This window comes from Priestia sp. P5, from assembly GCF_029522155.1.
Taxonomy (GTDB): Bacteria; Bacillota; Bacilli; order Bacillales; family Bacillaceae_H; genus Priestia; species Priestia megaterium_E.
The window spans coordinates 2629640-2744982 of the sequence record NZ_JAKWFJ010000001.1 but is presented as its reverse complement, the minus strand read 5'-3'; the positions used below and the strand labels follow the sequence as shown (position 1 = coordinate 2744982).

Here is a 115343-nt window from a genome sequence, read left to right as displayed (position 1 = left end):
TGCCATTCAAAGTGCACCGCAGATTCGATTAATTCAAGAAGTCAATCAGACCCTTGTGGAAAAAATTCAAAGCTCTATTTTAACAGCTATTCCACTTTGGAAAAATCAAGTAGTAATCGCAACCACTTTATTACGCCAAAAGAAAGCAATGGAAGCCCAGAAGCAAGTATCTAAGACAACAAACGACTTGCTTACTAAAAATTCAGAGCTGCTCAAGCAGAATACGATTGAAGTAGCTCGTGAAAACGAGGCGGGGATTGTCGATATCGAAACATTGAAAAAAACGCAGTCCGATTTGATTACCACGTTAGAAGAAGTACTAAAGATACAAGAAGAAGGACGTACGAAGCGTACCGAGGCAGAATCAGAGCTGTATCAAATGGAAAAAGATTTAAAAACTAAACTATTAGATATGAAATAAAGAAAAAGTCGGTTTACACCCTTTGTAAACCGACTTTTTCTTTGTTTTATGCATTTTGAAGCGTTCTCGCCATTTCTAAAAAAGGAGTTAAATCTCTTTCGGATTTAGGAGCAAAGATCGTTAACCGGAAAGTAGGGTGTTGATTTTGCTTTCGAACGAGAAAACCGTATGCGTTACTTTTATCATCTGATGCTTTGTACGCAGCTTCTATCTCTAAGTTATGATGAATGAGGTGTGTATCAAGAGAAGCCACTTCCGAAAAGCCAGCTCTTAAAATTTCTTTTGTTTCTTTATTGAGCTCCTCTACACTTTTATTTGGTGGAAACACTTCAATCCGCATCCACAAAGCATCATTTTTTTTGTTGTAAATGACATCTTTTCGTGGCTCTTCTTCTGTAAACTCGTATCCTTCTAGTACGTAAAGCGTATAGTTTTGATTGGTGCTTCTTTTAAGATAACCTACATCTGTTCTACTGCTTCCTTTGTAAGGATAGGTGAACTTTTGCTGTGGCAAGCGTTCTTTTGGAATTTCTTCTTGTGTGTTAATAAGCTCTTCACGAAAAGCAGTTGAGCAGCCACTCATCAAACATATAAAGCAAACAAGAAATATCTTTTTTTTCATAGCTGGCTTCCTTATCTATTTTCATTCATGCGTTTTTACTGAGTTAACAATTGAAATTAATTTTTTTTCATCATCAGAATTTTTAGCTGTAACCATCGTGATTTTTAAAGCAGGGTGCCCCTTTGTTTCTCTCAGTACATATAGCTTTGCCGTTTCTTTTTTACTCCGGGATGTAGATGCAAACACAACAGGTTGAATAAATAGGGATGTAGAAGAAATTTTTAACGATTTTCCAAACTGGTCATCAAACAATTCTTTTGAACGATCTAGATATGATTTGCTTGCACTTTCTTTCCCGGAAAGGACTTCAATTCGCATCCACGTATAGGGAGTCTTGGTTGAAAAAAGAATATCTTTTCCATCCTCTTCTTTTTGAAGCGTATATTCACCGGGCAATGAAAGAGAATATCCTTGTTCGCTTACGGTGAGCTGCTGATGTTTCGTATTGCTTTCACTGACTGCTTTAACAGAAGGCAGTATAACCATGGTTGCGCTTATCATTAACAGAAAAGCTAAATAAAATTTTCGCATGTATATATCTCCTATTCAAAACGCTAGACAGCGTGTAGTTACTATAAAAAAATGTTTTCGCCATGTTAGAACCCGTAGGTTTATTTTTGACTTTTTGGTAAAGCTAAAAACACAATCAATTAGTAATGGAGAGAAGACTATGAAAAACCGTAAATCAACTTCTGCAGCTAATCGCCGTCAACAGCGCGTGTGTTTGGGGGATGAACGATTATTTGCAGTTGGTATTAAAGCGTTTATTGACAATACGCATGAATCACACCTAGACAAAAAAGGAGGTCATTGAGTGAAATGGTGCTTGTCAATTATCATTATTGTTTCCATTAATTTCTATGGTATTCAGGCGGATGCTGCAAAGAAGAGCAGATTTTATTATGAAAAAAAAGGAGATATCGTGTGGGAAGTTCCCATGAAAGACGAGAAGTTGATTGCGCTTACATTTGATGATGGACCAGATCCTAAATATACGCCGACCATTTTGAGTTTATTGCAAGAGTACGGTGCCAAAGCAACTTTTTTTGTAGTCGGCGATCGAGTAACGTCGTTTCCCAAGCTTGCTCAAAGAGAAGTTCGTGAAGGGCATGAACTTGCTAATCATACATATAGCCATTTGAAAGTAAGGGGCCAGGAAGTAGAGAGAATTGAACAAGAAATTGAAAAAGCGGATGAACGTATACAAGCTATTACAGGAATAAAACCTTACCTGTTTCGTCCACCTACTGGCTATTATGACGATCGGGTAGTAAAAGCTGCTAAAAATCAGCAGTATACCATTATTCTTTGGTCTTGGCATCAAGATACATTTGATTGGAGAAATCCAGGCGTAGGTAAAATTGTAAGTCAAGTGCTTAACCATGCCAGGTCAGGAGATATTGTATTGTTTCATGATACGGGAGGAGATCGGACCCAAACCATTGAAGCATTAAAACAAATTTTACCGAAGTTAAAGGAAGAGGGGTATAAATTTGTAACGGTCTCAGAACTTTTAAAACATCACCCCAATTATAAATCTCTTTATTTGATGCAACAGCAAAAACAGCACTCCGTTCAATAATCGGGTGCTGTTTTTCTCGTAAAGGCTTTAACCAATTTTTTAACTGGTTTTTCCTTCTCTTTCGTCCCCATCAGACGTATTTTTTTGGAAAAATGCTTTTACTTTATCACGTTTTTTCTTCGAAATAAGAATATATAATGTATCACCTGCAAAAATTTGTGTATTTCCTCTAGGGGTAAGTAGTTTGTCATCTCGAATAACAGCAGTCACTAAAATGTCTTCAGGGAGGTGAAGTTCTTCAAGCGATTTTCCTGATATATCTGCATGTTCCACGAGCTTCAACTCAATCATTTCATTTTTGGTTTTGCCCATCGAAACAAGCTCGAGACTGTGAGGAACCGTCTCTTTTTCACCTTGAGAAAGGTTTAGAAATTTGGCTAAAGGAGCGATTGTTGCTCCTTGAAGAAGAGCGGAAGTTAAGACAACAAAGAAAACGACGTTAAAAATGAGCGTGCTGTTCTCCAAACCTGCCATCATAGGGTAAGTAGCTAATACAATTGGAACAGCTCCTTTTAAACCGGCCCAAGAAATAAACAGTTTTTCTTTGGATGAGTATTTAGCAAACATCATCGAAAGAAATACGCCGAGTGGACGAGCGACAAACATAAGTAAAAGAGATAACAGTATACCCTGCCAAATGATATCTAGCAGTTGATTAGGAAAGACAAGAAGGCCGAGTAAAATAAACATTAAAATTTGCATCATCCATGCAAAACCTTCGTTAAAGCGGACAATTGTGTGACGATAAGTCAGATCTGCATTTCCTACTACCACTGCCATTACATATACAGCAAGTAGACCGCTTGCTTCTACAAATGTGGAAATTCCATAGGTTAAGGCGGCCAATGACAATGTAAGCACAGGGTAAAGACCTGAAGAATCCAAATTAATTCGATTAATAATCCAAACGGATGCTTTTCCAAGTATTAAACCAAGTACCAGGCCGATTCCCATTTGCCAAAAGAAATTAAGGATTAATGAGAGAATAGGAGAGTCCGGATGTTGAATTAATTCAATAATAGAAACGGTTAAGAAGATGGCCATCGGATCATTGGAACCAGATTCTGCTTCTAGCGTGGAGTTTAATTTTTGGCGGATATTCTGTGTCCCTAGTACAGAAAACACGGCTGCAGCATCTGTAGAGCCAACGATTGCCCCAAATAAAAAGCCTTCAAGCCAAGTAACACCTAAAATATATTTGGCAAGTACACCCGTTAAAACTGTCGTAATGAGGACTCCGAAAGTAGCTAATGAAACGGAAGGGCGAACAACGCGTTTAACATCTTTCCATTTGGTCTGCACGCCTCCATCAAAAAGAATAATGATAAGCGCTAATATTCCGAATCCTTGTGTTAAAAGAGCATTGTCAAAGTAGATGTAGTGGCTAACAACCATTCCTACAATAATAAAGAGTACAAGCGAAGGGACTCCAAGGCGAGTAGAGAACTTTGCAGTAAGTACCCCTATGACAAGGAGAATAGATAATAAAAGAATTGAATGGTCTACCGTAAAATCCAAAAAATACACCTCTTTTGTTCAAAATTTTTATGCAAGCAATAAGTGAGGCTCCTCTATAACAATTGTAGCATAATGGATTTAAAACCTTGAGAAATCTGCTTATCAAAAAAAGAGATGCATAAACATCTCTTTTTTTGATCATGTATGAATAACAGGGACAGATTCTTATTTAACATCTTGCTCGTGATAAAGATGAGGAGCTTTAAATGTTGCTTTCTTTTTAACTGAAGAACCTTGTTGGTCGGGACGGGAACGATCGTAAATAGCTGTTCCAACAATCTCAGCCACATCTTGAAGTTTTTCTTTGCTTATTTTATCAAGGTTATCTTCAGGCGTATGATACCAAGGTTCAGACGGACTATGAATAAATAGAGCAGCCGGTATTCCTGCTTCTGCAAAAGGAACGTGATCACTGCGGCCGCCAGCTTGGAATGGCGTAGGTGATCCATTTAATCTTGTACTTGAAGCTTGAGCTAATTCTGTGACAAGATTTGGTGTTCCATCAGCTGTATTCATCACCAAATCTCCCGCATCTCGACTTCCTACCATGTCTAAATTAAACATTCCAACAATACGGTTTTTCTCATCTTCAGATAGCTCACTAACATAATGCTCGGATCCTAGTAAGCCTACTTCTTCAGCTCCGAATGTGACAAATCGCAGTTCTGTATCAGTAGGAAGAGTTTTAAATACACGAGCTAATTCAAGCACCATTGCTGTTCCAGAAGCATCGTCATTTGCCCCAGGCGCTCCGGCCACAGAATCATGATGAGCACCTACTACAATAATATCATTTGTTCCTTTTTTCTTAAAAGTAGAAGGTTTAGTAGCGGTTACATTATAAGAGGTTCGCTCACTTACGACAGCTCCTTCAATTTTTACTGTACCTGAAGGCTTTTCGCCTTTTTGAATAGAAGTAAGAATCTTTTCACCTTCTTCTTTGGTAACAGCAAGAGACGGAATGTAGTTATCATTAGCGCCGCCAAGCGTTCCGTTTAGCTCACCGTCTGTATTATTAAAAATAATGACGGCTGCAGCCCCTTTTTCAGCAGCATTTAATACTTTTTCACCAAAAGTAATAGTGCCTCGCTGAACTAATACAATTTTACCTGCCACATCTTTGTTTGCTAAATTATCTTTTGTACCCAGCCCTCCATCTACAATTTCAGCTGTGACATTTCCATTGGTGCTATAAGTAAAAGTTGTTGGAGAGTAGCTGGTACCGTTTACGCTTAGTGAAAAACTCGCTGCTGGTGTGTAACCGGTAAAGGTAAAAGGCTCTACTGCGCTCTCATAGCCTAGTTTAGACAAACGCTTTTGAACAAATGTAGCAGCTTCGCGCTCAGCTTCAGTTCCTGCCACCCGAGGTTTTTTTGAGAGATACGCAATGTCTTGATAAATTTTCTCAGCATTGATTTTTTTTAATACTTTTTGTTCAGAACTTTGATGGTGAGAAGCATTTGCAGAAGTAGAAGCTTGTGCACTTGTAAAAGATAAAGTCAAACTTGTTGCTACAGCCAAAGAAATCACGGTTTTTTTCATTAAAATCCCCCTAAATTTATCGATGTAGTTGGTACTACTCGAATTTACAATATTAAGAAAATACAAAAAAGAGTATTATTACCTAAATGTTCCAGAGTATTCCGTATCTAAATTCCTATTTTGATAGAGAAAATAATTCAAATAAAATGAAAATGCGGAAACAAATAAAGAGGATAAAAGAAACTGTGTCAAAAGTAATAAAAAAAGGTATTAGATAAGAATAAAAAAATAAGATAAACTAGTTTAAAAGTAAGAAGAATATTCAGAACTTAATTGATGAGACATAGAGAGTATTCACGTAAAAAACAAAGGCTGGTGGGAAATATTGATAAAAAATAGGGAGGGTGTACGAAAAGCAGCGGCGGTAGCGGGTCTTCTGCTTGTAGGGGTGTACATCGTCTTTCAAACAATGGCATTTTTTAAAGGAGCATATGCTCTTAGCAGTTTGATAAAAGATAGTTTACTAGTGGGCGTAACGGCTGGCACGTTTTATTTACTTCATAAGCGTTCGGTTCATACCCAGGTGTCTGATGAACAGTATCAGCTTGCTACATTAATAAATTCAATGCCAGATTTTATTTGTTTTAAAGATGGAGCTGGCAAATGGGTGGCGGTGAATGATTTTGGAAGAGAACTTTATCATTTAAAGGGTATTGATTACAGGGGTAAAACCGATGCAGAACTTGGTGAGCTTGTGCCTTTCTTTCAAGCCGCTTTCTTACACTGTATTTCATCGGATGAAGAAGCTTGGAGAAAAAAGGAAAAGGTACGCACGGAAGAAGCATTTGAAATACCAAACGGCGAGGTCAAAACATTTGATGTTATTAAAGTACCTGTGTTTTTTGATGATGGCTCGAGAAAAGCTCTTATCACGATTGGACGAGATATAACTCAGCAAAAGCTTGCAGAAGCGCTTCTGATAAAAAAGGAAAAGCTTTCTGTAGTAGGCGAATTAGCTGCTGGAATTGCTCATGAAATTAGAAATCCGCTTACGAGTATTAAAGGGTTTGTTCAGCTCATGAAAGAAACAGACCGATCCGCGGTAGGGTATGCTAACATCATGCTTGATGAGCTGGAACGAATTAATGGTATTGTCAGTGAAATGCTCCTTTTGTCAAAACCTGAAAGTGAACATTTTCGCGTGTTTTCTCTTACAGAAGCGGTTAAGTATGTAATGAGTTTAACTTCCCATGAAGCTTTATTGAAAAACATTGACTTCTTATACGATGAACAAACAAACAACGCTAGTGTGTATGGAAATAAAAATCACCTTATTCAAGTATTACTTAATGTTTTTAAAAACGCAATTGAAGCCATGAATAGGCCTGGAAATATTTATATTACAATCAAAACAGCGCAGGATAACCATATTTTTATAGAAGTTAGAGATGAAGGAGTAGGAATTTCTAAAGACCGTCTAGAACATATAGGAGAACCGTTTTTTACTTTAAAAGAAAAAGGAATGGGGCTTGGATTAACAATCAGCTCCAAAATTATTCATGATCATCACGGTACCCTGCAGATTGAGAGTGAGCAGAACAAAGGGACGATTGTTAAAATTCGACTGCCTCTGTATGTCAAAGATACGGCGGTTTTTGCAAGCAAATGAAATGTTGTAAACGAAAAGTAATGAAAACGTCATCCATTTCTTATTGCTAAACGCAGCCGTACATGATGTAATAAAAGAAACGAACATGTCAGGAAGGTAGCAAAATGAGACGTGCAGATCAAAAAATTATATTACCGTATACACCGGAAAATTTAAGAATGCTATTGCTTCAAGTATGTGACGGAGAAAATCCGTTTTCCCATCAGGACCTTACGTATTGGTGTGATAAATATACTCTCCATTATTATGAATATGAAGCGGATGAAACGCAGTGGATGAATGATATGCAGCAGACAGATAATAGGCAAGATCTAGCTAAATCCTATGCTATTGCTAAAGATATTGGCTGGCAGTGGTACTTTTATATGGCTAGAGGAACGACGCTATCTGATATTCAATATGTCGAGCTTCACGAACTAGAATTACCCAGACATTTGTTTGTAAAATGGCTAAATGAATTATATGAAATGTAATCCTATACATGAATTGTAGTACATCCGGTCTGATGAAAGAAAGGCCATCTCTGGTAACGGAGCAAAAGACCACTGAAGTACATACAAGCGTAAAATAGAAAGCTAAGGAAAATCCTTAGCTTTTTTGTTTTGTCAAAATTATTCAAAAAAACTGTCTTCAGGAAAAAATATAAAACCTAGTTGACTTATTGGTATTGTTATATTATAAGTAATAGAGACATAATTTATGGAAAAAATTACAGGGGGAACATCTATGAATAACTTATTAGTCATCCTAAACATCCTCATTATGCTTGCATTGCTTGCGGGGCTGTTTATGATGCAGAAAAAACATGTATCATTTTCAAAGCGTGTGTTTACAGCGCTTGGACTAGGGATTATTTTTGGCTTTGCTCTTCAGTGGGTGTATGGTCCGACTCATGAAGTAACGATGACGACCGCCGATTGGTTTAGCATTGTAGGAAGCGGATATGTTAAGTTTCTTCAAATGATTGTTATGCCGCTTGTATTTGTATCGATTGTAGCGGCATTCACTCGCTTAAAATTGACGAGCAATATTGGAAAGATTAGTAGTTTAATTATTGGGATTTTGCTTGTTACAACAGCGATAGCAGCTGCAATTGGTATTTTTACAACAACGAGCTTTAATTTAGAATCTGTTCAAATCACAAAAGGGGAAGCGGAACTTCAGCGCGGAGAGGACTTAGAAAACAATTTATCTAGTTTAGAAGCAAAAACAATCCCGCAGCAAGTAGTAGAATTATTACCTGCTAACCCGTTTCTTGATTTAACAGGCGCACGCTCAACTTCCACGATTGGCGTTGTCATCTTTGCGGCATTTGTTGGAATTGCGTATTTAGGCGTGAAGCGTAAAAAGCCGGAGGAAGCGGCGTTATTTTCAAAAATTATTGATACGTTTTATGCAATTGTCATGCGTGTAGTGACGCTAATTCTTCGGTTAACTCCTTATGGGGTACTTGCGATTATGACCAAAACAGTAGCAACGAGTGATATTGATGCAATTGTTAAACTTGGAAAATTTGTTGTAGCATCATATGTCGCATTGGCAGCTATGTTTATTGTTCACTTAGTTATTCTAACAATCATCGGTGTAAATCCGATCACATATGTTAAGAAAGTATTTCCTGTATTGGCTTTTGCCTTTACTTCCCGTACAAGTGCTGGAGCATTACCTTTGAATGTTAACACACAAACAAGACAGTTAGGGGTTCCAGAAGGAATTGCGAATTTCGCAGGTTCATTTGGTCTTACAATTGGTCAAAACGGATGCGCTGGAATATATCCAGCTATGTTAGCCGTTATGATTGCACCAACGGTAGGTATTGATCCCTTAACGCCTTCATTTATTTTCACGTTGATTGCCATTGTAGCAATTAGTTCGTTTGGCGTAGCAGGCGTTGGCGGAGGAGCGACATTTGCGGCTTTACTTGTATTATCTTCTATGAATTTGCCCGTAGCGCTAGCAGGCTTATTAATTTCAGTAGAGCCATTGATTGATATGGGGCGTACGGCGCTTAATGTAAGTGGAAGCATGACAGCCGGAGTCGTCACTAGTAAATTAACAAAAGAGCTAGATACAAACGTATACAACGATCAAACCATCTCACCTGAAACAGCAGAAGTGTAAAAGAGATACGTCATCCATAGTTAACATTGTTAACTATGGATTTTTTTTCTTTATCCACATAAAATAGGAAAAAATACTTATGATAACGCTTTCAAAAAAGGTTATAGTGAAAAATGTGTACGTACTTTATTTTACGGGAGGGTTTTCATTGAAACGTAGTTGGACTAGATATGCAATGGTACTGACGGCTTTACTCTTACTAGTAAGCTCTTTTTTTAGCCCGTTTATGCAATCGTTTGCATCTGCAGCAGACGCAACAAAAATCAAGATTCACTATCAGCCTGCTCCAAATGATACAAAGGAATGGGGATTATGGGTTTTTCCTGAAGGAGGAGAAGGAAAGCCTTACGCATTTACGGGGGAAGATCAATTTGGAAAAGTAGCGGAAGTTGAATTACCCGGTGCTTATGACAAAGTAGGTTTTATTGTTCGAACAGAGTCGTGGGAAAAAGATGGAGGAGACCGCTTCGTTTCAGTGGAGAACGGTGAAGGAGAAGTATGGGTGAAAAGTGGAGATGAACATACATATACGTCTCCTCCTGACGGTGAATACCGAGATTTACCGAAGTTTGATAAAGTAAACGTTACCTTAAATTATCATCGGTACGACGGAGATTACAGCGGGTGGAACATTTGGACATGGCCAGGTGATGAAAAAGAAGGCAAGCAAATCGAATTTACGGAAGACACGAATTTTGGGAAGAGAGCGACTTACGCCATTAACAGTGGAAGTGGTAATTTATTTGACAAAATTGGTTTTATTGTACGCCATTCTACTAGTGACAGCGATTGGGAAAATAAAGACGGAGGAGACCGTTTTATTACCAAGGTTGGTAAAGATGGGAATGTAGAAGTATGGATTGTTCAAGGACAAAATCGAATTTATTATGATAGAGCAGGAGTAGATATCACTCGGAAAATCACGAAAGCGACTATGGATACATTTAATCAAATCACCTTAGAAACAAACGTGCCGTTTGACTCTTCTAAGAGTTTAGGAGACATTGAAATTGACGGAGCTCAAATTGAGAAAGTGATACCTTATAAAGAGGGAGAAGACGCTGCTACTACTAAAGTTAAAATCATAACAAAACAGCCTTTGGACGTTACAAAAACGTATAAAGTTAAGCAAAAAGGCTACGGATCAGCTGATGTAGTTAATGGAAATGTCGTTCGCACGAAAGAATTTGACGAAAAGTATGCATATAGCGGAAACGATTTAGGAAACACGTATTCTAAGAAACAAACAAATTTTCGCGTATGGGCTCCAACCGCAAGTGCAGCCAAGCTAGTGACTTATTCGTCATGGAACTCCAAAGCTGTAAAAGAAATTTCTATGACCAAAAGTGAAAAAGGAACGTGGAAAGCGCAGGTAAAAGGAAATCAAGATGAACTAATTTATACGTACAAAGTAAAAATTGGGAACAGCTGGAGCGAAGCGGTTGATCCATATGTACGAGCAACAACGGTGAATGGAGATCGCGGAGCTGTCGTAGATTTGGCTAAGACAAATCCGAGAAAGTGGAGTGCAAATAAGCCGAAATTTAAAAATCCAGAAGATGCGATTATCTATGAACTGCACGTACGAGATTTATCGTCTCAAAAAGAGAGCGGTATCAAAAATAAAGGAAAATATTTAGGTGTAGCGGAGTGGAATACGAAAGGACCAAATGGAGTAAAAACAGGACTCAGTCATATTAAAGATTTAGGTGTGACGCACGTTCAGTTCCTGCCTATTTACGATTATCGTACGGTGGATGAAACGAAATTAAACGAGCCGCAGTTTAATTGGGGATATGATCCAAAAAATTACAACGTCCCAGAAGGTTCATATTCAACAAACCCATATAATCCTAAGACGAGAATTATTGAGCTTAAACAAATGATTCAAACGCTTCATGACAAGCAGCTTCGTATGGTAATGGACGTGGTTTATAATCATGTGTATGCAGTAAGTGAGCATAGCTTTGATAAACTAGTTCCAGGCTACTACTTCCGTTATAAAGAAGATGGAACTTTATCCAACGGAACAGGTGTTGGAAACGACACGGCGTCTGAACGGAAGATGGTTCGGAAGTTTATTGTAGATTCTGTTGCGTATTGGGCAAAAGAGTACCACATTGATGGGTTTCGATTTGATTTAATGGGGATTCACGATACAAAGACAATGAATGAAGTGAGAAAGAAGTTAGATGAAATTGACCCTTCCATTATCGTCTTAGGAGAGGGCTGGGATCTAGGAACCGAGCTTGATGCTAAGCTAAAAGCTAATCAGAAAAACGCTCAGGATATGAAGCGCATCGCTCACTTCAATGATGGTATGCGAGATGGTCTTAAAGGCAGCGTGTTTTTTGATCGTGAAAACGGATTTGTTAATGGAAAACAGGGTCAAGAAAAGCTCATACAGCAAAGTATAGCAGCTGGAATAGATTATGATCGTTCAACTGCCACATATGAAGATCCAGATCAAGTTGTGACGTATGTAGAAGCACACGATAACCATACGTTATGGGATAAGCTTCAGCTGACGAACCCTGCTGACACCGAGCAAACGAGAAAGCAGATGCATAAGCTTGCTTCTTCTATTATTTTAACATCTCAAGGAATGAACTTTATACATGCAGGTCAAGAGTTTATGAGAACAAAAGGCGGAGATCATAATAGCTATCAGTCACCCGATTCTGTCAATCAGCTAGATTGGAAGCGCCGAGCAGCTTTCAGCCAAGAAGTAGACTACATGAAGGGACTTATTGCGCTTCGAAAGCAATATTCCTCATTTAGAATGACGAGTGCACAGGCTATTCATCAAAATTTACGCTTTGTTGATGCACCAGCAAACGTAGTAGGTTATACGTTAAATGCTAAAGCCAATAAAGATAAAGCAAACGAAATAATGGTGATTCATAATGCAAATAAACAAGCTCAAACGGTTCATCTGCCTTCTAACAGAACGTGGAGATTACTTGTTGACGGCGAGCAGGCAGGAACAAAAACGCTCCGTACGGTGAAAGGAAATACAGTAAACGTTTCGCCTCTTTCGACATTTGTACTAGTAAGATAAGTTTTAGATAGCTAGAATGAATGTAGAAAAATTCAGAATATTGTATGTAAAATTGTTGATTTTACTAGATAACATGGTAAAATATTCATTGTTAGCGTTTTCAAAATTCGTGGGGAGGTATGTATTTGATGCAAAATCTTGGAGCGAAAAAAGTTGAAATGAGTCCGAAAGTAGTGGAGTTTTTAAAAGGAGTTAAACAGCTATACATTAACGGCGAGTGGGTAGACTCTGTTTCAGGAAAAACGTTTGAAACAGTAAATCCAGCAACGGGTGAAAAGTTGGCAGATGTAGCTGAAGCAAATCCAGAGGATATTGATCGTGCCGTCAGAGCGGCTAGAGAAGCCTTTGATCATGGACCTTGGACAAAGATGTCAGCGGCTGAAAGAAGTCGACTTATTTATAAATTAGCTGATTTAATGGAAACACATCAATTGGAACTTGCGCAGCTTGAAACGCTTGATAACGGAAAACCAATTCGTGAAACATCAAATGCAGACATTCCATTAGCAATCGAACATTTCCGCTACTTTGCTGGGTGGTCAACTAAAATGGTTGGACAAACTATTCCTGTGCAAGGAGCGTATTTTAACTATACAAGGTATGAACCAGTAGGAGTTGTTGGCCAAATTATTCCGTGGAACTTCCCGCTTTTAATGGCCGCTTGGAAGCTCGGAGCCGCTTTGGCAACTGGATGTACAATTGTGCTCAAGCCAGCAGAGCAAACGCCGCTTTCTGCACTTTACTTGGCTCGACTAGCCGATGAAGCAGGGTTCCCAAAAGGGGTGCTAAACATTGTGCCAGGCTACGGGAAAACAGCAGGTGAACCGCTCGTTCATCATGATCTTGTCGATAAAATTGCTTTTACAGGATCTACTGCTGTCGGAAAAGCCATTATGAAGCAAGCTAGCGACTCCTTAAAGCGTGTGACGTTAGAGCTTGGAGGTAAATCACCAAACATTATCCTGCCGGATGCAGACTTAACAAAAGCAGTTCCTGGTGCGCTTTCAGGTATTATGTTTAATCAAGGACAAGTATGTTGTGCTGGAAGTCGTCTGTATGTCCAAAAAAGCTTATATGATAATGTCGTAGCTGATTTAGTTTCTCAAACGAAATCTATTAAACAAGGAAATGGACTAGCAGATGAGACAACAATGGGTCCGCTTGTATCTGCGCAGCAGCAAAAACGAGTGAAAACCTATATTGATAAAGGAATTGAAGAAGGAGCGGAAGTACTTGCAGGAGGAAACATTCCATTTGATCAAGGCTATTTCGTAGAACCGACTATCTTTGCAGATGTCGATCATTCAATGACGATTGCTCGTGAAGAAATCTTCGGTCCGGTTGTAGCTGCTATGCCGTTTGACGATCTTGATGATTTGATTGCCAAAGCAAATGATACAGCATATGGTCTAGCAGCGGGCGTCTGGACACAAGATTTAAAGAAAGCACACTATATTGCTCATGGTATTAAAGCAGGTACAGTTTGGGTGAACTGTTACAACGTATTTGATGCAGCAAGCCCGTTTGGAGGGTATAAACAGTCGGGAATTGGTCGTGAAATGGGAAGCTATGCGCTTGATAACTACACTGAAGTGAAAAGCGTATGGATCAATATGGAATAATAAGTAAGAATTTTTGTGAAAATCAATAGCATATCTTTATGTGAAAAAGAGTAGTCTTTAGTGGACTACTCTTTTATTTGTTTAAGTCCCGCATTTTTAGAAAAGGAGTGATAACATTGCCGGTTATACAGGGCCCCTCGTCGTATAAGCTTACCGGTCACCTGCAAAAGTTTAGAGAGAACCCCCTGGGTTTTTTGGAAAACTTGACTCAGTATGGAGAAATTGCAACATTTAGAGTTGCGCACAAACGCTTTTATGTAACGAGAGACCCTCAACTTATTAAAGATGTAGTCATTACAAACAGCAAGGCGTTTCAAAAAATTAAATTAACGCATATGTTTAAAACGCTGCTAGGCGAAGAAATGTTATGGACAGATGAAGCATTATATATGAGCCCCATTCAACCCTCACAACTAAAACAACATCTAACTTATAATAAGGAAGCAATCGCAAAAATAATTGAAAAGCATACGGAAACGTGGGAAGAAGGGCAGCTTCGAACGATAGTAAAAGACATAAGACAGATAGTCGTAGCTGTACTCCTTCAACTTGTATTTGGCATTTCGATTGAGGATAAAGATAAAATTCACTATGTTCAAGCGCTTATGAGAAAGAAAGAAAAGTTAGGCAAAATTTATATTCGTCTGCCTTTGCACCAGCCTGACTCAGATGAGCAGCTAGAACAACTCCTTTTTGAACGCGTTCAAATGCGTGTTCAAAACAAAACCGAAGGAAATGATTTACTGCAGTATATATTGAATTCTTGCGGAGAAGACAGCGATGAAAGAGAAATATACGAACAGCTAAATTCTATATTCCTTTCGATGTATGAAATGATTACGCACGTATGCAGCTGGTCTATTTATTTACTGTCTCAAAATACTAGGGAGCACCTTCAGCTGCATAAAGAAATTCAGGCCTATGCTAGCGGCGAATCGCTTTCAACCAAAAATCTGACCTATATGCGCAAAATAATTGCTGAAAGCATGAGGTTATATCCGCCTCTTTGGTTATTTGGGCGTCAAGCACGTGAAGATATACAAATAGATGGTTACAGTATTAAAAAAGGGGAGATTATGTTAATTAGCCCTTATATGATGCATCGCCATGAAGATTATTTTTTAGAGCCAACCGAATTTTTACCCGACCGTTTTGAAAAAGGAGGGTCCATTGATGTCCCAAGTTATATGTATATGCCGCTTGGAATTGAGCATCAAGCGGAAAGGGGCATGGACTATATCACTGAAATAGTAACCATTTTTCTGTCGGAAATGTCAAAACGCTTTTTAATTCAGCTGACTAAGTCCGAATCTATTGCTCCGATGGCGGGCGTAATGCTGAATATGAAAGAAGAACTGAATGTGAATGTTCACAAAGTTCACACGCAGTCTTGAATGAACGGGAATACTTTCCCTCTTTATATCAGGCTGTCAATTTATTGACACATCCTGCATTGAGATTTATCATAGGGTAATATTTGATAGAGATTACTGAAGGATTTTTAGAGGGGACTATGGATAAAACAATTGAACAGTTGGTGTCGCTAGTTGAAACATCATTACTAACGCAAGTTACGATTCAAAGTGAAAGTGACTATGATCCAGTTGAAGTTACGAACAAAACAAAAGAGTGGGTACTAATCGGTAAAGGAAACTATGCCGGTGTGTTTACGCACGAAAATTATCCTGAATTTGTCGTGAAAGTATACGGAAGAGAAATTTATGGTGTAAAAAAAGAAGCGCAAGTGTATAGAAAGCTGGGCGTTCACCCAGCTTATTCTCAACTTTTTCACGAGGGAAAGACATACTTGATTTTAAAAAGGCTTACAGGCGTTACACTGTATGATGCCGTCCAGAGGGGCATAAAGATTCCAGAACAAGTCATAAAAGACGTGAACAAAGCTTTGGACTATGCAAGAAGCCAGGGTTTAAACCCGTATGATGTGCATGGTAAAAATGTCATGATAAAAGATGGAAGAGGGTATGTGGTGGATATTTCTGACTTTTATAAGGAGGGTATTGATAAAAAATGGACAGACCTTGTAAAAGCTTATTACACCTTTTATCCGTTTATTGATAAGTACCATATCCGCTTGCCATACCCGCTGTTAAACGTTATTAGAAAAGCATATCGTCTATATCGTAGAATCAAATCAAAAAGGAGTTTCCGCTAAAGGGAACTCCTTTTTAAGATGAAATACAGCGCAATACATGCTGCTGCTCAAAAGTTGGTTTTAATTTGAATAGAATGGTTTGTAGTATCTCAGATTGATAGACAAATTTTAGCGTATGTTTAAGGGAAAGAGGATGTAAGAAAGAACGTATTCTTTTTTCAGCATAACGTATCACCTGTTCTTCATAAAATAAAGTACGTGCGGAGATTTTAGCGTGAATGTCTTTTGTTAGTTCGATTGTAAATTGGATAATCATTAAATCAGTGTCTTTACAGTATTTTTCTAGTAGCATAATATCACCTCCATTTTGTCAACTCATTTACATAATCTTAATATAAAATTTACAAATGTCAATAAAACACGGAAAAATAAATGGTAAGACTGTTCTTTTTATATGTTGAATAAACAAGAACGTTACAGAGGTGAGTAAAGTTGAACATTAACGTCGGATTTGCAATTTTAGCTGATATTGATAATAAGATGACGGCTGCTATTTATGTGGAAAATCAAATTGTAGCGATTATAGCTGGACCTTCAGATATTCTGTATGAAAAGTTGAAAAAAGTGTTTTTATAATAGAGAAAAGCTTTAATTGTAAATATGATTCATAAAAAGCTTAAAAATTTTATGAAATAGTCGAAATAAAAGATGAGGATAAAATACACAAAAAGAAAGAACAGGAAGTTAAGAATAGGAGAATTACGTATGGATAAAACATCTTTTATTGGACTGATTTTAGGAATAGCCTCTCTTATTGTAGGCATGTTTTTCAAAGGGGTTAATCCATCTGTGTTGGGAAATCCGGCTGCTATTTTAATTATTATTGTCGGAACCGTCGGAGCAGTAGTGATTGCATTTCCTTCAAATGAAATCAAAAGAGTCCCAAAACTGTTTGGTGTCCTGTTTAAAGAACAAAAAATGCTGCAGCCCGTTGATTTAGTATCCATGTTTTCTGAATGGGGACAAGTTGTTCGAAAAGAAGGGTTACTATCACTTGAAGCCCAAATTATTGATGTAGATGACCCTTTCTTAAAAAATGGTTTGAATTTAGCTATTGATGGTCAAAGTGCGGATTATATACGAGACGTGTTGTCTGAAGAAATTGATGCTATGGAAGAAAGACATCAAACAGGTGCAAGTATTTTCGCTTTAGCAGGTACATATGCTCCAACTCTCGGTGTACTTGGAGCTGTTATAGGGTTAATTGCTGCGCTTGGGAACATGGAAGATACAGATACGCTAGGACATGCGATCAGCGCGGCGTTTGTTGCTACGCTTCTTGGTATTTTTACTGGGTATGTACTATGGCATCCGTTTGCAAATAAACTAAAGCGTAAATCGAAACATGAAGTAAAGGTAAAGTATATGATGATCGAAGGAGTGCTTTCACTCCTAGAAGGAGAAACACCAAAAGTAATTGAGCAAAAGCTGGCTTCTTATTTGCCAACAGCGGAACGTAAAAAGCTTCTTCAAGAAAGTGAAGTGGGCATAAATGAGTAGACGCAGAAAACGAAAGCATGAAGAGGACCATGTTGACGAAAGCTGGCTGCTTCCTTACTCAGATTTGCTTACACTTTTACTTGCTTTATTCATTGTATTGTTTGCAATGAGCTCAGTGGATGCGCAAAAATTTAAGAACCTTTCTCGCGCATTTAATGAAGCGTTCGTTGGAGGAACGGGCGTGATGGAATTTCAATCTCTGGAGGAATCTGAAGAAGCGGTTCAGCCTTCAAATACCCCTGCAGCTAAAAGTACGGAAAAAACAAATGAAGTGGAGACAGCTCCTAATCAGTCTCCTGCTTCTTCACAATCGTTAACGAGCGAACAAAAGGAGCAAACCATTCGAGAAGCTGATCAAGAAGAGCTTCAGCAAATTCAATCTAAAATTAATGCGTATATTCAAAAGAAAAACCTAACAAATCAATTACAGACTGCGCTAACTGATGACGGTCTCTTAATTTCCATTCGAGATAATGTATTGTTTGATTCGGGAAGAGCGCAAGTTCGAAGTGAAGATACAAAAATCGCCAATGATATTTCAGAACTTTTGGTGATTGATCCTCCTCGTAATATTATTATTAGCGGTCATACTGATAACGTACCCATTCGCAACGCTGGTTTTGAATCCAACTGGGAGTTAAGCGTGATGAGAGCAGTTAACTTTATGAAAGTTATCTTAAAAAACGATAAGCTTAATCCAAGCATGTTCAGTGCAAAAGGATTTGGAGAGTTCAAACCGGTGACATCTAACAATACAGCAGAGGGGCAAGCGAAAAATAGAAGGGTTGAAATATTGATTACTCCTCGTACAATCAAACAGCCGTAAAAGCAGTCCTGCTTTTACGGCTGTTTTTCTATGTGTTATAAAGCTAAGAGTCTTCTCTTTTCAAAGTTTCCTCGTACTAACTTGAGATCCATTCCATCTAAAATCAAGTCAATGAGAGCGCCTTTAAAGACATCCGCTGTTTTTTTCTTATCATTGGACTGCAAATATTGCACCCGATACCACTTGTCTTCAACTTGAAAGTACATAAAACGTCCATGCGTAAAGTCAATCCAAAACTTTGTAGGTTGTCCATTGAGGTTTTTATAAACATATCCCCAGCTTCGGCCTTGGTGAGCGTCCTTCATTTTAGGGCGAGCTGTATTAAATACTTCGTAATATACTTTGTGCTTAATATCATAGAGCATCATATGACAGTCCTCCTATCTATAGACGTGCTAGCAGGTAAAGATATATTTGTATACAACAAGTATACTCAGCTGAAAGGAATCGTAGACTATTTTTTTGAGACAAGCAGAAACGCAGTTAAATGAAAAAGACAGTTTAAATTAGCTGAATCATTCCGCTTTTTTTATACTGTAAGTAAATGCGTTAAATAAGGAGGAAAAAATGAGACGAGTAGGAATAGTAGGTGCTGGAATGGCGGGCCTTACAGCAGCGGCTGAATTACAAAAAGAGGGAATAGAGGTCTTTCTTCTTGATAAGGGTAAAAGTGTAGGGGGACGAATGGCTACCCGAAGAGTAGGAGATGGAAAAGCAGATCACGGAGCTCAATTTTTTACAGTGAGATCCGATGAATTTCAACAAGACGTAAATAAATGGATAGCTGATAGAAAGGTTAAGAAGTGGTTTGGTGACCATCACCCTCGGTATCAAAGTATGAATGGGATGAATGCGCTAGCTAAATATTTAGCTGAAGATCTACGTGTATACGTGAATCGAAAAGTTCAAGCCATTGATTTTCAAAACGGAAGGTATCAGCTGTATACGGAAGAAAATGAGATTTTTGAAGCGACTGATATCATTCTTACACCTCCGTCTCCTCAGGTTATTGAGGTACTTAATAATAGTAAGCTGCAAGCGGACCAATCTATTCTTAAAACACTGAAATTTAGCCCCTGCTTGGTTGCTATCGTGGAGCTTTACACAGAGATGCTGTATAGTGATCATGGTCAAATCACGAATCCATCTAGCACAATCCAAAGAATCGTTAATCATGAGCAAAAAGGAATATCAAAGACGCCCGTTCTTAGCATATATATGAATAAAGACTGGTCAGAAAAACATTTTGATGAGCATGAACATGAGTTGCTGCGGGCGATAAAAAATGAAATAAAAGAATGGATAGGTGCAAATCATATTAAAAGCATTCAGTTAAAGAAATGGCGCTATGCAGAGGTTGAACAAGTTCTTCATCAGCCCTTTGCTAAAATTATGCCGTCGCTACTGGTGGCAGGAGATGCTTTTTTAAGAAAGGAAGACGAGACGAATCACTCACGGTTAGAGAGCGCATATTTGTCAGGCAAATCGGCAGCCGCTGAATTAATGGGAAAGAACATCTAGAAAAAGGAGGGATTAAGAAGTGAAAAATAATTGGATAATGAAACAAACGTGGAAAGATTTACTGTTTATTCATTGGCCTGTAAATCCGGCATTTTTGTCTTCTTTATTGCCTAGTCAGTTAGAGCCTGACACCTATGATGGTCAAGGATGGATTGCACTTGTGCCTTTTACGATGACAGACATTCGATTTAAAGGAACGCCCGCAGTTCCCATCTTTTCACGGCTATATGAGCTGAATGTGCGTACATATGTTACATATAAAGGGGAAAAAGGCGTTTATTTTTTTAGTTTAGACGCAAGCAATCCACTAGGAGTATGGATTGCTCGTCAGTTTTTTCACTTGCCTTATTACCACGCTGCTATGACATTCAACAAAACTCAGAACCATATTTCTTTTCAGTCAGTTCGAACGCACAGAGACTCAAAAAAAGAGCGAGTAAAGCTTACATATAGAGGTATTTCTCCGTCCTGTCGCAGTAGAAAAGGAGAATTAGCTCATTGGCTTACAGAGCGCTACTGCTTATTTACCACTCATCAAGGAAATGTCTACAGAGGAGACCTTTATCATGATCCTTGGGAGCTGCAAAAAGGGGAGTGTGAAATAAGAGATGATTCTATTACTCAGCCTTTTTTGCGTCCGGCGGACAATCGCGATTTAATTGTGCACTATGCGAATCAAGTCACGGCTTATTTTTATCCTTTTAAAAAAGTATAAGTATCAAAACAAAATTAAAAAGTCTTCATACCCTTCTTCTTTAAGCTTCTCTTTTGGAATGAAGCGCAAAGCCGCGGAATTTACTTGATAGTATTCGCTGTTTTCTTCTGTGAAAAGTAAACCCAGATAGTTATCTCCTTCTTTGCTTTTTAGTGCTGTTTCACGCTGCATCGGAACTTTTTTTATATTTCCGTATAAGATAGGGCGTTTGAAAACCGGCCACCCTGTATGGGAAGGGAGTTGATCTGACGTTTTAAACAGTGCTTCTCCAGTTAGAAGGTCAACGTAAATTCCTTGTTTTTTGTTATTCCAATATAAATTTGTAAAAGGGGGTTCGGTTCCGTTTTCCTGCGTAACAAAATATTGCATAGGCGTTAGGATCTTTTTAAGGTAAGAGCGGTCCTTGGGCCAATGCTGCGTCAGAAAATCAGTTCGCCCCGAGCCTTCTTTGTATAATTTATAGTGAAATGCATTTTTTCGATAATAATCCTGCTGCTGCTCTTCTGCTTCGTAAAAAGAAGAAAAAGGTAAAATAGGTGTGACGATAGGGTTCTTAAAACGTCCGCTTTGGGCGAGCTTTCTTTTAGAATCAAGAGCCGCTTCTTTTTGTTTTTCGTTATGATAAAAAATAATGGCTCGATACGACGGTCCGCGGTCTGAAAACTGTCCGGCGGAATCCGTAGGGTCAATTTGCTGCCAATACAGGTTAAGCAGTTCTTCAAACGTAATATGAGAAGGATCCCATACAATTTGTACTGCTTCTACGTATTCGCTTTCCTGTTTAGCTTCAGAAGTGATTTGTTCATCTTTAGCGTAGCCCGAGCGAATACTGCTGATTCCTAGAAGCTGATCAAAAGGAGCGACCATGCACCAAAAGCATCCTCCCGCAAATGTTGCATATTCTTTCACGTTACTTACCTCTTTTCATTGAATGAAATAAAAAATATATTTATGTATTAGAATGTATAAATAACCAGAAAGCGCTTTATAACTAGTCTTGTAAGAAAGCACGCTCTTGTGGTATTATGACCACTGGATAAAAGAAAAATGGCTTATTGTTTACACGAGTATCCTTATTTTATGTTCTTAAAAAGATGCAGTTTATTGTTTAAGCATTCAAAGAAGTACATACGTTCAAGCAGTAAGAGGAACAATTAAAGAATAGAATAAGGACGTTTTACTCTTAAACGATACCACATTCCAGAATCTACATACCAGTTTAGGAGGAGCTAGTTTGAACACAACCCGTTTACCATCTATGTGGGAAATAATGATTGTGCTTGCTTTATTTTTAGCAGTTGTTATTTCATTTGCAACTGTTTTTGATTTACCTATTCAGCTCGCTTTATTTATTTCATGGTTTATTGTTATGGCGCTAGGAGTACGACTTGGGTATACGTATAATCACCTGCAAGGGGCCATTACAAGAGGAATATCAAACGGTTTAGAAGCTATTTTAATTTTATTAGCCGTCGGTACGTTAATTGGAACATGGATTGCTGGAGGAGTTGTTCCTTCTCTTATTTATTTCGGATTAGAGTTTATTAATCCAACATTCTTTTTACTTGCTACACTTATCATTTGCTCTATTACTTCGATTTCAACAGGAACATCTTGGGGAACGGTTGGTACAGCCGGAATCGCGATGATGGGAATCGGACAAGGCTTAGGTATGCCGCTTCCTTTAGTAGCTGGAGCTGTGATTTCAGGAGCTTATTTTGGAGACAAGCTTTCTCCTCTTTCTGACAGTACCATTTTATCTGCGTCAATGGCTCGAGTGAATGTTATTGATCACGTAAAAGCAATGTTAGTGTTGGATATTCCTGCTTACCTCATTACGGCAGTACTATTTACGGTAACAGGGTTTATGTATGGAGGAAAAGATTTTGATGCTGGACGGGTAGAAGGATTAAAATCTTCGCTGTTGGATACATTCCATATCAGCGGGTGGATGCTGATTCCGGCTTTGGCTGTCATTGTCCTTTTAGCATTAAAGAAACCTTCTCTTCCAGCAATTGCGATTGGCTCATTATTAGGAATTATATGGGCAGTTGTCTTTCAACATATGGATGTGGCGAGCGCATTTAATACGGCTTATGAAGGATTTAAAATTAATACCGACAACACATTTTTAAGTGAGCTGTTAAATCGTGGCGGAATTTTAAGCATGGTCGGTTCCATTATTGTCATTATTTTTGGACTAGGCTTTGGCGGGTTATTAGATGAGCTCGGAGTCTTAGAAGTCCTGCTATCTAAATTCGAAAAAATTCTTGTCAATTCAGGAAACGTTACGGCTTCTACTATTTTCGTTGGGTTATTAGGGAATATATTTGGTTGTGCAATGTATGTTTCATTAATTTTAACACCGAAAATTATGGAGAAAAGTTATGACAAGTTAAAAATACAGCGTCTAGTGCTTGCCCGTAACTCAGAAGTAGGGGGAACCTTAACTTCAGGGATGGTTCCGTGGACGGACAACGGTGTATTTCTAGCTACAACGCTTGGGATTTCTACATTCGCTTATCTGCCGTTTATGTGGCTAAGCTTTGTCTCTATTATTTTGGCGATTATTTACGGATATACGGGAAAATTCATTTGGTACGTAACCAAAGAAAAACAGCGTTCTTCTATAGCAAAATAAAAGAGGCTGAGACAACAGTATGTTAGTTGAAAGAAGATCCGAACGATGAATTGAGATTCTTGATGGAGAATCAACTTCGTTCGGATTTTTTTATTGGTATGATAAACGCAGGTTTCATGTATTTCGTTGCTTCTAGCTGTTGATTGGATTGATTTAGTTATGTCTTAATCTCTTTTTGATCAAATCATTTCTGGATATTCGATTTTCCAGTGGACATTTTGAAGGTAAAGCTGAACATCCGCCTTTTTTTTCTGCTTCAGAAGTTTCAGAATATGGCGGTGATGTTCATTCATCACATGTAAAATGGCGTATAGCTCTTTATTGTCATTGCTAAAGTACGTTTGTCTGATGAATCCGTCTTGTAAAGATATAAGCTGTTCTTTTAAGGTCACATTACCGCATCGGTTCAAATATACTCGATGAAAATACGTTTGATATTTTTGATAATCCTGATAATTTTCTAATTCAATTGAAACATCGATTTTTTTAATAAGCTCATCCATCTTCGTAAAATCTTCTTCAGTTAAGTGATCAATCGACAGGGCAGCTGCAAGACCATCTAAAGCACCGACGATTTCAAATACTTCTAGTTTTTTTGGTGTATCAATTTCCTTTACAGTAAACCCTCTGCGCGGTCTGTATTCTAATAGGTTGTCTGAAGCCAATTTAATAAGCGCTTCTCTCACAGGCGTTCGGCTGACATTCAGCTGAGAACAAATACTGGCTTCATTTATTTTGTCGTTAGGCAGCAGTGTACCGTCTTGAATTTGACTTGCTATGTAGTTATATACATGATCTTTTAATGAATGATAAATCATAGGCCCCTTGTTCATTGTTTCCCCCCAAAATAAATATCGCATCAGCCGTTCTTTCTCTTCATGTTATGGTGATGAAAAAGTATAAAAATAGCGTGAAAGAACGTACAGGTGTAAAAGTAATCATATCATATCACTTCATTTAATCTTAGTTAGAATATAAAAAATAGAATTATTGAAATATTTTTTACTATTCATTGTTGTAAAAAATCTGAAAAATGATATAATCGTAAAAAGATTTAAGAAGTGTATATTGTATACAATATACAAAATTCGTACATATCGAAGAAATAGAGCCTACTCCTGCAGAGAAAAGACTATAGAGAATATGTAAAAAAACCAAGTTTTTGGATGGGTTTACTATAAAAAAGGAGGTACATAATGGGTGAGAATACAACATCTATGAATCAGTTACAAAGAAAAATGAAAAGCCGTCATTTATTTATGATTTCTCTTGGCGGTGTTATCGGTACGGGGTTGTTTCTTAATTCAGGCTACACAATTAATGCAGCAGGTCCTGGAGGAACACTCCTTGCTTATTTAATCGGTGGATTAATTATGTATTTAGTCATGATATGTCTAGGGGAACTAAGCGTAGCAATGCCTGTGTCAGGATCATTTCAAGTATACGCTACAAAGTTTATCGGGCCGGGAACTGGTTTTGCGGTTGGCTGGCTTTACTGGCTGACTTGGGTAGTATCTGTCGGGTCAGAGTTTACAGCGTCTGGATTGCTTATGCAAAGATGGTTTCCTGACGTTTCGGTTTGGATATGGAGCGCGCTGTTTGCTCTTTTATTATTTGGTTTAAATGCAACATCTGTACGTTTTTTCGGCGAAACAGAATTTTGGTTCTCAAGTATTAAAGTATTAACGATTATTGTATTTATTATTTTAGGCGCAGCAGCGATGTTTGGATTCATTCCTCTTAGCGGTCATGAAAAAGCGCCGATGCTTTCTCATTTTACAGGAGAGGGCGGTTTATTTCCAAATGGACTTATGCCTGTATTAATTACGATGGTTTCTGTTAGCTTTGCTTTTTCGGGAACAGAATTAATTGGTATTACAGCGGGGGAAACAGAGGATCCGGAAAAGAACATACCTCGCGCAATTAAAAATATCATTTGGCGTACGTTCTTCTTTTTTATTGGCGCCATGTTTGTACTATCTGGGTTGATTTCATGGAAACAAGCAGGAGTATTAGAAAGTCCTTTTGTGACGGTATTCGATCAAATAGGTATTCCTTACGCAGCAGATATCATGAACTTGGTTATTTTAACAGCTTTATTATCAAACGCTAATGCAGGACTATACGCATGTTCGAGAATGCTATGGTCATTATCTGATCAAAAAATGGTCAGCACTTGGTTAGGGAAAGTAACGTCTAAAGGAGTTCCATTTAATTCGTTGCTTATCAGCATGGGAGTGGCATGCCTGTCCTTGCTGTCAAGCGTAGTTGCACCAACAACTGTTTACTTAGTATTAGTTTCTATTTCTGGATTTGCGGTTGTAGCTGTATGGATGGCTATTGCGGCTTCTCACTTTATGTTCAGAAGACGCTATATTAAAGAAGGGAATGATGTATCGAAGCTTGTTTACAAAGCTCCTTTATATCCTATTGTACCTATTTTAGCGTTTGTTTTATGCTTTGCTGCTTGTGTAGGACTGGCTTTTGATGAGAGTCAGCGTATCGCATTATACTGCGGTATCCCCTTTGTCCTTTTTTGTTACTTGTTTTATTATTTGAAAAATAAAAAAGGAAATAGAAAAAACGAAAGTCAGCCTATAGCAAAATAAAAAGCAGAAGACCTAGGTCTTCTGCTTTTTTTGCATACAAAAACACCCTATCCATCCGTACTGGTTAAGTGTCCCGCAACAAGCGAAATTGAATTGGATAGGGTGCGTATCTATATAGTAGAGAAAGAGGAGCCATTTGTCAAACTTATTTAGCCGCGCCTTGTTTAAAAATAGAAGTAAGCAAGGTTTTCACTGTTTTTTCATTTTCACTATGTATAGTAAGGAATGTAAAGAAAAGATATTCGCAGCAGCACGTCGTACAGATCCGTAGAACGCGAAAGAAAGGAGGAGATCAAATGGCTAAGCGGGATGCGTATTTTGATAACGTAAAATTTATCTTAATTGTATTAGTAGTGTTTGGCCATTTGTTAACTCCCTTCATCAATGATAAACAGTGGCTACGAACGCTCTACATATTTATTTACACCTTTCATATGCCAGCGTTTATTTTAATAAGCGGCTATTTTGCAAAGGGATATCGAAAAAAAGGATATATGTGGAAGGTGGCGAAGAAAGTATTACTTCCTTATATTATTTTTCAGCTTATCTATGCGGTATACGACTATAAACTGTATGATGAATCCACATTCGAAGTTTCAGTGTTTCAGCCGGCTTGGTCGCTATGGTTTTTATTGAGTTTATTTTGTTGGAACGCCATGTTGTTCATTTTTACAAAAATCAAATATCCATTAGCCGTTGCGGCAGTTTTAGGAATTATGATTGGCTTATGTGAACCGCTGGAAACAACGTTAAGCCTTTCTAGAACCTTTGTGTTCTTTCCCTTCTTCTTAGCAGGATTTTATATGAAAAAAGAACATTTTAAAAAGTTGACGTCTGTTTCTTGCAAAAAAGTAGCTGGAGGCACTTTGCTGATTATTGCTCTATGGATCCAGTATATAGCACCGGACTTTGAGAAAGAGTGGTTATTTGGTTCAAAATCTTATGCCTCTTTAGGTGTAAATCAATTAGAGGGAATGACCATTCGTATGCTATTTTATAGCATCAGCTTAGCAATGACGATTTCCTTTCTAGCTTTGATCCCTACACAAACGATGTCTTTTACATCTCGAGGTGCTCAAACCTTTTATGTATATCTGCTACATGGGTTTCTGATTAAATATATCCGCCTATCTTCTTTTGGAGATTGGATAGAAAGTGTACAAGGATACAGTATTCTTCTAATTGGAGCTTGTGGAGTGGCGTGGTTGTTGTCGAGTAAATACGTATCTACTATTGCAAGACCTTTAATTGAGCTTAAACCGTTACCAAGGCGCAAAAGTTTAAGTTTAGGTAAGTAATGAGAAATGGAAAAGGAGTTTAACGATGTCTAAAAACAAAATAATTATGATTATTGCAGCCGTTGTGATTATTGCTGCAGTAGCTATTGGTGCCGTAGCAATGAATAAATCAAAGGTGGTTGCTACCGTTGGTGATGAAAAAATCACAAAAGATCAGCTGTACGATGCTCTTCTTGCTCAAGGAGGATCAAGCGTCCTTGATTCACTAATTGAACAAAAAGTCATTTCAAAAGAAGCAGCTAAACAAAATATTAAAGTAACCGATAAAGAAATTAATGCTGAATTAGAAAACCTTAAAAGTCAGTATGGGGGAGAAGATGCACTAAATCAAGCATTAGCATCTAGCGGTGTAAAATTGTCAGAGCTGAAAAAAGATTTAAAGACGAATATTGAAGCAAAAAAAATGGTCGAGTCGACTATTAGTATTAAAGATAGTGAAATGAAATCGTACTTTAATCAAAATAAAGATTCACTAGCTACAGAAGCACAAGTGAAAGCTAGCCACATCTTAGTAGCAGACGAAAAAACAGCAAAAGAAGTAAAGGCAAAGCTTGATAAAGGAGAAGATTTTGCTAAGCTAGCAAAAGAATATTCAACAGATACAGCTTCTAAATCAGATGGCGGAAACCTTGGATACTTCAAAAAAGGCGATATGGTCGAAGCATTTGCCAACAAAGCATTTTCAATGAAGGTAAATGAAGTAAGTGATCCTGTTAAAACAGAATACGGTTATCACATTATTAAAGTAACAGGCAAAAAAGAAGCGCAAAAAGCAACATATGAAAATAGCAAAGCAAAAATCAAGCAAACGCTGCTTGATCAAAAATACCAAACAGAGTATCCAACATGGTTACAAAAGCTAAAGAAAAAGTATGATATTACAAACAAACTTGATTCATAAATAATACCTTAACGAAATGAGGGGATGGATATGAAACAAACAGCGTCTTATAGTAAATTAGAAAAAATCGTCGAACAATTGAAGCACAGAGGTGTACGAGCTGAAATATGCCGGCGTGTTGTAAAGGTGACAGAAACTGTTAATGGATCAAATCCTTCATATTCAAATCAAATCGTTAGGCATTCATAAAGAGTACAAAAGATGCAAACTAGTAGACGGAAGTTTGCTCCCTTACTAAATACAGATAGGAAAAAGTAAAATAAGAAGAGATCAGTAGAGGCAGCTTGTTTCTGCTGATTCTTTTTGTATAATAAAGTAAACAAAAGGATGCAGCGACATGTATCGGATGAAGGAAGGAGTTACGCGGAATGAACGTATTGCTAGCAGAAGATGATTTGCAGCTAGGTGAATTAGTTAGTTATATGCTAAAGAAAAAAGGAGGCTATAACGTCGAATGGGTGACGGAAGGGAATGATGCATATGATTATGCATCTGAAGCGCATTATGATGTGTTGATTCTTGACTGGATGATGCCAAACGGAGACGGAATTGATGTATGTAAACGTCTAAGAAAAGAAGGATACGCGGGAGCTATTCTTATGTTAACAGCAAAAGATGCGGTTCAAGATCGTATACAAGGCTTAGATGCGGGAGCGGATGATTACGTTATTAAGCCATTTGAAATTGACGAGCTGCTTGCAAGGCTTCGCGCTTTGTCTCGTCGTAATTATGCACCAATTTTAGAAGAAGAAGTAGAGATTGCCAGCATGTTATTAAAAAGAGCAAGTCAAACCGTGCAGTTTGACGAGGAGTTTATTCAATTAAGTCCTCGTGAATTTCAACTGCTAGATTTTTTAGTGAAAAACAAAGGACAAGTTCTTTCTCGAGATATTATTTTAGACCGGGTATGGGGATATGAATCAGATGTTTCTATTAAAACGATTGATGCGACGGTTAAACTTTTGCGGAAAAAACTAGAGAAATTCAACAAACAGGATCTTATTCAAAGCATTCGCGGAGTAGGCTACAAAATTGAAAGCTAAACTCCTTACAAGAGCTAAACAGAAAGTAAAACAAAAAGTAAAGCAAGATTTATTCAGCCAGACGCAAAATCGTTTAACATTCCGATATAGCGCATTACTGATGCTGTTTCTGCTATTATTCGTGTTTATTGTTTATGCATTGGTGTATGTGGTTGTATCCAACAGTCAGCAGCAAAACTTAAATAGCATGCTAAAGCAAGAGTCTCGAATTGTCCAAAGCATCTTAATTAAACAAGCGATAAACAGCTCGAATCAGCAGTCAAAAGAAGAGTACAAAAACATTGTCGTAGCCGGTGAAGATCAGTTTTTTTATTATGTAATCAGCCCTGAAGGGGACCTTATTATGGGAAACGAAGCGAGCGAGCGGCTTCGCTCTAACTTACTAGATTTAATTGATGGGTGGATCCCTATTGAAAATGAAGTGAGGAAAGAACGAATAAAAGCCCCGCGTCCTAGTTTCGAACACATTGAAGGAGTAAAAGGGCAAAACGGGGAAGGCAAAATAGATATTGATTTGATGATGGCGGGTGAACCTATTTTTTATAAAGGTCAATTTTTAGGGATGCTTTATATTGGAAAAGACGTTTCATTTCTTTATCAGCTGTTAAAATGGCTCCTTATTATTATGTTAAGCCTTACCGTACTGTTTGTAGGAGTAGCCATTTATATCAGCCGCTTAATGTCAAAACGGGCTATGGTCCCAATTGAAACAGCTTTTCAAAAGCAAAAAGAGTTTGTGGCTGATGCATCCCACGAGTTAAGAACGCCGCTTAGCGTTATGCTTTCTTCTATCAATGCTTTAGAAATGCAGGAGGAAGTAACAGAAGATCCTTTTTCTAAAAAATTAATCAATAATATGAAAGCTGAAGTGAAGCGCATGACGAGTCTCGTCAGTGATTTGCTTACGCTTGCACGCTCAGACTCTAATAAAGTAGAAAAAGCAATGATGCCCTTTGATATTACAGATGCGGTACAAAAGGTAATGGAATCTGTTGAAACTCTAGCGATTTCCAAACATATTGATTTGCAGCTGGATACGCCGGAAAAATTAGTGGTAACTGGAGATCAAGAGCGTCTAACTCAGCTGATTTACATTTTGTTAGATAATGCGATTAAATATACGACTCCTCATGGAAGTGTAAACATTCAAGTGGTTCAGCATGGGAGTGAATGTATATTAAAAGTACGTGATACGGGCGTTGGGATCCATCCAGATGAAAAGGATCGGATTTTTGACCGCTTTTATCGTGCTGACAAATCGCGTTCCCGTCAAATGGGAGGTCATGGACTAGGCCTAGCAATCGCTAAATGGATCGTAGAAACACATAAAGGAAAAATTGATGTAGAAAGTGAACAGGAAAAAGGCAGTACATTTACAGTAAGATTGCCCATGTCACAAAAAGTGAAAAAGAGTTAAAAGAGGCTGTGACAAAAGGGTTTTAGTCGAAGGGAAATCCGAACAAGTTTGATTCTTGATGAGAAATCAAACTCGTTCGGATTTTTTATGGTTAGGATTTCACGTATGTAGTTGCTTCTAGCTGTTGATTGGTGGGTAAGGAGAAGACTTCTGCGGGAAAAGCGAAATAGGTGAGACCCAGCAGAAAGGAAAGGCTCGCACGGAAATCAACAGCAAGGTCAAAAGAATCTATACTAGCTCCTTTATCCAATTTGTTCGTCCATTGATTTAGTTATGTCTCAATCTCTTTTTAGTTAGTGAAAGTGACCAAATGAAAAAGAAAACTTTAGACAAAATGGCGAGTGTAAAAATCAGATAATTCAGTTATATTTACTAGCGTAATAACCAGTCTATGTGTCAGGTTTCTTTACAAGGATAAAGACTTTTTAAAGGAAACAATGCATGATAGAACAATAGCAGACTGCTTCGTTTAATAAGAAGATGGAGTAGTTAAATAAAGGGGAGTTTGATAACATGTACGATTTAATTATTCGGGATGGTTCGGTCGTATTAGAAGACGAAATAGTAAAAGCGGACATAGGTATTAAAAAAGGAAAGATTGCAGAAATAGCGCAAGGTGTTAGCATACCAGCAAAAAAATACGTAGATGCTAAAGGCAAATATGTTCTGCCTGGAATGATTGATATTCATGTGCATTTTGATGAACCGAGCCGAGATCATTGGGAAGGGTTTGACTACGGTTCAGCATCTATGGCCGCAGGAGGCTGCACTACATACTTTGATATGCCTTTAAACGGCGTCCCTCCGACCGTAACAGAAGCAGCGCTGCGGGAAAAGAAAAAGCTGGCTGATCAAAAGTCGGTAGTGGACTACGGTTTATGGGGAGGGTTGGTTCCTGGTAATAAAGAAGAATTAGCCAAAATGGCTCATTCGGGTGTAATAGGTTTTAAAGCATTTATGTCAGAAGCCGGTTCTGAATTTGATTTTTCAGATGACCTCACATTATACGAAGGAATGAAAGAGATTGCAAAACTAAATAAAGTGCTTGCCCTGCATGCTGAAAGAAATGACTTAATACAACAGCTTGAACAGGCTAAACAGAAGCAAAAACAAACGGCTATTAAAGATTATTTAGAAACGCGACCGGTTGTAGCAGAAGTAAACGCAGTAAAGCAAGCACTTGAGTACGGTGAAGAAACGGGATGTCCGCTTCACTTTGTACACATTAGTAGCTATGAAGCAGTGCAGCTTATTACGGAAGCAAAGAAGAATGGAATGAACGTTACGCTGGAAACTTGTCCGCATTATTTACTTTTTACAGAGGAAGACTTTGAAGAAATTGGCGTAACGGCTAAGTGTGCACCTCCTCTTCGCAGCAGGAGTCAAAAAGAAAAATTATGGGCTTGTATTCAATCAGAGGAAGTAGATATGATTTCTTCGGATCATTCTCCTTGCCCGATTGAGTTAAAAACAGCTCATCAGAATGATTTATTTAAAGTGTGGGGTGGAATATCAGGCGGTCAGTACTCTTTGCAAGCAATGATTAGTGAAGGAGCGATCACTAGAGGGATTTCTCTTTCTCACATTTCAAAGCTTGTATCAACCAATCCAGCTAAACGATTCGGCTTATATCCTAAAAAAGGAAGCATTTTGCTCGGATCCGATGCGGATTTGGTTATCGTTGATCTGGATCAAACTGAAAAAGTGACAAAAGAAGGAATGGTTTTCAAACATAAGCACAGTATATATGAAGGAACGGTATTTAATAGCGTTATTTTAACTACCATTAATAGAGGAACGATTGTATACACTAAAGAAGAAGGTGTGTTTCCTCTTCACAAAGGACAAATGGTAAATGGTGAATACGTAAAATTGTAGGCACAGTAAAAAAGAGATGAAAAATAAACCTTTTATCTCTTTTTTTACATAAAAAAATGAGGATGACTTATATTAAAAGTATTACATAGGTGAAAAAAGAGTATCTACTATAACAAAAGAGACATTTTTAAAGAAGGTTTTATTATTTTAAAAAAGTATATTTTTGATTGAGGGAAGCATAATTTAAAAAGAATAAAGCTTCTTTTTAAATATAAAGAAAAATTTCCCAAAAAGAAAAATATTATCTGGTTGTATGAAAAGTAGATAATCAGATGCTTTGTAATCAAGGGTTTTGTATAAAAAATTTTTCAAAAAGATATTTCAAGAAAAGAAATCTTGATTTAAAGCTTTTTATAGGTGCAATTTTATAACGAAAAACCGTATATTATGCACTCATTGTAAAATTCTGATATTGACAGAATCATTTTATAAGAATAAAATTTTCTTGTTTCTATTTTTTTATATCATCATAATTTTTTGACAGTTTTGTCTATGATGGTTTACGGTTGAAAGAGAGGTTAAGGAATATGTCGGTAGAGAGAGAAAAAGTGTATGAAACAGTTCCTCAAAAAGGATTCTTCGGACATCCTAAAGGTTTATTTACCTTGTTCTTTACAGAATTCTGGGAGCGTTTTTCATACTATGGAATGCGTGCGCTACTTGTATTGTACATGTACGATACAATTGCAAACGGTGGATTAGGAATGGAACAAGGAACCGCTTTAGCGATCTTTTCTATTTATGGTTCCCTTGTTTATATGTCTGGAATTATTGGCGGTTGGATTGCAGACCGCATTTTAGGTACGTCTAATACGGTGTTTTACGGCGGTATATTTATTATGCTCGGACATCTAGTGCTTGCGTTGCCAGCAGGTGTAACAGCGCTGTTTATTTCAATGTTCTTGATTATCATCGGAACAGGTTTATTAAAACCAAACGTTTCAAGCGTTGTGGGCGATATGTATAGCCCGACTGATAACCGTCGAGATGCTGGGTTTAGTATCTTCTATATGGGTGTAAATGCTGGAGCATTTATTGCGCCGCTAGTTGTTTCAACAGTAGGTGAAAAGTATAACTACCATTTAGGTTTTGGAATCGCGGCAGTAGGAATGCTTTTAGGTCTAATCGTATTTATGGCTACACGAGGCAAAAACCTAGGTCGTGCAGGTAGACAAGTTCCAAACCCTTTAAAACCAGAAGAACGCAAAAAAGTTTTTGGTACCATTGCACTTGTTGTAGTTGTACTGGCAATCTTTATTGTACTGACTTCTTTAGCGGGTATTTTAACTGTTGAAGGTGTTATTTTATTTGTAAGTATTTTAGCGATAGTTATTCCTATTATTTACTTTGTTGTTATGTATAAGAGCCCCAAGACAACAGCTGATGAGCGTTCACGCGTATTAGCGTACATTCCTCTTTTTGTCTCTGGAGTAATGTTCTGGGCGATTCAAGAGCAGGGGTCAACAATTTTAGCAACGTATGCAAAAGATCATACGCAGCTAACGTATGGTGGTTTTAAAATTCCAGTTGGCTGGTTCCAATCTTTAAATCCGCTATTCATTATTATATTTGCGCCAGTTTTTGCAGCGATCTGGGTAAAATTGGGAAACAGACAACCTTCTACACCAAAGAAGTTTTCATTAGGACTTTTATTTGCAGGGCTTTCTTTCCTTGTTATGGTTATCCCGGCTAGCATTCATGGAAATGAAACGTTAGCGAGCCCGCTATGGCTAGTGCTAAGCTTCTTCTTAGTTGTAGTTGGAGAGCTTTGTTTATCACCAGTAGGGCTATCAACTACAACAAAACTAGCACCTGCAGCGTTTTCTGCTCAGACAATGAGTTTATGGTTCCTAACAAGCGCAGCGGCGCAGGCAATCAATGCTCAGCTTGTTCAATATTATGAAAACATTTCGCAAGTTGTTTATTTCGCTGCATTGGGCGGAGTTTCGGTCATTTTAGGTGTAATTGTACTAATGATTTCGCCAAAAATTCAGCGTTTAATGAAAGGTGTTCAATAAAAAAACCGTCCTTAAGGGCGGTTTTTTTATGATTTATTTGAAAAGATATTCATGAAGGAGGCGTATGTCTGATCGTCTTCACCTTCGTAAAACGCAAGATTTAAAAGTCTGTTCAGTTTGTTTGTTGATTTTTCAGTTTCTGCAATAATTTGATGCATATGAGCAATCTTAGACATGGATCCGTTGCCATGCGCATTTTTGATTTGATTTAATGTTAAATGAAGTGATAAGACCTCTCGGCGAAGAGCTTGTCTTAATTCAGAGGAAGCCGGAATAAAAAAGCGTTTATAAAAATAACTCGCTTCTTCAAAAACCAATTCTCCATTTTCTAGCTCTTTAGCCGCAATTTCTTTAATTTCTTGATCGTCTAATCGACTGGACGCCTCTTCGATAAGAAATCCAAAAATAATAGCTGTATCTGGTTTTAGCATGCAATAACCTCCATTATTATAAAAAAGAACTATGTAGTTTATATGTATAGAGAGAAGAGAAAGAATATTCATAGTAATTTACTAATCAGCATAGACAAAAAAATAAAAATTATTCTTTTAAAGGTAAACTGAAATTATTTTAAAATAAATTTTTTATAATTAAACATTTTTCCCATATTAAAGAACTGTTTTAACTCTCAAAAAGAAATAACCATTGTAAATAAGGTTCTTAATACCTATATAAAAAGAAAATTAATAAAAGATATTAAATTCAGAAATTTCTACCTCTTTATAACTAAAAAATTGCTCTACTAAAATAGTTGACAGCAGAAATAGATAGGCATAAAATATACTATTGTCAAATGAATTAGCATGCTATTCATAAAAAGTTAACGGACATTTGAATAATATGTAATATCCATATAAGATGTTAATTACTTAAATCTAACCAACTTGTATGCTTGTCATACAAGTCTACAGAAAGGAAGATAGTCGTATGCGCAACGTATTTTTTGCAGATAATGAAACAATCGAAACGACTTTACGCGGGAAAGAAATTTTAGGAGCTCCAATGTTAAACAAAGGGGTAGCTTTTACAAAAGAAGAGCGCAAAACGTTAGGATTAGAAGGTTTACTTCCTCCAATGACTTTAACTTTAGATGAGCAAGCAAAACGTGCATATGAGCAATTTTTAGCTCAGCCAGATAACCTTGGTAAGAATGTATATTTAAACGATTTACAAAACCGTAATGCTGTATTATTTTATCGTTTATTGCAAGATCACTTAAAAGAAATGCTTCCTGTTGTTTATACACCAACAGTTGGACAAGCAATCCAAGAGTACAGCCACGAATATCGCCGTCCGGGTGGCGTATACTTATCAATCGATAATGTAGAGGGCATTGAAGAAGCTCTTAAAAATATCGATGCAAATAGTGAAGACATTGATTTAATGGTTATTACAGATTCAGAAAGTATTTTAGGAATTGGCGACTGGGGCGTTGGCGGTATTAATATTGCTATCGGTAAATTAGCCGTATACACAGCTGCAGCAGGAATCGACCCAAGCAGAGTACTTCCAGTTGTTCTTGATGTAGGAACAAACAACGAAAAATTATTAAATGATCCTTTATATATCGGAAACCGTCACGAACGTATCCGCGGTGAGCGCTATGATCATTTCGTAGATCAATTCATTTCAAAATCTCTTGAAATATTCCCTAATGCACTGTTACACTGGGAAGATTTCGGTAATGTAAATGCTCGTAACATTATTAACAAGTATGGAAAAGAAATTCTAACGTTTAATGATGATATCCAAGGAACAGGTGCTGTAACGCTTGCCGCTATTTTCTCAGCAGTTCAAGTGTCTAAAATGCCACTTCGTGACCACCGCGTTTTAATCTTTGGACCGGGTACAGCAGGTATCGGTATTGCAGACCAAGTTCGTGACGCAATGGTATTAGACGGTATTACAGAAGAAGAAGCATACAAAAACTTCTGGGCAGTTGATTTCCGAGGCCTTTTAACAGATGACATGGACGACTTATTAGGTTTCCAAACGCCTTATGCACGAAAAGCAGAAGAAGTGAAGGACTGGAACCGTGAAGAAGACAAAATTTCTCTTTTGGAAGTTGTCAGACAAGTTAAGCCAACAATCTTAATTGGTACGTCTGGTGTAGCAGGCGCATTCTCAGAAGAAATCGTAAAAGAAATGGCGAAGCATGTAGAACGCCCAGCTATTTTACCGATGTCAAATCCAACTCCGCTTGCGGAAGCTACTCCTGAAAACTTATTAAATTGGACAGAAGGAAAAGCACTTGTAGCAACTGGCAGTCCATTTGAACCAGTTAAATACGATGGTGTAGAATATGAAATTGGTCAATCTAATAATGCTTTTGTTTTCCCAGGTCTTGGTCTTGGATCAATCGTGGTAAAAGCAGAAGTTATTACAGACAGTATGTTCGCAGCATGTGCACACGCTGTAGCTGAGATGGTAGACAGCAGCAAACCAGGTGCTTCATTACTACCGCGCGTAGAAGAATTACGTGAAGTATCATATAACGTTGCTTTAGCAGTTGCTAACGCAGCAATTAAAGATGGCGTTGCAAAAGAAGTTCCAACAGATGTTAAAGCGGCAGTAAAAGCAGCAATGTGGGAACCAACATACAAAGAAATTAAAGCTTTAGAAACAGTAAATGCTTAATTTTTAGATAGAAAAAGCACAGCTTCTGAAAAAAGAAGCTGTGCTTTTTTTAGTTACAAAAAGAATTCTTAAGTTACATAACGTATATAGTTTTTTGGAATTTGTGTATGATTCTCTATATTAGAACCACAGGGGGTTATGAGATGAATACAGCACGTAAATTGGAAACGTTTACTCAAGATTCACAGCCTGAAAATAAGGGTTTTTGGAACCGAATCAACAATATTAAAGTAGGAGTTATTCCTCTGCCGCTATACGTTTTACTTGCATTAATTGTATATGGTGCGGCCGTTTACAACGAGCTTCCTCCAGATATGATTGGCGGATTTGCGATTATTATGGTAATGGGAATGCTGCTTGGTGATTTAGGATTAAAAATTCCGATTTTAAAAGATATTGGCGGACCAGCTATTTTATCACTGCTTGTACCTTCCGTATTAGTTTTTTATAATGTTTTAAATCCCGCATCTATGGAAGCGGTAACAACTTTGATGAAGACATCAAACTTTTTATATCTTTATATTTCTTGTTTAGTAGCCGGAAGTATTCTTGGTATGAACCGCAAAGTTTTAATTCAAGGCTTTACACGTATGTTCGTACCGCTTGTATTAGGTACGCTAGCCGCTGTAGCTGCAGGCGTAGCTGTTGGGATGTTATTTGGCTACGGAGCAAAACATACATTTTTCTATATTGTTGTACCAATTATTGGAGGAGGGATTGGTGAAGGTATTTTACCGCTTTCACTTGCTTATTCTCAAATTTTAGGTAGTTCAGCAGAATCTTTTGTGTCGCAAATGATTCCAGCTGCTGTTATCGGAAACATCGTTGCTATCGTATGTGCTGGCTTAATGAAACGTCTAGGAGAGAAAAAGCCAGAATTAACAGGTAATGGAGTTCTTGTGAAGACAAAAGGCGGAGATGGCATCTCAGAAGATACAAATATCAAGAAACCAGTAGATTTTTCGTTAATGGGCGCAGGTCTTTTAATTGCATGTAGTTTCTTTATTTTCGGAGGCTTAGCACATAAGTTTTTAGGAATTCCAGGTCCAGTTTTAATGATCGTAGCGGCAACGCTAGTCAAATGTTTACAAGTAATGCCTGCTAAAATGGAGCAAGGTGCTTATCATATGTACAAATTCATTTCTACGAGCTTAACATGGCCGTTAATGGTAGGGCTAGGAATTTTGTATATTCCTCTTGAAGATGTAGTGAAAATTGTTACACCAGGTTATGTAGTCGTATGTGCTGCAGTTGTTATTGCTATGGTAGCAACGGGTTATTTTGTAGGTAAAATGATGAAAATGCACCCTGTAGATGCTGCTATTGTAACCGGCTGTCACAGCGGTTTAGGAGGTACGGGAGACGTAGCGATTTTATCAGCTTCCAACCGTATGTCACTTATGCCATTTGCTCAAGTAGCAACAAGACTTGGAGGCGCTTCCACTGTTATTTTAGCGACGCTTCTTATGAAACTGTTAGGAGTATAAAATCAAAACAAAAAAGCAGCTCGGTTCGTACGAGCTGCTTTTTTGTCTTATGAAATGCTAACAGGTTTTAAGATAAATTCTTCCACAACTTTTGCCACACCGTCATTCATGTTTGTATCTGTTACGTGGTTGGCTTTTTCTTTAATATCTTCAGGAGCATTTCCCATTGCTACGCCAAGGCCAGCAAATTCAATCATGGCAAGATCATTATAACTGTCGCCAATGGCAATCACTTCATCGCGTGTAATGCCAAGCTGTTGAATTAATAAGTGGAGACTTGTCCCTTTTGTGACGCCTTCTTCTGTAAATTCAAGGAAGTATGGTTTAGAGCGCATTACGCTTAGCTCTCCTTGAAGCTGCTTTTGAAGTTTCTTTTCAACGTGAACCAGCATTTCCGGTTCTGCAAGCATGAGTACTTTTACAACAGGTTCTGTAACGGCATCAGTAAAAGATGAAACAACACGGATCGGCAGACCTGTAATGTCACTTTCAATATCCGTAAATTTATTTTCTACTTCGGTTATAATTTCATTTCCCACGTACGTATGAATTAAAACGCCTTCTTCGCGGCTAATATCGTCGAGACGTGCAACGGTTCTCGGCGATAATGTGCTGCTAAATAGCTCTTCATTTGTTAGGCAATTAATGATTTTTGCCCCATTAAACGATAAAATAAAGCTTCCGTACTTTTCTAATTCTAGCTCTTTCGCAATGTGAACCATTCCGTAAGTTGGTCGTCCGGAAGCAAGTACAACTTTCACTCCCGATTCTTGCGCCTTCATTAATGCTTCTTTTGTGCGCGGAGAAATAGTGTGATCATCGCATAACAGTGTATCATCCAAATCTAAAACAATCATTTTGTAAGGCATATTTTTAAATTCCCTTCTTCTACTAGACTCATATCTTCATATGGTACTATAAAAAAACGTTTGATTCAATTTAATGATTTTTTGAAAAAATGAGAGGTATGTGTATACTTTGTTTGAACTCCTCGGAAGTAGATAAAACAAAGAAATTGAGGCATAACTAAATCACTCGAATCTACAGACGAACAAATGGGATAAATGATCTAGTATGGATGACTTGTTACACCGCTGGTGATTTCCGTGCAAGACTTCGCTTTGCCCTCCAATCACCAGCCAGAAGCAACTAAACACATGAAAGGTACGTTCTTCTTATCAATAAAAAAAACGCACTAATAATCGGTAATTTTGATTATTAGTGCGTTTTTTACTTCTACTAAAATACTTTTGTCTCAGCTTCTGGATTAGTAAGCAGCTAAAGTGTGATTAGTTTTCTGAGCATCTCCTTCATTGAATGCTTCTTTTAAGAGCGTGTAAGATCGCTTTTTTTGTTCGAAATTTTGAATAGCAGTAAGTATGATAAATTCATCAATAGAAAATTCCCGTTTCAACGCTTGGAGCTTTTGACGAACGGTTTCTTTTGTACCGTATATGACGTTTGCTTCTTTTTCTTCAATTCGATAGCTTTCTTTGGACTGCTGACCAAATTCTTCTGCTTTTTCTTTGGAGCCTAATGTAGCGGACTTCCCATTTTGTAAATGTACTTTAAATATTTTTGTGCTGGATGCTAATGCTTTTGCTTCTTCTACGGTATCCGCTACGATGACGGAAAGCGCAACGACAAGCGAGCGTGCATGGGATGAAACGTGCTGATTATAGACAGAAATCGCTTCTTCCAGTACTTTTTGATCACCATTAATGAATTGAGCAAATACATAAGGAAGGTTTAGAGATGCCGCAAGCTCTGCGCTTGAAGCACTTGCTCCCAGTAAAAACATATCTGCTGCTTTTTGGGGCCTTGGATAGGCTTTTAAACCGTAAAGAGGGTGATCTTCCGGCAGCGTATCGTTTAGGTATTGTTTAAGTTCTATCAGTTTGTCTGTTAAGGACTTAGTGGGCTGAGAGTTTTGTTGCAAGGCTTGAGTAGAATGAGGTAGTCCTCCTGGTGCTCTGCCGATTCCAAGATCGATGCGATTTGGAGATAATGAGGCTAAAACGTTAAAATTTTCTGCTACTTTATAAGGGCTGTAGTGCTGAAGCATAACACCTCCTGAACCAATACGAATATGATGCGTTTTAGCGAGCAGGTGAGAAGTTAACACTTCGGGTGATGATCCTACAACATGTTCAGAGTCATGATGCTCCGCTACCCAAAAACGATGGTAACCAAGTTCTTCTGCTAGCTGAGCTAATTGAATGGTATGCTGAAATGCATCTTCAGCACGTTCACCTTCATAACGTGGGCTTTGATCTAAAATACTTAATTTCACTGAAAACACTCCTTAAAGTTGATAAAAAAGGTAAGAATAATTGGGATTAATTTTAGCAAAGGATTTTCCAGATGAAAAGAGTTTTTTGAAAGAAAAATATTTTTTGAAAAATAAGTTGACTTTGCCATTTTGAGGCTATATAGTTGAATCATCAAACAGAAAAGCCGATAAAACAACTTGGATAAATAAGAATTGAGTGAGTATGTTTCAAAGACACTTCATTTTATTCTCCGGTTTTATCAAAGAAACAGTTAAAGCTGATTGGTCTACCAAAGGCTCCTGAGGAAACTCCAGGAGCCTTTTTGCTGTAAAAAGGAGGGGAAAAAAGTGAGCGATGTATGTATTTTATATAACGGAAGCTCCCATAATTATCAACAAATAGCCTCAGTGAAAGATGAGCTAGAAGCTTGCTTAACCTCAAAAGGAGTGCACGCAGAAGCTATCTCGTATCATGATGTACACGCTTTAACGGAGGAAGCTCAGAAAGAAGTAAAGGTATTCATTTCAAAAGTGAACCAAGCTAAAAGTATTGTCGTTCTGTTATCGGGAGTAAATGAAACATACGTAGAATCTTTTGAACGGCTAACAAAAATATTGCCGGAAGATTTATTGTATAAAAAAATACTTCTGCCAATTCTTATTGGTGAAAATGTGAATTCTTTACTAAAAGCTAAGTATGATTTAAAACTTTTAGCGTCTTTTTTAGGTAGACCTTACTGGCTCAGCAGTCTTTTTCTGCTGCATGAATACGTGTCTTTTGCAGGCATCAACAATATGAATGCCAAAAGTCGTTTAAAGGAAGCGGTGGATGAGCTGATTTACAAAGGGAATCTATCTCTTCAAACATTTATAAAATGAGGTGAAGAAAATGAGTGAATTATTTCGATTAGCAACCGTAGAAGATGCTGAAGAACTGTTGAATTTAACGCTTCGAGCATACGAGCCGATTCGAAAGCTAGGAATTAAATTTCCTGCCGCGACGGCAACGATTCAACTTGTAAAAGAAAACATTCAAAACAGCCGCTGCTACATTATGGAAATTAACGGAAAAATAGTAGCTACAATTACAGCAAGAACGTATAAAGAAATAACGAACTGGCCTTTCTTATGGTGGTTTGCGGTAGATCCTTTGGTTAAAAAGAAAGGAGTAGGTTCTAAACTCTTAACGTGGGTTGAAGAAACGGTTATTCGAGATCAACTGGGGGCTCCTGCTGTTACATTAGCTACTTCTGATCGACATCCATGGTTGATTCCTATGTATGAAAGAAAAGGGTATGAACGCTTTTTTGAAGTCGATCAAGGAGAAGAAGGAAAAGGCGTATTCTTAAGAAAGATCTTGCATCCCGAAAGATATGAGTTAGAAAAACACAAGGAGTTACAACAAGCTAATTAATAATTTAAAAGAAAAGAGGAGAAACCATGTCAGTAAAAATTTTATTATGGAATCGAAAAGGTTGTCATCATTGCGAAGAACTAAAAGCATATTTTCATGAAAAAGGCTATCAATATGAAAGTATCGATGTAGAAGGAAAAGATTATTTGCGAGATTTACTTGAAATTAAATACGGTATTCGTCATGTACCGGTCGTTGAAATTGGAGATAAGGGGCAGTTTAAAGGAGTTATTGAAAAAGATTATGAACAAATAGAAAAGTTGATTGAAGACTATTCACCAATCGTTAAATAGCTGCAACATCCATTTTATTCATTCGTTAAAACAATAAATTATTTTGAGACATAGTGAGGGACCAAACACATGAAAAAACTACAGCTGACAGCTATCTTTTTATCACTTCTTTTATTATTAGCCGCTTGCGGAACACCCAATAAAGAAACAGCAGCTAACGCAAGCAAAGATAAAGTGCAAAAAATTATTGTAGGAACGGGTACGCAATTTCCCAACATTTGCTTTCTTGACGATAAAGGAAATCTAACGGGGTATGACGTAGAGCTTGTTAAAGAAATAGACAAACGTCTTCCAAACTATAAGTTTGAATTCAAAACCATGGATTTTTCTAATTTACTTTTGAGCTTGGAATCCAACAAAATTGATTTAGTAGCCCATCAGATGGAAGTGAATGAAGAAAGAAAACAAAAGTTCCTGTTTAATAAAGAACCTTATAATATCTTTCCGCTACATGTAGTTGTAAATGAAAAAAATACGTCAATTAAATCAATCAAAGATTTGAGCGGTAAAAAGGTAATTGTAGGAGCAACGAGTAACTCTGCTAACTTAATCGATAAGTATAACAAAGAACATGGAAATAAAATTGATATCGTTTATTCAGGTCAAGGATCTGATGATACAAAAACGCAGCTAAAAACAGGACGTGCGGACGCTACAATTAGTACGCCGTTTGCAGTTGACTTTGTTAATAAGCAAGCGGACGCAGAGCAAAAAGTTGTAGGACCTGCTATTTCAAATTCAAAAGTATATTTTATGCTTCGAAAAAATGAAACAGGTTTACAAAAAGATGTTGATAAAGCGCTAAAAGAAATAAAAGAAGACGGAACATTGACAAAATTAAGTAAAAAATGGCTAGGAGAAGATTATACAAAAGCAGCTGGAAATAACTAAAGCACTTACTGTGACCCAAGCCTTGAACTTGGGTCCTTTCGCTACCTGTAGAGGGAAAAAAAGGAGAGAAAAAGATGGGAAAAGCATTTGATATAGAGCTGATTTTCACCTCTATTCCTCAATTATTATCTTATTTGCATATTACAATTTGGATTTTGATTGCTTCACTTGTGATTGGCAGTACTTTGGGATTGTTTATTGCCCTGCCTCGTATTTATAAAGTACCGGTGTTAAGTCAAATAGCAGCAGTTTATATTTCTTTTATGAGGGGAACGCCTATTTTAATTCAATTATTTTTAGTTTTTTACGGGATACCTGCCCTTTTACAATTGATTCATATTGACGTTTCAAGAATGGCTCCGCTCGTATTTGTTATTATCACGTATTCACTGAGCACGGCGGCGTCTTTTTCTGAAATGATGCGCGGTGCCATTAATAGTGTAGATAAAGGGCAAACTGAAGCAGCTTATAGTATAGGAATGACCGGAAAACAAACGTTCACTCGAATTGTGCTGCCGCAAGCTCTCGTTGTAGCCTTTCCTAACTTTGGAAATCTTGTGATTGGGTCCTTAAAAGATACGTCTTTAGCCTTTACCATTGGTGTGATGGATATGATGGGAAGAGGAGATACCATTATCGCTGCAACGGCTCATGCAGTGGAGGTATATATCGCACTTGCCATTATTTATTATTTTGTGGCGATTATATTAGAGAAATTTTTTGTGAAATCAGAACAGAAGCTGCAAAAACATGATCAGCCTGTTCATGTATAAAACGAGCTTACTAAAAGAGGTGTAAACATGATTATTGACGTACCGTTTATATGGACAGCATTTGTAGAAATTTTAAAGGCATTACCTTTAACGCTCCTTATTACCATCGGTCCGTTACTAGGCGGGTTGCTTATTGGTATTGCCGTTGCGGCTGTGAGAATCAATTCAGTAAAAATAATAACGCCAATTGCCAACGTATACGTATCATTTTTCCGAGGAACGCCTGCTATTCTTCATATTATGGTTATTTACCTAGGGTTCCCGCTATTTATTAATAAACTATCGAGTTACTATGGATGGGGCTTCAATGCAAACAGCATTCCTATTGTCGTATTTGTATTAATCGCTTTGTCTTTTACAGCGGGAGCTTATATGTCAGAGATTATTCGCTCTGGTTTGTTAGCTGTAGAAAAAGGACAAATTGAGGCTGCGTATGCTATTGGGATGAATCGTTTTCAATCGATGAAACGAATTGTTTTTCCACAGGCGTTTGCTTTGTCTTTACCGAATTTATGTAATATCTTCATCGGCTTTTTGCATACGTCTTCTATCGCATTCATCGTATCGCAAAAAGAGCTAAACGGTGCTGCTAATATCGTAGCTTCGAATAATCTCAAGTTTTTAGAAGCCTATATTGCTGCTGCTCTTATTTATTGGATGCTGACGATGTTAATAGAAGGAATAACAGCGCTGCTTGAACGTAAATTAACTGTTTATAATCGAGGAGGGGTTGTATGATTACACTAACAAATATAAAAAAAACATTTGGTCATAACACAGTATTGGACGGTATTGATTTACTTGTTAAAAAAGGCGACGTTGTGACCATTTTAGGACCGAGTGGTTCTGGAAAGACTACGTTTTTACGCTGCATTAATTTCTTAGAAAAAGCAGATGAAGGAGAAGTTTCGATTGATCAATTTACGGTTCAGTGCCAAAAGCCAAATCGCAAAGACATTTTAACTCTTCGACAAAAAACAACGATGGTTTTTCAGCAATACAACTTGTTCAAACACAAAACCGTTATTGAAAATATTATGGAGGGGCTAGTTATTGTTCAAAAGCTGCCAAAGGAAGAAGCGAAACAACGCAGTTTAGACGTCCTTGAAAAAGTTGGGCTTGCTGAAAAAGCAAATGCTTATCCAAGTCAGTTATCAGGAGGTCAACAGCAGCGAGTGGGCATTGCTAGAGCGCTTGCTTTAAATCCTGAAGTTATTTTATTTGATGAGCCGACGTCTGCTTTGGACCCTGAACTGGTGGGTGAAGTACTGTCTGTTATTCGTAAAATTGCTGAAGAAGGAATTACGATGATCATTGTGACGCACGAAATGAGTTTTGCCCGTGAAGTTTCTAATCACGTGGTGTTTATGGACGGAGGAAAGATTGTCGAACAAGGTCATCCTGAAGACATATTTTTAAACCCAAAAGAAGATCGAACAAAGCAATTTTTCAAGCGTATTAACCCAACGCATTCTCCTTACTCTTATATTTATGAAAAAACAATCTAATATTTTAATTAAAAACCAACTTGACTCATAGGAATAATAAGTATATGATAAAATCATCAAATTAAACAAACCGACTAGATCACTAGAGGTTCTTTGCACAATGTGTGACATTGTGCAAAGAACCTTTTATTTTTTACTAGAATTAAGGGAAGAAGGGTGAACGTAGTGAATAGAGGAGCATTAAAAGCTAAAACAAGCAAAAAACTTATTATAAAAGGCCAGGTTGTACCTGGAAGGCAGCAAGGAAGATACTTAGGGTTTCCAACAGCTAATATAGATACTCAGCATGAGGAATTAAAAAATGGCGTGTATGGTGTCCTCGTTCATCTGCGGGGACTTGAACATAGAGGAGTTATGAATGTAGGGGTTAAGCCGACATTTGGATCGGAACTATCTAAAACATTTGAGGTTCATATTTTGGATTTTAACGACGTTATTTATGGAGAGACAGTTCAATGCGACGTAATCTTTCGGGTGCGAGGAGAGAAAAAGTTCCCTTCTATTGAGTTTTTAAAGCATCAAATTAAAGCTGATACGCTGCAAGCTAAGCAAAGATTTCAACATATGGGCTATGTATCTAGTGAAGCTACAGCTTCCAAGCTAGGGCAAGCGAGATATTTAAATCTGCCTGATCTCCAGTTTTTTAATTGGTGCCACAGTCATTTCAAAGTCAATAAAGGGATTTACAATACAATTGATCAATGGTTTTATGACGAAGGAATTGAAAATATTCACCCTAGAAGAGTTCACGTTATCGCTTTTTTACAATTTGCACAAGAAGGAAATGAAAGAAAGACAGAAAAAGAAGGAGTCCTTCGCTTTGGAGCAGGCGGTTTAACTAATCAATTACGAGAATTTATGAATGGATATGAAAAAGGAGAATGGTAATATGACACATCAAAGACAATTAAAGCTAGGGGCTATTATTCATGGAGTCGGAGGAAATATGGGGGCGTGGAGACACCCTGAAATTTTGTCAGATGCCAGCGTTAATTTCGATTTTTACAAGCAGCAGGCTCAAAAAGCGGAAGAAGGAAAATTTGATTTAGTGTTCATTGCCGATGGATTATATATTAATGAAAAATCGCTTCCCCATTTTTTGAATCGTTTTGAACCTCTTACTATTTTATCAGCACTTGCTTCTGTCACTTCTCATATTGGTTTAGTTGGCACTCTATCGACTTCTTACAGCGAACCGTTTACGGTGGCTAGACAATTTGCTTCACTTGATCATATTAGCAGCGGCCGAGCGGGATGGAATGTTGTCACATCTCCATTAGAAGGATCTGCGCTTAACTATGGAAAAGAGCACCCCACTCATGACAAACGCTATAGAATAGCTGAAGAGTTTCTAGAAGTAACAAAGGGATTATGGGATTCTTGGGAAGATGATGCTTTTATTCGAAATAAAGAAACCGGACAATTTTTTGAGGAGAAAAAGCTGCACCGATTGCATCACAAAGGCGAATTTTTTTCTGTAGAAGGCCCGTTAAACATTGGCCGCTCAGTTCAGGGGCAGCCCGTAGTGTTTCAAGCAGGTTCTTCTGAAAGCGGCAAAGATCTAGCAGCGAAAACGGCTGACGCAGTGTTTACGGGACAAGACAATTTAGAAGAAGCAAAAGCTTTTTACCAAGATGTAAAATCAAGAGCCTTGGCACAAGGACGAGAGGAAAACGAACTTTTAATTTTCCCGGGAATTGGTCCTATAATTGGTAGTACAAACGAAGAAGCCGAAAGAAAATATGAAGAACTTTCTCAATTGGTGACAATTGAACATGCGCTAAACTACTTAGGACGCTTCTTCGATCATTTTGATTTTTCACAGTTTCCATTAGATGAGGCATTTCCTGACTTGGGAGATATAGGAAGTAATAGTTTCCGCAGTACAACAGACAAAATTAAAGAAAATGCTAAAAAATATAAGTGGACACTGCGAGAAGCAGCGCTGCGAATTGCTACACCTAAAACACAATTTATTGGGACGCCAGAGCATATCGCTAATTTGATGGAACAGTGGTTTGAAGAAAAAGGAGCTGACGGCTTTATTATTCATTCAAGCGTTCCCCATGGCTTAGATGACTTTGTTGAACACGTTGTACCGATACTGCAAGAAAGAGGCCTGTATCGTACAGAATATGAAGGGAGTACGTTAAGAAGTAACTTGCAGTTGAATGTTCCTAAAAATCGCTACACACAGGTGAAAGTTAATTGAAGTGGATTCAAAGAGACTCGAAGGAGTCTCTTTTTTAATATTTTTAATATTAAAAATATGGTAAAATTCTTTTTGTAGGTTATTCGTTTCAGTTCATAAGGCCTAAAGGGTTTTGAATACCCGGAAAGGAGTCAAATGGAAAAAAGACGTAAAAGTAAGAAAAAGCGTATGATCATTTCCATATCTTTATCCGTTCTTTTAGTCGGGGGAGGAGCGACAGGATGGATATTGTACCAAAACGGAAAAATTCCTTTTTTATCACAGCAAAGTATAAAGGCAAGTGCCATTAAAGTGAATCAACAAAAAGTTAATAAGCTGGAAAGCAGTGATCAGCAGGCAAAAGATTTTATAGCTGAACATCATGACGTACTAAATGATTTGACGGGGTGGAGTGCCATTGAGCACCCAGACTGGCCTGCCGTACAAGAAGAAGCGACAGCCATTAAAAATACGATTGGCACGATTGAAGTAAAAGATTCTGTTTTAAAGAAAGACTTTCAGCATATGGAGAAGCTCGCTGGACAGCTAGAGCAGACGAAAGATCAAGCACTGTTAAAAGAACTTCATCGTTATTTTCATGACTTAGATGTTGTGATCAATGAAGACGATGGATCAAATACATATTTTGATGTTACCAGCTATGGTAAATCAGTTGTAAAGACTTCTAAATGAGCGATAGCAAAAAGCTTTATACATAAAAGTAGTTTTGTATAACAAACATCTTCGCTTATTCGTGCATATGCTACGGATAAGGAGGAGACAGGTTATATGAAAAAAATTTATTTAGATGCAGGTCACGGAGGGGCAGATCTAGGGGCTGTCGCCAGCGGGCTATATGAAAAAGACTTAGTGTTAGCTGTTCAACAGTACATCATCTCTTTTCTTTCTACTCACTATCAAGGATTTTCTCTTTGTACAACGCGTACAACCGATGTGTTTTTGTCATTAAATGAACGGGTCAACAAAGCCAATGCGTGGGGTGCTGATGTATACTTATCTATTCATATAAACTCAGGTGGCGAAACGGGATATGAAGATTTTATTTATAGCAAAAATATAAATAACCAAACCATTGTGTTACGAAACGATATTCACGATCATGTGAAATTTGTTCTCACTAAATACAATCACTCTAACCGAGGCAGGAAATTGGCTAATCATAGTGTGTTAAGGCGTTCATATATGCCGTCTGTACTAACTGAAATTGGGTTTATTGATACAGAACATGATGCAAAGCTCTTGAAAAATCCTCAATTTCTAAAAGATATGGGGGTGGCATATGCAAAAGGGGTTGCACAGTTTTTAAACTTGGAGCCTAAATCTACAAATCCTTTGGGAGATTCTGACGAGGAAGGTTGTCCAAAGCCTACTTTTTTATATAAACCTTTATGGATCAAAACAACTGAGGATACGGAGACATATAAGGATGCAAATATGTCAGAGAGAACAGGTTATTTAAAAAAGAATACCCTCTTTCAAGTTTATGGTGAAACGCGTGCAGCCTGGGTGATTGATGGAGAACATTTTATTGAAAAAAAAGATACAATCATTGAAGGAGAAACCATCACAACTGCGGAATTAACAAAAGAGAATATGGAAACATTAAAAGTATTTGTGACGAAAGAAAAGTTAGAAACAGCGGTAACCTTTTCCAAAGAAGGAGCTGCAGCAGCCATCATTACACTTCGGGATAAAAAAATCCTGAATGTAAAAGCATTTTTAGATAGAGAAAAATGGTGGTACAAAGCTGAACGGATAAAAAAATAGTGAAAAAACCTGCTTGTTTTTTGAAGCTTTCACCCTAGTAATTTTACTTATTTTTGATAGAATATAAAGAGCTGAATCGTAAAGATGCATAAAGGTGTGATGGAAATGGAAGAGCAACAAGAAGCGATTGATTTAACAAAAGTATATGTATATGAGGAGTTTCCGGATAAAGTTGCAGGCAGATGCGATAACTGTGGACATGTGAAATTTAAAAGCTTAGTAAAAGACTTTATTTTTATCCGTACATGCGCAAAGTGCGGGATGAAAAAAAGCATTTAAATCCCTACTTCTTTATAAAAAACGCTCTTTTCTGAAATGAAAAGAGCGTTTTTTCTCTATTTAACGTATAAATGATCGCTAAGCTGCTCTGAAATAGTCTCTACATCTTCTTGTACATGTTTTTGTTTTTTCATCATTTCTAATAGTATTTCTTCAAGATTCTGTGAATGGTTTTGCTTATCTTTTGGTTTATGTAAGTACTTTGCAATTTGATGCATATTATTGCTTAGCCGGCTTAGTTCAGACTCAATTTTTCGCAGGTTAACCAATAGTTCCACACCTGCTTCTTTGCCGATTAAAGGAGGCTTAACTTTTCCATCCATAATAAATTTTCGAATGAGAGACGTTCGTTTTAAATTATAGTGTTCAATAAGTTCCTCTAATTTTTCTTTTTCTTCTTCATTCAACTTAATTGCTGGAATGCTGTGTCCTCTCATAAGGTATCTCCTTTCAAGAGCAGTTCTTGCTGCGTTCAATCATATGTAAACATTCTCTTGTCTTTAATAATAGCAACCTTTTCCATGGTTAACTATGGTGAAAAGTTACTAAAATGTCGGACGTACAGTCTGTTAAAAAACTGGTAAATTAAGAAATTTGGTTTAGTAATAGTTGAATTATAGAAGGAATGTCATTATCTACAATATTGCTACTTTATTAAAAAGGCAGCAAAAGGGATGAATGGACCGCCTTTGTACTCAACCATTTTTGAGAGCGCAGCTTTAAAGAAGAGGGATGATTTTTATGATTTTTTCCTCGTACCACATCTTTCCTCCTAGTAACTCTGTCGAATCTTCTAGACTATTGTCTCAAGGGAATAGAAAGAAAGAAGACGAAATGGTTGAGAATGAGGTAAAGTCATATTATGTCTTTATTGACCTCATTTACATACTTTACGGGGGAGGAATACGTTTGAAACTAAAAAAAGATTAAAACTAAATAAGATGGGGGTAGCCATGATTACGGCTGGTGTCATATGTACAGCTTATATGCCCCTTCATACGCTGCAAAAGCCTGTAGTCGCTTTGGCTGCAGAGAATCAGTCAGATTCTTTGGAGCTAGCATTTGCACAAGCATCTAAAGAATTTGGTGTGCCAGCTTCGCTTTTAAAGGCAATTTCCTACAACAAGTCGCGTTGGGAAAATCATAACGGAGAACCTAGTGCGGCTGGAGGATACGGTCTTATGCATTTAACAGACATCCCTTCTTTAGAAGATGGAAAAGGAAACGGAGCTGCACCTTCAAAACCAGCATATGACAAACAGCAAACGCTCTCCTTAGCTGCTAAGCTGCTTAACTCAGATAAAGAAAGATTAAAAAAAGATCCTGTGCAAAATATTCGCGGTGGCGCTGCTGTGCTAGCTTTTATCGCAAAAGATAAAAATGGAAATGTACCGTCCACTGATCAAAAATGGTACGAAGCAGTCGCAGCTTACAGTTCTTCTCAGGATAAAGAAAACGCTCAAGTATTTGCCAATGATGTATATGAAACGTTGGAAAAAGGAGCAGAGCATACAACGTCAGACGGACAGCATCTTAAAATTTCTCCTCAAAACATAGATATATCGATTCCTCGCACTGAAAATTCCAATACGAATAAAGCAGACTGTCCCGCATCTTTAAAATGTGAATACATCCCTGCTTTTTACGGAAAATTCAGCGAAAGTCCTTCAGATTACGGAAACTATGATATTGCAAATCGCCAAAAATCAGATGTTCGCTATATTGTTATTCATGATACAGAAGTAAGTTATGATGGAACGATTGATTTGTTTGCTAACCCTAATAGAGCCGCTGCAAACTATGTAATCCGTTCAAGGGATGGTCACATCGCACAGATGATCCATAACAAAGACGTAGCATGGCATGCAGGAAACTGGTATTTTAATACGCACAGTATTGGAATCGAACATGAAGGATTCGCCCTTGAAGGATCTACGTGGTTTACAGAAGAAATGTACCGTTCTTCGGCAAGACTCGTACGCCACCTTGCCAAAGAATATAATATTCCGTTAGACCGAGCCCACATTATTGGTCATGACGAGGTGCCAGGTTTATCTCCTAAGGCTCAATCAGGTATGCATTCAGATCCCGGGCCGTTTTGGGATTGGGGACACTATATGGATTTGGTAGGAAGCCCGGTTGAGCGCCAGCACACAAACAAACTAGCCGTTACGATTAATCCAGTCTTTCAAAACAATCAGCCGGAGGTATCAGATGCACCAAAGCAGCCGGCCAACTTTGTGTATTTGCATCAAGCTCCCAGCAATGATTCACCGCTACTGAATGAGCCTGCAGCTTCAGGGCCGGGAACGAAACAAACGTTAGACTGGGGAAGCAAAGCTGTAACTGGCCAAACGTATGCAGTAGCTGAGACAAAAGGAGAATGGACAGCGATTTGGTACGGAGGGCAAAAAGCCTGGTTTTATAATCCGCATAATAAAAATACAAGTAAAGGTACAGGCATATTATTAACGCCAAAAGCAGGAAAAGAAAGCATTCAAGTATACGGAGGAGCTTTTCCTGAAGCTTCAGCCTATCCTTCTAATATACCGGTTAAAGACATGGTCCCGCTTCAGTACACGATCTCCCCGGAGCAGGTGTACGTGGGGATAGAAAAAGTAAGGAGTGACTATTACTATGCACCCACTTTTACAACAAATCCAAACGATCACAAAATGATTATTGGAAAAGACGAATATTATCAAATTTATTTTAATCACCGCTATGCGTTTGTGAAAGCGTCAGATGTAGAGGTTAAAAAACAATAGAATAGAGTGTTAAAAGAAAGGAAGAGACAGGGTGTTTAAGCGGTATGTCTCTTTCTTTTCTTTTAAAAACCACAAAAATTCAGAAGGTTATTGATGATGTTTTCTTGTAATGATTTTCTAGCTTATTATCTTTTTACAAAAGGAAGGAATGTCCCGTGATTATAATTAAGCCTTTAAGTCAGTGTTCTTTTTCTGATGCATTACAAGCATTCAATAAAGGTTTTGAAGATTATTATCTTCCGATTGAGCTGTCACTAGATCAATTCACTTGTAGATTTGGTTTCGATCAGCTATCTGTCGACCATTCTTTTATGGCTTTTTATAATAATACACCAGCTGGAATTATGTTAAATGGAATAAAAAAGGTCAAGGGAAAAAAACATGCTTGGAATGGAGGTACAAGCGTAGCCTTACCTTACCGAAAAATGGGAATTGGAGAAGCCTTACTAAAAGCTACACTTGAGAGATATCAGCAGCAAGGAGTAGTGGAAGCCAGTCTGGAAGCATTTAAAGTGAATGAAAAAGCCATTCACCTTTATCAAAAATACGGATATGAGATTGTAGATACGCTTTTATTTCTAAAGCATAGAGGTAGTTTTCACGCTTCTCTACTTAAAAAGAAGAATCAGCTTACGTATTCGTTAAAGCGAAGGCTTGCAAAAGATATTCGAAACCTACCCTTTTATACATACGACGTTCCGTGGAAAAATCAATTTGACTGTATTCATGATGGAGAATCGTTTATTGCGTTGAATGAAAAAAACGAAGAAGTTGGCTATTTGTTATTTCAAAAGAATTTTTCTTCCATAGGCATCGTGAATTCCGTTACTTTTTATCAAGGAAGCGTTAAGGAACATATCTCAAATTCAGAGGACGTTCTGGGCTTTTTATTAGCAACCATTTTTAATATGTATGGACCAATTGCTTACAATACATATAATGTACCTGAGAAAGGAAATAGCTTACTCGTGAAAATGTTAAAAACATTTGGTTTTCAAGATTTATATACAGATGAAGGAATCAAACTTGAGCAGGTGTTTATGAAAAAACAACTTTAAAAAGCGGCCATGGGCCGCTTTTACTGCATTTCCGTAATTGGATGTGCATCATAAAATTCCTCGATTTTTTCTTGCTGTCCTTCGAATTTTTCTTTCCATACTTGTTTCACGTCATTATAATTCCGAAGATCTATTCCGTAGAAGTCGGTTAACTCTTTTCGAGTAATCGTGATTGTCTGAGGAACAGTCGTATTAATAGTAAAGTGAACGCTGTCAACATTTTGTATGGCAGAAAGTAAGGTGGTTGCGTTATGTAAAAGTATGCGTTTGGTTTTAACAGACGTCCAGCTTTTTTCAAACGTATGCTGATTATCTATTGCAGCGTAATTAATTGCTAAGTAATAAGGTTTTTGCGTATCTTGAAAGGCTATACCTTTTAAATAAACGTGTCCCGGAAGCTTATTTGTAATTTCCTCTACTGAAGCCTCATGTTTTGAAGAAGAAGTATGTTGAATAGAAGAAGCAGAGACTCTTTCGGCAGATAGATTATTATGAGGTGCATAAGCACACCCTGATAGGCAAGTGAGCACTGTGAAAAGTGTAAGAGAAGCATATATATTTTTCATAATGGTAACTCCTTTTGTTTATATCTACTTGTAAAGACGAAAGACCTATATATTTTGTTTCATACAAAATATAAGTTTATTCATTAAAAAGACAGATAATCCAAAATAATAGAAGTTAATAACCCTAATGAAGCAATAAAACCAATAACAGGGCCACCTTCTTCAAAAGCTTCCGGCAACATCGTAGAAGCAACCATTGACACAATTCCACCCCCGGCGAATGAGGCAATAAAACCCATCATGTTTGGGGTAGCATTTTGAAGAAATAGATATCCAATCCAAGAACAAAGAGCCGATATAAAGAAGACAGAAAGCCATAATGAAAAAATTTTCTTTTGCTTATATTGGCTTTTAAGTAGTCCGCTTGTCCCGGAGATTCCTTCGGGTATATTGCTGATAAAAATAGAAACAACAAGCAGCCAGCTAACGTGGTGCTGTTCAATCAAACTTGCGCCAATCATCAGTGACTCAGGTATAGCATCCATAATGGTACCAATAAAAATGGCTAGTCCCGAGCTAGCTGGGACAAGGTGGTCCGAACGTTTTCTTTTGTGAGCGCCTTTTTTAGCTAAAGAGATGTCAAGAAGAGTAAAAAGAGCTGCGCCTGTTAAAAAGCCTAAAGAAGAAGCAATGATTCCCGCTTCTTTTACCGAATCTTGAATGAGCTCGTAAGCAGCAGCTCCTAACAAAACGCCCGTGCCAAAAGCCATAATATAAGCGGTCAACTGTTTTTTTAAAGGTACAAAAATAGCTATAATAGCTCCAATTAATACAGCTGAGCCTGAGACACCACCCCAGATAAGGGCATCTATCACATGAGATCCCTACTTTCTTGCGTACTTATTTGTAGTGTAACCATCTATGTAATTATTATGAAATAAGATAAACGAACTGGAAAAATGTAAAAAAATCACTGATTTAGACCTTAAATAAAATAAGTCTTCTGTATAATTGACAAAATTTTCTTATTATGTCCGTTGAAAGTGAAAAAACCTTGTGATAGTCTGATCAAAAGATATAAATATGGAAAAAAATTCTTTTCATCTGTAGAAGATTAAAAAACTTAACGAGGTCACTTTTAAACGAAAGAAGGAATAAGAGATGAATTCAAAAGCAGTAAAAAGAGAAAATCGCTATGCTAATTTGATTCCTATGCAAGAAATCCAATCCGTTGAACAGCAGCTTTATCCATTTGATATTTATAATAGTCTTCGTCAGGAGGCACCTATTCGTTACGATAAAAGCCGAAACTGCTGGGATGTATTTGATTATGAAACAGTAAAATATATTTTAAAAAAACCATCGCTTTTTTCGTCCAAACGAGCAATGGAAGAGGGCCAAGAAAGTATTTTAATGATGGACCCTCCAAAACATACAAAGTTACGAAACTTAGTAAACAAAGCGTTTACGCCAAGAGCTATTCAGCACTTAGAGGGTCATATTGAAGAGATTGCAGATTATTTATTAAATGAAGTGAGCAGTAAAAAACAGTTTGATATAGTAGAAGACTTTGCTGGACCACTCCCGATTATTGTAATAGCAGAGCTGCTAGGGGTACCTATACAAGATCGAGCACTGTTTAAAAAGTACTCTGATGATTTAGTGAGCGGTGCTGAAAATAATTCAGACGAAGCTTTTGCAAAAATGATGCAAAAGCGTAATGAAGGCATGCTTTTTTTACAAGGGTATTTTAAAGAAATTATCGCTGAGCGTCAGCAAAATAAACAAGAAGATCTCATTTCGCTGCTTTTAGAAGCAGAAATTGACGGCGAGAAATTAACAGAAGGGGAAGTACTGGGATTTTGTATTTTATTACTAGTAGCAGGCAATGAAACAACCACAAACTTAATTACGAACGGAGTCCGGTATATGACAGAAGACGTAGACGTGCAGAATGAAGTTCGTCAAGACATATCGCTAGTGCCGAACCTGGTGGAAGAAACGCTTCGCTATTATCCTCCTATTCAAGCGATTGGACGCATAGCTGCTGAAGATGTAGAACTTGGAGAGTGTAAGATTAAAAAAGGGCAGCAGGTAATTAGCTGGGCAGCAAGTGCAAATAGAGATTCAGCTAAGTTTGAACGTCCTGACACTTTTGTCGTGCATCGTAAAACAAATCCTCACGTGAGCTTTGGGTTTGGCATCCATTTTTGCTTAGGGGCACCGCTTGCAAGAATGGAAGGGAAAATTGCTTTTACTAAGTTACTAGAGAAAGGCGAGTTTTTAAAAGTTGAGAATCAGTCTTTAAAGCCAATAGACAGCCCTTTTGTTTTTGGCGTAAAAAAATATGAAATTGCTTTTGATAACGCTTGAAAAGCGAGCGCAAATTATGCGCTTGCTTTTTAGCGTTCAGTGTTCCATTTTTGGTCCTCTGAAGGGGACGTGTAAGTGTCCATTGAAGAGATAAGCTGCTCGGGAGTATCAGAAATGTTGATGAGACGAATAGCAGAATCCGTAGAAAACCCTTCATCTACGGCATGCTGAACCATTTGCATAAGCGGGTTGTAGTAGCCGTTCACATTTAATAGCCCTACTGGTTTTTTATGTATACCAATTTGAGCCCAGCAAAGAGCTTCAAACAACTCTTCAAATGTCCCGAAACCTCCAGGAAGCGCAATATAACCATCAGCTAACTCGTGCATAGTTGCCTTTCGCTCATGCATGCTCTCTACTTCGATGAGTTCTGTCAGCGCGGTATGAACAATTTCACCGCTAAACAAACCGCGGGGCATAATGCCGATGACTTCGCCTCCATGCTGAAGCATTTCATTTGCGACTTCTCCCATCAGGCCCATTCGTGAGCCTCCGTAAATCAGCCGGTAGTTTTTTTGGGCCATGTAGCGCCCTAGCGAGACGGCGGCCTCTTTATATTCTGTTTTTATTCCAGCGCTTGATCCTGCAAACACACAAATTGATTTCAATTGATTCACTCCTTTGTTTCTTCTCTATATAAGTCTTTTCTGTTTGTGAAGAACAAATTCCTTCTTAATAATTTATGAATTTTCACAATGTCATCGCTTGATTATTCTAAAAACTTTGCTTATAATCAAAGCGAAACGTCTGTTTGAAAGCGTTATCTTTTGCTTTTTCTTTTAATGGAAAAGACAGTACGTATAGATCTACTTGTAAGATAAGTAGATAACATGAACTTATAGGGAATTTGACTGTTTTAAACGTTTCGTTTAGTAAGCATACGTACTTGCAGGATTAGGACAAGGGGGATATGGGGATATGATGAACAATTTAATACGCACATTAATGGTACAAACACCGACCGTACCGGGAAACTTAGGAAGAGTAGCGACAGCTATTGGAAATGTTGGAGGAGATATTGGGGAGGTTGAAACCGTTAAAGTAGGACATAATTACACCATGAGAAGCATTACGGTTCAAGTAGAAAGTGAAGACCAGCTTGAGGAATTGCTTGAAGCGGTTCGCAGTTTAGAAGGCATTACTTTACATACAGTATCAGATGAAGTTCTTCATGCGCATGAAGGCGGTAAAATTCAAATGAAAAGCAAAATGAAAATTGAGTCGATCGCTGACTTAAGAAGAGTATATACACCGGGTGTAGCAAACGTTTGCCGTGCTATTCAAGAACAGCCTGATAAAGCTAAAATTTACACGAGCATTGGAAACACGGTTGCGATTGTAACAGATGGTACCGCTATACTAGGATTAGGAAATATTGGTCCCGTTGCAGGAATGCCCGTTATGGAAGGAAAAGCTGCGTTATTTGATCAACTTGCCAATGTAAACGCTATCCCTATTTTATTGAATGTAAATGAGCCGGAAGAAATCATTCAAACGGTTAAAAATATTTCACCGGGATTTGGCGGTATTTTACTAGAAGATATAGGGTCGCCTCACTGCTTTGAAATTGAAGAACGTTTAAAAGAAGAGCTCGATATTCCAGTTATGCATGATGATCAGCACGGAACAGCGGTGGTGACACTAGCAGCAGCTATTTCAGCTTGCCGCAGCACAGGTGTGAATTTGAAAGAAGCTAAAGTAGGGCAGATTGGCTTAGGAGCTGCCGGCATCGCTACTTGCAGAATGTTCATGGCTTACGGTGTCAAACAGGTGATAGGAGCTGATAAGTCTCCTGAAGCGAATGAGCGCTTAGTCAGCTACGGTGGAAAAGTAGCGGATTCATTAGAAGAGCTTATGGAGAACTGCGATATTGTTATTGCGACAACAGGTGTACCTGGCTTAATACAAAAAGAATGGATCCGAAAAGGCCAAATCATTCTAGCACTTTCTAATCCAAAGCCAGAAATTGAACCTGAAGATGCTCTTGAAGCAGGAGCTATTTACGCTACTGACGGAAGGTCAGTGAATAATGTACTTGGCTTCCCAGGTATTTTCAGAGGAGTGTTAAATGCGGGGGTGCGCGATATTACGCATACGATGCTGGTAGCTGCAGCTGAAGCCATTGCGAATTCAACGCGTCCAGGCGATTTAGTTCCTCATCCTCTTAATCTAGCTGTACATGAAGCAGTATCTGAAGCAGTTGAAAGAGCAGCTGTTGTACACGGAGAGAAAGACGGCGTTTATCGATAATAAACAAGGCTGCCTCGAAATAGGCAGCCTTGTTTGTTTTTTATCAAAAAATAATAAGAAAATAGCAAACTATGAAACTTTTTTCCTTTTTTAACGTAATATAGTAATAGAAATAGTAAAAAAGGTAGAGAAAGGAGTTTTTATGGAGTTTGAACATTTAAAGGGCAAATTGCCCCTCGAAGCTAAAAAAGCAATGCGCTGGCAATCCATTTTTACGCATAGCCTGTGGCTTCTTGCAACAGCGGGTTATTTTCTACTCGTTCATTTTTTTGATTGGTGGTCAATTATTGGATGGATATCAGCTGGACTATTAGTCGTGAGCTTTATCATATATACAATTATAGCTCCAAATGTATATATGAATGTATATTCATATGAAGTCACAGATACTCAAATTGATGTACAAAGAGGGCTATTCATCTGGTATCATACGAAAATTCCGCTTGTGAAAGTGCAGCACGTTGAAACGTTGACAGGGCCAATTTTTCGAAAATTTGACTTGGCATCTGTTAAAATCATCACAGCAGCTGGAAGCGTTGAAATTCCTGCACTTGTACAAAGAGATGCTGAAGCACTGCGAGAATATATTGCTAGACTAGCAGAGGTAGATGATGAAGATGAGTAAGCGGCTGCATCCGTTATATATTGCAATAGCATTTATTGAACATATAAAAAATAATATCCTGCCTTTTGTGTTTGTATTTATCGTCAATCGGCACCTGTTGTTTACATATTGGTGGGCAACGCTATTAGCGGGAGGCGTAGTCGCTTTATTTGCTTTTTTTACTTGGAAGGAATTTCGTTATGAAGTAACGGAAACGGAAGTGCGTCTGTATAAAGGGATTTTTAAAAAAGAAAAACGATTTATTCAACGAAATCGCATCCAATCGATTCAGTTAGATCAGCCGTTTATTTTTAGAATTCTTCGCTTAGCCCGGCTTCGTATTGACACGGCCAGCAGCGGTACGGATGCTGAAATTGATTTATCTGGTATTTCACTAAAAGAAGCGCACCATCTTAAAGATACATTAAAGCTGTCAGGGAGTCAGCCGGAAATAACAGAAAAAAGTCCTGAACGTACGATGAAAGTGTCGGTGAAACAGCTGGCGTTAGCTGCTGCGTTTTCCGGGAATTTTGGCTATATATTTGCTGCTCTTGGTTTTCTCTATCAGTATATTGATACGTATATCAACCGCTGGGTGAAGACAGCTTACGAAGAAGTGATTCATCAATCGATGCTTGGTTTATTTGTATTAGTGGCTGTAATTGTGGTGCTTGCTTATTTGCTGTCTATCGTTTTATATGTGATACGATTTGGTGGTTTTACCGTAGAACGCTACGATCATTATCTACATATTAAATACGGACTGTTAAATAAGAAATCCCTTACGATTCCTTTTCATAAAATACAGGCTGTTACGATAGAGGAAGGGTTGGTTCGACGCTTATTTGGATGGTCTTCCGTTTCGTTAAACGTCGTAACCTCTGATTTAAAAGAAAAGGTCTATTTGCACCCGTTTATCCAGCAAAAAAAGATTGCAGCGTTAATGAAGGTATATGTGCCGCACTATGAATATATAAAGTGTCCAAGAAATACAGCAATTCAATATGCGTGGTATCCATTACTAGTACCGGTCTTGTTATTTGCCGCGGCAGGGATTGGCATCAGCTTTTGGAAATCCATGTTTGTGTGGATTATTGCTGTGCTATGCCTTGTATACGTACTTATTCACTGGGGCGGCTATCGTCAAGGCGGCTTAATGATGAACGATGTATTTGTCAGTATTCGATCGCAGTTTTTAACACGAAAAACAACGATTATTAGAAAAAAGAAAATAGAAGAAATTGAGGTGTTTGCAGGCACCTTTTTATGGAAAAAAGGATACAGAAAAATAAAAATTGCAACTATGGGTACAAGCGGCAGCTATAAGTCGGGATATTTTCCATTTGAGATTTGGCATCCTATCTTTCTGCAAGTTACTTCGTCTAAAAAGGCATGAAGAACATCATTGTTCTCCATGCCTTTTGACGTTATCTATTCATTAAATTTTTTCCCTTGCTCGTAATAGCTATTCATCACTTCAACTGGCACCATACTGCCTCCAGTTGACCATACAAGGTGAGTAGCTTTTGACATATCGTTTTCTAGTCCTTGCGCTTGTATATAGGAAGACCCGTTTTTCATCAGGTGGAGAGGTCCTTGTAGACCAGCTGCTGCTGAAGGTTCTATATACATATTTTCACGATTGGCTAGCTCATAAATAAATCGGAAAAGCTGATCATCTTCTACGGTATAAATTCCGCTAATAAGCGATTTTATCGTTTCGCCTACAAAGCTAGATGGCCTTCCTACAGCTAGTCCATCGGCAGCTGTTGCGTTATCAAGTCCAATATCCGTAACGGAAATGCCATCATGCAGCTCGGTCATTAATCCAAGCAGCATGCAAGGAGAGTGAGTAGGTTCAGCAAAAAAGCAGTGAACGTGATCACCGTATATTGCTTTTAATCCAAACGTAATACCGCCAGGACCTCCGCCCACTCCGCAAGGTAAATAGACAAATAAAGGGTGTTCGGCGTCTACTTGAATCCGCAGCTCGGCTAGCTGCTTTTTCAAACGTAAAGCAGCGACGGAATAACCGAGAAATAAATCTCTAGACTGCTCATCGTCAATAAAATGACAGGCGGGGTCTGCTTCGGCTTGCTTTCGTCCTTCTTCCACGGCTTTTCCGTAGTCAGACTGATATTCAATAACGGTTACACCTTTAGAACGAAGCAGATCTTTTTTCCATTTTTTAGCGTCCGCTGACATATGGACGGTGACGTTAAAGCCGAGAGTAGCGCTCATAATACCAATGCTTAAACCTAAATTACCCGTAGATCCTACTGCAATAGAATAAGAAGAAAATAACTTTTTACATCGGTCTTCAGCTAGAAGAGCGTAGCTGTCTTCCTCGGTAAGCAGTCCTTCTTTGATAGCAAGACTTTCAGCAAATTTTAATACTTCATAAATGCCGCCTCTTGCTTTAATAGAACCTGATATGGGAAGATCATGATCGCATTTCATCAGTAATTTTCCTTGCAGCATGTTATTCATTTGTTGATTTAAATAGTCTTTCATGTATGCAATTTCTTGAAGAGGTGATTCAATGATTCCTTTTGATGCTTTCAGCTCCGGAAAAGCGATTTGAAGAAAAGAAGAAAAGCGAGAAAGACGTTCTTTTGCATCTTTTATATCTTTGGTATGTAAAGAAAGAGAAGAAAGTGCTTCTTGAGCAGGTTTTATATAAGGATTTATCCAAAGTATTTCCTGTTTATTGATTAAAGGTGTTAATAAAGGATATTCATGCATCCATGTAGCAAGGGGTTTTTGGTGAAATAAATGTGTCGTCATAAAGGCTCCTTTCGCAATATGTTATTTCCTTTATATGTATAGTATCAAGAATAAAAGAAGTTGAAAACGAAAATATCAAAAAATAGAAAGCAGAAAGCGCATTTTAACCACCTCTTGTATACTAATAAAGATAATCTATACAACTGCATAGAAAAAAGGAGATGAATTCATGGCATTTTCAGGCGATGATAGCAGATGCCCTATCTGCGGAGAGAGAAATAACTGTGCTTCTGTACAAGGTAGAGAAATAGAAAAGTGTTGGTGTATGCAGAAAGTTTTTACCCCTGATCTATTTAAACAAATTCCTTTAGAAAGCAGAGGAAAAGCGTGTGTATGTGTCAAATGCGTTGGGAGACAGAAGAAAGAAGGTGAGGATTAACTTGAAAAAAGGAATTATTTCATACGGTGAGGCATTTATTGATTATATCGCTAAAAACGAATTTAACACCAGCTTTGACTCTTTTTTAGGAGGCACAACCGTTAATGTAGCAGTCGGAGTTCAGAAGTTAGGAGCAAAAGCATATTATATCTGCAAGTTGGGCAGTGATGAAACAAGTGATTTTGTAAGAAAAAACCTTTTAATTGAAGGAGTGAATCAAAGCGGCTGTGTAATATCGGAGATTAAAAAAGTTTGTGAAGTGTATGTACATAAAAGTAAAGAAGGAGATCGTTACTTCCATTCCTACATAGATTCTACACCTCATGAGCAAGTGTGTAAACATGAGCTGCAGGAAGCTATATTTGAGCAGGCAGCGATTTTTTATTTTGGATCAGGTACGTTGTTTCATCCGATTTCCCAGGAAACTACAAAAGAAGCTGTGAAGCTCGCAAAAAAACATCGTATGCTTGTAGCGTTTGATCCAAATATTCGAATGAAAAGATGGGAAAGTGAAGTAGCATGTAGAAATATCGTGACACCGTTTTTGTCCGAAACAGACATTTTGAAAATCTCTCAAGATGAGCTCCTATTTTTGATGAATTCAGCAGACCTGACAGAAAGTCTAGAAAAACTGAGAGCGTATCATATTCCGTACGTATGGGTGACTCAGGGAGAAAATGGCGCAGTAGCCGTTACTGCAAATCAAACGCTTCATGTGAGTGCAAATGGAGTGCAGGTAATAGACACGACGGGAGCGGGTGATGCGTTTATGGCAGGAATTTTATGGTGTGTTCACGAAAAAGGATTACCTGAAAGTGAGGAGTCACAGAAGCAGTACACAATGTTTGCTAACGCGTTAGCTGGAGCAGTTTCGGCAAGGTACGGAGGAATGATTTCGCTTAAAGCAAAAGATGTATCTAGTATAAAAGCAGGTAGCTGATAGCTACCTGCTTTTGAAAGTTTATTATTTAAAAAATGACAGTATAATCATAAGGGCAAAAATAATCGTAAGATGGTTCAATGAGAACACAAACATTAAAGTAGCCCATTTTGTATCTTCTAATTTTTTAAATCCAACAATCCCAAGAAGCATCCACACTAGTGTTAAACCGAACATTGTAAATGCGATAATTTTACTAAACGACAAAAATAAGAAAGATGCCGCTAGTAAAATAACTAGATATACAAGCGTTTGGACTTTGGAACGACGGATACCTTTTACTACAGGAAGCATTGGTACACCTGCGGCTTTATATTCCTCAAGTCTTCTAATCGCAATAGCGTAGAAGTGAGGAGGCTGCCATAAAAACATAAATACAAACAATCCAATGGCTACCGGATGAAATAAGTCTGGTGAAATAGCGGCCCAGCCAATGATTGGAGGCATAGCTCCAGAAATACTTCCGACTTCGGTATTATAAATAGTTGTACGTTTTGTAAGCATAGTATAAGGCACTACATAAAAGAAAAATCCTAAAATACCCATAATGGCGGCCATGTTAGAAACTAAAAATAAAATGCCTACACCGATAACAAATAAAGCCAGTCCTAACCATAGAGCAAATTTAGGGTTGACGGCTCCTGTTACCGTCGGTCTGTCTTTCGTACGTTTCATGATCGCATCAATATCACGGTCATAGAAGTTATTAACTGCCCCAGCTCCTCCTACGACAAAGGATGTCCCAATTAAAGCCAAAATAATGATAGGAATTTGTGTCACAAAGCTTAAGTCATTAACAGCAATTGCGAGACAAAGCCCAGCAACCATTCCTAGTGAGTTCGATTTAATAATCCCAGTTTTTATAATAGCACTGATTACTTCCCGGGAAAAATACTGATTGATAGGAAGTGATTCCTTTGTGATAACTTCGGTATTTTTCACAGCAATTCTCCTTTTTGAGCTTATTCCTAAATGAATAAACCTAATCTTTATTAATCAACTAAACTATTTTAACAAAAAAATATCGTAATTACATCAAGGTTGCTCGTAAAATTTGTTAACATTCCTTGAACTTTTTAAAAAAACAAAGAATAATGTCGAATTACCAATTAAAAATAAGTACATCCTTTATTATAAGATAAAAATGGAGGGCTTAAAAATGAAAATTTTGACTATCTGGTGAACTTTTAACGAGCAAGAAACTCGAACTTAATCGTACCATATTTATTGGTAATTGCAATCACATAGTATGTGATGAAAGAAAAGATGTGGTACATTAAAGAAAGAACTAATAAGTTTATTTACTATGTCTTATTCACAAGGAGGATATATGATGCCAGATAAATATGCTAGCTTCTCTGAACTTGCCTCTCATGAAGTATATAACCAAGACTACAAAATTCAATTCGAAATCAGACCTTCTAACATTATTATGCTCGCGATACACGGCGGAGGTATCGAAACTGGAACAACCGAACTTGCTGTTGGGCTAGCAGGAAACGAATACTCGTACTATATATTTGAAGGGTTAAAGAAATCAGGAAATGCCGATCTTCATATCACCTCCACTCATTTTGATGAACCTCATGCGCTAACTATTATATCGAAAGAAGACTATGCCGTATCTTTTCATGGATACAATGATAAAAGTGAAAAACACACTAAAATCGGCGGTGCTGACAAGGCATTAAGATCCAAAGTGTATGAAGCGCTTATTTCCAAAGGTTTTAGTACAGAAATTTTATCAGATCAAGACCCGTTTTCCGGTACAAGCCCTAGAAATATAACCAATAAAACAGCTAGGCGGATGGGTGTGCAAATTGAGATAAGTAAAGCCCAAAGAGAAGCTTTTTTTGCAACTAACACGAGAAATGAACGTAAAAATTCGAAAACCCAGGAATTTTTTGAGTATATATCAGCTATTAGAAGTGCATTTCCTCTTAGATAAGTCAGATACGTTTAGTATTTATTAAACAGGTTAGATTTATTACGGACATGTTTGTGGTATACATATAGTAACTACATATACTGGAGGAGATAATGATGAAAACATTTGACCAAGAAGATACCCTAGAACGTCTTAAAGCCTCTTATCGATATTTAAAAAGCGTAGACGTACGGGGAATCAGCACATTAGATGATCAAAAACGAGCGGAAGCTGTGCAGTTAATTGAAGAGATTGGTCTTAAAATATCAGAAATGCGTGTGAAAGTAGAGTGAGAAAAAAGAGAAGGACATCTGTCCTTCTCTTTTTCAACAACTATAAACAGGAGATTGGCCATGAATGAGCAATATTATGACGCTTTATTAAATATAAAAACAACGGGAGAACAAAAGGGATTCAATGATTCATTTCATTACCATCGTTATGAACCCACGCCTTATAGTGCATTAGAAACACTTTTCACTCAGTATGAGCTAACAAGCCGCGATAGAATTGTCGACTTCGGGTGTGGAAAAGGAAGGCTAAATTTTTATGTGAACTACCTGTGCAATGCCACCGCTGTAGGGGTAGAAATGAACGAGCACTTTTATGAGCAGGCCATAGATAATCAGAGGCGCTATTTAAAAAAAGCCAAGGGCCGCAAACATCATATTCATTTTCAATGTTGTTTAGCCCAAGAATATAAGATTCATCCGCTAGACAACTGCTTTTATTTTTTTAATCCTTTTTCAGTTCAAATTTTTATCCAAGTAGTGAACAATATTTTGCTTTCGTGGGAAGAGAATAAACGCGAGATTGATTTGATTTTGTATTATAGTTCGGAGGATTATCTTCATCACCTCGAAAAACATCCTTCTTTCATTTTAAAAGAAGAGGTAATGCTGCCAGAGTTGGATCGTAAAAACCCATATGAACGGTTTTTGATTTATAAAGTAGCTTATTAAGACGAACTATTTACTGTTTGATAAAGCTGTATCGTGCCGGTTCTATTTAACAAATCAGCAGGAAGTGGAAAAAGACCTGCTGATTTTATTTATAACTTTTTAGAAATTAAAGCATAACACTTTATTATGTAAGCGCTTTCTGTTATAATGAAATTAGGTTGGATAGCATGCGTGGCTATCGGTGTACTCAGCGCAGGCGGGGCTAGTACAGAAAGAGAAGGCTACATACAGGTTAATAAACATTTAATGGATAGAAATAAGAACTCTCAAACACAAATTTATTAATTTGTATGCTAAATCGTAAATTAACAAAAACGGCATTTATGATAAGGTTTTAGAGAAAAGAACCCAGCATATACTGTATAAGCAATTTTTTTACTCTAAAAAAGGGTAAAGAAATTGCTTATTTATTTTTAAATAAGTGTACAGCTGTTCAGATTTGTTTTGAGATATCTAGCGTTAGTGTATAATAGTAACAAGTACGAAAAGTTGACATTGTGAATTGATTAAAGGGGATTTAAAAATGAGTGAACTAAAAATAGATGATGTGGCGAAGCAAAGCGGTTTAACAAAACGTACGATTCGTTATTATGAACAAATTGGACTGATGCCAGCACCTCCAAGAAGTGAAGGTGGATTTCGTCTGTACACCGAAGAACATGTAGAATTTTTAAAGAAAATTACGAATGCCAAAGAAGTCATGGGTTTTTCACTTCAAGAATTACAGGAATTTCTTGCTTTAAGTGATACTCTTGAAATACAAAAGATGGATTATAGGCAAGTGAAAGGAACAAGTCAACAAAAAGAAAAGTTAGAGCAAGTGTTACATACGGTAGAAGAACAGCTCAAGCTGATTGAACAGAAAAAGAAAAATATCTTAAAAGTAGAGTCTGACCTTCTGTCACTGAGAGATCGTGCTAAGACTGCAATTGTAAAATTTGAGCAGGAAGAATTATAAAAAGCAGGCGCATTCACCAGAAGAGTGCGTCTGCTTTTACGGTTTTTATAGGGCATTGATTTACGATTGTGAAGTGTTTTCTTCTAGCTGTACCCCTAAAAGAAGTAAAATAGCCTGTATCCCATCGGCTTTTCCACTGTGAAAGCTTCTTGTTTCAGCATCCAAAGCTTCATTTACAGATTCCATCATATTTGATTCGTACAAGTCTAAAATTAATTGTTTTCCTTCGGGACTCAAATGCAGCTGCCCGCGTTCCTTCATTTTAAACTTCAACTTCTTCAACTCCCTTTCCCATAATACTATCAGTATACAAAATTAATAACATTTACGTAAACGTTAATTTTTGTATATGGACAGAAGAACGTATTGAGTATAGGTACTAAGTGAGGTGAGAGATACTAATTATCCTTTGCTTGTTTTAATGTTTGTCAGCTTATAGCCGCAAGCTGAGCATGTGTAGATAACGTTTTGATTGGACTGAGCAGTTAAAACGGTAGCAAGCTCTTTTTGAGAATGACAGTTAGGACAAATAACAACAGGGGATTTCATGTGATTTTCTCCTTTTCTTTTTCATAGTCAAATTTTATTTTATGTAAAGTTTATTCAAATATCCTTTGTGCTATCAAAAACGACGGAAGACATGTAAAAAAGCATTCTCGCTCAAAAGAAACGGGAATGCTTAAGGTGAGTTTAAAATCCGTCCTGGCTTGCTGTAAATGGAATGTTAAGTCTTCTTTCTACATTGCGTAAGCGCTGATTTAATCTGTTTATACGATCAGTATGTCGCTCCACAACGCGATTTAAACGAGTAATTTCTCTGACTTGCTCCTCATTTTGTCTCTCAAGGGCACGAATTCTTCGTTCAAATCCTCCAAGATTTTGAAGCTGCTGTCTTTCATCGTATTCTTCATGCTGTGGTACGTAAGGGGGATAGTATTGTTGAACTGAGTAATCAACTTGCTGAGGAATGTATCCAGAGTTGAAATAATAAGGGTTCATTAGGGCACCGCTCCTTTTACATAGTAATTTCAAATCAAACACGATATAACGTATGCGAAGATAAGAAAAATGCTATAGGCACATACCTAAAGACATTCTGTATTTAAAAAAGGAAAGTATTTTTAAAAGTCAAAAGGAGATAGCCGGTCTCTTCTTGAATATGCAAAATAGAAAAGCTTCTTTTTTAGACACTTTATTTAAGAAAGAGGGAAAGTGACTAATGGCTCAAGGAAAACAAAAACCAGCACCTAAAATAGAAGAATCAAAAGCTCCGCCTGCAAAGAAACAAAAGTCGAAGAGCCGAAGCACTAAAAAAGCGCAGCCTCCTGCATCGCCCTGGGTAAAAGCTGCTTCCACTTTATCTAACATTGATTTCATTCGTTTGTTTCGAGTGCTGTTTCTTGCTTTAGTGGTTGCTTTTATTGTGTATCAATATATTTTACTTACAAAGGGAATCTTCATCAAAACATATGCGGCCCTTTGGCATCATCACAAAATGCTCTTGCTGGCTGGAGTTGCATTCATTACCTATACTTCTTTCGTTTTTTACCTTGGCTACCGCACCGCTAAAAAACGGTAGAACTGCTCTAGGGGGCGAATAGCATCTATTCTTTAAACAAACCTTATATGTATATCAGCATAGAGGGGGGAAGAAACGTGGACAAGCAGCGAGCAAAACAAATTGCTGATTCACCCGTTATGGCTAACGTTACGTATAACGATACGGCCGTTTATATTCAACATGTAAGCGAAGAAAATGATATGGTAAGAATTTATCCGCTAGGTCAGCCAGAAAATGAACAAAATGTTTCCGTGAGCCAATTAGTAGAGAATTAAGGTGGATAAATAGAGCTGGTTTTTCAGTTAAATAAAAGCCAGAGAGCTATGTTGTACTCTCTGGCTTTTATTTATTCTTCCCATTTCTTACTGCTGATTTTCTCAATAATTCCGTGCAAATCATCGGGCTTATGAAACTCAATCGGAGACGCGCCTTTTTCAAACAGAATCGATTCGGCTTCAATTACAGCTACGTAGCGTCCATTCACTTTCGCTAAGTGAATATTTTCCCCGAAATCAGCTAACAGTCCCTTAATCTCTGTTTCACCAAGCTTCATTTTTAACTCTGCATCAGGCGTATGCTCGACGATATGAGCAGCAGCTTCCATGACTTGATGCGTATCTAAACGTTCTTGAAGCTCACGCTTTTCACTTGTTGCCCACAGTTCCATGTCCGATTCAAACTGTTCAAGTTCTACGCTTTCTGCTTCAAACGTTTCGCTGACGTGTTCACGCACCATATCCATCACTTGTGTTTTCATAATCTCAGGCATCGGCTCATTGTAGTCAATGAATTTCAAAAAGTCTTCAAAATAACGGGCGTGAGACGCTTGATGGATGACAAGTTCGCTTTCTTCGACCATGCCTTCTTCAGGCATGTATGGGTATTGAATAGATTTCATGTTTTTAGTAGTAATCGCCATTTCTACGTGACGAATAAGGGTTGATTCATCTGAAATTGAAGCCACTTTTGGTTCGAAGTCACATTTTAAAATAAACACAAAAGCATGATCAAAATATTTTCTTGGAACAGCAGATACAACTAAAAATGCTCCTCCTCGAACGGCTGCAGTATCAAGGTATGCATTGATAAACTGTTCGCTATTTTCTTCAAATTCTTCTTTGGTTGTGGCAAAACGAGTGCGGTGAAATAAATTATAATTAGGGTTTGAGTCGAGAGCGTGTCCTGGTTCAACTATAAAATACCCGAGCTTTGTAGGCACTTGTTCTGCTTTGGGGTGTCGCTCTACTTTGCGCTTTACAATTTTTTTAAATTCACCGTCTAAAAAATCTTTGATGGAACTTTCTTCATATTCTTCTGTATCAAGCGTTTGAAAATGCTTATATTGTTTAGAAGCTTGTTCTTCTTTTCCTTCTACTTGTATTACGTAAAATGATAAAAAATTAATTTTAAAATCCATAGCAGTCACCTTGTTTCTTTTTAGTCAGTTACTTCAGTATAAGAAAGAGTCCGGTAAGCGTCAATGCCTGTTAGCTTTAGGGGAAGAAGATCTATTTATACAATTGATCAGCTGAGGAATAGTGTATAAAGCAAAGAATAAGAGAGGCAGGGGGCCTCTCTTATTTATACTGCTCCAACCGTTCAAAAAAGGTTTTGACAAACTTATAAAAAATTTTATCAGAAGGTGCTAAATCACGATTTCGAGGAATAATCATCCCGACTGTACGCTGAAGCTGCGGCGTATGAATAGGAAGTTTAGTTGTAAAACGAGGAGTCGTTTCAGACACTGTGCTTTCAGGAAGAAGCGTGACGCCGATTCCTGCGGATACAAGACCTTTAATCGCATCTAAATCTTCTCCTTCAGATGAAATATTGGGCATGAATCCTGCTTGTTTGCAAGCGTCAAAGGCCATTTTATGTAAAATGAATCCTTTTGGAAATAGCACAAAATCTTCATTTCTTAAATCCCGCAGCCGAATGTTATCCCGTTCAGCGAGCGGATGATGAGAAGGAACAAGGGCTAAAAGATTTTCAGTGAATAGAATATGCCCTTCTATACTCTGGTCCTCTACAGGTACAGGGCCTAAAAAAGCGATATTAATATCTCTTTTTTTAACCGATTCAATTAAAAATTTATACGAACCTTGTCTAAGATGAAAAGCAACATTTGGGTGTTCTTCTTTAAAGGCTGATATAATAGTAGGAAGAAGGTGACTAGCAAGGCTTGTTGGAAATCCGATTTTAATCGTTCCTCTTTCAGGATCCAGGTATTCATCAATTTGTTCTTTCGCATAGTCAATAGCTTTCATAGCCGTCTCCGTATGCTCAAGAAAGACTTTTCCTATTGCTGTTAACTTGACATTTCTTCCTTCGCGTTTGAATAAACTAACACCTAGCTCAGACTCCAGATTCGCGATTTGACGGCTGATCGCTGATTGAGCTACATGCAGATATTCTGCCGCCTCAGATACGTGTTCTCTTTTTGCAACTTCCATAAAATAGCGTAATTGACGCAGTTCCATAGGCATCCTCCATCTATATATATCAAAATTAGATTAGTTTTATCTAAATTATATATTGTTTATATTGATTTGAAAACTTACAATGTAAACAGGTGATCTTAAAAAGATAAAGAAAACGAACGGGGGAGAAGAAGATGACATACAATCAAATGCCAAAAGCTCAAGGTCTCTACCGTCCTGAATTTGAGCACGATGCATGTGGAATCGGACTATACGCTCAATTGAAAGGCGTAGCGTCACATGATATCGTTAAAAAAGGACTAAATATGCTTTGCCAGCTTGACCATCGAGGCGGACAGGGAAGCGATCCGTTAACAGGAGATGGAGCTGGATTAATGGTACAAATTCCACACGCGTTCTTTAAAAAGACATGCGTTGAATTGAACTTGCCACAAAAAGGTCGTTATGGAGTTGGAATGATCTTTTTCTCAAATAACGAAGACGAGCGTCGAGAAATCGAAGCTTATATTAATAAATTAATTGAAGAAGAGGGACAAACGTTACTAGGTTGGAGAACTGTACCTGTAAATGTCGGAAAAATCGGAAAAGTTGCAAAAGAAAGCTGTCCGTACGTGCGACAAGTATTTATTGGGGCAAATGACAGTACTCAAGATGACTTAGCGTTTGAACGCAAGCTATATGTTATTCGTAAGCAAGCGGAAAATTGGGCGCAGGCGCGTCAAAACCGTTTTTATTTTACGAGTCTTTCAAGTAGAACAATTGTGTACAAAGGGTTATTAACGCCTGAGCAAGTTGATGCTTTTTATCTTGACCTACAAGATGAAGATTTTACTTCAGCGTTCGCTTTAGTGCATTCTCGCTTTAGCACAAACACGTTCCCAAGCTGGGAAAGAGCACATCCAAACCGTTATTTAATTCATAATGGTGAAATCAATACGCTTCGCGGTAATCAAAACTGGATGAGAGCACGTGAACAGCAGTTTGTTTCGGACGCATTTGGTAAGGATTTGCCGAAGGTTCTTCCAATTTTAGATGCTGAAGGAAGCGACTCATCCATGTTAGATAATGCGCTAGAGTTCTTTGTATTGGCCGGCCGCAAGCCAGCGCATGCAGCGATGATGCTTATTCCAGAGCCTTGGTCTGAGAATCCGCACATGTCAAAAGAAAAACGTGCTTTCTATGAGTATCATAGCGCATTAATGGAGCCATGGGATGGTCCGACTGCTATTTCGTTTACGGATGGAAAGCAAATCGGTGCTATTTTAGACCGTAACGGTTTACGTCCAGCTCGCTATTACGTTACAAAAGATGATTACATCATACTTTCATCAGAAGTAGGCGTCATTGATGTTGAAGATGAAAATGTATTATATAAAGATCGTTTAAGCCCAGGTAAAATGCTTCTAATCGATTTAGAGGAAGGCCGAATTATTTCAGACGAAGAAATTAAATCTGAAATGGCACAGGCTGAGCCTTATCAAGAGTGGTTAGATGAACAGCTGGTAACGTTGCCAGAAGTGCAGGGAGAAAAATCTGAATACTTCGATGATTTGGTCATTCGCCAGAAGTCATTTGGCTATACGTATGAAGATATTCATAAATATTTAGTTCCAGTTATTACAGAAGGAAAAGATCCGCTTGGTTCAATGGGTAATGATACTCCATTAGCCGTGTTGTCTGATCGTCCTCAATCGCTGTTCAATTACTTTAAGCAGCTGTTTGCTCAAGTAACAAATCCACCGATTGATGCTATTCGTGAACAGTTGGTTACATCAACAATGACATTGCTTGGTGCAGAAGGGAATTTACTGCATCCAACTAAAGAAAATATTCATCGAATTCAGCTTGAGACGCCGGTTTTAACAAACGACCAAACTCATCAGCTGAAGTCTGCCATTCATCCAGATTTCAAAAGTGCTGTTATATCTGCTGTGTTTACAAATGATTTAAAAGCAGATCTTGATCGCGTATTTGCTGAAGCTGAAGCGGCAATTAACGCCGGTGCTAGCATTCTTGTTCTGACAGACCGTGAAGCGGGAGCTCAATCTGTAGCTATTCCAGCTTTATTAGCGGTCAGCGGGCTGCACCAGCACTTAGTGCGAAAAGGAAACCGTACAAAGGCGAGCATTGTTGTGGAAACAGGAGAAGCGCGTGAAGTGCACCATTTTGCAGCGCTGATTGGTTACGGCGCAGACGCAATTAATCCATATCTTACTTTTGCAACATATCAAAATGAAATTAACGCCGGTACGTTGAACGTATCGTATGACTATGCTGTTGAGAAATATGTAAAAGCCGTTACTGAAGGTGTCGTAAAAGTAATGTCTAAAATGGGTATTTCAACGGTGCAAAGTTATCGGGGCGCACAAATTTTTGAAGCAGTTGGAATCAGTGCAGAGGTTATCGAGCAATATTTTACAGGTACTGCTTCGCAGCTTGGCGGTATCGGTTTAGATGTTATTGCAAAAGAAGCGAAAACGCGTCATGACAATGCTTATGTTGAAACAATTGAGCAAACGTTAGAATCAGGAAGTGACTTTCAGTGGAGACACACGGGCGAGCATCATGCGTTTAATCCAAAAACAATTCATACGCTGCAGTGGGCTTGCCGTAAGGGAGATTACAGCTTATTTAAAAAATTCTCTGAATCGGCTAATGAAGAACGCATCGGTTTCTTGCGCAACCTGTTCTCGTTTAATGGAACGCGTTCATCTATCTCCATTGATGAAGTGGAATCAGTTGATTCGATTGTAAAACGTTTTAAATCAGGTGCTATGTCGTTTGGCTCTTTAAGTCAAGAAGCTCATGAAACATTAGCGATCGCAATGAACCGTTTAGGAGCACGCAGTAACAGTGGAGAAGGTGGCGAGCATCCTAGCCGCTACACTGTGGATGAAAATGGAGATAATCGCCGCAGTGCGATTAAACAGATTGCTTCTGGCCGTTTTGGGGTGAAAAGTCACTACCTTGTGAATGCGGATGAGCTTCAAATTAAAATGGCACAAGGTGCAAAACCCGGAGAAGGCGGTCAGCTTCCAGGAAACAAAGTATATCCATGGGTAGCAGATGTGCGTGGATCAACGCCAGGAGTAGGCTTAATTTCACCTCCTCCACATCACGATATTTACTCGATTGAAGATTTAGCACAGCTTATTCATGACTTGAAAAATATAAACCGTGATGCACGAATCAGCGTCAAACTCGTTTCAAAAGCAGGAGTAGGAACGATTGCTGCCGGAGTAGCAAAAGGAGTAGCGGACGTTATTGTTATTAGCGGCTACGACGGAGGTACAGGAGCATCTCCAAAAACAAGTATTAAACATACGGGACTACCGTGGGAACTTGGCTTAGCAGAAGCTCATCAAACGCTTATGTTAAACGGTCTTCGTGAAAAAGTTGTGCTTGAAACAGACGGGAAATTAATGACGGGTAAAGATGTAGTCATGGCAGCACTTTTAGGAGCAGAAGAGTTTGGTTTTGCTACGGCGCCTTTAATTGTTTTAGGCTGTATCATGATGCGTGCGTGTCACTTAGATACATGTCCAGTTGGAGTGGCGACGCAAAACCCAGAGCTTCGTAAAAAGTTCCTAGGAGAAGCGGATCACATCGTTAACTATATGAAATTTGTTGCACAAGAAGTGCGCGAAATTATGGCTGAACTTGGATTTAAAACAGTAGATGAAATGGTTGGACGTACAGACGTATTAAGCGTTAGCGAACGTGCAAAAAATCACTGGAAGGCGCAGCACTTAGACTTAACAACTCTTTTATATCAAGCTGAAGGTGTACGTACCTTTAAAACACCTCAAAACCATAAAATTGACGAATCTCTTGATATGCAAAAAATCTTGCCTGCGGTACAGCAAGCAATCGAGCATAAGTATCAAGTTGAGTTAGAACTGCCAATTTCTAATATTAACCGTGTAGCTGGAACAATTGTAGGAAGTGAAGTTACAAAACGTTACGGTGAGAAAGGTCTGCCAGAAGATACGATTACTCTTCGATTCACTGGCTCTGCAGGACAAAGTTTTGGTGCATTTGTTCCAAAAGGAATGTCTATGTATCTAACTGGAGATGCAAATGATTATATCGGAAAAGGTTTATCAGGAGGTAAAATCATTGTTGCTCCACCTAAGGAAACAACAGCTGTGTCAGGCGAGAATGTTATCGTCGGGAACGTTGCATTTTACGGTGCAACAAGCGGTGAAGCCTATGTTAGCGGGCTAGCAGGGGAACGTTTTGCAGTTCGTAACAGCGGTGTGAACGTAGTGGTTGAAGGAATTGGCGATCATGGCTGTGAATATATGACTGGCGGACGTGTTGTCGTATTAGGCGATGTAGGTAAAAACTTTGGCGCGGGAATGTCAGGCGGTATTGCTTACGTATTTGCTGATGATCAAGAATCATTCAAAAACCTTTGCAATAAAGACATGATTGGGTTTGAGAGCTTAAAAGGCGAAGAAGCAGAAGAAGTGAAAGAGATGGTTTCAAATCATCTGAAATATACGAACAGCCATAAAGCAGCATTTGTCTTGGAAAATTGGGAGCAATCACTTTCAAAATTTGTAAAAGTGATTCCGAATGATTATAAACGCATGATGAATCGCATTGAAGAGCAAAAAGCAGCTGGACTAACGGAAGAAGAAGCAGCTATGAGTGCGTTTGAGGAAAATGCAAAACAAGAAAAGAAAGCATCGGCAAAACAACAAGAAGCGGTAGCTCAGTAAGAAAGGGGAGAGTACGATGGGAAAACCAACAGGATTTATGGAAATCAAACGTGAAAAAGGGAAGGAACGTGACCCGTTAAAACGTTTAGGTGATTGGAAAGAGTATGCTGCTCCTTTATCTGATGAAGCGCTAAGCCGTCAAGGGGCACGATGTATGGATTGTGGCACACCTTTTTGCCACATGGGAATGGATATTAATGCTTTTACTTCTGGATGTCCAATCTATAACTTAATTCCAGAGTGGAATGATTTAGTTTATAAAGGACGCTGGAAAGAAGCTTTAGAGCGTTTAATGAAAACGAACAACTTCCCGGAGTTTACAGGACGAGTTTGTCCTGCTCCGTGTGAAGGTTCCTGTACGCTTGCTATTTCAGATCCAGCCGTTTCGATTAAGAATATCGAACGCGCTATTATTGATAAAGGCTTTGAGAATGGGTGGATTACTCCGCGAATTCCGGAGAAAAGAACAGGCAAAAAAATTGCTGTTATTGGCTCTGGGCCAGCAGGCTTAGCAAGCGCAGATCAGCTGAACCAAGCGGGTCATTCAGTAACGGTATATGAAAGAGCAGATCGTGCTGGCGGTTTATTAACATATGGAATCCCAAATATGAAGCTAGATAAAGAAGTAGTGGAAAGACGTGTTCGTTTATTGACGCAAGAAGGTATTGATTTTGTAACGAATACGGAAGTTGGAAAAGACATTACTGCTGAAGAGTTAAAAGAACAATATGATGCTGTAATTTTGTGTACAGGAGCTCAGAAGCAAAGAGATCTAGTATTAGAAGGTCGTGAAGCAAAAGGAGTTCACTTTGCAATGGACTACTTAACAACTTCAACAAAAAGCCTTTTAGACTCTAACTTCAAAGATGGTCAATTTATTGATGCAGAAGGAAAAGACGTTATTGTTATTGGAGGCGGAGACACGGGAGCTGACTGTGTAGCTACTGCTCTTCGTCAAAAATGCCGCAGCGTTGTTCAGTTTGGTAAACATCCTCAGCTTCCTGCTGAGCGTACGGCAGATAATATGTGGCCTGAATATCCACATGTATTTAATCTTGAATATGCTTATGAAGAAGCACAGGCAAAATTTGGGGACGATCCACGTGAATATTCAATTCAAACGAAAAAAATCGTGGCAGATGAGCAAGGCAATCTAAAAGAACTTCATACGGTTCAAATGGAAAAAATAAAAGGTGAAAATGGACAGTACATCTTTACCGAAATTCCAGGAACAGAAAAAGTATGGCCAGCTCAGCTTGTCTTTATTGCGATTGGGTTTGAAGGTCCAGAGCATCCGGTTCTATCAGCGTTTGGTGTTGAAACGAAAAATCGTCGCGTAGATGCAGCGTATGGAAATTACAAAACAAATGTTGAAGGTGTTTTTGCTGCTGGTGATGCTCGTCGTGGGCAAAGTTTAATCGTATGGGCTATTCATGAAGGTCGTGAGGTAGCTAAACAAGTTGATAGTCATCTAATGGGAGCAACTGTATTACCATAACAAAAAACCGCCACAATTGTGGCGGTTTTTTGTTTATCTAGGATTTGGCACTTCATTTCCTCTACGTAAATTTTCAAATGAAACGGTTAAAATCGTGTTGGTAATTCGAACTTGTGAAGCGGGGGAAACGGTGTATAAGTTAAAAAGTTCAAATATCCAGGGGTCACGTTTTTTCAGCTGTCGCGCGGCTTTTTCGACACGTTCGTTAATAGATCCGCTGTAATTGTTATAGTTATCATCAACAAATCTTACAATGGAACGAAATAAGTATTCTGTTAGTTTGCTATCCATCCCGCCTCGTTGAGCATCTCTGTAGATGGACTGATACTGGCGTTTTAAAATTTTCATCACTCTGTCTACATCGCGTGTAGATCTAACTTCCTCTTCCTCATGCAGGATATAAGAAAATAAGTCTTCATTGTATCTATAAGGTTCTAAATAATTTTCATTCGTAGTAGGAACCACTGGATGGTAATAGCGCGGCATATAGGGGTAAACCCATTGACTGTACATGAAACATTCACACCTTCCTCGTTCATTTCCCATTAGTTTATGCACTAGCGTGCTAGCTGCTGCATGTTTGTTTTAAATAAAATTTAGGAGTTTGATAATAGGACCACCCTCTAAATTCTTGATAAGTCGATACAAAATAAATGTAAATCGGTGTATTTAGCAAGTCGGGATAATGTTGAAAAAACGCTTGGTCTCCGTAAAACATTGCTTCTAAAGCAAGGGGGAGTTCACGACGGAAAATCTGATAACGAAGCTGCGCCTGCTCGCGGCTGAACTCACCTCCGCTAACAAAAACTTCGCCTTGAATAACTGCTTGTCGGTCTGTTACGTGAAGAGCAGCTAGTACTTCATCACGCATATTTTCATCTATCGCCTTGTTGTTATATGAGCATCCGATGCTTAAAAAAAGCTGACCGGTTGTATCAGAATGAGTAAGAGTATATTTTCTTCCGGAAACCGGATAGGAGGAAGTAGCAGGGGGAATAAGAGTCGTAGAAAGTTTTGAAGAATTAAACGAACTCATAGTCATTGACACTCCTTTTTTTGAATAAATTTCAATATTATACGGCGCTATAGGATCAGTTGTGATAAATGTCTACTTTCTTTCTGTAAGAAAGGCGTTTTGATGTACTTTTTGAGAAATAGATGGTAATATTTAGCTAAAATTATGCGTGTACAGTCCCCAAGAGTGTCTTCAAAAGCAAATGTGAATGGAGGTTATCACTTGAATATCACAACGTTTGACGGTAAGTATGGAAACTGGCTAACGACTAAAAACCCTCTTCAATTTCAAGCAGCGACTGCCTATGGGAACATTGGGCTGGCTCCTATCTATTGGGGAACAAAAGAAGAAAAAAATGGATGGTATTACATGTATCAGCCTGAAGAAATAACGGGCGTTCAAGTAGAAGGTGAAGTTGATGGTGGTAAGTTTCTCATTCGAATTCCTGATGATTGGAATGGAAAGTTAGTTATGTCAGGAGTCCCAGCTACCCGAGATGAGAAATCAACGGATTTACTATTCAGCGACTATGTGTTGGCAAAAGGGTTTGCGTTTGCTGCTTCTGATAAAGGAACTCAGGGAGAAGAAGTGAGAGATGATCCATTTGCTAAAGCAAAGAACGCTCTAGTCAAAGAAGAAGACTCTATTAGAAAATGGCATATTCAATACCGAGAAGTGACAAAAATAGCTCAGAGATTTTTGTTTGAAAATTATCGTCACAAACTTCAAAAAGAAGTGACAGAATATTTTGATATAAAAACGTATGCGTTAGGTATTTCTAATGGGGGTTATGTTGTTCGCTATGCTTTGGAAAACGATGGAAAAAATGGAGAGCCTCAGCTTTTTAATGGAGGCGTTGAATGGGAAGGGGTTATGTGGCGAGCTGATCACGATAACTTGATTACTTCCTTAACACCTGTTGTAAATCATGCGGAAGAAGCACTGTACACGGTAGGTGAATCGCAAAAAGAAGCTTTGCACCGGTTGTATCAAGCAGGATTGCCAAAAGGATCTGAATTTTTATGGCCATATCATGACCAGTATTATTGGTTTTTAACGCTTAATATATATATAGATGAGTTTGACAGTCAAGCACCCGGAAGTATTCCGTGGCAAAAATACTTAACGCTTTTTGAAAACGGAGTGAGAGATCGCTCGTTAGATTCTATTTTTGAAAAATATGATTATCGAGAAAGACCGCAAGATGTAAAGAAACGCGTCCGTGAAATTGAAAATACAGGTGATATTTCCGTTCCATTGATAAGCATTACAGGGTCGTTAGATGCACTTATTTTTCCGGATATTCATGCTTATCCTTATGAACAACTAGTAAAAGATTCTGGTAAACAGCACCTTCATCGTCACTATGTAATTGAAAATGGAAACCATATTGATAGCTTAGTGTGGAATCATCAAATTGATCCAGATCGAAAGCTTCAGCCTCTTCTGCCTTATGTGTATCAAGGATTTGAACTGCTATGTGATTGGGTGGAGAATTTTGAAGAACCTCCGAAAAATAAGAAAATAAGTGCGCCTCTCAAGGAAATGCATGTAAAGGATCTAAAAACAGAGGAAGACGTGCTGCCGTTGACTACAAAGAAAAGCATATCAACAGAAAAATAAATCGTTCAAAACCGTGCCGAAGGTGCGGTTTTTAATTTGGAAAAGCAATGTTTGAATAAAAACACCTTTGGTGAATGCAAAATATTATAGTACGATAAGAACGGAATATACGTTATTTGTTATTTATTTTCATCTATTTAAAATAAAAATAATAAAAACATTGAACAAAACCGAACTTTTGTGTTAGATTAATAACTATAATTCGTACATTTATTAAATGGCTACAGTTGAAAGGAGCAAAAAACATCATGACAGCGAAAGTAATTAAAGGAAAAGAAGTAGCGCAAGAACTGCGCGCCGCATTAAAAGAAGAGGTAGCTCAATTAAAAACAAAAGGCATCGTTCCTGGTTTAACTGTGATTTTAGTAGGAGAAAATCCTGCTTCGCAATCATATGTAAAAGCAAAAGCAAAGGCTTGTGAAGAAATCGGTGTTGCGTCTGAAATTATCAAACGTGACGTAACGATTACGGAAGAAGAGCTTTTAAACGAAATCCATCACTTGAATGGAAATCCATCTGTTCATGGTATTCTTATTCAACTTCCATTACCAAAACATATTGATGAAAAGGCAGTATTAAATGCTGTATCTCCTAAAAAAGATGTAGATGGCTTCCATCCGGTAAGCGTAGGGAATATGGTTATTGGCGATGAGTGCTATTTACCATGTACACCACACGGTATCGTGGAGTTAATTAAACGTTCAGGTGAAGAAATCTCAGGTAAACACGCGGTAGTAATCGGACGAAGTAATATCGTGGGTAAACCAGTATCTATGCTTTTACTTCAAGAAAGTGCAACGGTAACAATTGCTCACTCTCGCACAAAAGATTTATCTGCTTTAACAAAACAAGCTGATATTCTTGTATCTGCTGTGGGACAACCTAGACTTATTAAAGCGGATGACATTAAGCCGGGTGCCATTGTAATTGATGTAGGTAACACAATGGAAAATGGCAAGCTCGTTGGTGACGTTGATTACGAAGCGGCTTTAGAAGTAGCAGGCTATATTACACCAGTACCAGGCGGAGTTGGTCCAATGACAATTACTATGTTATTGAAAAATACGGTAGACGCTGCTAAAACAATTAACGACGTAAAATAATAAGAAGTTAAAAAGAGGCTAAGACAAAGGTATTTTTGTTGAACAAAGATCCGAACGAGTTTGATTCTTGATTGAGAATCAAATTTGTTCGGATTTTTTCATTGATAAAGTCAACATAGGTTTCATGTATGGAGGTGCTTCTAGCTGGTGATTGGAGGGCAAGGCGAAGACTCCCAAGAAAAGCGAAGTCCTGCGCGTAAATCAAAAGCGGTGTCACAAACAGTCCAGATCATTTATCCCATTTATTTGTCTTTAGGTTGGACTGATTTTATTATGTCTCAATCTCTTTTTTTGCTTCAGTAATGGAATGAAAGCTAAAAGAATAGAATGTAACAATCTGTATAGAAAGAGGAGGAAGCGATGGTTACGTTACCTGCAACGGTATATTCTCAGCAAATAGTGAAGAAGAAGTTAAACGTTTACTATCCAGTTGTTCATTTGACCAATCAAGCTGTTCAGCATAGCATAAACAGTAAGATCTTGCAGCGCACGAATGAATTAATTCGTCAGCAGGGATATGGAGAAAATCCGGATACAGAAGAAACGGGTTATTATGAGTTGAAAACGAACGAGCGAAATGTGCTCAGCTTAACGCTTGTTAATTTTGCTTATTCCGGGGGAGCGCACGGATTGACCGTGGTAGTTCCGTTAACGTTTAATGTGCTGACTGGAAAAACGTATCAACTAAAAGATTTATTTAAAAAAGACAGTAATTACGCGAGTGTTCTTTCTAAAATAGTAGGAGAGCAAATAAAAGAGCGCGATATTATGGTTCTTGGAGAATATAAAGGAATTAAACCAGATCAAGATTTTTATATCGCCGATAAATCACTTGTACTATTTTATCAGCTGTATGACCTGGCTCCTTACGTATATGGAATTCCTTACTTTCCAATTTCTATCTATGCTATTCAAGATATTATTGCAGATGAAAGTCCACTTGGACAAATGTTTGGATAAAGTTATAAAAAATTGCGGTGCGGCCGTACGTATCTTTTTAATTCGGCCGCTAACTGCTGACGAAGCGAACGAACGCTAATCGCTTCAGCAATATCTTTTGCTACAGGAAATACCCCAACATTAGTGATATGAACACGAAGATAACCCTCATACAAGCATCCCTGCTCCGCATGCTTGATTTTGGTGCGTACAACAGCTTCTATTTTATCGTTTTCATTTTGCAAAGGGTAAGAGTCTGTAATATGAAAACGAAAAGAATATTCCTCCATCACCATCATCCTTTTTTTCTATGATATGTACTAGCATACTATACAAATAGTGAATCAGAAAAAATAAATGTGTCAAAAAGACAAAGCGCAAAGCAATCAAGGAAGCAGTTTCTTGCATGTAATGATCACTATTTGTGAACGATAACAGAAAAAGACAAAAAGCTGGAGTTGCGATGATAAAAATAGCAGTCAAAGGATTACTTATTATTTTATCTTTATATATTCTGTATGTGGTTATAACAGCGGTGGTTCTCTTTTATGTACCTTTAAAAACAGGAGAGGAAACGACCTCAATTAAACCGGCTAGCTTTTTTGGTCACAGGGAGTCTACGGATCGAGTGAGACTTCTTGAAGATGGTTATGAGGCAGGAAGAGTTCGTATTCAAATGATTCAAGAAGCTGAGAAATCGATTGATATTGCTTATTACTCAATAGGAAAAGGAGAGTCAACTGATTTAATTATGGCCGCTCTTTTTAAAGCAGCTGATCGAGGCGTCCATACTCGCGTTCTTTTAGATGGGATAGCTAACGGCTTACGAGGAAATCGAAGAGGCGTGCTCTATGCATTAGCTTCACATCCTAATATTGAAGTGAAGTATTACGAACCTCTTCAATTGTTTAAACCTTGGGCGTGGCAAAATCGTATGCATGACAAAATAATGATTGTAGACGGGAGACTAGGTATAATAGGAGGACGGAATATAGGGGACAAATATTTGGCTAAAAAGCCTCCTCCAGACTTCGTCTATGATCGTGATGTCTTTATTACAAACAGCAAACATAAACAAGATAGCGTCATCACTCAAATGCAAAATTATATAAATGAATTATGGGCTCATCCTTACACTAAAAAAGCTTTTTATCATCTCACGCAGTACCAGGTCGATCAGGGAAAGAGGATGAAAGCTTTGCTGCTGCAGCAATATGATAAAGCTAAGCAAGTAGGAGAAACGTTTGCGACGCCTAAGATTAATTGGAATGCTTCCACCGTTCCTACAAAGCGTGTTTCTTTTATTCATAATCCAATTGAACGCTTTAATAAAAGACCTTTTATGTGGAAAACGTTTATTAACCTGGCAGAAGCAGCTAACGGCTCTGTTCTTATTCAAAGTCCTTATGTGGTGCCCACCAATGCGATGAGAAAGTATACAGCAATGAAAAAGAATCCAGCTGTTCAATGGACGCTACTCACAAATTCAGTTACATCTACGCCCAATGTGTTGGCTTTTTCCGGGTATATAAGTATGCGTGATACGATTATGAAGACAGGTGTAAAGCTTTACGAATACCAAGGACCTTATTCGATTCATGCAAAGTCTGTGATTTATGATCAAAGACTCAGTGCCGTAGGCTCTTTTAATTTAGATTCCCGTTCTACATTTTTGAATAATGAATCAATGGTCATTATCGATAGTCAAGAATTTGCAAAAAATCTGACGATGGCGATGGAAAACAAAATGGATAAAAGTATCCTTATTGCTAACCATAAGCGATGGATTAAATCTCCTGACATCCAAAAGAAAGAAGAACCTTTTATGAAGCGAACCTTACTGTACACCCTTGCAAAAGTAACGAGGTTTTTTAAGGAATTTATTTAAACGAGTGACGATATAATAAAAAAACAGCCAATGAATGTTCATTCATTGGCTGTTTTTTTATTATATCCTAAGAAGAAAGAAGTTTTGGTTCAGGAGGCGATGTTAAAAGCATACATTAAAGCGAATCTTTAAAGTGAAAGGAGCGATTCCATGTCTTACGAAGAAGATGAACGCAACTATGAAACGCCGTCGATGGTGACACACGTCGATCCTTACGTATATGCTACACTGCAATCTGTTCAAGGGAAGGATGTCGTGATTGAGACGGTAAGAGGAAGTGTAAGAGGCAGAGTGAAAGATGTGAAAATTGATCATGTTGTGATTGCAGCTAAAGGCTCTACCTTTTTTGTTCGAATTCAGCAAATTGTGTGGATTATGCCCGAATAAGTAATGAACAGTAGAGTTATCTCTGCTGTTTTTTTATGTGGAAAACATACTTAATTCTTATAGAGAGAATGAAACAACCTTTTGGACACATACAAGTAAATAGACGGATTTACGTTTTAATTTTATTTACATGTATCGAAATAAGTCAATATCTAATTATACTAGGTTGGGGGAATGTGCTGTGTTCAAACGAATAGATAAGTTACTCATCGATTTACCCGAATCCAAAAACCCAGATCCAAATGCGGCTGCTGCCGTTCAAGAATTGTTGGGCGGCAAGTTTGGAGAAATGTCAACGCTGAATAATTACATGTATCAATCATTCAATTTTCGCTCCAAGAAAAAGCTAAGACCGTTTTATGATTTAGTAGCAAGTATTACTGCAGAAGAATTTGGACATGTGGAACTTGTGTCCAATACAATCAATCTTATGCTGCAAGGAACAACATTTCCAGGGGACCCAAACATTGCACCACTACAAAATGCGAAGAACCTTCGAAATACTTCTCATTTTATTGAAACCGCTCAAACAGCGTACCCTTTTGATTCGATGGGAAGACCATGGACAGGGAGTAACGTGTTTAACAGCGGAAATTTAATCTTAGATTTACTTCATAATTTCTTTTTAGAATGCGGAGCACGTACACATAAAATGCGTGTATACGAAATGACGGATAATCCCGTAGCTCGTGAAATGATTGGGTATTTATTAGTACGAGGCGGAGTCCATGTTATTGCCTACGCAAAAGCACTCGAAATAGCAACGGGCGTGGAGATGACAAAGCTTATTCCAATTCCTAATTTGAGCAACAAGGCATTTGATACAGCAAGGAAATTTGAAGATCAAGGAGTTCATCGTCGACTTTATACGTTCAGCGACGGCGATTACAAAAAAATAGCTCAAATATGGAAAGGTACGCATCCCGAAGATGGCAGTTTATTAGAAGTCATCGAAGGAACGCCTAACGGAAGCAGCATTCCTGATTTAGATGACATACCAGAAGAGTTTGCTCCTGGCATCGGTCCGGATGAATTTGCAGAAATTGCCCGTCGTTTGCAGCAGTCTGCAGGAATTTCAGACTATAAAAAATAAATTCAGTGAAAAATTTTCCACTATTCTCTTTTACTTATTGGAGACCACAGGTAATATAAAGATAGTAAATGAAAAAAGGGGCGGGTACGTGCAGGCAGCTTTATTAATAAAACCAGATGCAGCTTATCGAAACGCTTATATGAGTTTTTATCATGAATGGAAAGCAAGCGGAGAAAAAATGATTCCATGGGTAATTGCTAAAGATCCTACTCATTTTGAAGCAATGATTCAAGAGTTGTTAGATGCAGAAAAAGGGATCGGGTTAAAAAAAGGATATGTACCCGATTCCACCTACTGGCTAATGCATCACGAAAAAGTAATAGGCGTAGTTAATATCCGTCATGAGCTAAGTGAAATACTTCGAAACAGCGGAGGACATATAGGTTATGGTATTCGGCCTAGCGAAAGACAAAAAGGATATGCGAAGCTGCTACTGAAGTTATCTCTTCAAGAAATTAAAAAGCTGGGAGTTCAACGGGCATTAGTTGTGTGTGATGATTGGAACACCGCTTCTCGTCGAACTATTCTGGCAAACGGTGGTGTACAAGACGAGGATTATATAGAAGAGGATGGAGCTGTTGTTCAACGCTTTTGGATTCATACGGATAAAATGGCATAAGAAAGAGGTGAATTTTTCAATTCTCCTCTTTTATGCTTAGTCATATTGTTTTAAAGCTAACTTCAGCCGCATATAGGTGTACATGGCGTATGCCTGTCTTCCTTTTAAACTGTACGGATTTGCTTTGGAGCAAAGACAGTCAAGAAATTGCTCATCACATGAGCGGCATGATCCGTAATCTTCATAGCATAAATCATGGTATTTGCAGCAGCAGTCTACATCATTTACAGGACATCCGGGACCACTGCATCCGGGACCACACCATTTATAGCCGGGGAAGAGGCAGGGCGTGGCTTTCCGTTTGTTCGGAACAGACATAATCATACATCCTTTTCAATAGTCTCTTTACATTAAATGCAAAAAAGAGAAAAGAGACAGGGACAAACACCTTGCAGCAGCAGCCTAATTTTTATAAATTTCTATTTAATCGATAAATGCGTCATTCATCCGCATTAGTAGTTTGCCAAACAGCTCCTTTTCTTCATTTGACCATTCCTTTAACATACTATGATAGCGTTCAAGGCGCATTTGTTTATCAGTTTGCAGCATCTGTTTTCCACGTGGTGTGATGTCAAATAGGCTGACGCGTCCATCCGAAGGATCAGAGGAGCGGGAAATAAGCTTTTTATTTTCTAAAGCAGCTGCTTGTCTAGACAGAGTTGAAATGTCGAGTTTAAATGCTTCTGCCAGCTCTTTTACACGAGCTGGTCCAAATTCATCTAATTGCCGCAATAATAAATAAGCTGATCTTTCTAGATTTCCTATTTTATTTTCAGAATTATCAAGATAGACGGCTCGTCTAATAAAGGTAGTAAGTTCATATTCAATCAATTCAATTGAATTTTTTTCTTGCATTATAATCTCTCCTTACAAAATCATTCATTGACAAAGAAATATATACTTGTATAATACAAATGTATATATAGTTGTATAGTACAAGTAAAAGTAGGTAAAGTAAAGGATGTTTATATAGTTAAATGTTAGACAACATGACAAAATAAAGAGAGGAGGACAGCTGTTCTTTATCTATAGGACAGTGACCTATAATGAAAGTGATACGAATCATTTTACAAATCGCGATTCTTTATGCTTTTTCTATGGTTGGCGAAGCTGTTCACCACATGCTTCACCTGCCTATTCCAGGCAGTATTATAGGCTTAATTTTAATGCTCATTTGCTTAACGTGCAAAGTTGTTCCCATCAAAGTGATTGAAGATGGAGCAAGCTTCTTGTTATCTTTTTTACCTTTATTATTTATACCAGCTATGGCAGGAGTGATGAATTATCCTTCGCTTCTTTCAAGCAGCGGAGCGATTTTGTTTTTAATTATTGTGCTTAGTACAATCATTACGATGGCCGCCGCGGGAGTTGCCAGTCAACTTTTAGAAAAGAAAGCAAACAAACGAAAGGAGAAACAACAGTGCAAGAATTCTTTATCGCGCTCTTTATAATTATAGCTACAGTTGCTTTGTATCTAGTCATGGCAAAAATATACGTACGGTTCTCCTACCCAATTCTTATTCCAGTTTTAACTACAACCGTATTCGTTATTCTTCTTTTGCTTGCTTTTCGTGTGTCCTATGACGAGTATATGATTGGAGGCAAATGGATTAATTCACTTCTGGGGCCAGCGGTTGTTGCATTAGCGTATCCACTGTATAAACAGCGTGAGATGTTAGTAAAATACAGCATTCCTATTATTGGAGGAGTGTTTGTAGGATTATTTGCAGGCATGATTAGCGGACTTGTGTTCGCCGAAGTATTCGGCATTGACCGAAGCCTGATTTTATCCATTGTTCCTAAGTCTATTACCACTCCTGTTGCAATTCAAATTGCCACGGGACTAGGAGGGGTTCCATCCATGACCGTGGTATTTGTTATGATTGCAGGCTTTTCGGGAGTAATTCTTGGACCTTTACTTTTAAAGTGGATTCGTATTAAAAGTTCTTTAGGAAAAGGAATTGCACTAGGCAGCGCTTCTCATGCCCTAGGAACTTCTAAAGCATTTGAATACGGTGAACTAACGGTATCGATGAGTTCAGTATCGATGACGTTAAGCGCTGTACTGGGCTCGGTTTTTGGGCCGATTGTTGTCTGGTTATTCCAAGTGTAAGATGAGGTAAAAGAAAGTGAATATAAAAACCAATCCTGTTCCAATTGGAACAGGATTGGTTTTTTTTATAAAAGCATAAATTTTGTCCGCATCAAACTTTAAGTTGTGCAGCTCTTTTTCAGGTACTATAATAAAAAGAAAGAAAATTCATAAAATAACCGCTTTTTTGTTATTTTTAGGAAGGCTAGTCAATTTTCGGGTGAGTAAGTAGGCTTAGTCAAGGTTATATACGCAGTAAAAATAGCAGAAAAGAGGAGCTGAGCGTATTTTATGAAAGAGGAGCTCGTGTATATAGGAAAAAAGATTCTTGAACATAAATATAGCTTGTCAGAAAAATTAGCCGAACGTTTAGATGCTACACATACGCTAAGTCTAGAGGAATTGAAAGAAAAGGAAATTTTGAAGTGGCGAGTGTTAATCATGGAATACTTTGGAAGATCTCTATTTGAAGAACAAGAGACTTTACTTAAACTTGTTAAAGAATGGGCACTAGAAACGGGAAAATATGCAGTGGAAAAAAATATTCCTTTAGAAAAAGCACTAGGTATCCTTCCAATCTATCGCAGCGTTATTTGGGATGTATTTACACGAGAACTAGAGGAGCATCAGTTTGCTGCAATTACCATGCTGCATGTCAGTGAACGAATTGATCCACTTTTAGATACGGTAACATGTGTTTTTGGTCAAATTTATGACGAGCATAATCGATATATGATGAATCTAGCTTATACGTCACTAGAAGAACTTTCAGTTCCGCTTGTACCTGTCACAAAAGGGATTGCTATTATGCCGATTATTGGAGAAATTGATACCCACCGCTCGCAAGTTATTATGGAAACTTGCTTAAAAAAAGGGACAAGCCTTCAATTATCTTATCTTATTTTGGATATTTCAGGTGTGGTGATTATTGATACAATGGTAGCAGACAATCTTTTTAAAATTCATCGATCTCTTAAATTGGTGGGAGTGGAAGCTATTATAACGGGGATACGACCGGAAATTGCCCAAACGGTAGTGAAACTAGGAATTGATTTTAATCAAATTAAAACAGAAGCAAATTTAGAAGCGGCGCTTTTAAAAATTGGGTTTATACGCCCTGAAGAACATAGCCGCGCGCATGTGTCATCACGGCGAATAAAATGACCGGCTATGAACACGCGGAACCTGTGTTACATATGTAGAGATCCATTCTTCTAAACGTCGTAGGAAATATGGATTTCAGCAGATAGAAAGTAAGCGCATAGTAAAAAAGCGGATGTTAATTAACATCCGCTTTTTTACTTAATAAATGCCATATGCCATGGCAGCACAAAAGCATAAACGAGGAAGTATACCACGATTGAATAGATAAAAAACCAGCCGTTTAAATGCATATAGCCACTTTTAATCATTCCGTATTCTATGAGTAGTGAACCAGCGCAAAAGAGAAGTGATAAAACCCATTTATTTTTAGCTGTTAAGTAAGTCAAAAATAAAATGGAAAGGGAAGGTGGAATAAACGTATAGCTTAGAATATCTCCAAGTCCTGTAACTTTTGGATCTCCCAAATCAATCATGTTAAAAACACGCGTAATGATAACATCACAAAGCCATCCGACAAATCCAACTGCGCTAAACGTGATATAAAAATCTCGCCAAGTTAGCTGTCGTTTAAATAAAACAAAGGCAAGAATAAATAAACATAAACTAACGGTAATCGGAAACCACAAACCATGTGCAGATAAGTCTAAATGCTGAATTGCTTGCTCCAACATTGTTCACCTCAAAAGGAAGAGTTAGTGTTGAAGTTAGCCTATGTTATGGAAAGTATTTTATACATTTTCTACGCGTTGCGCGTATATTCTTCTCGCAAGATTGAATATAACTTTAAGTCTTGATGAGCGCCCTTAATAAACATGGCTTTTCGAATCGTTCCTTCATAAGACATACCGATTTTTTTCATCACTTTCTCAGATGCGGCATTCTCAACAAAGCACCTCGCCTGAATGCGGACCAAATCCATTTCTTCAAATCCAAACGCAATTACTTTTTCAGCTGCTTCCGTAACAAATCCCTTATTCCAATATGCTTCAGAAATCGCATAGCCAATTTCCGCAATGCGATGAGTGGGGTTCCAAGTGACAAAGTCAATGGTGCCAATACATTTTTTCAAGGCTTTGATTTCCATAGCCCAAGGAGAAATGGATTGGTTGCTGTACTGCTTTAAAACGAAGGAAACAAACTCTTTTGTATCTTGAAGCTTTCGGTGCTTTTCCCAATTTACATATCTGCTTACCTTTTCATTTGAGGCATATTCAAACATGTCACGCACATCTTTTTTGGTAACTTTCCGCAAGCGTAGTCTTTCTGTTTCTAGTGTGGGTAAATTTCCGTATATATCTTTTACTTGAATCATAAAGTTGTCTCCTTTCTCGGCAAGAAGTGGATGAAGTGTTGATAATAATGTTTCATAGAAGCTGCAGCATCCAAGAAAGATGCTTTTCATTTCATGTACTTGATTCTTTAATTGTAAAATATTTCATTGCTGAGCGTAAGAGGTCAAATAGCTTTTTAAAAAAATAAAAACATTATTTTTACTGTTCATAATCAGTTCACATAAGCTTGTTAGACTAAAGTCAGAAATTACGAAGGAGTGAAATGAAACACATGAACAGTGAAGTGAAAGAAGAACGGACTTCAAACAAAAAAAGAATAGACTTATTTTTAGTTCCCATTGTTTTAATTGCAGCGTTTTTGAATTTATTTAAAATTTGGACAGATGAATACGCCAACGCTTATTACACGGCAGCTGTCAAAAGTATGCTTCAAAGTTTTCATAATTTCTTTTACGCATCTTTTGATCCAGGAGGCTATGTAACGATTGATAAGCCGCCGGTTGTGTTTTGGATTCAGACAATTAGCGCCAAAATATTTGGGTTTCACGGATGGAGCGTCATTTTACCGCAAGCCTTAGCGGGCATCGGTTCAGTTCTTTTACTATACGTACTCGTAAAACGTACGTTTGGCGTATGGGCTGGGAGGTTTGCTGCTCTTGCCATGGCTCTGACGCCAATTGTGCCCGCGGTAAGCCGAACAAATAATATTGATAGTATGCTTGTGTTTACATTATTAGTAGCAACGTGGATGTTGTTTCGTGCTGTGCGTACGGCTAAATTTGGCTGGGTGTTAGCGGCTTTTGCGATGATTGGTGTTGCATTTAACATGAAAATGCTTCAAGCATACATGGTTTTACCAGCATTCTATGTTTTCTATGTAGTGGCAACCAAAATTACGTGGAAAAAGAAAATTGCTTTTTTAACAACAGCAACTGCACTGATGCTCGCTGTTTCTGTCTCGTGGGCAGTTGTGGTAGATTCAACTTCTGCTGATAAGCGGCCTTATATGGGAAGCAGTCAAACAAATTCAGTTCTAGAGCTTGCTTTTGGATATAACGGTATCAATCGTTTAACTGGAAATACAAGCGTGACGGGAAGCAGTCATAAACAACCTGCTCAAACTCAGCAGCAAACAGCAAGCAGTGAAACAAAACAAACTAGTAATTCAAATGCTGATTCTTCACAAAGCTCAAATCAAAGCAAGAGCAGCTCTTCTAAAAAGATGCAGGCTCCAGGTGGAGGAAATCAAAACGGAATGTTCAACACGGGGAACCCTGGTCCATTCCGACTGTTCCAAAAAGGGTTATCAGATCAAATCAGCTGGTTATTGCCATTTGTAATCTTTTCAATCGTGGGTCTATTTGCAGGAGTGAAATTTAAAGGGCCTTACACGACAAAACAAAAAGAAAGTTTATTTTGGTTAGCGTGGCTGTTGCCAGTGGCTGTCTTCTTTAGTATCGCAGGATTTTTCCATCAGTATTATTTAATTATGCTGGCACCTCCAATCGCAGCATTTGCAGGAGCGGGAGCAGTAGCTTTATGGAGTATGTACAAACAGCGTGGCTGGAAATCATGGCTGTTGCCGGGCGGTATTTTAACAACAGCAGCGCTTCAAGTATATATTATGTCTCCTTATGTCAGCTCAATCGGCGTAGCGCCAATTGCAGGTGTAGGGGCACTGGGCGTCATTTTAGCTCTTGTTTTAGCTATTCGTAAAGAGCGTAAAAATTCTGTAACGAATTATTTAGGAGTAGCAGCAATGGTTGTCTTGCTTGCAATGCCGGCTTACTGGGCGATGACACCAATTATTTATGGTGGAAATAGCATGCTTCCAGCAGCAGGTCCTGATTCTTCAAGCGGTATGGGAGGACCTCCAAGCACAGCTACAAATAGCAAACAGTCTGGCTTTAACGGCATGCAGCCTCCAGGAAGCTCTAGCAGCAGTTCATCTTCAAACAATCAAATGCAGCCGCCAACCGGTTCATCGAACGGCGGTCAAATGCAAATGCCGGGCGGTTCGTCCAATAATGGTCAAATGCAGCCGCCAAGTGGATCGTCAAACAGCGGTCAAATGCCAAATAGCTCTTCAAGCAAATCATCATCTTTAAAACGAAAAAGTGGAGGGATGAACGCAGAAGTAAACCAAAAGCTACTAAACTATTTAACAAAAAATAACACAGGTGAAAAATATTTATTTGCCACAACGGATTCAACTTCAGCTGCGCCTTACATTATTAAAACGGGTAAGCCAGTCATGGCAATGGGAGGATTTAGCGGTTCAGACCCAATTCTAACGGTGAGTAAATTAAAAGCCATGATTAAAAAAGGTGAAGTGAAATATTTCTACTTGTCTGGAATGGGCAAGGGAGGTCAATCTGACGTTATCACGTGGATTAAAGAAAATAGTAAGGAGATTCCTTCTTCCAAATGGCAGTCTACTTCATCAAGTTCTCAGCAAGGGCCATCTGGAAACGGAACACTATACGAAATAACGCTTAAATAAGGAGGGCATGAACATGAGTTCAATTGTTAAATATTCTATTGTTGTTCCTGTCTACAACGAAGAAGAAGTGATACATGAAACCTACCGCCGTCTCACAGAAGTGATGCGTTCAACGAAAGAAGCTTACGAGCTTCTTTTCGTGAACGACGGCAGTAGAGATCGAACAGCAGAAATCATTAAAGAGTACAGTGAGCAAGACCCAGCGGTTGTTTTATTAGATTTTGCCCGTAACTTTGGTCATCAAATTGCTATTACAGCTGGTATGGATTATGCAAGAGGAGAGGCGGTCGTTGTGATTGATGCTGATTTGCAAGATCCGCCCGAATTGATTTTAGAGATGATTGAAAAATGGAAGCAAGGGTTTGACGTTGTATACGCTAAGCGTACAAAGCGAAAAGGAGAAACATACTTTAAAAAACAAACGGCTGCTATGTTTTATCGTTTCTTACGTGCGATGACCGATATTGATATTCCGCTCGATACAGGGGATTTTCGTTTGCTAGATCGCAAAGTATGCAACCAAATGAATAGCATTCAAGAAAAAAATCGCTTTGTTCGCGGATTAGTAAGCTGGGTTGGCTTTAAGCAAATAGCAGTAGAATATGAGCGAGACGAGCGTTTGGCCGGGGAGTCGAAATACCCTTTGAAAAAGATGCTGAAGCTTTCAATGGATGGCATTACATCTTTTTCCTATAAACCATTAAAGCTAGCTAGCTATGCTGGTGTAACTCTATCTGGTATCGGTTTTATTTATCTTTTAGTGGTGGTGTATTTGAAGTTATTTACAGACAGCACCATCACTGGGTGGTCGTCATTAATTGTCATTCAGCTATTCTTTAGCGGCATCATTTTAATTATTCTTGGGATGATTGGAGAATATATTGGCCGCATCTACGATGAAACAAAAAATCGTCCACTCTATATCGTCCGTGAAAAGTATCAGCTTGAAACACGCAAGGAAGTATCACTTCGTGACTAACAAATGGATATCTTTTATTAAATTTGCGTTAGTAGGAGTTGTAAATACACTGATTGATTTTGTAGTATACGCACTTTTAACAACAATCGGTGTTAACTACATACTAGCGCAGTGGATTTCATACAGTGCGGGCATTTTAAACAGTTATGTCATGAATCGCAAATGGACGTTTGAGAGAAAAGAAAAAAGCAGTAAGCGTGAAGTGATTTCATTCGTGATCGTAAATTTGATCACTTTATCCCTAACATCATTTCTGTTGACTGTTCTCTATAATAAATGGGGTATACCGCTGCTAATCAGTAAACTTTTAATTACAATCGCAAGTGTCGGTATCAACTTTATTGGTACTAAATTATTTGTATTTACTACTAAAAAAGAAAGAGGGATTCATATATGATGATAAAAAAAGCAGTTATTCCAGTAGGCGGTTTAGGAACTCGATTTTTGCCAGCGACAAAAGCGCAGCCGAAAGAAATGCTGCCAATTGTCGATAAGCCTGCTGTACAATATATTGTAGAAGAAGCTGTGAAATCAGGCATTGAAAGTATTATTTTTATTACAGGACGAAACAAAAAATCAATTGAAGACCATTTTGATAAATCAATTGAGTTAGAGCAAATGCTTGAAGAAAAACACAAGTTTGACATGTTAAAAGAAGTACAAACGATCTCATCAATGGCCAGCATTCACTATATTCGTCAAAAAGAGCCGTTAGGACTCGGTCATGCTATTCTTTGTGCCGAACAGTTTATTGGAGATGAGCCGTTTGCTGTTCTTCTTGGAGACGATATTATGACTTCTGAAGAACCTGCGCTCAAACAGATGATCCAAGCGTATGAAACGAATAATCAATCAGTTATCGGAGTTCAAAAAGTGGATGTTGAAGAGGTATCAAAATACGGAATCATTCAGCCGAAAAATAAATCTGGCAGCCTTCATGAAGTGAATGACTTGATTGAAAAACCATCGATAGAACAAGCTCCGTCAACTATTGCCGTTATGGGCCGCTACATTTTAAATCCTTCTATTTTTTCTTATCTAAAAACGATTGAAAGAGGGGTAGGAAATGAATTACAATTAACAGATGCACTGCGTGTGGTATGTGAAAAAGAGCGATTGTTTGCTCTTGAACTGGAAGGGCAGCGCTTTGATATTGGAGATAAGGTAGGCTATATGAAAGCTATGGTAGAAGTTGCGTTAAAGCGCAGAGATTTACGTCAAACGTTTTTATCGTATTTGGAGGGAATTGTAGAAAAAGAACAAGCAAACAACTTCAGCTAATAAGAGTTAATCAGTTTGTTCATATTCAGTTCATATTTGAAGTATAAAATCATTGTATGATCTTATGCGGCTCTCTGTTTGGTATAAACAGAGAGCTTACTGTGCGTAAAAGCTGGACAAACTTAGGAATAGGGAGAGACATGTATGATTCAAATATTAGTTGCAGATGATGATCAACATATTCGAGAGCTGATATCATTATATTTAGAAAATCAAGGATTTAAAATTATAAAAGCAGCAGATGGTGAAGAAGCGTGGGCGAAAATGGAAGAGTTTCGAATTGATCTAGCGGTCGTTGATATCATGATGCCATTTAAAGACGGATGGGAACTAACAAAGGAAATTAAGGAGTATTTTGATATACCGGTTTTGATGGTAACAGCTAGAGGCGAATCGCATGATAAACTAAAAGGATTTGATATCGGAACAGACGACTATGTCGTCAAGCCTTTTGATCCTCAGGAAATGGTTGCTCGTGTAAAGGCTCTTTTACGCAGGTACCGAGTAGAAGCCAACAATGTAATCTATATGGGGAATATAAAACTAGACCGTACCAAACTAGAGATGAGTGCAGGAGAAACAAGCGAACAGCTGCCGTTAAAAGAGTTTGAATTACTGTTCACGCTCGTTAGTTCTCCAGGAAAGATTTTTACTCGTGATCAGCTTATTCAATTAATTTGGGGATATGATTATGAAGGCGATGAGCGCACGGTAGACGTTCACATAAAACGTCTGCGAGAGAGGCTTAATCATATGAAAAACGTCGGTATGGAAATCAAAACAATTCGCGGACTAGGCTATAGAGCAGAAGGGTGTTAACGTGAAATCAATTTATGTAAAGCTGGTTCTGTCGTTCATCATTACAATTTTATTGAGCGTTGTGATTACCGTTGTCGTTACGACATTTCTTAGCAAGCAGAAGCTCGAAATGCGATTAGGTCAGGATATGGTGAAGATGGGAGAAGATTTTATCGATTTGTACGGAGCAGAAGACTCCGACAAAGCTGCAAGGTTTTTATCTAATTCATCATTCATTCATTTTTCGTTTATTATTATTGATGATCAGCATGAAGAAAAAGTATTAGGACAGCCGGGACCGCCTATTCCAATTACACCGAAAGAAGTAGATCAAGTATTAGACGGGAAGCGTTATTCTAATCTAAGCGAGGAAAAAGATGATCGTCCACAGCCAAACGTAGTGGGTCTTCCTTTTAAAGAAAATGGACGGTCGTATGCTCTATTTATTCAGTCTCATCCACAGCGGCAATTTTCAGTTATTCAAGATGTTCAAAATATTCAGCTTATTACGATTTTATTAGTAGGTATTGTATTGTTTGCATATGTTTCAACGATTATTATTAAACCGATTAAGCGTCTCAGTACAGCGATGAAAGTTGTCGGACAAGGCGAATACAATGTGCAAGTCGAGCACGCAGCGAATGATGAAATTGGTCTGTTAACTAAAAACTTTAATCAAATGACTAAAGAATTAAACAAAATAGAAACGATGAGGCAAGAGTTTATTGCTAGCGTTTCGCATGAAATTCAATCACCGCTGACCTCTATTCGCGGTTTTTCAGCGGCACTTAAAGATGATATCGTCAGTGAAGATAAAAAGATACAATATTTAACGATTATCGAAAAAGAAAGTACAAGACTATCTCAGCTTAGTTCCAATTTGCTAAAGCTTGCTTCTCTTGACTCTGAACATCAAACGCTAATGCTGCAGCACTACCGGTTAGATGAACAAATCAGGCATGTAGTCATGGCTTTAGAACCTCAGTGGACAAAAAAGAACATAGAAATTGACCTTGATTTAGCCAATGTTCAAATGGAAGCAGATAAAGATTTGTTAGAGCAAGTTTGGCTAAATTTAGTAACAAATGCTATTAAATATACGCCTGAACATGGATTTGTGAAAATATCCATTTCTCTAAATTCTCTAAAAAACGAAGAAATAGACGTGAAAATAAAAGATAATGGAATTGGTATTGCCGAAGAAGATCAAAAATATATTTTTGAAAGCTTTTATAAAGTAGATAAATCCAGAACGTTAAAAGGAAGCGGGCTTGGTTTAGCTATTACCAAAAAAATTGTTCGACTGCATGAGGGATCCATACATGTAGAAAGCAAAAGTGATCAAGGAAGCACCTTTACTGTAACATTACCTATCCAAAAAAATAGGAATAAAAAAGACTCATCTGTGTAAATTCATACAGATGAGTTTTTTATTAGGTCAAAGATATAAAAAAATTTAATAATATCTATTTATTTTTTTAATCCCTACTTGACATATAGGTAAAGTGTAAATAATATAGATAGTATAAATCTTTTGAAAAAATTGGGATGCTAAAGAAGCTGATCGGTCAACCGAAGGCTCATACTTGTTCGCTACTAGTGTGGGCCTTTTCTGTACATTGGTTGTGGTCATTAAAATCTCAATCTTCAACTGAACATATGGGGAGGATTACCATGTATTTATCTTCTGCACATTATACAAGTACTTATAGATGTTGTTCCCTTTGTTTATTCAACTGCAACTAAAATATAAATTTATCTATGAATAGGAGAATGATAAAATGGCTTCAATTACACAAGAAAAATTAGATTATATTGTTAAATTACTAACTGAAATCAACTATGGATCTGTACTAATTACTCTTCACGACGGACAAATTACTCAAGTGGACAGCACGGAAAAAAACCGCTTTTTAGCTAAAAGCAAAGTAGCAAGCCACAAATAAGCCTATTTAAATACGTATTTAGAGAAACTGAAGGGCCGGCCTAGATAGCGAACGCTTGACGGCGGGGCAAGCAAGTGCTGTATTAAATATAGAAAACGTGCGTATTCGAAGAAGAATTGACTTTCTTTCCGGTCAAAGATTTAGAATTTTTCGAATTAAAATTGAGTTATAGGTTGTATGAGTATGACGATGAGAAGTGTAAAGCTGCTAAAGCAGCTTTGTACTTTTTAAAATGATAAAGATCTGACAGTTTCATTCCTGTGCTGATCGGATTACCGAAGGCTTCTGACCTGTGTTAGGAGTCTTTTTTTATTCTTAAATTAATATAATAGGAGGAGAAAAGATGGAAAATTTATTACGAGCAGCGGTGCGGCAAAGAAAACAATACCTCATTGAAGAGTTACTCAAAAAAGGGATTTACAAAAAAGAAAATCATCATCTTTTTGAACTCACACTCTCTGACTTAGAAAAAGAGTATCAGGCACGCAGTAAGTAAGGAAAATACGCAAAAAGAACTAAAATAAGTGTAAAAAAGATTAAAAACCTAGTTGACTAATAGGTAAAGTGTGTTTATTATAAAAACAAGAATAAATTGTCTTTTCAGAAATTATTTTCTTTTTATTCTTACTAATAAATTTAATAAGAATAATTTAAGAGCATATACGCTGATCAGACTAACTGAAGGCTGCTTCTCTTTTCAAAGAGATAGCGGCCTTTTTGTATTTTTTTATAAAAAGGGGAGTAAAACATGAAGAAAAAAGCAGTTCAGTTTTTAATGGTGCTGACAGCACTGCTCGTGGTGCTAGCAGGTTGCGGTAATGGAAAATCTACTGAAACAGCAGGAAAAGATAGTTCTGCGAGTAAAAACGATTCAAAAAAACCGGTAGAACTTTTAAACGTTTCCTATGATCCTACACGTGAGCTTTATCAGGAGTTCAATAAGAGCTTTGCGTCTTATTGGAAAGATAAAACAGGGCAAGACGTCACGATACAGCAATCACACGGTGGATCTGGTAAGCAAGGCCGAGCCGTTATTGACGGTTTAGAAGCGGATGTAGTAACGCTGGCGCTTGCTTACGATATTGATGAAATCGCTCAAACTCGCCAATTATTAAACAAAGACTGGGAAAAAGAATTGGCTCATAATTCTACACCATACACTTCAACGATTGTTTTTTTAGTTCGTAAAGGAAATCCAAAAGGAATTAAAGATTGGGATGATTTAACGAAAAAAGGTACATCTGTTATTACGCCAAATCCAAAAACGTCTGGAGGCGCGCGCTGGAATTATTTAGCTGCATGGGCATATGCGAAGGATAAATATAACGGCGATAACAAAAAGATTGAAGACTTCATGAGTAAGCTTTATGGAAATGTCGAAGTGTTAGACTCAGGTGCACGCGGAGCTACCACTACCTTTGTAGAACGAGGCATTGGAGACGTGTTAATTGCATGGGAAAACGAAGCTTACTTATCGTTAAATGAGCTAGGAAAAGATAAATTTGAAATTGTAACACCGTCATTAAGTATTTTAGCAGAGCCACCTGTTGCTGTAGTAGATAAAGTAGCTGAAAAGAAAGGCACGACAAAGGTAGCAAAAGCATACTTAAAATACCTATATACAGAAAAAGGTCAGGAAATCGCAGCGGAAAACTACTATCGTCCTCGAAATAAAAAAGTATTAGAGAAACACAAAGATCAATTCCCTTCGCTTAACCTAGTCACTATTAAAGATTTTGGCGGCTGGAAAAAAGCTCAAGAAACGCATTTTAATGATGGGGGAACATTCGATCAGATTTATCAGCCAAAGTAATATGATTCATTAAAAAAGTAGAACGAGGAAGATACGAATGGTGATTCGTATCTTCTGTGTACATGTATCTTGAAAGCAGAGAGAGGTGTAAGACGTGAGCGTGTTACAACGACAGAAGAAAAAGAAAAGCATCTTACCTGGATTTGGGCTTTCTTTAGGTTTTACGATGTTTTATGCAAGTATCCTTGTGCTTTTTCCGTTAGCTATGATTTTTTTTAATACGGCATCTATGGGATGGAGCGACTTTATTAAAACTGTTACAGACCCTAGAGTAGTAGCATCATATAAATTAAGTTTTGGAGCAGCATTTGCAGCAGGCATTATTAATGTTATTTTTGGAACCATTATTGCATGGGTATTAGTGAGATATCATTTTCCTGGAAAGAGGTTTATTGACGGGCTTGTAGATTTGCCGTTTGCTTTACCAACGGCTGTTGCCGGCATTGCCTTGACCACTCTTTACGTCCCGAAAGGATGGATTGGTCAATTATTTACGTTTAAAATCGCATTTACGCCTATCGGAATTATTATCGCTCTGACGTTTATTGGTCTGCCGTTTGTCGTCCGAATGGTGCAGCCAGTATTGCAAAACTTTAATGCAGAGATCGAAGAAGCATCTGCTAGTTTAGGAGCCAGCCGAATGCAAACGTTCAGAAAAGTTATTTTTCCAGAGCTGGTGCCTGCTATTCTAACAGGCTTTTCTCTTTCATTCGCAAGAGCGCTTGGAGAGTATGGATCAGTTGTTTTTATTGCTGGAAATATGCCGATGAAAACTGAAATTACGCCGCTTATTATTATGACAAAACTCGAGCAGTACGATTATGCGGGCGCTACTGCTATTGCATCAGTCATGCTCGTTGTATCATTTTTTCTGTTATTACTTATTAATATTATTCAATGGTGGACAAATCGCAAATTTGTACATAGTTAAGGAGGGATGACATTGGCAGGACATGTTCCAATGCAGCATGCAAAAACGACTGTTAAACTTAATCATTCTAGTTTAAAAGAGCCCAAAGTCGTCCAGTGGCTGCTTACATTTATTGCACTGGCTTTTTTAGCTCTATTCTTAGTGCTCCCGCTCATCACCATTTTTATGACAGCTTTTCAAAAAGGGTTGGAAACGTATCTAGCTGCGATTACGAATCCGGATGCTTTAGCTGCTATTAAACTAACGTTAGTTGTTGTGCTGATTACCGTTCCGTTAAATGCCGTTTTTGGCGTGGTAGCTGCATGGTTAATTACGAAGTTTGATTTTAAAGGGAAAAATATTTTAATTACGCTTATCGATTTACCGTTTGCCGTTTCGCCTGTTATTGCTGGATTGGTTTTTATTTTATTATTTGGTGCACAAGGATTATTCGGAGAATGGCTGTTTAATCACGACATCAAAATTGTCTTTGCTATTCCCGGTATTATATTAGCTACCCTTTTTGTAACGCTTCCGTTTGTTGCTAAAGAATTGATTCCACTCATGCAAGCTCAAGGGTCAGCCGAAGAAGAAGCATCGTTAACGTTAGGAGCCAGCGGTTTCAAAACTTTTTTTCTAGTGACATTACCTAATATTAAATGGGGCTTATTATATGGCATTATTTTATGTAATGCGCGTGCAATTGGGGAGTTTGGAGCTGTTTCCGTTGTGTCTGGGCACATTCGAGGAATGACTAATACGATGCCTCTTCATATTGAAATTCTCTACAATGAATATCAATTTGCAGCAGCGTTTGCGGTAGCATCTTTAATGTCAGTTTTAGCTATATTTACATTGATTGTAAAAAATATTATTGAGTGGAAAGCCAAACATATTTAAATAGGAAGGAGCTTATGAGATGAGTATCCATATTAAGCACGTATCAAAAAACTTTGGTGATTTTAAAGCGCTGGATTCTATTAACATTGATATTCAAACGGGTGAATTAGTAGCTTTACTCGGTCCGTCCGGTTCTGGAAAAACATCTTTGCTTCGCATCATTGCCGGTCTTGAACACCTTGATCAAGGAGCTATTTTATTTGATGGAAAGGAAATTACGCACGTAAATCCAAAGGAGCGAAATGTAGGGTTTGTTTTTCAACACTATGCTTTGTTCAGGCATATGACTGTGTTTGATAACATTGCGTATGGTTTAAAAGTACGACCTAAAAAAACAAGACCTGCTAAAATAGACATTAACAAGAAAGTAACCGAGCTGCTGCAGCTTGTGAAGCTAGAGCCGCTTGCAAATCGCTATCCTTCTCAATTATCCGGCGGGCAGCGTCAGCGAGTAGCACTTGCTCGAGCGTTAGCAGTGGAACCAAAAGTACTGCTACTAGATGAACCTTTTGGCGCTCTGGATGCAAAAGTTCGTAAGGATTTGCGCAGATGGCTGCGTAAATTGCATAATGATTTTCATATTACGAGTATTTTCGTTACGCATGATCAAGAAGAAGCTTTAGATGTGGCCGATCGTATTGTTGTGATGAACAACGGTAAAATTGAGCAGATTGGAAGTCCTGAGGAAGTATATGATCATCCTAATAGTCCATTTGTGTACGATTTTTTAGGGAACGTCAATTTATTCAAGGGTCGCATTCATAAAGGCAGACTAAAACAAGGAAGCTTTGAAATGGATGTTCCAGAATTCAGCGGAAGAAATGAAGAAGCAGCTGTTGGATATGTACGACCTCATGATATTCACCTTGAAAAGGTAAAAACAAGCGCAGATGCTGTTTCTGCAACCGTTAGCCATATTCATGTGATAGGTCCTATTGTGCAAATTGAATTAAAAAGAGAAGATGCAGAAGAATTTTTAGAAGCTGAATTGAGCAAAGAGCACTATAAAGTCCTCAGCCTTCAAGTGGGAGAGCAGGTGTATGTAAAGCCTAAGCAGCTAAAAGTATTTATTCCAGAAGATTATTCTATTTAATAAAAAGCGTAAAGGGTATGCCTTTGCGCTTTTTATCTAACAATAAATTAGTATCAGATATTAAAAGTAGGTGTTATAATTAAGTATCAACTGATTTGAGGTGGAGAAATGATACAATCAAAAGCTAGAATCGCAGGAATGGGGACGTATACACCAAAGCAAAAATTAACGAACGACCATTTAAAAGAAATGGTTGATACAAGTGACGAATGGATTGTGCAGCGCACGGGAATGAAAGAACGGCGAATTGCAGGGGAAGGTGAATACACGTCCACGCTTGCCATTCAAGCCGTTAAAAATTTGCTTAACCGATATGCTGTAGAAATAGAAGATGTAGATGCAATTATTGTTTCGACAACAACGCCGGATCACTTTTTTCCTAGCGTAGCATGTCAGGTTCAAGAATACTTTCATATTGAGCAGGCTGCAGCATTTGACTTAAGTGCCGCATGCGCTGGGTTTACATATGGCCTTCATGTGGCGAACGGCTTAGTGACGTCGGGATTTCATAAAAAGATTTTAGTTATTGGTGCCGAAGTCATGTCGAAAATTACAGATTATACGGACCGTGCCACATGCGTGCTGTTTGGTGACGGAGCGGGAGCTATGCTTGTAGAGTACGATGAGCATAATCCAAGTTTCTTAGGATGTCACTACGGAACGGACGGAAGCGGAGGGGTAAATTTATACCGTTCTAACTTATCTAACACTCTTTTAGGAAAAGAAATTAACTCGAGCGGGAATTTAGTTCAAAACGGGCGTGAAGTATATCGCTTTGCCGTCCGAACGATTCCAAAAGGAGTAGAAGCATTATTAAAGAATACTTCCATTTCTCTTTCAGATGTAAATTGGTTTATTCCGCACAGTGCAAACCTTCGGATGATTGAAGCTATTTGTGCTAAAACAGGTGTTTCAATGGATAAAACGTTAACGAGTGTGCAATACTGCGGAAATACATCTTCAGCTTCTATTCCGCTTGCCTTGAACGAAGGAATAATGACAGGAAAAGTACGGGATAATGACCTTCTTATTCTCTATGGGTTTGGAGGAGGATTAACGCACTGCGGCTTGTTAATTAAATGGGCGTGTAAAGAAAAAAGCTAAAAGGCGATGCCTTTTAGCTTTTTTGTCTTTTACTGCTAAGGAGAATTCGATAAAATGGAAAAAGAAGTAAAGGGGTGTGCATATGAATCACGTTTTATACATTGAAGACAATCAAGAAATTGGATTAATGATTCAAAATGAGCTTAAAAAGCAAAACTATGAAGTTACTTGGTTACAATCAGGAGATATCGCCAGTCAGTTTATTAAACAAGCGGATATTGTCATTTTAGATGTAATGCTTCCTGGGTTAGATGGATTTACAGTGGGAAAAAAGCTTAAAAAACTAGCACCTGATGTCCCAATTTTAATGCTTTCAGCTCGTACAGCTCTAGAAGATAAGATCATGGGACTAGAGTTTGCCGATGACTATGTCACAAAGCCGTTTCATCCAGAAGAGCTGCTTGCAAGGCTTGAAGTATTGTTAAGAAGATTTTCAAGAAAGAAAGAAGAGCTTATTGTAAAACATTTGCATATTTCGATGATAGACTATCGCGTGATGAACAGAGAGACAAGTGAAGAAATTAGTTTAACAGGTAAGCAATTTCATATTTTTACTTATTTCCTTCAGCATTTAAATCAAATTTTAACAAAAGAACAAATTTATGAAGGGGTATGGAAAGAGCGTTATATAGAAGGAGATAAAACCTTAATGGTACATATTCGCTATTTACGAGAAAAATTAGAGAAAAATGCAGCTAATCCTGAAATTATTGAAACAATACGAGGGATTGGGTACAGGGTGAAGCAATGAACGTTACACAGTCTCTTATCACGAAGTATATCTTAATTATGATTGCAGCTGTACTAATTATACCGGTATCATTTTTTGCAGGCTCATGGCTGATCACCGTCCCTTTTATGCATATTCAAGGATTATTAAATGAAGAGTATAAAGGAAAAAGCTACTACGAACAAATGTGGAATGAAGAAGCCCAAAAGCTAGAAGGAGCAAATGAGAAAACAATTAATCAAAAGCTGAAATTATTAAAAGAAAAATACCCTGAAGCTTCAATGTTCTGGGTAAACGAAGCTGGACAAACACAGCTTCCGCTTCCTTATCATGAATCCCTTCCGAAGCAATGGTCATCGTCTTATACGGCTGAATTTATAAAAAAACGATACGGAAACGATCCGTATACGGTTATTACCTTTATTGGAACAGATAAAAAGCAAGGTTTTATGGTCATTGAAGTGCCAGAAAAAGCCGTTGAGCCCCCTATTCAAAGGCTAGACCCAGCCTACTATAATATTTATTTAGGATTTGTTTTTATCATTGTGCTTTCTTTTATTGTATTTTCTCTGTTCTTTTTTCTTCGAATTCGAAAAAGACTGCGAGTGTTACAAGCTGCTATGAACAACAAAGGCGAGCAAGGAATTCCTTTACCTGTTGTATCTGAGTCCACGGATGAAATTGGTCAGCTAGAACAATCGTTTAATCAAATGGTTAAACAGCTTCATGAAAGCCGGGACCGGGAGCAGCAAGAAGAACAGCTGCGGCAAGACTTAATTATGAGTCTATCGCATGACTTACGAACACCGCTCACGACTGTTCGAACGCATATTTATCAGCTGAAAAACGAAGAAATGGCCTTGAACGTTCAACAATCTCTTGAGGTAATTGATACAAAAGTAGAATTTGTTAGTGATTTAATAGATAATTTATTTTCCTATACGCTGCTGTTAAATGGAAAATATCCATATCGGGAAGAGGAAGTTGATATGGCTCGATTTCTTAGAAAAAGCATTGCGCAATGGTATCCACTATTTGAAGAAGAGAATATGGAAGTGGATATTCAACTGTCTTCTCAGTCCATATATTGGCGCGGAGATGTTCAGTGGTTAGAAAGAATAATAGATAATTTATGTCAAAATGTCATTCGTCATGCCAAAGAAGGTAACTTTATTGGCTTTCGTCTTGTTCAAGAGCATGATTTATCTTCTCTTACCATTTCTGATAAAGGGTCAGGCTTTAAAAAGAATAGCCATACGAAGCAAAACGGTGTAGGTCTAGCGATTGTGGATGCGATGATTAAAGAAATGGGGTTAACGTGGTCAATTCATTCTACAAAACATGGAACGGATATTCAAATTGTGTACAAAGCGAGTGATTAATTCACTCGCTTTTTTAAACAAATTTTAACCTTTCTTTTCCGTCCTCTTAACTTTAGCTGTTTATAGTAAAGGAGAGGTGATAAAAGTGGAAATTGTTAAAACGACTCAGCTGATAAAAGTATTTAAAGGAGCAGAAGCTGTAAATGAAGTGAATTTATCCATTAAAGAAGGAGAAATCTACGGGTTTTTAGGACCTAATGGAGCAGGGAAGACGACAACGATCCGAATGCTGCTCGGGCTAATGAAGCCAACGAGCGGGGAAATTGAGCTGTTCGGAGAAAGAATAAAAAATCACAGGCAGCATATTCAAGCCTTAAAAAAGATAGGTTCACTTGTAGAGAGCCCTTCCTATTATGCGCATTTAACTGCAAGAGAAAATCTAGAGGTACTTCGTAAAATACTAGGTGTATCTAAAAACAGAGTGGATGAAGTACTAAATATTGTAAAATTAACAAAAGAAGCAAATCGTCCAGTCAAAGGCTTTTCTCTTGGGATGAAACAGCGGCTTGGTATTGCTTCTGCACTCCTCGGAAATCCTCGTTTATTAATCTTAGACGAACCAACCAACGGACTGGATCCTGCAGGAATTCAAGAAATTCGTTCGTTAATTAAAGAAATGCCAGGGGAAAACGGAGTTACCGTATTGATTTCAAGTCATTTACTCTATGAAATTGACCATTTAGCGACTCAAGTAGGTATTATTACAAAAGGAAAGATGCTATTTAATGGATCGATTGAATCGCTTCGCAAAAAAGCTAAGCATCAAGTGGCATTTACAACGGGAGAGATAGAAAAGGCTAAAACAATACTATTAGCAAACGGGTTTGTACCTACTATCGACAAACATAGTCTTCTTTTAGATTATATTGATCATGAGCAAGTGGCACATCTTGTTTATCAGCTTGTGCAAGAAAATGTCTCAATCTACCGAGTTGAAGAAAAATCGAAATCATTAGAAGATATCTTTTTAAAGCTGACGAGCGAGGAGAATAGATATGTTCACAAAAATACTGCAGGCTGAGTGTATAAAGTTAAAAAGAAAATGGCTCTGGTTTTTACTATTTTTAGGTCCAGCGGGTGTAATTGGCTTAACGCTAGTTGATTATAGCGTTCGATATGAATATTTAATTCAGCAAAATCCGAATGTGTGGGAAGGTCTTTTGCATGAACTAAACATCACGCTTCCAATAGCTTTTTTACTGGGAGGAACGATTCTTGCTTCAAATGTAGCGCATATTGAATATCATAGAAGCTCATGGAAGCAGCTGCTGAGCTTACCTGTGAGCAGACTGAGTGTTTATACAGCAAAATTTGTAGTAGTTATGTTTATGCTACTTATCGCTTCTGCTGTTCTATTAATCGGTATAATTGGGTTAGGATGGTGGTTAGGATTTGGTTTTCCGTCTTCTTGGAAAAATCTCTTTGTGTATACCTTTTATCCTTTTTTTTCTGCCATTCCATTTGTAGCTATTCAAATATGGTTATCTATGCTTTTTAAAAATCAAGGCCGCTCTCTTGCACTAGGTATTGTGATGAGTGTGACGATGAGTGGTATGAGAGAATTGCCAAGCTGGTTTTTCTGGCAATGGCCAATGCTAGCGTTTTCTGACTATCGAAATATGTACATGATAGCAGGTGTAATTATCGGTATTTTCTTATATGCTGCAGGCGCCTTGCACTTTATCAAAAAGGATGTGGCCTAAATGTTTTTGCAATTATGTAAGATAGAATGGTTTAAATTGTTTAAAACAAAAGCCTGGACGTACCTTTTTGTGAGTCCTATTCTAATCGCTATTATCCTTTTTGTAGGTGATCAGGCAATGCCAAGCGGGAGAATGAAATGGGCAATGGCAGATGCCTTGATTGCCAATGTTCACGGATTGCTGTTTTATCCGTTAATTGGCGGGTTAGTAACATCCTTCATCTGTCGGTATGAACACGAAGCGGGAGGGTGGAAGCAATTATTATCTCTTCCTGTGACAAGGACATCGGTATACGGAGCAAAATTGATTACAGCAGCAGCTTTCATGGGAATTCTTCAAGTGCTTGTATTTGTTGTTTTATTAGGAGTTAGCATGTTAAAAGACTATCCGAGCGCTGTGCCGTTAAAGATGATAGCTGGAAATATGCTAGGCGGATGGGTTGCGGTGTTGCCCATTCTTGCGTTTATGCTAGCTGTGTCGATGGCATGTTCTAGCTTTGGAGCATCTTTGACAGTCAACGTCATTTTAACACTACCGAATTTATTCGTTGCTAACTCTGAACGATTTGGCCCCTGGTACCCATGGACTCAGCCGATGTATGGAATGTTAGGTGTAACCGGAAAAGCATCATGGGGGTTGATGCTGACTACACAGAATTTCTTAGTGGTTGTTATAAGCAGCTTTCTGCTTTTTGGAGCAGCAGGTTTGCTGTATTTTCAGCGCAAACATATATAATAGAAAAAACCCGCTTTTTTATAGCGGGTTTTCAACTGGCTTTTGGAATGGTAAAACCTACTCCAAAGACGTCGCGTACATCGTGTACGACCACAAAAGCTTGTTCGTCGACTTTATGAATAATACGCTTTAATTCTAGCAGTTCTTGTTTGTTCACAACTACGTACAATACGTCTTTTGCTTCTTTTGTATAGCTTCCATGAGCAGAAAAGACAGTAACGCCGCGCTGCATCTTTTTATTGACTTGTTCGGCTACTTCAGCTGAACGGTGTGAAATAATAGTGATTGCTTTGCGAGGGTTGAGACCTTCAATGATATAATCCAGCACCTTCGTTCCGATGTAAAGAGAAATAACCGTATACATCGTCTTTTCTCCACCAATGACAAAATAAGCGCTTGCTACAACTAATAAATCAATTGCCAGCATCGTTTTGCTAATATTCCAGTCTAAATATTGATTAGCTAAGCGGGCAATAACTGCAGAGCCTCCGGAAGTTCCGCCGCCTCTAAACACAAGTCCGAGTCCTACACCAGCAAAAATACCAGCAAAAATAGCCCCCAGTAGCGTATCGTCAAGAGGATTTCCCAGTCCTTCAGTTATATGTAGGAATAGAGACGTGAAAATAATACATATAATTGTGTAAACAATCACACGTTTATGAAGCAATTTGTATCCGATCAGTACCAGCAAACCGTTTAATATAAAGTTTGTGATACCCGGAGACCAGCCTAATACATAATAGGTAATCATTGTTACACCGGTTACGCCGCCTTCTGCTAATTCATTTGGAATAGCAAAGTAATTAATGGTAAGTGCAAAAATAAGGCTTCCTAGAATAATGAGGATAATTTCTTTTATTTTATTAATCATGAACGTTACCTCCAATCATCAAAAACTCCGAAAACACAGTCATGACAGTGTATTATACCAACTCTAGAGACCGAATTAAAGATGGGATATCATTATTTTTTAAAAAACCAGTTTCTGCTATTAACATAAAATCTTTTGACAGTTTTTATGGAGTATGAAAAAATGAATTGTTTGCTTTTATTTTGATTAAAAAGTTTTGCAATGAGAATGTTCGTTCGGTAAAATAGAAGCAAGAGTCAAGGGGGAGAATGAACGTGTATCAAGATGAATTAAAACAGTATGCGAAGCTAGTAATGCCCGAGCATTTAGAGAAAATGAAGAAAATGTACAGTCCCGAGGCACATAAGCAGTCCTTAGGGTTGAAAAAAGAAAAGATTGAGCATATTGAAAATGTCATTATGAACAGTTACTCGGAGCATCATCCAGTAACGCTTCACGTCTATGAAGCAGGACATATTCAAAGGTATGAACGAGTGACGATTGATAAAGTCTCGCTGCAGTCGAATACGCTGATGGTCACAGGCCCTTGTTATACATATTCGATTCGAGCGGATGCAGTAATTGAAGCAAATGTATGGAAAGACGAAAGCTACTCTAGCTAAGAGTAGCTTTTTTGTTCGTTTTGTATCTTTTTTTTAACGCATGCATACAATACATAAAAGCATATTCTGCGAGTAGTAACTTCTAGCTACTAGGAAATCTTAATTAAAGAAGGGATTATTGTATGCAAAATGAAAAAACTCAAGTAAGAGAAATCGAATTAACGCAGTTCATTAAGAAAAGACTCGTTCGTTTTATCTCAAGTTTAGCTATTTCTTCTGCCCTTGCTTCCATATTATATATGCTTCTGTTTTTATTTAAATGATGGGTCACTTCGAGTTGTCCAAAAAGGTGGACAACTTTTTTAGTGTGTAGGCTTTTATGAAGTCAGGACAAGCTATACTCGATTCAGTCAGAAAAATTCAACCGGTCAAGAAATAGTCAAAAACAGTCATAGTTAATTAGTTGCAAGAAAACCTTTACATATAATGAGAAAAGTAGACAAATTCTTGAATTACCAGCATATTTCCTTTTATATTAACTATTATTAAACCAAATGCAAATCTAATTGTTTGTTCAAAAAACTTTATTTTGTAATTAAAAAAATGAATGTTTTTGATTTTTTATGATTGATTTTGAATGTAAACCGTGATAAAGTAAGTACATGAAATAAATGAAAACGCTTTTTTGAAAAAGGAGCTAGAACATGTTAACGCCGGAGAGACATCAACTAATCTTAAAACTTTTAAAAGAGAAAGAACTTGTAAAAGTGCAAGAGTTTATCGAAGTTACAGGCGCTTCGGAATCCACAATTAGAAGAGACTTGAGTCAACTAGAAGAAGAGCAAATGCTCAAACGTGTTCACGGTGGCGCTTCGCTTATTCGCAGTAAACGAATCGAACTGAGCGTTATCGAAAAATCTGCTAAAAATGTTCAAGATAAACGAAACATTGCAGAGTATGCGGCTTCCATTATAAATGAAGGTGACTGTATTTTTTTAGATGCAGGAACTACAACGTATGAAATGATTCCTTTTTTAAAGCAAAAAGATGTAGTTGTCGTGACAAATGGTTTAATGCATTTAAACCCGATGCTAGAACAAGGTATCACCCTCTATTTAATTGGAGGATCGGTTAAACATAAAACGGGCGCTTTAATTGGCAATGGAGCCCTTTTAAGTCTTGAACAGTATCGTTTTGATAAATGTTTTATGGGAGCGAATGGGATTCATCATCAATACGGATATACAACTCCTGATCCAGAAGAAGCATTGATCAAGCAAACGGCAATGAAGCTGTCTAGAGAATCTTATATTTTATCAGATTCCACTAAATTTTTTGAAACAAGTTTTGCGAAAATAGCCGATTTACATGAAGCAAAAATTATAACAAATGACGTACCTAGCGATGTACTTATACAGTATGCAAACAAAACAGACATAAAGGTTGTGAAATCATGATTTATACATGTACGTTGAACCCATCCGTTGATTACGTAGTACATGTTTCAGCATTCGAAGAAGGCGGGCTTAACCGCACAACGAATGAAGCCAAGTTTCCAGGAGGAAAAGGCATTAACGTCTCTCGCGTTTTAAAGCGATTAGGTGTTGATAATAAGGCCCTCGGTTTTGTAGCCGGCTTTACAGGAACTTATATCGAAGACTACTTAAAAGCGGAGAATATCGAAACAGCTTTTACAAGAGTTGAGGGAGATACGCGCATTAACGTAAAGTTGAAAACAGAAAAAGAAACAGAAATTAACGGTCAAGGACCTGCTATTACAGACGAAGCGCTTCAGTCTTTATTGACTCAAGTGAAGCAAATGACTGAAGGCGATATCTTCGTATTAGCAGGGAGTATACCGAAAACGCTTCCAAGTTCTGTGTATGAAACGTTAACTGAACTAGCAGCGGCGAACGGAGTAAAAGTAGTAGTAGATGCAAGTGGAAAAACTTTGCTAGACGTCGTGTCTCACAAGCCGTTTTTTATCAAACCAAATCATCATGAACTTGCAGAATTGTTTGATGTAGAAGTAAACAGTGCAGAAGATGCGCTGGTATACGGTAAAAAACTCGTGGAACAAGGAGCGCAAAACGTCGTTGTATCCATGGCAGGAGATGGAGCACTTCTTATTAACGAAAGCGGTGTCTACAGTGCCACAGTCCCTAAAGGAACAGTAAAAAATTCTGTTGGAGCTGGAGATTCACTTGTAGCTGGATTTATTGCTTCTTATGTAAAACAAGGGGATTTATTAGAAGCCTTTCAAACAGGAGTTGCTTCAGGAAGTGCCACAGCATTCTCACTTGAATTATGTACAGCAGAAGATGTAAAGACGCTTCGTGAACAAGTGTCAATCACAAAGGTAGAGTAGGGGGAACCGAGAATGAGAATTACAGAACTATTAAAAAAAGATACAATCATTCTTGATTTAAAAAGCAAGTCAAAAGCTGATGTTATTGATGAGTTAGTTGGAAAATTAGATGAAGCTGGTCGCTTAAGCGACCGAGCTGGCTATAAAGAAGCAATTTTAAACCGTGAATCTCAAAGCACAACGGGAATTGGGGAAGGCATTGCTATTCCACATGCAAAAACAAGCTCGGTAAAAACACCGGCCATTGCATTTGGACGCTCAACAGAAGGTATTGATTATGAATCATTAGACGGACAGCCTGCACACCTATTCTTCATGATTGCAGCGAGTGAAGGAGCGAATAATGCTCACTTAGAAACACTATCTCGTTTGTCTACGTTATTAATGGACGAATCGTTCCGAAAAACGTTGCTAACAGCATCATCAATTGATGAAGTCATCAAAGCAATTGATGATAAAGAAACTGAAAATGAAGCGCCGGAAGAGGAAGTAGATACAGCTTCAGATCAATTAGTGCTTGCTGTAACGGCTTGCCCAACGGGAATTGCCCACACATATATGGCAGCGGACAGCTTAAAAGCAAAAGCGAAAGACATGAATGTCACGCTCAAAGTTGAAACAAACGGTTCCAGCGGTGTTAAAAATGCGTTGACGAAGGAAGAAATTGAAAACGCTACCGCTATTATCGTTGCAGCTGACAAGCAAGTAGAAATGGAACGTTTTGCAGGTAAAAAAGTCATTCAAGTTCCAGTAGCTGAAGGAATTCGCAAGCCGGAAGAATTAATTAACCGCGCGTTAAAAGGAGACGCTCCTGTATACAGCGGCGGTGGCAGCAAAGAAGGCGGAGAAAGTAAAGGATCAGAGCGTACAGGGTTTTACAAGCACCTAATGAGCGGTGTATCCGCAATGCTTCCGTTTGTTGTAGGGGGCGGGATCTTAATTGCCATTTCATTTATGTTTGGCATTCACTCAGCAGAGCCGAAAGATCCAACGTACAATGCATTTGCAGCGGCGCTAAAAACAATTGGCGGAGATAATGCATTCTTCTTACTAGTACCAGTACTAGCAGGGTTCATTGCAATGAGTATTGCTGATCGTCCTGGTTTAGCTCCCGGTATGGTTGCAGGTCTTTTAGCAGCTTCTGGTGGAGGTGGTTTCTTAGGTGGTTTAATCGCTGGTTTCTTAGCGGGTTATGTAGTAGTGGGATTAAAGAAATTATTCAGCGGTTTACCGCAAGCGCTTGATGGAATTAAGCCAGTTCTTCTCTATCCGCTATTTGGGATTTTTATCTCAGGATTGATTATGCTTTATGTTGTAAATGAACCAGTTAGTGCAATTAACAAAGGATTAACGCACTGGTTAAGTGGATTTGGTACAGGTAACTTAGTATTATTGGGTATTATCTTAGGTGGTATGATGGCTATTGATATGGGTGGTCCTATTAATAAGGCAGCCTTTACATTTGGTATTGCAATGATTGATGCTGGAAACTATGCACCACACGCAGCGATTATGGCAGGCGGTATGGTTCCACCATTAGGTATGGCTATTGCGACAACTTTGTTCAAAAACAAATTTACTCGCCAAGAGCGTGAAACAGGTAAAACGTGTTATGTAATGGGTCTTTCATTTATTACAGAAGGTGCGATTCCATTCGCAGCAGCTGACCCAGGCCGTGTTATTCCCGCATCGGTTATCGGTGCTGCAGTAGCAGGTGCTTTAACAATGATGTTCCACATCGGTTTACCAGCACCACACGGCGGCGTATTCGTTATCGGAATTGTACAAGGAAATCCTCTTTTATATGCACTAGCAATTTTAATTGGTGCAATTGTAACAGCGGTCCTTGTAGGTGTATTAAAAAAGCCAAAAGCAGAATAACAAAAAAAGACTGATTTTACACGATGTAAAATCAGTCTTTTTTTGTGTTTTTGTGGTAGACATTTGTTCTTTATGAGAGTACAATTACGTTAGTATTCCTTTAATTTTTAGAAAAGTTAGATAGATAAGCTTTTCTACTTGATAAAATATGGTACAATAATCGAATATTAAAAACAAAGTAAGGAAGTGTCTCAAACATGAAGGTTGCGAAGTTTGGCGGGAGTTCAGTTGCAAGCGCAGAGAAATTTAAACAGGTTGCGCATATTGTAACGTCTGATAAAGAGAGAAAGCTGGTAGTTGTATCAGCTCCGGGTAAGCGATACGGAGAAGATACAAAAATGACAGATTTGCTAATCGCACTTTCTGCCAAAATACAGCTTGGAGAAGATTACGTCGATGAGTTTGGGCAAGTAATTGATCGCTATCGTGAAATCGTTGTGGACTTGTCTATGCCAGAAACGATTATTACTGACATTATTACGAATTTACAATCACTTATTGATTTACATAAAAACGATCCATTTCGCTTATTAGACTGTCTAAAAGCAAGTGGAGAAGATAATAACGCAAAGGTAATGGCTGCTTATCTAAACCATTTAGGTTTTGAAGCTCATTATGTAAATCCAAAAGAAGCAGGTATTTTTGTTTCTGATGAACCCGGAAGAGCAAGAGTGCTTCCACTGTCTTATGAAAAATTACCGCAGCTAAGAGAGCGTTCAGGCATTTTGGTGATTCCAGG

118 protein-coding genes (2 of these 118 running past the window's edge) are annotated in these 115343 nt (G+C 38.0%); 88 read left to right on the top strand and 30 right to left on the bottom strand.

Going from position 1 to position 115343, the window contains the following annotated elements; translation table 11 throughout:
• Positions 1-421, top strand: the 3' end of a protein-coding gene (locus tag MMB69_RS14660; protein WP_221782789.1) for a toxic anion resistance protein. The gene continues 725 nt to the left of window position 1, outside the view; 421 of the gene's 1146 nt are visible here — the last part of the coding sequence; the start codon falls outside the window, past its left edge; the stop codon is at positions 419-421.
• Between the two features lie 46 nt (positions 422-467).
• Here MMB69_RS14660 and MMB69_RS14655 read toward each other — a convergent pair whose 3' ends face one another.
• Positions 468-1043: a hypothetical protein gene (locus tag MMB69_RS14655; RefSeq protein ID WP_216890068.1), complete on the bottom strand. Its 576-nt coding sequence runs from the start codon at positions 1041-1043 to the stop codon at positions 468-470.
• Between the two features lie 21 nt (positions 1044-1064).
• A complete protein-coding gene (locus MMB69_RS14650) occupies positions 1065-1574 on the bottom strand; it encodes a hypothetical protein (RefSeq protein WP_269872076.1) in 510 nt (169 codons plus the stop codon).
• A gap of 139 nt (positions 1575-1713) precedes the next feature.
• On the opposite strand from MMB69_RS14650, the gene MMB69_RS14645 reads away from it, so the two are divergent.
• Both MMB69_RS14645 and MMB69_RS14640 read left to right on the top strand, forming a co-directional pair.
• Positions 1714-1857, top strand: a complete 144-nt coding sequence (locus MMB69_RS14645) for a hypothetical protein (protein WP_013056734.1) — start codon at positions 1714-1716, stop codon at positions 1855-1857.
• The gene (locus tag MMB69_RS14640) at positions 1858-2625 is read left to right on the top strand and encodes a polysaccharide deacetylase family protein (protein WP_269872075.1); all 768 of its coding nucleotides are present in this window, start codon (positions 1858-1860) and stop codon (positions 2623-2625) included.
• Positions 2626-2664: 39 nt separating this feature from the next.
• Here the strand turns inward: MMB69_RS14640 and MMB69_RS14635 are convergent, their stop codons facing one another.
• Entirely contained in the window at positions 2665-4143 is a 1479-nt protein-coding gene (locus MMB69_RS14635) for a potassium/proton antiporter (protein ID WP_277447893.1), read from the bottom strand.
• 165 nt (positions 4144-4308) lie between these two features.
• A complete protein-coding gene (locus MMB69_RS14630; RefSeq protein ID WP_277447892.1) occupies positions 4309-5685 on the bottom strand; it encodes a M28 family peptidase in 1377 nt (458 codons plus the stop codon).
• Positions 5686-6010: 325 nt separating this feature from the next.
• Between MMB69_RS14630 and MMB69_RS14625 the strand changes: the two genes are divergently transcribed.
• From MMB69_RS14625 to MMB69_RS14595, 7 genes are all read left to right on the top strand, one after another.
• A complete protein-coding gene (locus MMB69_RS14625; protein WP_269871268.1) occupies positions 6011-7294 on the top strand; it encodes an ATP-binding protein in 1284 nt (427 codons plus the stop codon).
• 104 nt (positions 7295-7398) lie between these two features.
• Positions 7399-7767 (top strand): hypothetical protein, encoded by a 369-nt coding sequence (locus MMB69_RS14620; RefSeq protein WP_013082877.1) that lies wholly within the window; start codon positions 7399-7401, stop codon positions 7765-7767.
• Positions 7768-8020: 253 nt separating this feature from the next.
• Positions 8021-9415 carry an L-cystine transporter gene (locus MMB69_RS14615; protein ID WP_269871267.1) on the top strand — a complete coding sequence of 465 codons (1395 nt, stop codon included), beginning with the start codon at positions 8021-8023 and terminating at the stop codon, positions 9413-9415.
• A 79-nt stretch (positions 9416-9494) separates the two neighbouring features.
• Positions 9495-12476 (top strand): type I pullulanase, encoded by a 2982-nt coding sequence (gene pulA / locus MMB69_RS14610; RefSeq protein ID WP_277447891.1) that lies wholly within the window; start codon positions 9495-9497, stop codon positions 12474-12476.
• 128 nt (positions 12477-12604) lie between these two features.
• Positions 12605-14098 (top strand): aldehyde dehydrogenase family protein, encoded by a 1494-nt coding sequence (locus MMB69_RS14605; protein ID WP_013082880.1) that lies wholly within the window; start codon positions 12605-12607, stop codon positions 14096-14098.
• 107 nt (positions 14099-14205) lie between these two features.
• Positions 14206-15492, top strand: a complete 1287-nt coding sequence (locus MMB69_RS14600) for a cytochrome P450 (RefSeq protein WP_277448056.1) — start codon at positions 14206-14208, stop codon at positions 15490-15492.
• Between the two features lie 119 nt (positions 15493-15611).
• Complete coding sequence (locus MMB69_RS14595) at positions 15612-16271, top strand: serine/threonine-protein kinase (RefSeq protein WP_277447890.1); 660 nt, start codon at positions 15612-15614, stop codon at positions 16269-16271.
• Positions 16272-16284: 13 nt separating this feature from the next.
• Here MMB69_RS14595 and MMB69_RS14590 read toward each other — a convergent pair whose 3' ends face one another.
• The gene (locus MMB69_RS14590) at positions 16285-16563 is read right to left on the bottom strand and encodes a hypothetical protein (RefSeq protein ID WP_014460422.1); all 279 of its coding nucleotides are present in this window, start codon (positions 16561-16563) and stop codon (positions 16285-16287) included.
• A 140-nt stretch (positions 16564-16703) separates the two neighbouring features.
• Here MMB69_RS14590 and MMB69_RS14585 point away from each other — a divergent pair, with 140 nt between their 5' ends.
• The 3 genes from MMB69_RS14585 to MMB69_RS14575 all read left to right on the top strand — a co-directional run bounded on the left by MMB69_RS14585 (position 16704) and on the right by MMB69_RS14575 (position 18597).
• Positions 16704-16847, top strand: a complete 144-nt coding sequence (locus MMB69_RS14585) for a hypothetical protein (protein WP_014460421.1) — start codon at positions 16704-16706, stop codon at positions 16845-16847.
• 129 nt (positions 16848-16976) lie between these two features.
• Entirely contained in the window at positions 16977-17771 is a 795-nt protein-coding gene (gene motA, locus MMB69_RS14580) for a flagellar motor stator protein MotA (protein ID WP_013056745.1), read from the top strand.
• A complete protein-coding gene (locus MMB69_RS14575) occupies positions 17764-18597 on the top strand; it encodes a flagellar motor protein MotB (RefSeq protein ID WP_221782797.1) in 834 nt (277 codons plus the stop codon). The genes motA and MMB69_RS14575 overlap by 8 nt, the downstream gene beginning before the upstream one ends.
• Positions 18598-18632: 35 nt before the next feature.
• On the opposite strand, the gene MMB69_RS14570 is transcribed toward MMB69_RS14575, so the two are convergent.
• A complete protein-coding gene (locus MMB69_RS14570; protein WP_013056747.1) occupies positions 18633-18965 on the bottom strand; it encodes a hypothetical protein in 333 nt (110 codons plus the stop codon).
• Positions 18966-19164: 199 nt separating this feature from the next.
• On the opposite strand from MMB69_RS14570, the gene MMB69_RS14565 reads away from it, so the two are divergent.
• Both MMB69_RS14565 and MMB69_RS14560 read left to right on the top strand, forming a co-directional pair.
• Positions 19165-20118 carry an NAD(P)/FAD-dependent oxidoreductase gene (locus MMB69_RS14565; protein WP_221782798.1) on the top strand — a complete coding sequence of 318 codons (954 nt, stop codon included), beginning with the start codon at positions 19165-19167 and terminating at the stop codon, positions 20116-20118.
• A 19-nt stretch (positions 20119-20137) separates the two neighbouring features.
• On the top strand, positions 20138-20833 hold the full coding sequence (locus MMB69_RS14560; protein ID WP_221782800.1) for a YqjF family protein: 696 nt from the start codon (positions 20138-20140) through the stop codon (positions 20831-20833).
• A 3-nt stretch (positions 20834-20836) separates the two neighbouring features.
• Here MMB69_RS14560 and msrA read toward each other — a convergent pair whose 3' ends face one another.
• A complete protein-coding gene (gene msrA, locus MMB69_RS14555) occupies positions 20837-21742 on the bottom strand; it encodes a peptide-methionine (S)-S-oxide reductase MsrA (RefSeq protein ID WP_221782802.1) in 906 nt (301 codons plus the stop codon).
• A gap of 325 nt (positions 21743-22067) precedes the next feature.
• Between msrA and nhaC the strand changes: the two genes are divergently transcribed.
• Positions 22068-23474, top strand: coding sequence for a Na+/H+ antiporter NhaC (gene nhaC / locus MMB69_RS14550; protein ID WP_221782804.1), 1407 nt, complete (start codon positions 22068-22070; stop codon positions 23472-23474).
• A 179-nt stretch (positions 23475-23653) separates the two neighbouring features.
• On the opposite strand, the gene MMB69_RS14545 is transcribed toward nhaC, so the two are convergent.
• On the bottom strand, positions 23654-24307 hold the full coding sequence (locus tag MMB69_RS14545) for a GntR family transcriptional regulator (RefSeq protein WP_221782806.1): 654 nt from the start codon (positions 24305-24307) through the stop codon (positions 23654-23656).
• A 363-nt stretch (positions 24308-24670) separates the two neighbouring features.
• Between MMB69_RS14545 and MMB69_RS14540 the strand changes: the two genes are divergently transcribed.
• The 7 genes from MMB69_RS14540 (at position 24671) to MMB69_RS14510 (ending at position 34638) form a co-directional block, all read left to right on the top strand.
• The gene (locus MMB69_RS14540; RefSeq protein ID WP_025752074.1) at positions 24671-26083 is read left to right on the top strand and encodes an amino acid permease; all 1413 of its coding nucleotides are present in this window, start codon (positions 24671-24673) and stop codon (positions 26081-26083) included.
• 296 nt (positions 26084-26379) lie between these two features.
• Positions 26380-27381, top strand: coding sequence for an acyltransferase family protein (locus MMB69_RS14535; protein ID WP_209369018.1), 1002 nt, complete (start codon positions 26380-26382; stop codon positions 27379-27381).
• Positions 27382-27406: 25 nt separating this feature from the next.
• A complete protein-coding gene (locus MMB69_RS14530) occupies positions 27407-28282 on the top strand; it encodes a peptidylprolyl isomerase (RefSeq protein ID WP_014460409.1) in 876 nt (291 codons plus the stop codon).
• A 368-nt stretch (positions 28283-28650) separates the two neighbouring features.
• A complete protein-coding gene (locus tag MMB69_RS14525; protein WP_221782808.1) occupies positions 28651-29325 on the top strand; it encodes a response regulator transcription factor in 675 nt (224 codons plus the stop codon).
• Positions 29315-30742: a sensor histidine kinase gene (locus MMB69_RS14520; RefSeq protein ID WP_013056757.1), complete on the top strand. Its 1428-nt coding sequence runs from the start codon at positions 29315-29317 to the stop codon at positions 30740-30742. The genes MMB69_RS14525 and MMB69_RS14520 overlap by 11 nt, the downstream gene beginning before the upstream one ends.
• 513 nt (positions 30743-31255) lie before the next feature.
• Positions 31256-32620: an allantoinase gene (locus MMB69_RS14515; RefSeq protein ID WP_221782810.1), complete on the top strand. Its 1365-nt coding sequence runs from the start codon at positions 31256-31258 to the stop codon at positions 32618-32620.
• Positions 32621-33147: 527 nt separating this feature from the next.
• Positions 33148-34638, top strand: coding sequence for a peptide MFS transporter (locus MMB69_RS14510; protein ID WP_221782812.1), 1491 nt, complete (start codon positions 33148-33150; stop codon positions 34636-34638).
• A 26-nt stretch (positions 34639-34664) separates the two neighbouring features.
• Here the strand turns inward: MMB69_RS14510 and MMB69_RS14505 are convergent, their stop codons facing one another.
• Positions 34665-35069, bottom strand: coding sequence for a hypothetical protein (locus tag MMB69_RS14505; RefSeq protein ID WP_221782814.1), 405 nt, complete (start codon positions 35067-35069; stop codon positions 34665-34667).
• Between the two features lie 496 nt (positions 35070-35565).
• On the opposite strand from MMB69_RS14505, the gene MMB69_RS14500 reads away from it, so the two are divergent.
• Both MMB69_RS14500 and MMB69_RS14495 read left to right on the top strand, forming a co-directional pair.
• On the top strand, positions 35566-37275 hold the full coding sequence (locus MMB69_RS14500) for an NAD-dependent malic enzyme (RefSeq protein ID WP_269871336.1): 1710 nt from the start codon (positions 35566-35568) through the stop codon (positions 37273-37275).
• Positions 37276-37418: 143 nt separating this feature from the next.
• Positions 37419-38762 (top strand): 2-hydroxycarboxylate transporter family protein, encoded by a 1344-nt coding sequence (locus tag MMB69_RS14495; protein WP_013082898.1) that lies wholly within the window; start codon positions 37419-37421, stop codon positions 38760-38762.
• Positions 38763-38809: 47 nt separating this feature from the next.
• Here MMB69_RS14495 and MMB69_RS14490 read toward each other — a convergent pair whose 3' ends face one another.
• The gene (locus MMB69_RS14490; RefSeq protein ID WP_221782818.1) at positions 38810-39631 is read right to left on the bottom strand and encodes a Cof-type HAD-IIB family hydrolase; all 822 of its coding nucleotides are present in this window, start codon (positions 39629-39631) and stop codon (positions 38810-38812) included.
• A gap of 398 nt (positions 39632-40029) precedes the next feature.
• On the bottom strand, positions 40030-41055 hold the full coding sequence (locus tag MMB69_RS14485; protein ID WP_277447888.1) for an LLM class flavin-dependent oxidoreductase: 1026 nt from the start codon (positions 41053-41055) through the stop codon (positions 40030-40032).
• 327 nt (positions 41056-41382) lie between these two features.
• Between MMB69_RS14485 and MMB69_RS14480 the strand changes: the two genes are divergently transcribed.
• The 12 genes from MMB69_RS14480 to MMB69_RS14425 all read left to right on the top strand — a co-directional run bounded on the left by MMB69_RS14480 (position 41383) and on the right by MMB69_RS14425 (position 50171).
• Positions 41383-41913 carry a hypothetical protein gene (locus tag MMB69_RS14480; protein WP_221782821.1) on the top strand — a complete coding sequence of 177 codons (531 nt, stop codon included), beginning with the start codon at positions 41383-41385 and terminating at the stop codon, positions 41911-41913.
• A gap of 10 nt (positions 41914-41923) precedes the next feature.
• On the top strand, positions 41924-42448 hold the full coding sequence (locus MMB69_RS14475; protein WP_269871334.1) for a GNAT family N-acetyltransferase: 525 nt from the start codon (positions 41924-41926) through the stop codon (positions 42446-42448).
• A 26-nt stretch (positions 42449-42474) separates the two neighbouring features.
• Entirely contained in the window at positions 42475-42741 is a 267-nt protein-coding gene (locus MMB69_RS14470; protein WP_115653712.1) for a glutaredoxin family protein, read from the top strand.
• 69 nt (positions 42742-42810) lie between these two features.
• Positions 42811-43632, top strand: a complete 822-nt coding sequence (locus tag MMB69_RS14465; protein WP_115653713.1) for an amino acid ABC transporter substrate-binding protein — start codon at positions 42811-42813, stop codon at positions 43630-43632.
• Positions 43633-43706: 74 nt separating this feature from the next.
• Positions 43707-44405: an amino acid ABC transporter permease gene (locus tag MMB69_RS14460; protein ID WP_013056769.1), complete on the top strand. Its 699-nt coding sequence runs from the start codon at positions 43707-43709 to the stop codon at positions 44403-44405.
• A 27-nt stretch (positions 44406-44432) separates the two neighbouring features.
• Positions 44433-45143: an amino acid ABC transporter permease gene (locus MMB69_RS14455; protein ID WP_013056770.1), complete on the top strand. Its 711-nt coding sequence runs from the start codon at positions 44433-44435 to the stop codon at positions 45141-45143.
• Positions 45140-45913: an amino acid ABC transporter ATP-binding protein gene (locus MMB69_RS14450; RefSeq protein WP_029321411.1), complete on the top strand. Its 774-nt coding sequence runs from the start codon at positions 45140-45142 to the stop codon at positions 45911-45913. The genes MMB69_RS14455 and MMB69_RS14450 overlap by 4 nt, the downstream gene beginning before the upstream one ends.
• Positions 45914-46078: 165 nt before the next feature.
• Positions 46079-46801, top strand: coding sequence for a riboflavin kinase (locus tag MMB69_RS14445; RefSeq protein WP_277447887.1), 723 nt, complete (start codon positions 46079-46081; stop codon positions 46799-46801).
• 1 nt (position 46802) lies between these two features.
• Entirely contained in the window at positions 46803-48125 is a 1323-nt protein-coding gene (locus MMB69_RS14440; RefSeq protein WP_221782829.1) for an LLM class flavin-dependent oxidoreductase, read from the top strand.
• Positions 48126-48260: 135 nt separating this feature from the next.
• Positions 48261-48797: a hypothetical protein gene (locus MMB69_RS14435; RefSeq protein ID WP_277447886.1), complete on the top strand. Its 537-nt coding sequence runs from the start codon at positions 48261-48263 to the stop codon at positions 48795-48797.
• Positions 48798-48893: 96 nt separating this feature from the next.
• Entirely contained in the window at positions 48894-49892 is a 999-nt protein-coding gene (locus MMB69_RS14430; protein ID WP_221782832.1) for an N-acetylmuramoyl-L-alanine amidase family protein, read from the top strand.
• Between the two features lie 99 nt (positions 49893-49991).
• Positions 49992-50171 carry a DUF8096 family protein gene (locus tag MMB69_RS14425; RefSeq protein ID WP_025752091.1) on the top strand — a complete coding sequence of 60 codons (180 nt, stop codon included), beginning with the start codon at positions 49992-49994 and terminating at the stop codon, positions 50169-50171.
• Between the two features lie 56 nt (positions 50172-50227).
• On the opposite strand, the gene MMB69_RS14420 is transcribed toward MMB69_RS14425, so the two are convergent.
• Positions 50228-50608: a plasmid mobilization protein gene (locus MMB69_RS14420; protein WP_013056777.1), complete on the bottom strand. Its 381-nt coding sequence runs from the start codon at positions 50606-50608 to the stop codon at positions 50228-50230.
• Between the two features lie 516 nt (positions 50609-51124).
• Here MMB69_RS14420 and MMB69_RS14415 point away from each other — a divergent pair.
• Positions 51125-52939, top strand: a complete 1815-nt coding sequence (locus MMB69_RS14415) for an N-acetylmuramoyl-L-alanine amidase (protein WP_277447885.1) — start codon at positions 51125-51127, stop codon at positions 52937-52939.
• 155 nt (positions 52940-53094) lie between these two features.
• Positions 53095-53997, top strand: a complete 903-nt coding sequence (locus MMB69_RS14410) for a GNAT family N-acetyltransferase (RefSeq protein WP_221782836.1) — start codon at positions 53095-53097, stop codon at positions 53995-53997.
• Between the two features lie 20 nt (positions 53998-54017).
• Here MMB69_RS14410 and MMB69_RS14405 read toward each other — a convergent pair whose 3' ends face one another.
• Positions 54018-54563 (bottom strand): DUF4825 domain-containing protein, encoded by a 546-nt coding sequence (locus MMB69_RS14405; RefSeq protein ID WP_277447884.1) that lies wholly within the window; start codon positions 54561-54563, stop codon positions 54018-54020.
• A gap of 83 nt (positions 54564-54646) precedes the next feature.
• Positions 54647-55378 (bottom strand): ZIP family metal transporter, encoded by a 732-nt coding sequence (locus tag MMB69_RS14400; RefSeq protein WP_221782840.1) that lies wholly within the window; start codon positions 55376-55378, stop codon positions 54647-54649.
• A 286-nt stretch (positions 55379-55664) separates the two neighbouring features.
• On the opposite strand from MMB69_RS14400, the gene MMB69_RS14395 reads away from it, so the two are divergent.
• The gene (locus tag MMB69_RS14395) at positions 55665-56876 is read left to right on the top strand and encodes a cytochrome P450 (protein WP_221782842.1); all 1212 of its coding nucleotides are present in this window, start codon (positions 55665-55667) and stop codon (positions 56874-56876) included.
• Positions 56877-56905: 29 nt separating this feature from the next.
• On the opposite strand, the gene MMB69_RS14390 is transcribed toward MMB69_RS14395, so the two are convergent.
• Positions 56906-57484, bottom strand: a complete 579-nt coding sequence (locus MMB69_RS14390; protein WP_029321425.1) for an LOG family protein — start codon at positions 57482-57484, stop codon at positions 56906-56908.
• Between the two features lie 310 nt (positions 57485-57794).
• On the opposite strand from MMB69_RS14390, the gene MMB69_RS14385 reads away from it, so the two are divergent.
• The 3 genes from MMB69_RS14385 to MMB69_RS14375 all read left to right on the top strand — a co-directional run bounded on the left by MMB69_RS14385 (position 57795) and on the right by MMB69_RS14375 (position 61126).
• Entirely contained in the window at positions 57795-59126 is a 1332-nt protein-coding gene (locus MMB69_RS14385; RefSeq protein WP_014460373.1) for an NAD-dependent malic enzyme, read from the top strand.
• Between the two features lie 142 nt (positions 59127-59268).
• Positions 59269-59751 (top strand): PH domain-containing protein, encoded by a 483-nt coding sequence (locus MMB69_RS14380; protein ID WP_013056785.1) that lies wholly within the window; start codon positions 59269-59271, stop codon positions 59749-59751.
• Positions 59744-61126, top strand: coding sequence for a PH domain-containing protein (locus tag MMB69_RS14375; protein WP_260506600.1), 1383 nt, complete (start codon positions 59744-59746; stop codon positions 61124-61126). The genes MMB69_RS14380 and MMB69_RS14375 overlap by 8 nt, the downstream gene beginning before the upstream one ends.
• A gap of 35 nt (positions 61127-61161) precedes the next feature.
• Here MMB69_RS14375 and MMB69_RS14370 read toward each other — a convergent pair whose 3' ends face one another.
• Positions 61162-62517, bottom strand: a complete 1356-nt coding sequence (locus MMB69_RS14370; protein ID WP_221782847.1) for a D-serine ammonia-lyase — start codon at positions 62515-62517, stop codon at positions 61162-61164.
• Between the two features lie 169 nt (positions 62518-62686).
• Here MMB69_RS14370 and MMB69_RS14365 point away from each other — a divergent pair, with 169 nt between their 5' ends.
• Both MMB69_RS14365 and MMB69_RS14360 read left to right on the top strand, forming a co-directional pair.
• A complete protein-coding gene (locus MMB69_RS14365) occupies positions 62687-62896 on the top strand; it encodes a cysteine-rich CWC family protein (protein ID WP_221782849.1) in 210 nt (69 codons plus the stop codon).
• 1 nt (position 62897) lies between these two features.
• Entirely contained in the window at positions 62898-63836 is a 939-nt protein-coding gene (locus MMB69_RS14360) for a carbohydrate kinase family protein (protein WP_221782851.1), read from the top strand.
• A 24-nt stretch (positions 63837-63860) separates the two neighbouring features.
• Here MMB69_RS14360 and cyoE read toward each other — a convergent pair whose 3' ends face one another.
• On the bottom strand, positions 63861-64778 hold the full coding sequence (cyoE, locus tag MMB69_RS14355; RefSeq protein ID WP_013056789.1) for a heme o synthase: 918 nt from the start codon (positions 64776-64778) through the stop codon (positions 63861-63863).
• 391 nt (positions 64779-65169) lie between these two features.
• Between cyoE and MMB69_RS14350 the strand changes: the two genes are divergently transcribed.
• The 4 genes from MMB69_RS14350 (at position 65170) to MMB69_RS14335 (ending at position 67683) form a co-directional block, all read left to right on the top strand.
• On the top strand, positions 65170-65784 hold the full coding sequence (locus tag MMB69_RS14350; protein WP_269871326.1) for a poly-gamma-glutamate hydrolase family protein: 615 nt from the start codon (positions 65170-65172) through the stop codon (positions 65782-65784).
• Positions 65785-65876: 92 nt separating this feature from the next.
• Positions 65877-66056, top strand: coding sequence for a hypothetical protein (locus MMB69_RS14345; protein WP_133177156.1), 180 nt, complete (start codon positions 65877-65879; stop codon positions 66054-66056).
• A 60-nt stretch (positions 66057-66116) separates the two neighbouring features.
• On the top strand, positions 66117-66725 hold the full coding sequence (locus tag MMB69_RS14340; RefSeq protein ID WP_221782855.1) for a methyltransferase: 609 nt from the start codon (positions 66117-66119) through the stop codon (positions 66723-66725).
• A 523-nt stretch (positions 66726-67248) separates the two neighbouring features.
• Positions 67249-67683 carry a MerR family transcriptional regulator gene (locus MMB69_RS14335; protein WP_221782856.1) on the top strand — a complete coding sequence of 145 codons (435 nt, stop codon included), beginning with the start codon at positions 67249-67251 and terminating at the stop codon, positions 67681-67683.
• A gap of 60 nt (positions 67684-67743) precedes the next feature.
• On the opposite strand, the gene MMB69_RS14330 is transcribed toward MMB69_RS14335, so the two are convergent.
• From MMB69_RS14330 to MMB69_RS14320, 3 genes are all read right to left on the bottom strand, one after another.
• Entirely contained in the window at positions 67744-67956 is a 213-nt protein-coding gene (locus MMB69_RS14330) for a hypothetical protein (protein ID WP_013056795.1), read from the bottom strand.
• A 129-nt stretch (positions 67957-68085) separates the two neighbouring features.
• Positions 68086-68232, bottom strand: a complete 147-nt coding sequence (locus tag MMB69_RS14325; RefSeq protein WP_013056796.1) for a hypothetical protein — start codon at positions 68230-68232, stop codon at positions 68086-68088.
• 141 nt (positions 68233-68373) lie between these two features.
• On the bottom strand, positions 68374-68682 hold the full coding sequence (locus MMB69_RS14320) for a hypothetical protein (protein ID WP_014460362.1): 309 nt from the start codon (positions 68680-68682) through the stop codon (positions 68374-68376).
• Between the two features lie 220 nt (positions 68683-68902).
• Between MMB69_RS14320 and MMB69_RS14315 the strand changes: the two genes are divergently transcribed.
• Together MMB69_RS14315 and MMB69_RS14310 are read left to right on the top strand one after the other, a co-directional pair.
• Positions 68903-69262 (top strand): hypothetical protein, encoded by a 360-nt coding sequence (locus MMB69_RS14315; protein WP_221782858.1) that lies wholly within the window; start codon positions 68903-68905, stop codon positions 69260-69262.
• A gap of 77 nt (positions 69263-69339) precedes the next feature.
• Entirely contained in the window at positions 69340-69519 is a 180-nt protein-coding gene (locus MMB69_RS14310) for an H-type small acid-soluble spore protein (RefSeq protein WP_043982127.1), read from the top strand.
• A 71-nt stretch (positions 69520-69590) separates the two neighbouring features.
• Here MMB69_RS14310 and MMB69_RS14305 read toward each other — a convergent pair whose 3' ends face one another.
• Together MMB69_RS14305 and gltC are read right to left on the bottom strand one after the other, a co-directional pair.
• A complete protein-coding gene (locus MMB69_RS14305; protein ID WP_208756400.1) occupies positions 69591-70661 on the bottom strand; it encodes a DUF3900 domain-containing protein in 1071 nt (356 codons plus the stop codon).
• A 160-nt stretch (positions 70662-70821) separates the two neighbouring features.
• Entirely contained in the window at positions 70822-71724 is a 903-nt protein-coding gene (gene gltC / locus MMB69_RS14300; protein ID WP_013056801.1) for a glutamate biosynthesis transcriptional regulator GltC, read from the bottom strand.
• A gap of 134 nt (positions 71725-71858) precedes the next feature.
• Here gltC and gltB point away from each other — a divergent pair, with 134 nt between their 5' ends.
• Positions 71859-76412 carry a glutamate synthase large subunit gene (gltB, locus tag MMB69_RS14295; protein ID WP_277447883.1) on the top strand — a complete coding sequence of 1518 codons (4554 nt, stop codon included), beginning with the start codon at positions 71859-71861 and terminating at the stop codon, positions 76410-76412.
• Positions 76413-76428: 16 nt separating this feature from the next.
• Positions 76429-77910 carry a glutamate synthase small subunit gene (gene gltD / locus MMB69_RS14290; RefSeq protein WP_050689958.1) on the top strand — a complete coding sequence of 494 codons (1482 nt, stop codon included), beginning with the start codon at positions 76429-76431 and terminating at the stop codon, positions 77908-77910.
• A gap of 33 nt (positions 77911-77943) precedes the next feature.
• Here gltD and MMB69_RS14285 read toward each other — a convergent pair whose 3' ends face one another.
• Both MMB69_RS14285 and MMB69_RS14280 read right to left on the bottom strand, forming a co-directional pair.
• The gene (locus MMB69_RS14285) at positions 77944-78423 is read right to left on the bottom strand and encodes a hypothetical protein (RefSeq protein ID WP_277447882.1); all 480 of its coding nucleotides are present in this window, start codon (positions 78421-78423) and stop codon (positions 77944-77946) included.
• Between the two features lie 52 nt (positions 78424-78475).
• Positions 78476-78946, bottom strand: coding sequence for a staygreen family protein (locus tag MMB69_RS14280; RefSeq protein ID WP_221782863.1), 471 nt, complete (start codon positions 78944-78946; stop codon positions 78476-78478).
• Between the two features lie 201 nt (positions 78947-79147).
• On the opposite strand from MMB69_RS14280, the gene MMB69_RS14275 reads away from it, so the two are divergent.
• From MMB69_RS14275 to MMB69_RS14260, 4 genes are all read left to right on the top strand, one after another.
• A complete protein-coding gene (locus MMB69_RS14275; protein WP_221782865.1) occupies positions 79148-80548 on the top strand; it encodes an alpha/beta hydrolase in 1401 nt (466 codons plus the stop codon).
• Between the two features lie 248 nt (positions 80549-80796).
• Entirely contained in the window at positions 80797-81651 is an 855-nt protein-coding gene (folD, locus tag MMB69_RS14270) for a bifunctional methylenetetrahydrofolate dehydrogenase/methenyltetrahydrofolate cyclohydrolase FolD (protein WP_277447881.1), read from the top strand.
• A 147-nt stretch (positions 81652-81798) separates the two neighbouring features.
• Positions 81799-81954 (top strand): hypothetical protein, encoded by a 156-nt coding sequence (locus MMB69_RS14265; RefSeq protein ID WP_221782867.1) that lies wholly within the window; start codon positions 81799-81801, stop codon positions 81952-81954.
• 57 nt (positions 81955-82011) lie between these two features.
• Positions 82012-82611, top strand: a complete 600-nt coding sequence (locus MMB69_RS14260) for a DUF3298 and DUF4163 domain-containing protein (protein ID WP_221782869.1) — start codon at positions 82012-82014, stop codon at positions 82609-82611.
• Positions 82612-82613: 2 nt separating this feature from the next.
• Here MMB69_RS14260 and MMB69_RS14255 read toward each other — a convergent pair whose 3' ends face one another.
• The gene (locus tag MMB69_RS14255) at positions 82614-82880 is read right to left on the bottom strand and encodes a diaminopimelate epimerase (protein ID WP_221782871.1); all 267 of its coding nucleotides are present in this window, start codon (positions 82878-82880) and stop codon (positions 82614-82616) included.
• Between the two features lie 173 nt (positions 82881-83053).
• Here MMB69_RS14255 and MMB69_RS14250 point away from each other — a divergent pair, with 173 nt between their 5' ends.
• From MMB69_RS14250 to MMB69_RS14235, 4 genes are all read left to right on the top strand, one after another.
• Positions 83054-84478: a phospholipase D-like domain-containing protein gene (locus tag MMB69_RS14250; protein ID WP_277447880.1), complete on the top strand. Its 1425-nt coding sequence runs from the start codon at positions 83054-83056 to the stop codon at positions 84476-84478.
• Between the two features lie 150 nt (positions 84479-84628).
• A complete protein-coding gene (locus MMB69_RS14245) occupies positions 84629-84865 on the top strand; it encodes a YuzF family protein (protein WP_047751084.1) in 237 nt (78 codons plus the stop codon).
• Between the two features lie 181 nt (positions 84866-85046).
• A complete protein-coding gene (locus MMB69_RS14240; RefSeq protein ID WP_014460348.1) occupies positions 85047-85958 on the top strand; it encodes a manganese catalase family protein in 912 nt (303 codons plus the stop codon).
• Between the two features lie 139 nt (positions 85959-86097).
• Complete coding sequence (locus MMB69_RS14235; protein WP_269871342.1) at positions 86098-86577, top strand: GNAT family N-acetyltransferase; 480 nt, start codon at positions 86098-86100, stop codon at positions 86575-86577.
• A 36-nt stretch (positions 86578-86613) separates the two neighbouring features.
• On the opposite strand, the gene MMB69_RS14230 is transcribed toward MMB69_RS14235, so the two are convergent.
• Positions 86614-86895, bottom strand: coding sequence for a hypothetical protein (locus tag MMB69_RS14230; RefSeq protein WP_074681570.1), 282 nt, complete (start codon positions 86893-86895; stop codon positions 86614-86616).
• Between the two features lie 105 nt (positions 86896-87000).
• Positions 87001-87432 carry a MarR family winged helix-turn-helix transcriptional regulator gene (locus MMB69_RS14225; RefSeq protein WP_277447879.1) on the bottom strand — a complete coding sequence of 144 codons (432 nt, stop codon included), beginning with the start codon at positions 87430-87432 and terminating at the stop codon, positions 87001-87003.
• 191 nt (positions 87433-87623) lie between these two features.
• Between MMB69_RS14225 and MMB69_RS14220 the strand changes: the two genes are divergently transcribed.
• The 3 genes from MMB69_RS14220 (at position 87624) to MMB69_RS14210 (ending at position 89833) form a co-directional block, all read left to right on the top strand.
• Positions 87624-88028, top strand: a complete 405-nt coding sequence (locus MMB69_RS14220) for a CidA/LrgA family protein (RefSeq protein WP_269871318.1) — start codon at positions 87624-87626, stop codon at positions 88026-88028.
• Positions 87998-88690 (top strand): LrgB family protein, encoded by a 693-nt coding sequence (locus tag MMB69_RS14215; protein WP_269871317.1) that lies wholly within the window; start codon positions 87998-88000, stop codon positions 88688-88690. Before MMB69_RS14220 ends, MMB69_RS14215 begins: the two co-directional genes overlap by 31 nt.
• A 270-nt stretch (positions 88691-88960) precedes the next feature.
• Positions 88961-89833, top strand: a complete 873-nt coding sequence (locus tag MMB69_RS14210; protein WP_221782879.1) for an STAS domain-containing protein — start codon at positions 88961-88963, stop codon at positions 89831-89833.
• Positions 89834-89967: 134 nt separating this feature from the next.
• Here MMB69_RS14210 and MMB69_RS14205 read toward each other — a convergent pair whose 3' ends face one another.
• Both MMB69_RS14205 and MMB69_RS14200 read right to left on the bottom strand, forming a co-directional pair.
• Complete coding sequence (locus MMB69_RS14205) at positions 89968-90444, bottom strand: hypothetical protein (protein ID WP_221782881.1); 477 nt, start codon at positions 90442-90444, stop codon at positions 89968-89970.
• Between the two features lie 68 nt (positions 90445-90512).
• Complete coding sequence (locus MMB69_RS14200; RefSeq protein ID WP_014460341.1) at positions 90513-91085, bottom strand: GNAT family N-acetyltransferase; 573 nt, start codon at positions 91083-91085, stop codon at positions 90513-90515.
• A 242-nt stretch (positions 91086-91327) separates the two neighbouring features.
• Here MMB69_RS14200 and MMB69_RS14195 point away from each other — a divergent pair, with 242 nt between their 5' ends.
• From MMB69_RS14195 to MMB69_RS14110, 18 genes are all read left to right on the top strand, one after another.
• Positions 91328-93568: a glycosyltransferase family 39 protein gene (locus tag MMB69_RS14195; protein ID WP_277447878.1), complete on the top strand. Its 2241-nt coding sequence runs from the start codon at positions 91328-91330 to the stop codon at positions 93566-93568.
• A gap of 13 nt (positions 93569-93581) precedes the next feature.
• Positions 93582-94547, top strand: a complete 966-nt coding sequence (locus MMB69_RS14190; protein WP_221782887.1) for a glycosyltransferase family 2 protein — start codon at positions 93582-93584, stop codon at positions 94545-94547.
• On the top strand, positions 94540-94944 hold the full coding sequence (locus MMB69_RS14185; RefSeq protein WP_269871315.1) for a GtrA family protein: 405 nt from the start codon (positions 94540-94542) through the stop codon (positions 94942-94944). Before MMB69_RS14190 ends, MMB69_RS14185 begins: the two co-directional genes overlap by 8 nt.
• Positions 94941-95828 (top strand): UTP--glucose-1-phosphate uridylyltransferase GalU, encoded by an 888-nt coding sequence (gene galU, locus MMB69_RS14180; protein WP_221782891.1) that lies wholly within the window; start codon positions 94941-94943, stop codon positions 95826-95828. The genes MMB69_RS14185 and galU overlap by 4 nt, the downstream gene beginning before the upstream one ends.
• Positions 95829-95972: 144 nt before the next feature.
• The gene (locus MMB69_RS14175; RefSeq protein WP_013056822.1) at positions 95973-96647 is read left to right on the top strand and encodes a response regulator transcription factor; all 675 of its coding nucleotides are present in this window, start codon (positions 95973-95975) and stop codon (positions 96645-96647) included.
• 1 nt (position 96648) lies between these two features.
• Positions 96649-98037 carry a sensor histidine kinase gene (locus MMB69_RS14170; RefSeq protein ID WP_277447877.1) on the top strand — a complete coding sequence of 463 codons (1389 nt, stop codon included), beginning with the start codon at positions 96649-96651 and terminating at the stop codon, positions 98035-98037.
• Positions 98038-98407: 370 nt separating this feature from the next.
• Entirely contained in the window at positions 98408-98572 is a 165-nt protein-coding gene (locus MMB69_RS14165) for a YezD family protein (RefSeq protein ID WP_013056824.1), read from the top strand.
• A gap of 343 nt (positions 98573-98915) precedes the next feature.
• Complete coding sequence (locus MMB69_RS14160; protein ID WP_013056825.1) at positions 98916-99068, top strand: Fur-regulated basic protein FbpA; 153 nt, start codon at positions 98916-98918, stop codon at positions 99066-99068.
• Between the two features lie 252 nt (positions 99069-99320).
• Positions 99321-100385, top strand: coding sequence for a sulfate ABC transporter substrate-binding protein (locus MMB69_RS14155; protein ID WP_028413544.1), 1065 nt, complete (start codon positions 99321-99323; stop codon positions 100383-100385).
• 94 nt (positions 100386-100479) lie between these two features.
• Complete coding sequence (gene cysT, locus MMB69_RS14150) at positions 100480-101316, top strand: sulfate ABC transporter permease subunit CysT (RefSeq protein ID WP_028413543.1); 837 nt, start codon at positions 100480-100482, stop codon at positions 101314-101316.
• A gap of 12 nt (positions 101317-101328) precedes the next feature.
• The gene (gene cysW, locus MMB69_RS14145) at positions 101329-102195 is read left to right on the top strand and encodes a sulfate ABC transporter permease subunit CysW (protein ID WP_269871313.1); all 867 of its coding nucleotides are present in this window, start codon (positions 101329-101331) and stop codon (positions 102193-102195) included.
• 19 nt (positions 102196-102214) lie between these two features.
• Complete coding sequence (locus tag MMB69_RS14140) at positions 102215-103288, top strand: sulfate/molybdate ABC transporter ATP-binding protein (protein WP_221782897.1); 1074 nt, start codon at positions 102215-102217, stop codon at positions 103286-103288.
• 108 nt (positions 103289-103396) lie between these two features.
• On the top strand, positions 103397-104392 hold the full coding sequence (locus MMB69_RS14135; RefSeq protein ID WP_277447876.1) for a ketoacyl-ACP synthase III: 996 nt from the start codon (positions 103397-103399) through the stop codon (positions 104390-104392).
• Between the two features lie 82 nt (positions 104393-104474).
• The gene (locus MMB69_RS14130) at positions 104475-105143 is read left to right on the top strand and encodes a response regulator transcription factor (protein ID WP_277447875.1); all 669 of its coding nucleotides are present in this window, start codon (positions 104475-104477) and stop codon (positions 105141-105143) included.
• Positions 105140-106504, top strand: coding sequence for a HAMP domain-containing sensor histidine kinase (locus MMB69_RS14125; RefSeq protein ID WP_221782903.1), 1365 nt, complete (start codon positions 105140-105142; stop codon positions 106502-106504). Before MMB69_RS14130 ends, MMB69_RS14125 begins: the two co-directional genes overlap by 4 nt.
• 85 nt (positions 106505-106589) lie before the next feature.
• Entirely contained in the window at positions 106590-107525 is a 936-nt protein-coding gene (locus MMB69_RS14120) for an ABC transporter ATP-binding protein (RefSeq protein ID WP_047751073.1), read from the top strand.
• Positions 107500-108207 (top strand): ABC transporter permease, encoded by a 708-nt coding sequence (locus MMB69_RS14115; protein WP_025752139.1) that lies wholly within the window; start codon positions 107500-107502, stop codon positions 108205-108207. The genes MMB69_RS14120 and MMB69_RS14115 overlap by 26 nt, the downstream gene beginning before the upstream one ends.
• Positions 108208-108942, top strand: a complete 735-nt coding sequence (locus MMB69_RS14110) for an ABC transporter permease (RefSeq protein ID WP_221782905.1) — start codon at positions 108208-108210, stop codon at positions 108940-108942.
• Positions 108943-108973: 31 nt separating this feature from the next.
• Here MMB69_RS14110 and MMB69_RS14105 read toward each other — a convergent pair whose 3' ends face one another.
• Positions 108974-109813 (bottom strand): YitT family protein, encoded by an 840-nt coding sequence (locus tag MMB69_RS14105; protein WP_277447874.1) that lies wholly within the window; start codon positions 109811-109813, stop codon positions 108974-108976.
• Positions 109814-110061: 248 nt separating this feature from the next.
• Between MMB69_RS14105 and MMB69_RS14100 the strand changes: the two genes are divergently transcribed.
• The 6 genes from MMB69_RS14100 to MMB69_RS14075 all read left to right on the top strand — a co-directional run.
• A complete protein-coding gene (locus MMB69_RS14100; protein ID WP_195780209.1) occupies positions 110062-110415 on the top strand; it encodes a YolD-like family protein in 354 nt (117 codons plus the stop codon).
• Between the two features lie 122 nt (positions 110416-110537).
• Positions 110538-110678, top strand: a complete 141-nt coding sequence (locus MMB69_RS14095; protein ID WP_013056833.1) for a hypothetical protein — start codon at positions 110538-110540, stop codon at positions 110676-110678.
• 381 nt (positions 110679-111059) lie between these two features.
• Positions 111060-111812 carry a DeoR/GlpR family DNA-binding transcription regulator gene (locus MMB69_RS14090; protein WP_013056834.1) on the top strand — a complete coding sequence of 251 codons (753 nt, stop codon included), beginning with the start codon at positions 111060-111062 and terminating at the stop codon, positions 111810-111812.
• Complete coding sequence (pfkB, locus tag MMB69_RS14085) at positions 111809-112723, top strand: 1-phosphofructokinase (RefSeq protein ID WP_025752144.1); 915 nt, start codon at positions 111809-111811, stop codon at positions 112721-112723. The genes MMB69_RS14090 and pfkB overlap by 4 nt, the downstream gene beginning before the upstream one ends.
• Positions 112724-112735: 12 nt before the next feature.
• The gene (locus tag MMB69_RS14080; RefSeq protein ID WP_277447873.1) at positions 112736-114604 is read left to right on the top strand and encodes a PTS fructose transporter subunit IIABC; all 1869 of its coding nucleotides are present in this window, start codon (positions 112736-112738) and stop codon (positions 114602-114604) included.
• A 197-nt stretch (positions 114605-114801) separates the two neighbouring features.
• A protein-coding gene (locus MMB69_RS14075; RefSeq protein ID WP_221782909.1) for an aspartate kinase crosses the window boundary here: on the top strand, positions 114802-115343 show its 5' portion. It continues 841 nt past the right edge of the window; the window shows 542 of its 1383 coding nt (coding positions 1-542); its start codon is at positions 114802-114804; its stop codon lies off the right edge, out of view.

Excerpts from the sequence above, each read along its gene's own strand:
- MMB69_RS14470 (WP_115653712.1), top strand. The coding sequence starts at position 42,475 with ATGTCAGTAAAAATTTTATTATGGAATCGAAAAGGTTGTCATCATTGC.
- MMB69_RS14510 (WP_221782812.1), top strand. The coding sequence starts at position 33,148 with ATGTCGGTAGAGAGAGAAAAAGTGTATGAAACAGTTCCTCAAAAAGGA.
- MMB69_RS14455 (WP_013056770.1), top strand. The coding sequence starts at position 44,433 with ATGATTATTGACGTACCGTTTATATGGACAGCATTTGTAGAAATTTTA.
- MMB69_RS14095 (WP_013056833.1), top strand. The coding sequence starts at position 110,538 with ATGCAAAATGAAAAAACTCAAGTAAGAGAAATCGAATTAACGCAGTTC.
- MMB69_RS14100 (WP_195780209.1), top strand. The coding sequence starts at position 110,062 with ATGAACGTGTATCAAGATGAATTAAAACAGTATGCGAAGCTAGTAATG.
- MMB69_RS14590 (WP_014460422.1), bottom strand. The coding sequence starts at position 16,563 with ATGCTACTAGAAAAATACTGTAAAGACACTGATTTAATGATTATCCAA.
- MMB69_RS14210 (WP_221782879.1), top strand. The coding sequence starts at position 88,961 with ATGAAAGAGGAGCTCGTGTATATAGGAAAAAAGATTCTTGAACATAAA.
- MMB69_RS14195 (WP_277447878.1), top strand. The coding sequence starts at position 91,328 with ATGAAACACATGAACAGTGAAGTGAAAGAAGAACGGACTTCAAACAAA.
- MMB69_RS14545 (WP_221782806.1), bottom strand. The coding sequence starts at position 24,307 with ATGAACAAGGGGCCTATGATTTATCATTCATTAAAAGATCATGTATAT.
- MMB69_RS14350 (WP_269871326.1), top strand. The coding sequence starts at position 65,170 with ATGCCAGATAAATATGCTAGCTTCTCTGAACTTGCCTCTCATGAAGTA.
- galU (WP_221782891.1), top strand. The coding sequence starts at position 94,941 with ATGATGATAAAAAAAGCAGTTATTCCAGTAGGCGGTTTAGGAACTCGA.
- MMB69_RS14380 (WP_013056785.1), top strand. The coding sequence starts at position 59,269 with ATGGAGTTTGAACATTTAAAGGGCAAATTGCCCCTCGAAGCTAAAAAA.
- MMB69_RS14190 (WP_221782887.1), top strand. The coding sequence starts at position 93,582 with ATGAGTTCAATTGTTAAATATTCTATTGTTGTTCCTGTCTACAACGAA.
- MMB69_RS14620 (WP_013082877.1), top strand. The coding sequence starts at position 7,399 with ATGAGACGTGCAGATCAAAAAATTATATTACCGTATACACCGGAAAAT.
- MMB69_RS14155 (WP_028413544.1), top strand. The coding sequence starts at position 99,321 with ATGAAGAAAAAAGCAGTTCAGTTTTTAATGGTGCTGACAGCACTGCTC.
- MMB69_RS14435 (WP_277447886.1), top strand. The coding sequence starts at position 48,261 with ATGGAAAAAAGACGTAAAAGTAAGAAAAAGCGTATGATCATTTCCATA.
- MMB69_RS14115 (WP_025752139.1), top strand. The coding sequence starts at position 107,500 with ATGTTCACAAAAATACTGCAGGCTGAGTGTATAAAGTTAAAAAGAAAA.
- MMB69_RS14165 (WP_013056824.1), top strand. The coding sequence starts at position 98,408 with ATGGCTTCAATTACACAAGAAAAATTAGATTATATTGTTAAATTACTA.
- MMB69_RS14575 (WP_221782797.1), top strand. The coding sequence starts at position 17,764 with ATGAGTAGACGCAGAAAACGAAAGCATGAAGAGGACCATGTTGACGAA.
- MMB69_RS14345 (WP_133177156.1), top strand. The coding sequence starts at position 65,877 with ATGATGAAAACATTTGACCAAGAAGATACCCTAGAACGTCTTAAAGCC.
- MMB69_RS14160 (WP_013056825.1), top strand. The coding sequence starts at position 98,916 with ATGGAAAATTTATTACGAGCAGCGGTGCGGCAAAGAAAACAATACCTC.
- MMB69_RS14125 (WP_221782903.1), top strand. The coding sequence starts at position 105,140 with ATGAACGTTACACAGTCTCTTATCACGAAGTATATCTTAATTATGATT.
- MMB69_RS14315 (WP_221782858.1), top strand. The coding sequence starts at position 68,903 with ATGGCTCAAGGAAAACAAAAACCAGCACCTAAAATAGAAGAATCAAAA.
- MMB69_RS14205 (WP_221782881.1), bottom strand. The coding sequence starts at position 90,444 with ATGTTGGAGCAAGCAATTCAGCATTTAGACTTATCTGCACATGGTTTG.
- MMB69_RS14135 (WP_277447876.1), top strand. The coding sequence starts at position 103,397 with ATGATACAATCAAAAGCTAGAATCGCAGGAATGGGGACGTATACACCA.
- MMB69_RS14420 (WP_013056777.1), bottom strand. The coding sequence starts at position 50,608 with ATGAGAGGACACAGCATTCCAGCAATTAAGTTGAATGAAGAAGAAAAA.
- MMB69_RS14515 (WP_221782810.1), top strand. The coding sequence starts at position 31,256 with ATGTACGATTTAATTATTCGGGATGGTTCGGTCGTATTAGAAGACGAA.
- MMB69_RS14320 (WP_014460362.1), bottom strand. The coding sequence starts at position 68,682 with ATGAACCCTTATTATTTCAACTCTGGATACATTCCTCAGCAAGTTGAT.
- MMB69_RS14090 (WP_013056834.1), top strand. The coding sequence starts at position 111,060 with ATGTTAACGCCGGAGAGACATCAACTAATCTTAAAACTTTTAAAAGAG.
- MMB69_RS14230 (WP_074681570.1), bottom strand. The coding sequence starts at position 86,895 with ATGTCTGTTCCGAACAAACGGAAAGCCACGCCCTGCCTCTTCCCCGGC.
- MMB69_RS14280 (WP_221782863.1), bottom strand. The coding sequence starts at position 78,946 with ATGAGTTCGTTTAATTCTTCAAAACTTTCTACGACTCTTATTCCCCCT.
- MMB69_RS14595 (WP_277447890.1), top strand. The coding sequence starts at position 15,612 with ATGGATAAAACAATTGAACAGTTGGTGTCGCTAGTTGAAACATCATTA.
- MMB69_RS14490 (WP_221782818.1), bottom strand. The coding sequence starts at position 39,631 with ATGCCTTACAAAATGATTGTTTTAGATTTGGATGATACACTGTTATGC.
- MMB69_RS14475 (WP_269871334.1), top strand. The coding sequence starts at position 41,924 with ATGAGTGAATTATTTCGATTAGCAACCGTAGAAGATGCTGAAGAACTG.
- MMB69_RS14365 (WP_221782849.1), top strand. The coding sequence starts at position 62,687 with ATGGCATTTTCAGGCGATGATAGCAGATGCCCTATCTGCGGAGAGAGA.
- gltD (WP_050689958.1), top strand. The coding sequence starts at position 76,429 with ATGGGAAAACCAACAGGATTTATGGAAATCAAACGTGAAAAAGGGAAG.
- MMB69_RS14430 (WP_221782832.1), top strand. The coding sequence starts at position 48,894 with ATGAAAAAAATTTATTTAGATGCAGGTCACGGAGGGGCAGATCTAGGG.
- MMB69_RS14340 (WP_221782855.1), top strand. The coding sequence starts at position 66,117 with ATGAATGAGCAATATTATGACGCTTTATTAAATATAAAAACAACGGGA.
- MMB69_RS14305 (WP_208756400.1), bottom strand. The coding sequence starts at position 70,661 with ATGGATTTTAAAATTAATTTTTTATCATTTTACGTAATACAAGTAGAA.
- MMB69_RS14540 (WP_025752074.1), top strand. The coding sequence starts at position 24,671 with ATGGGTGAGAATACAACATCTATGAATCAGTTACAAAGAAAAATGAAA.
- MMB69_RS14605 (WP_013082880.1), top strand. The coding sequence starts at position 12,605 with ATGCAAAATCTTGGAGCGAAAAAAGTTGAAATGAGTCCGAAAGTAGTG.
- motA (WP_013056745.1), top strand. The coding sequence starts at position 16,977 with ATGGATAAAACATCTTTTATTGGACTGATTTTAGGAATAGCCTCTCTT.
- MMB69_RS14465 (WP_115653713.1), top strand. The coding sequence starts at position 42,811 with ATGAAAAAACTACAGCTGACAGCTATCTTTTTATCACTTCTTTTATTA.
- pfkB (WP_025752144.1), top strand. The coding sequence starts at position 111,809 with ATGATTTATACATGTACGTTGAACCCATCCGTTGATTACGTAGTACAT.
- MMB69_RS14530 (WP_014460409.1), top strand. The coding sequence starts at position 27,407 with ATGTCTAAAAACAAAATAATTATGATTATTGCAGCCGTTGTGATTATT.
- MMB69_RS14650 (WP_269872076.1), bottom strand. The coding sequence starts at position 1,574 with ATGCGAAAATTTTATTTAGCTTTTCTGTTAATGATAAGCGCAACCATG.
- MMB69_RS14655 (WP_216890068.1), bottom strand. The coding sequence starts at position 1,043 with ATGAAAAAAAAGATATTTCTTGTTTGCTTTATATGTTTGATGAGTGGC.
- MMB69_RS14110 (WP_221782905.1), top strand. The coding sequence starts at position 108,208 with ATGTTTTTGCAATTATGTAAGATAGAATGGTTTAAATTGTTTAAAACA.
- MMB69_RS14450 (WP_029321411.1), top strand. The coding sequence starts at position 45,140 with ATGATTACACTAACAAATATAAAAAAAACATTTGGTCATAACACAGTA.
- gltB (WP_277447883.1), top strand. The coding sequence starts at position 71,859 with ATGACATACAATCAAATGCCAAAAGCTCAAGGTCTCTACCGTCCTGAA.
- MMB69_RS14405 (WP_277447884.1), bottom strand. The coding sequence starts at position 54,563 with ATGAAAAATATATATGCTTCTCTTACACTTTTCACAGTGCTCACTTGC.
- MMB69_RS14525 (WP_221782808.1), top strand. The coding sequence starts at position 28,651 with ATGAACGTATTGCTAGCAGAAGATGATTTGCAGCTAGGTGAATTAGTT.
- MMB69_RS14260 (WP_221782869.1), top strand. The coding sequence starts at position 82,012 with ATGGTTACGTTACCTGCAACGGTATATTCTCAGCAAATAGTGAAGAAG.
- MMB69_RS14080 (WP_277447873.1), top strand. The coding sequence starts at position 112,736 with ATGAGAATTACAGAACTATTAAAAAAAGATACAATCATTCTTGATTTA.
- MMB69_RS14500 (WP_269871336.1), top strand. The coding sequence starts at position 35,566 with ATGCGCAACGTATTTTTTGCAGATAATGAAACAATCGAAACGACTTTA.
- MMB69_RS14285 (WP_277447882.1), bottom strand. The coding sequence starts at position 78,423 with ATGTACAGTCAATGGGTTTACCCCTATATGCCGCGCTATTACCATCCA.
- MMB69_RS14495 (WP_013082898.1), top strand. The coding sequence starts at position 37,419 with ATGAATACAGCACGTAAATTGGAAACGTTTACTCAAGATTCACAGCCT.
- MMB69_RS14505 (WP_221782814.1), bottom strand. The coding sequence starts at position 35,069 with ATGCTAAAACCAGATACAGCTATTATTTTTGGATTTCTTATCGAAGAG.
- MMB69_RS14415 (WP_277447885.1), top strand. The coding sequence starts at position 51,125 with ATGATTACGGCTGGTGTCATATGTACAGCTTATATGCCCCTTCATACG.
- MMB69_RS14425 (WP_025752091.1), top strand. The coding sequence starts at position 49,992 with ATGGAAATGGAAGAGCAACAAGAAGCGATTGATTTAACAAAAGTATAT.
- MMB69_RS14130 (WP_277447875.1), top strand. The coding sequence starts at position 104,475 with ATGAATCACGTTTTATACATTGAAGACAATCAAGAAATTGGATTAATG.
- MMB69_RS14460 (WP_013056769.1), top strand. The coding sequence starts at position 43,707 with ATGGGAAAAGCATTTGATATAGAGCTGATTTTCACCTCTATTCCTCAA.
- folD (WP_277447881.1), top strand. The coding sequence starts at position 80,797 with ATGACAGCGAAAGTAATTAAAGGAAAAGAAGTAGCGCAAGAACTGCGC.
- MMB69_RS14335 (WP_221782856.1), top strand. The coding sequence starts at position 67,249 with ATGAGTGAACTAAAAATAGATGATGTGGCGAAGCAAAGCGGTTTAACA.
- MMB69_RS14630 (WP_277447892.1), bottom strand. The coding sequence starts at position 5,685 with ATGAAAAAAACCGTGATTTCTTTGGCTGTAGCAACAAGTTTGACTTTA.
- MMB69_RS14140 (WP_221782897.1), top strand. The coding sequence starts at position 102,215 with ATGAGTATCCATATTAAGCACGTATCAAAAAACTTTGGTGATTTTAAA.
- MMB69_RS14255 (WP_221782871.1), bottom strand. The coding sequence starts at position 82,880 with ATGGAGGAATATTCTTTTCGTTTTCATATTACAGACTCTTACCCTTTG.
- MMB69_RS14645 (WP_013056734.1), top strand. The coding sequence starts at position 1,714 with ATGAAAAACCGTAAATCAACTTCTGCAGCTAATCGCCGTCAACAGCGC.
- pulA (WP_277447891.1), top strand. The coding sequence starts at position 9,495 with ATGATAACGCTTTCAAAAAAGGTTATAGTGAAAAATGTGTACGTACTT.
- MMB69_RS14245 (WP_047751084.1), top strand. The coding sequence starts at position 84,629 with ATGTCTTACGAAGAAGATGAACGCAACTATGAAACGCCGTCGATGGTG.
- MMB69_RS14105 (WP_277447874.1), bottom strand. The coding sequence starts at position 109,813 with ATGATTAATAAAATAAAAGAAATTATCCTCATTATTCTAGGAAGCCTT.
- MMB69_RS14235 (WP_269871342.1), top strand. The coding sequence starts at position 86,098 with ATGAGTTTTTATCATGAATGGAAAGCAAGCGGAGAAAAAATGATTCCA.
- MMB69_RS14175 (WP_013056822.1), top strand. The coding sequence starts at position 95,973 with ATGATTCAAATATTAGTTGCAGATGATGATCAACATATTCGAGAGCTG.
- MMB69_RS14440 (WP_221782829.1), top strand. The coding sequence starts at position 46,803 with ATGACACATCAAAGACAATTAAAGCTAGGGGCTATTATTCATGGAGTC.
- gltC (WP_013056801.1), bottom strand. The coding sequence starts at position 71,724 with ATGGAACTGCGTCAATTACGCTATTTTATGGAAGTTGCAAAAAGAGAA.
- MMB69_RS14225 (WP_277447879.1), bottom strand. The coding sequence starts at position 87,432 with ATGCAAGAAAAAAATTCAATTGAATTGATTGAATATGAACTTACTACC.
- MMB69_RS14375 (WP_260506600.1), top strand. The coding sequence starts at position 59,744 with ATGAGTAAGCGGCTGCATCCGTTATATATTGCAATAGCATTTATTGAA.
- MMB69_RS14395 (WP_221782842.1), top strand. The coding sequence starts at position 55,665 with ATGAATTCAAAAGCAGTAAAAAGAGAAAATCGCTATGCTAATTTGATT.
- MMB69_RS14200 (WP_014460341.1), bottom strand. The coding sequence starts at position 91,085 with ATGATTCAAGTAAAAGATATATACGGAAATTTACCCACACTAGAAACA.
- MMB69_RS14565 (WP_221782798.1), top strand. The coding sequence starts at position 19,165 with ATGAGACGAGTAGGAATAGTAGGTGCTGGAATGGCGGGCCTTACAGCA.
- MMB69_RS14250 (WP_277447880.1), top strand. The coding sequence starts at position 83,054 with ATGATAAAAATAGCAGTCAAAGGATTACTTATTATTTTATCTTTATAT.
- MMB69_RS14570 (WP_013056747.1), bottom strand. The coding sequence starts at position 18,965 with ATGATGCTCTATGATATTAAGCACAAAGTATATTACGAAGTATTTAAT.
- MMB69_RS14325 (WP_013056796.1), bottom strand. The coding sequence starts at position 68,232 with ATGAAATCCCCTGTTGTTATTTGTCCTAACTGTCATTCTCAAAAAGAG.
- MMB69_RS14615 (WP_269871267.1), top strand. The coding sequence starts at position 8,021 with ATGAATAACTTATTAGTCATCCTAAACATCCTCATTATGCTTGCATTG.
- MMB69_RS14370 (WP_221782847.1), bottom strand. The coding sequence starts at position 62,517 with ATGACGACACATTTATTTCACCAAAAACCCCTTGCTACATGGATGCAT.
- MMB69_RS14220 (WP_269871318.1), top strand. The coding sequence starts at position 87,624 with ATGAAAGTGATACGAATCATTTTACAAATCGCGATTCTTTATGCTTTT.
- MMB69_RS14385 (WP_014460373.1), top strand. The coding sequence starts at position 57,795 with ATGATGAACAATTTAATACGCACATTAATGGTACAAACACCGACCGTA.
- MMB69_RS14535 (WP_209369018.1), top strand. The coding sequence starts at position 26,380 with ATGGCTAAGCGGGATGCGTATTTTGATAACGTAAAATTTATCTTAATT.